A 96,337-nucleotide genomic window follows, 5' to 3' on the forward strand; every position below is an offset into this window, starting at 1 on the left:
AAAAATCGAATTACATCTACTTCACCGCAAGCCTGGAAGCAGCCAAATGGGGCGCCGAGTTAGCGGCATCCGACGCCAAAGAACGCATTTACATCGTCGAACCCCAAGGCGAATTCGAGAACGATCCGAACCTGACCGACAAACGCTTCCCCGGAAACCCGACACGCTCGTACCGGTCCAAATCACCTTTGAAGATCGTTGCGGAACTCGGAGTATGGGAACGGCATTCCGATGAAGCAATCGATCATATGCTTGCATCTTTAAAAGAGCTGCGTGAACAAGGCAAGGCGATTATTTTGGATTGACTTTATTTTACATTTTATGACATACTAGGAAAAGAAACACCTAGGGGGAATTTTAAAATGGCTGAATTAAATTCAATGATGGCTTGGACGTTTATTCAGGAAGTTGAAGTACCCGAGTCGATCAATGACTTGCTGATTGCTGGAGAAGAGGCGCACATCGCTTACAAGACAGTACGTGACACAGCAGTGGTTACAAACAAACGCATTATCATTTCCGACAAACAGGGATTGACTGGAAAAAAAGTTGAGATTTACACAATTCCTTTCAAATCAATCATCATGTATTCATCGGAAAACGGTGGAACGTTCGATTTAAACACTGAGCTCGAGCTTTGGACGAAAGCCGGTAAATTCAAATTGAACTTGAATAAGAAAGTCGATATTCGCAAGCTTGATAAAATCATTGCTGAAGCGATTCTTTAAATTTTAGTAGTAGCCCCTTTCCTTTAGAAGGGGCTGCTTTTTTATTACTACACCTCTCTCTATGAACCATAAAAGTTTCAAGCAATCCGTAAATGTGAATAATGCAAAGCGCTGCTCCGCAGAACATTAATTTCCTCCGGGCGGTAATGTATTCACTTTAAATATTCATATTCTCAGACCAGAATTTTTTCATTCGCCTTGAAGGGGATATTGATGCAAGTGTTTACTTTTTATTTAACATATCATTAAAAGGGAGTATTTAAGCGGCAGGAATTATGCAGTCTTATTTTAGGATATACTATAAATTAGTTACAAGTTTGGAGGGATATTATTATGAAGAGCGAAACAAAAACGGTATCAGGTCTTAACTTGAATTTTTGGAAGCAGGATGAACATACCATCCACATTTCCATTAAAAATCCTCATGCTGGAAAAGATTCATGGCTTACAAGTATTGAGTCTACTGAAAAACACGACGGCAAGCAGATGGCAAGAACGCATGATAATTTATTTAGAGATTTAAAAGCAATTCTCGAAGCAAATGGCAAATGGCAATAAATAATTTGGAGCTTCGTTCATAAAGAACGGCCCTTTTTCATTTCATGCAGATCATTCCATCTACTACCTTCACTTATCTATAAATTTAAAAGAAATGATACAAAGAAAAAAGCATCCCTATTGTCAGCTAAGCTACAAGGACAATAGGGATGCTTTTCAAACAGCTGTTTCAACCGTATGCATCCCCTGGAATCTTCACAAGAAGAAATGGCCAGCTCCATCAGTCCACATTTCCAAGCTTCCGATCTTTCTTAATCCAATGCCATTGTTCCTTCAATTTCAAAGCGACGCCTTTAGAGGATGCCGGATTTTGCCCCGTGATCAACCGCCCGGACAACACCACGCACTTCGATAATGGCATCGCTGCCTGTTTATACAAAGTTCCCCGCTCCCGCAGCTTATCTTCGAGTGAAAAGGGAGTATCTTTAAACAGCCGCATCATTTTCTCTTCCCGGTTTGAAAATCCGGTTACGACATGGCCGGCCAATAGATACCTGCCGTCGGACAGCTGGACGTTCGGCAAAGCGCTCGGGCCGTGGCACACCGCAGAAACAATCCCGCCGTTTTCGTAAATTTTTCGGGTCAATTCCTGCAAGCCTTTATTCTCTGGAAAATCCCACATCGTTCCATGCCCGCCAGCAAAATAAATGGCCGCATAATCATCGCCATCTACTTCATCTGGCACAAGCGGCCTTTTCAACCGGTCCATCAACTCGTCATCCAGGTAATAGCCGCGGGTTGTTTTATCCGTCAGCACCGCCAGCAGACTTCTCGGATCAAGCGGCACCCGCTGTTTTGACGTGCTGACGATATCGATATCGAACTCGTCTTTCACTTCATGATAGAAATCCGTTAATTCCCTGAGCCATAATCCTGTTTTCTTGCCTCTTGTCCCAAGAGCGGCGTGATTCGTCACGACAATCAGTATTTTATCCAAGATGCGTTCCTCCCATAAATTCAATCTCCTTTTTTTATAGGTATTCCCCGCCTTTTGGGTTTTAGTCCTAAGGCGAAATACGATTGATAAGCATAATAAAACCGCTTCGAAGAATGGTGATTTCCTCTGGGCGGCTCTGATTATCTTTAAAGTCCTACTGCAGTCACAGCATTCGCAGCATCTGCATTACTGAAACCTTCAAATTGTAATTGTTCAATCAATCCGGATCTTGAAAAAGACATGGAGCTTAGGTAATTTTCAGCCATTTTGACTGCCTGCTCGCTCCAATTCACATTGATATTCTCTACTGCATTCGCAGCATCGGCATTGTTGAAGCCTTCAAATACCAATTGTTCGATTAACCCGCTCTTGGAGAAAGCTGTGTACTCAATGTAATTCGCCGCCATTTTGACTGCCTGTTCGCTCCAATTCACATTGATGTTTTCGACGGCATACGTAGCGTCGCCATTACTAAACCCTTCAAATTCCAGCTGTTCGATCAAGCCACTTTTTGAAAAAGCCGTAAACTCCAGATAATTCTCAGCCATCCCAACCGCTTGTTGCTGGGATACCGTGCCTGCATTTGCAGCTGCTTCCGCTTCTGCTTTTGCCTTCGCTTCTTCTGCGGCTTTTGCCGCTGCCTTCGCCTTCGCTTCTTCCTCGGCTTTAGCGGCGGCTTCTGCTTCAGCCTTTGCCTTCGCCTCTTCTTCCGCCTTCGCCGCCGCTTCCGCTTCAGCTTTTGCCTTCGCCTCTTCTTCCGCTTTCGCTGCCGCTTCTGCCTCAGCCTTTGCTTTCGCTTCTTCTTCGGCTTTCGCTGCTTTTTCTGCCTCAGCCTTTGCCTTCGCTTCTGCTTCAGCCTTCACCTTCGCTTCTTCATCGACTTTTGCAGTTGCTTCTGCTTCTGCTTTTGCTTCTTCCTCGGCTTTCGTGTCCGCCTCAGAAACTTCCTCTACTTCTGTCGCTTCAACTTTCGTTTCGTCAAGCACTGGTTCACCGGTATCTCCAGCCTGTTCACCGCACCCACTTAAAATTATAGTAAGTCCTGCCGCCAATAAAAACTTGTTATTTGTCCGCACGAGCACACACTCCCTTCAACTGATGAAGCTGCAATATTGTTTGCGATTCCTCTCGCTAGTTCTTCTTAAGTGAAATCTCTTAAGCCGATAATTTTTTAGACATGCGATAGGAATCCCAACTCCACTTTTATTGAGCATGGAAATTACCTAGTCTTTTCATTGTTATTAGAGCGATTCGGACATTTATCTTCAGCCGCTTTTCTAAAAGATGCTTCTAAGCTGTGAATCCTTTTAATACAACTAATAAAGCGCATTTGCTTTTTCAATAGATTTTCTCCTTCAAAACACCCCCTCAATACGGCCTACAATACTTATAATTTATCACAATATTCAGTTAATTTATACATAAATTATTTAATATACTAATACTAGGAGCTTAAGCCTTGATTAGATATTACAGACTATATGGTTTTAAGAGTTCTCATCCCTAGTAGAAACACAATTCATAAGCATGAAAACACTCCTCCGAAGAATTTTGATGTAACAGGCGCCATGTATGACAAAACCAAACAAAAGCTATGACAATAAAAAAGAACGAGGCATGTGCGCCTCGCTCTTTCTTTATTCTGGCCAGCCAGTTTTACGCGAAAATAAGTACCCCGATAAGAATCTCCTCAATTCTAATCAAGTCCGGATTTCTCTCCTGACAAAATCTTTGTTCTTGCGGTTTTTCACTTCTTCCATCTTGGCATAAAAACTGTCTTCCATCTCGATTTCAAAAAATTGGCGAACTTCATCATATAGGCGAGGCAGTCGGCAAGCTCTTTTCCTATGTCTTCCTTGACCATTTGGGATGCCAGTTGAAATGCTTCCTCTTCGTCCATCCCTTCCTCCACGTAGCGATGTGTCAGATTGAATGCCTTGCGCAATTCCTCAGCCACCTCGGCGACTTCCGTCGTCAGCAGCATGTAACTATTCAACAGCGATGCCCGGCTTTCAAGGAAACTATTGCCATTGATGCTCCAGCCCATTTCCTGCTGGTATTGTTTTGTAAATGCCTGTAACTCCTTCATCTTGCACCTCCGTTATTTTCTGTGGTTTCATTTATCGGCAGCACGGTCGAATACTTGACTTCCCGAAGCGCCAAATTGGTCTGAATTTTACTAATGCCCAGTTTGTTCAACTTCCGGATAAACAGCTGCAAATCCTGGCGGTTCCGGTTGGCGACCTTCAGCAGGTAATCGTATTCCCCCGTGATGCATTGGCATTCCAGCACTTCCGGCATTTTTTCCAGCGCCTGTTCCAATTTCTCCAATTCATCTGCCTGATGAAGATCCGTCGTGATGAAAATAAAACACAATAAATCGAATCCCAGCTTCTCCGGATTTAAAATCGCAACTTGCTGATTGATGTATCCCTCGTTTTCGAGGCGCTTAATCCTGGTGTGAATAGCGGGAGACGATAAGTTCACGCGCTTCGCTATTTCCGTATGGCTCAACTCCGCTTGCTTTTGAAGAATGTCCAAAATCCGGACATCCACCCCATCCAACACTTTGCTTACGACCTTTTCCAATGGACCCGCCCCTTTAAATGTTTTTGTGCAACGCTGCATTCAATAATGAAAACCGAATAAAATTCCTTCAAAAGAGCTTAAACTTTAAATTTTTCTAATTTTATTCAACTTCACCGAATAATAATCATTATTATAACTTAAAATGATAAAATTATTAATATTCAATCCAAACAATCTGCTTACATATGCTGAAAATCCAGCAGGAGAAGGAGCCGTCATGCGCTATTTGTATTTTTTATTGTTGCTATTGGTAAGTTTAATGTGGGCAGGGAATTTCGTCGTTGGGAAATGGCTGGTGGGCCACGCTTCCCCCATGACTTTGACCAGCCTGCGGTGGATGATTGCGGTGCTGTTCCTGATTCCCCTGGTATGGACGACTGAGAAAAAGATCCTGCCTCCGCGAAAAGCCCTGGTGCCTTTATTTCTTATGGGCATTACCGGCGTCGCGCTGTTCAATATTCTGCAATTCATCGCGCTGAACCACACTTCCGCTACGAACATCGGGCTGATTTCGACACTGAACATGATTTCCATCGCCGTCTTTTCAGCTATTTTGCTGAAAGAAAAAATCAAACCGCTGCAGAAAACCGCGATGGGCCTTTCGCTTTTCGGCGTCATTCTCGTGTTGTCAAAAGGAAGCAGCGATGTGCTTTTGTCCATGCAATTCAATAAAGGCGATTTATTCATGCTGGCCGCCGTTTGCTGTTGGGGCATCTATTCGGTCTGCGGCAGATGGGCGATGGCCTCGGTTTCGCCGATGATGGCCACACTGTATTCCGGCGTTTTCGGCATCGCCGTCCTGCTGCCGTTCAATTTCGCTGACTTCACCGTGACGAACATCAACCCTTCATTTGTCTATTCCATTCTGTATACGGGGCTTATTTCCACAGTCGTTTGTTTTGTCCTTTGGAATCTCGGCGTCCAGAAATTGGGCGCGACGACATCGGGGCTGTTCCTCAATTTCAATCCGATCTTCACAGCCGTTTTGGCCTTCATTTTCCTCGGAGAAAAAATGTCTGGCATCCAAGTCCTTGGCAGTGCCCTGGTGATTATCGGTTGTTATTTCTTCAGTTATTTCAAGACGAAGAGATTTTTTCGGAAAGATGTTGCAGGCGAAACAAATCCTCTAACGAGCGAGATTCGTTAGAGAGTGCCTGGAATTTTGGAGATTAACATTTAAAAGTATCGATTGTAGAAATCACTCTGCTCTCAGACATCTCACAACAAAAAGGGTTATGCCAATTGAACTGGCATAACCCTTTTCAGCTTTCATTTACAAAAACAACAACCCTGCCCCAATCACAACCCCGCTGACAAACAGCACGATCAAACAAAAGCCCATGATGTCTTTCGCTTTGAGGCCTGCGATGGCCAGTGCCGGCAATGCCCAGAAAGGCTGGATCATATTCGTCCAGGCATCTCCCCATGCAACCGCCATGGCCACTTTTGCAGTGTCGCTGCCGAGCATTTCGGCAGCTTCCAGCATAATCGGCCCTTGGACGGCCCATTGTCCGCCGCCTGAAGGGACGAAGAAGTTGACGAGCCCTGCGCTTAAAAAGGCGAATAGCGGGAAGGTCTCTGCCGTTGAGATGCTGACGAAGGCATCCGATAAGACGGCTGCCAAACCGGACGCCGTCATCATTCCCATGATTCCTGCGTAAAACGGGAATTGGATGATGATGCCGCCCGCTCCTTTGACTGCTTCTTGCACCGCGATCAAATACTTGCGCGGCGTCCCGTGGAATAAAATTCCGAGGAACAAGAACATGAAGTTCACCAAATCGAGCGTCAGCGCAAAGCCATTTTGAATGAAATAATACGCGATAAACGCAATGCCCATTACGCCGATGACCGCAGACAAGATCCAGCTGTTTTCCAAGCGCTCTGCCGGTGTCATGTCCACTTTAGCCGCTTGCTCCTCGACTGGCGGTTCCAACAGCACTTTCGGATCGACGACAACGGTCTCTTCTCTTTTCGGCATCATGAAACGGTTTAATAACGGAAGAATAATGACCAATGCCCCAACGATGATCAAGTTGTAGCTGGCAAAAATCGTTTCACTTGTAGGAATAATGCCGATCTGCTCCATGAACGGATGGCCGTCTGTCGCAATCGACAGCGGAATCGAACCGGAAAATCCGGCATGCCAAATCAGGAATCCCGAGTAAGCGCTTGCAATTAACAGCCGGTAATCGACATGCTCAACGCGTTTCGCCAATTCTTTCGCGAACAAAGCCCCGATCACCAACCCGAATCCCCAGTTGATCCAGCTCGCTGCAAGTGAAACCAATGTGACCCAAATGATTGCGCTGCCCGGCGTCTTTGCAAAACTCGCAAGTTTGCCCAGCCCCTTTTTGAAAATCGGGCTGCTCGCCAACACGAATCCGGTCACCAGCACCAGCACCATCTGCATCGAGAACGCTAACAGCGCCCAGAAGCCTTCACCCCAAAACGACACCATTTCAACTGGCGACGAACCGGTCAAGCCCAAGCCCATTCCGAAAACCACCAGCGTCAAGATGATGACGAATAAAAACGGATCCGGCAAAAATCGCTCCATTAAATTATTGGAAAATCGGATAATTCCTTTCAACTTTGAACTCCCCTTTTTTGTCTAAATTTTCATTCCCTTTCTAATGCTACCTTATTTTCGCTCTTTCATGGACAAAATTTGAAAATTGGCAGATTTTTTTCGCTTGATTGCTATTCATTTTGAAAAGAATTGAATTGATTAAGCGTTATTTATTCGTCCAGCGCCACAAAGCAAGCCAAGCTATATGATCCGCATTCCTTATAAATATCCACACAGTATTCAGCGGATGGACCGACCAGGACTTTTTATGAATAAAGTCAAAAACGCCGAATTCTCCACGGTTCTGAGAAGAAATTCGCCGGCATCTGCGTGAAATCGAAAAATTTGCTTGTTAAAGCCATTTCCGCGCACAGAAACGGTTTTCGTTTAGGTGATCTTAAAGTTTATGCGCGCTTAGCGAGGTTTATGCGCGTTCAGAAAGTTTTATGCGCGTTCAGCAGAATTTACGCGCGTTCAGAAAGTTTTATGCGCGTTCAGCGGAATTTACGCGCGCTCAGAGAATTTTACGCGCGTTCAGCTATTCTCCGGTGTCACTCAAGCCTCCACTACGCTTCCCCGCGTGAAAAACGATGTCCTCAAGTCACTATGTTGTGCACGAAGCTTAAAGGTGATTGGTTTTTCTTATGGACTTGCATAAAATACATCGAATTTATTTATGGCCAAAACAGCGCTATAGTGAAAAGGAAAAGAGGTGACGGGCATGGAGTTAATCGTAATGTTTTTTATCGGGTTTTGCGCCACAACGCTCGGCACGCTTGCCGGAGGCGGCGGCTTGATTAGTTTGCCGGCGATGCTGCTGCTGGGGATGCCGGTCCATTCTGCGATCGGTGCCAGCAAAGTTTCCAATACCTTTAGTTCGTTTTCAAGCTTCTTCTACCTTATCAAGAAAAAGAAAATCACCTTGAAAGAATCGATATGGATCGTCCCGATCAGCCTCGTTGGCGGTGTGACCGGCGGATTCATCGCATCGAATATTCCTGCAGAGCATATGTATGTCGTCGTCAGCGTGCTGCTGGTCTTCGCTTTTATTACTTCGTTTATCGGCAAAAAAGGCTTTGACAGACAAGGTCCGCTTGAAATGAACAAGAAAAGCGTTGCCGGCCTCTACAGCATCGGCATTTATGACGGCCTTTTCGGCCCCGGCCAAGGAACGCTCATGCTCTTTTTGTTCAGCTCGCTGAACATCGCCTATATCCGCGCCTTGCAACTTTCTCCAGCTGTTTCGGCGCCGCCATCACGTATATTCTGGCCGGCGACATCATTTGGCCGCTGACGATTGCGCTCCTGCTCGGTTCCGTGACTGGCGCCCAGACCGGCGTCCGCATTGCCGAGAAGCTCAAGCCGGATTACGTAAAACCAATTTTGCGCGCCGTGACCGTCCTTCTCATCATCCAGATTGTCTCTTCGCAGTTTTTTTAACATATGCGCCTTCTCTTTCTGATCGATGGATTAGCTAGACCCGTCCTTCTTGCCAGTTCCCCCTACCAAAAACGCCTAAAGAACGGTATATTTATTAATTAGCGTGAAAATCCCATCGCAATCCTGCACAGAAGGAGCACAGAAAATGACTTCAAAAAACACAAAACGAAAAAGTAATAAAGGCAAAATGCTGCTGCGGGCGCTGCCCATCATCATCGGTGCCTTCATCACTGCATACGGCCTCGAAGCCGTGCTGATTCCGAACAGCGTCTCAGACGGCGGCGTGACGGGCCTCAGCATCGTCGGTTCCCAATTATTCGGTTTGCCGCTCGGCTTGCTGATTGCAATCTTGAACATTCCGTTCGTCTATTTAGGCTATAAGCAAATCGGCCGCAGCTTCGCCATCTACTCAGTCATCGGCATCGCATCCCTTGCCTACGCGACAACGCTCATGCACCACATTCCAGCCATCATCGAAGGCGACACGCTTTTGATCACCGTTATTGGCGGCATCATCATCGGCTTCGGCATGGGCCTTGCGCTGCGGAACGGCGGCGCGCTGGACGGCATCGATATGCTCGCTGTCCTGCTGTCGCGCAAACTGCCATTCGGGACGAGTGACATGATCCTGTTCCTGAATGTCTTCGTCTTTATCGTCGTGTCGTTCGTCTTCGGCCTGCAAGGCGCGTTCCTTTCCGGCATCGCGTACTTCATCGCATCGAAAGTGATCCACCTCGTCGAAGAAGGATTCAGCGGTTCCAAAACCTATAAAATCATTTCGCGCGAACCCGAGTTGCTCGTCCAAACCATCTACGACCGGCTCGGCCGTAACGCCACGTACAACGTTGTCAAAGGCGCTTATACGAATGAAGAATACAAAGAAATCACCTGCATCATCAACCGCCTCGAAGACAGCAAGATGAAAGAAATCATCTACGAAATCGACAGCAACGCCTTCATCGCGGTGTACGACGTCGCGGAAGTCCGAGGCGGGAACTTCAAAAAGCGGGATATCCATTGATCTCTTGCGAATAAAAAAAGGGCCGGACTCTCTGTTACAAGAGAATCCGGCGCTTTTTTGATTACAGCACGACTGTTTCAATCGGTTCGTCATTTAATGCATAGTGGTAGCTCAAGGTGGCATTCAGGGAATGCGTCACCGAACAATAAGTTTCAATGGACAGTTTAATCGCACGGACGACTTTCTCTTCCGGAAGATCCCCTTTCAGGTGATACGTAATCGAAATCTCCGTAAACCGTTTCGGGTGTTCCGTCGCACGTCTTCCCTCGATATCGACAAAGAATTCTTCGACGTTCAAACGCATCTTACTCAGAACCATTACGATATCCATTCCCGTGCATACGGCTGCGGCGTGCAAAAGGAGCTCAGTCGGACGCGGTCCGCTATTCGCCCCGCCGCTTTCCGCATCGGCATCCAATACCACCCGGTGCCCCGATTCCGTCATGCCGTTAAATGCCATTCCGCCATCCCAGTCCAATCTTGCTTTCATCAAATCACCCTTTCCCTTTTCCCTTAGTATATCCTCCTCCCCAGCGTATTAACCTTTTCTGCCTTGGAATGAAAAATCTGCCTTTCCGTGTAATTAAATCGAAACCATCATCATTCCTTCGTTGAAACTTTTGCCTCCCCTAACCGTATTGTTAGACAAGAGGTGATGGAACATGAAAAGCAAAAAAATCCTGCCGTACTTGCTAGCCGCTGTATTGGCCGTTCTCGTTCCGACGCAGGTGTATGCGGTGGACTTTGACATTACGGATGTCCAGATCGATGCGCAACTGAACGAAGACGGCACAGCGGATGTCACGGAACGATTCACGTATGCATTCGAAGATGATTTCAATGGCATCACGCGCGGCCTGATCGCCAAAGAAGGCACATCGATCGAGAATTTCACGGCTTCGGAAAACGGCAAAGCGTTGAAAGTGGAAATGGAAGACGGCGTCTACCAGGTTTTCCGCGCTGGTGAAGACGACGAAACGATTGAAATCGAATTGAATTACGAAATTACCAACGCCGTGGAAAAATTTGAAGACGGCGCGCAGTTTTACTGGGCGTTCTTCGACGAAAACAACGACAGCGAATACGGCGACATGACGATTTCCGTCATCCCGCCCCTTCCGGCCGACGAAGTTGAAGCTTTGGGCTACGAGGAAGCGGCAAATACGGAACGCATCACCGATGACGGTACGGCGGTGTTCGAACTTGGCGCTGTGCCGGATGGTGAAAACGCCAATGTCCGTGCAATTTTTGAACCCGAGCTGTTCCCGGATGCCGCTGCACGCGGTGGAACTGTCCGTGACGACCTAGCCCAAGACCGCGAAGAACAGGAAAACGAAGCGGCGGCATTCGCGCAGAATCAGCAAACCGCTCGCGTCATTGCGATTCCAGCAATTGCGATTCTTGGTGCGTTGCTGTTGGGCGGGATTTTATTCGCCTGGATCCGCACTGTCCGGCGCAAGCGGCAAATCCGCAATTACCCGTATGAATTTTTCGTGCCAAAAGAATCGATGAGCATTCCCGCGCTGCTCCATTTCACCAACTCAGCGTTCCTGACGCCGAACGCCATCTCGGCAGCGATTTTGGAGCTCATGCGAAAGGGCAATATCAAGCAAGTCTCGGAAGATCATTTTGAACTCATCAACCGAAAAACCGACCACGCCCATGAAGAGACCTTGATCGAGTTATTATTCGACTTTATTGGCGGCGGCCGTGAATTCACGCTGGGGCAAGTGGAACAATACACGGAAAACGAACTTAACCACCCGGCTTACAACGAAGCCATCGCCGAATGGAATAAAAACATCGCCGCCGAAGTAAAGGCGAAAAGCTTTTATGAAAAGCATCCGGGGCTGCGCTGGACGGCTGGCATCCTCAGCGCCGTGTTCATCGGACTCGCCATCTACACCGGCATCTATGCGCTGTTCCCTGCAATGGCAGCCGCCATCGTCCTGGCGATGCTCGCGTTCGGCTTTGCCATCGCCTACGCGCCGATCACATTTGACGGGCTCGAAATCCGCCATCACTGGCGCCAATTAAAAGCGGCCATGCAAAACTTGCCGGAAAGCCAGTGGCACGCACTGAATTCAGACGACCAGCAGCGCGCCTACGCTTATCTGCTCGGCAGCGACCCGAAAACCGCCGAACGGAAAGCAGCGGCCTTCACGTCAGCGAATACCGCAGCGGATGACTCCAGCTTTGTCATGAATCCGATTTTCATGACAGCCATCTTTGTATCAGCCGGCACCACCACTGCAAGCGCAAGCGGCGGAACGGCCGGTTCTGGCGCTGGAGTCGGGGGTGGCGGCGGTGGATCTGGGGCGTTTTAACTTAAGCAGCGGAAACTGCTTTATGCCATTTCATAGAAACCATATATAAGTTTGATTAAAACAAATAACCGCTCCGAGGAATGTTGATTTCCTCGGAGCGGTTATTTTTGTGATGTAATTCATTTGTCCCCTGTGTACCTACTTGGGCTATCTTTATTTCCAGTCCTTCAACTTAATATGATCATCTGCATTTCATAAAAGATTTCTCTTGATTTCTTCAAATTCTCCAGTAGATATCTCACCTTTAGCAAACCGTTTCTCGGCAATTTCCATAGCGTCTGTATTGGAGTTTTTCTGAGAGCGATTCACATCGTTGTTATTGTTGGTTTTCAAAAAGTAGTAAATGCCAAAACCAACAATTACGATTAATATGATTAACACCCAAAATCCACCGCCCATTCCCATTCCCCATCCTGGTCCCATCATTGCTTTCTACCTCCTTTTTTTACTTTTGGTATATATCTGCACTTCAAATGTATACGCTAGATGTGCAGAAATGGCGGAGTTTTGGAGACAGTAGATGCTGCTTCTCGTACTTCAGTTTTTTTGGAAAATAAAACTTTAAAGACCGCTGGATCAGCCGATAACTATTATTCAATCAACAAGCTGCTTTTTACATTTAACCACCAGTCCCCCTTTCCCCTCGGAATCTAAAAACATATATAGAATGAGAAAACAGAAAAACTGATTTCCTTATTGAAGTACGGCATCGGCAATTGCTAAAGAAAATCAAACTTCACGATAAATTCCACTGTTTTCCTTTAACTAAATGACGCGGCTGTTAAGCAATTAAAAAAGCCCAATTTCTCAATTTAAATGAGAAATTGGGCTTTCGATATTTATAGCGTTTAAAAAGAGCGCAGCTTCTCTCTTAAAGTGGCAAAATCATTTACTATTGCTGACAGTTATACCTACTCTATAACCTGATAGGGTCACGGCTTGCCCTGTATCCGATTCCGCACAATAAGATTTTATACCTTAAATTGCTTCTTCCATAGAGACACGACAATAAGGTTTTATTATTCGGCTTCGCGATATCTATATAACGATTCATAGGCAGAGACGCGGTACTCGGTCTCAAAGGAAGAGCGCTTCCAGATGCTCTCTTTTTCATAGGTTTCTTCCGTCTCGACCAATTTTAATTCCCCGGCCCCCATCGTCATGACATCAGATTCGATCACCTTCAGTTCCTTCTGTTCGGAATCCAGGGCCCGAATCTGTACTTGGACCTCTTTTTGCTGATCCAAATTGTTTTTGATGAAAAATGAGTTTTGGTACTTCTGGTTGTGGCAATTAGATGATGTGGTTCGCATGCATTCTTTTTCGGAGCTCATAAACAGGACGGTGATTTCTTCACCGGCTTGCTGCTGTTGGGCCATCGCCAGCGCATTTTTGACTTTATATATATAAGATGCTTTCTCCGCCAGCGGATACACCCAAATGGTGAAAAACAGGATGGTGGCACTGAGTACCACTGTGACAACCCACGCCACCTTAGGGTTATGGAACGATTTAGGCGCGTCTTTGAAGATGATGTTGACAACCACGGTAATGATGCCCACAATCACCAGAAACACTGCGCAAAGAATGAGGGCAGCTATGCTTTCGTAACCATTCTGGAAGAAAGAAAGTTGATAGGCATTGGAAAAATAGTAGTTTAAAACAGCACTGACAAGGACAACGGCAATAAAAGCCGCTAGGGATATTTTCCAGCGGAATTTTTCGGTTTTGCCGGCTTTGCTGCTTTTCAAATTCATGGTGGTCCAGAGAAACCAAGCGTATGGAAGAATAAAAAGGAGAATGACAAGGACAACGGTACCCATTAAATCAAGCCTTTCGCAAAAGGTAGTGAGAAACAAGAGCTTAAAAGCATTACATCGCATTTTTAAAAATTCATCTTTATATAAGTTCTTTTTCTATCTCTCTTTAATTATACGCAACATATACTGGGAAAGGTTCAAAAATTTAGTAAAGCAGAAATCGGCCGCCTGAAAACGATGTCTTTTCCTATTCAAGACGGGTATCATGATTCTGCAAAAGCTCATCCCGATCTATGATTCGGCGGATACGAATAGCCACTAAGAGGAAATCAACATTCCTCAGAGCGGCTATTTGTGTAATTCGTTGTAAATGTTAAGGGAAAGCTTTCACTTTTTGATTTATCGTTTTTCGTATGCAATAAGATTGTCTATCTCGCGCTATGGCGCCATTGCATGAATACAGTTTTGTTTCATCCTAGACTGGGTACATAGGAGGCAACTATAAAACCAGGAGGAATCAGCCGTGAAGAAGAAATGGGTTCCCATCTTGCTTGCATTCGGGTTAGTGCTTGCCTCTCCCCTCTCCTCTCAGCCGGTCGAAGCCACAGACAATGCAGCTGCAGTAAAGGAAGACCAGCTGCCGGCCAAGCTTGAGAATCTCATGAAAATCGCCCCAGAGCATCAATTTACGCTGCGAAAAGGAAGCACACGCATTGAAGTGGAACTCCTCCAATGGACCTTGAATCACTATGGATTAAAAACGGCGGTTGATGGCATTTTCGGACCTGCTACCCAAAAGAACGTCCGGCAATACCAGGCAGATAAAGGCTTGAAGGTTGATGGCATTGTCGGCATGCATACGTGGGCGGCATTATATGCAGAACATAAAAAACCATTTGATCCAGAAGGCAAACTGCCGTCCAATCTCAGGAATCTAATGGATATTGCCCCGGAGCATCAGTTTACGCTGCGCGAAGGAAGCACACGCATTGAAGTGGAACTCCTTCAATGGACCTTGAATCAGTATGGACTAAAAACAGCGGTTGACGGCATCTTTGGACCCGAGACAAAACGAAATGTCCGGCAATACCAGGCAGATAAAGGCTTGGAAGTCGATGGCATTGTCGGCATGAATACATGGGCCGCTCTATACGCGGAATATCAGGAAACGTGATTGCCGCCACATCGTTCTGGAAAGAAACACATTTAATTATGCTCCCCTTATAAGGTATGTGCTCATCCGAGAACGGGGTGGGCATTTTCAATTCCCCGCTTTTCCGCTAGATAAATACAGCTTACACACTGAATCATGTCGTTCAAAGGAATGCAATTTCCCTAAAAAAAGCACCGCTCCGAAAATTTCCGGAGCGGTGCTTCACTTTTTTAAAATAGCATATTTTGAAGCCCACTTGTTTGAAGGTCTCAAAAAATCAGCCAAACAACTTAGCTTTTTGCCAAGTCTTCAGAGGGTTTATTAATCTCAAAAAATTTCCCGACCACTACCTCGTCGCCTTCTTTCAAACGCTTCTTGTATTCGGCAGTCGCCGTGAACAGCACGTCTGTCGAAGAGTTCAAAGCCGTTTCAAACGAATCCTGCAGTACGCCGATGATGAATCCGACGCCGACCACTTGCATCGCTACGTCAGCTGGTACGCCGAACAAACTGCACGCCAGCGGGATCAAGAGCAGCGAGCCGCCTGCCACGCCGGAAGCGCCACACGCACTTACCGCTGCCAGCACACTGAGCATGATCGCTGTCGGGATATCCACTTGGATGCCAAGCGTGTTGACCGCTGCAAGTGTCAGAACAGAAATCGTAATTGCGGCTCCGGCCATGTTGACTGTTGCACCAAGTGGAATGGACACCGAATACGTGTCTTTGTCCAAGCCAAGTTTTTCACAAAGCGTCATATTGACTGGAATGTTGGCAGCTGAGCTGCGGGTGAAGAATGCTGTAATGCCGCTTTCACGCAGGCATTTGAATACCAGCGGATACGGATTGCGGCGGATGTTGATGAATACGATAAGCGGGTTGACCACTAGCGCCAGGAACACCATGCAGCCAATCAACAGCGCCAATAGTTTGCCGTAGCCCAGAAGCGATGAAAGCCCGTTTGTCGTAATCGACTCGATGACCAGGCCCATGATGCCGAGCGGTGCAAATTTGATGATCCAGCCGACAATCTTCGCTACCGCATCCGATACATTCGCGATGACCGTTTTGGTCGTATCTGCGGCATTTCGCAATGCCAGGCCAAGGACAACCGCCCAAGCCAAAATCCCGATGTAGTTTCCGTTCACCAGCGCGTTGACCGGATTGTCGACCACGTTCAACACCAAGGTCTTGATGACTTCAACCGCATTGCCCGGAGGCGCCAAGCCTTCAGCCCCTTGCGTCAACGCAATGCTTACCGGGAAGATGAAGCTTGCGATGACCGCGACAAGCGCTGCTACAAATGTTCCTAATAAATAAAGAAAAATAATCGATTTCATATTTGTTTGCTGGCCCTTTTTATGCTGGGCAATCGATGCGATGACCAGGAATAAAACCAAAACAGGTGCGATCGCTTTCAGCGCCCCGACAAACAAGGTGCCGAAAATCGTCAACGATGCCGCCGTTTCCGGAATTGCTACCGCCAATGCCACCCCTAAAGCCAAGCCGATCAAGATTTGTTTCACAAGACTGATGCGGTTCCACATTTTCAATACGTTCATGTCCATTCCCCCATGCTAGTTTCTTCTAAGCTGCAACTCGGCCGTTGCTCTCCCATCCTTTTGCAGGAGCAGCGGCCATTTTTCAATCTATCCCCATTCTAACCAATCGGATGAACGAATAGAACAAATTTTTTATAAAATCAAATACTTAATTCATTCGAACTGGCGGTACACATAAAAAGACCAGCCTTATTGACTGGTCCTTGCCTATAATATTCCAGATGAGTTGCACTGCATACCGAGCGCCAAAAAAATACAGAACTTTGCGCTGGTGCTCCGCAAAGTTCTGTATCCGGTATTCTATGAAATTGCTACGAATCAAATAGCCTTCAGCTTAAAGACTTCCCGCTTCGCAACCAGGTCCGCCGTGTTTGTCCGGTATTCCTGGTAATGCGGGGCGCTGACATGGCTCTCCAAAGCGTCGTTGTCTTTCCACGATTCGTGAAGGACGAACGTGTCGTCTTCGATCGATTGATGGAGAACATAGCTTAAGCAGCCCGCTTCTGCACGGGAAGCTTCTGCCACTTTGTTCAATTCTGCCAATAATTGATCCGCCATGTTTTCCTTTGGCTTAAGGATTGCTGTAATTACGATAGGTTCCATCGCTCAGTTTTCCTGTTTGCTTTTTTTATCAAAAGCTTTTACCAATTCTTCAGCCAATGCTTCAGAAGAGAACGGGTCGCGCCCGGTCACTAATTGGTCATTGCCCCATACCACTTTTTCTTCAGCGGAATAATTGGCGATTTCGTTCATTTTGCCTTCCAGGCTGAACGGCAGGATTTCAGGCAAGCCTTCTGGTTCAACCGCTTCCGGATAACCGGTTACGTCCAAGCCTTCAATGATGCTCTTGCCGTCCGGACGTTTCGTCCAGATTAACGGAGCCGGTCCGTGGCAGACAGCGGAAACGATTTTGCCGTTGTCGTATACCGCATTAATGATGTTATGCAGCGTTTCATTTTCAGCCAGGTCGTACATCGCTCCGTGGCCGCCAACGATGAACACCGCGTCATAGTCTGCTGCATTCACGTCCGAAAGCTTTTTGGTATCATCCGCTAATCCCGCTTCGTACATTTTTTTGTATTTGCCTTCAGGATCGTAATCTTCGCTGATGCTGGCTTGGTCGAGTGTCGGTTTGCCGCCCAGTGGTGAAGCAAGCTCCACTTGATGCCCCGCTTTTTCCAAAATCTCCATCGGCGCGAATAATTCTTCCGCCCACCAGCCGGTTTCGTAATTGTTTTCAGTGTCCTTGTGTCCACTTGATAAAACTGCCAATACTTTTGCCATGTTCTGTTTCCTCCTCTGATTTGGTAATCATCTTGTCACTCACTTTTCCCGAATCATTTGCCCTTCAAACAAACTGACAAGACAGATAATTTTTCAGGGTTTCATCGGTCCGGTGTAGCTATTTATCCGCTATTTATCAGAACTTCGCGATCGTCTATCCGCCTCTGCTTTGCTCAAAGAATGCGCCACTTTAGTAGGGGCGCCATCCTACTTCACCGCTCTTCCGGCACATACGCATACACTTTCTCATCCTCTCCAAGTTCGAACAACAGCGCAGAAGGAATTTCATTCGCTGCCGACTTTTGTTGGCTGATCCGGAGCGGCACGGTTTCTTTCAAACTTTCCAGGTTTCTGTATTTCAACGCTTTCACGCCAAAATGCAAGCGCACTTTGTAGTTTTCCTCGATGTTTTTCACTTTCGTTTCGATCATCGCGACGACGCTATTGTTCTCCGCAATCAAATCGGCCAGCGCTTGAGAATTCACAGCCGTTTCCGGGTAATTTCGAATAGCCGTCAAATAAGGAACGTAGCATTCTTCGATAAATTTAACGTTCAATAACACAAGTTCCTGCTTGGCATTGAACGCCTCCATCAATTTCCTGTATTCCTTAATTACCGCGGCTTCGCCCCATTTCCGAATGGTTTCGTGCTCTTTCAGCTTGTCGATGTTTTCGCCAATGTTTTTCAAGTCCCTGTTCAGCACCTTCAAATCCTGCAGCGCCGCCGTATAAAAATCTTCTATTTTCTGATCTTCCACGCCGCCAAGAACGATGCCATTCGAGCGGAACCGCCCGATGATCTCGTGGAAATAGGCAAACCTCGACTCGATGCTGCCGAAAAAATCATTGTCCCGGTGCTGGATGAGCGTATTCAGTTTTTCTTCCATCTTCTTTAGGATACCTTGGATTTCAGCCAATTGCTGCTGGCCTGCCACAGCCGCCAGCAAATTGGCGCTGGCATGGACAACAACAGCCGGGTTGATGTTTTTCACCAACACCGCTTGCTTGTAAATGCCTTTTACGCCTTCTTTTTTGACTGCCGGCATAAACCCTTTGCCGTTCGCTTTTTCGATCAGCGACATGCTTTTATCCTTCAGCCCTCTGACAACTTCCGGGCTGAATTCCACCTTATACGTCCGGCTTTCCCGGATCACCATCGCCCCTGCGGTCAAGGTTTCCAGCAGATTGGCTTTCAGCATCGCTGGAATCTCAATCTTTTTATACCGGCTTTTCACCGTTTCCTCGTTCCCTACTTCCGAAACGTGCGGCATGAGCTCGACATATGGATCCGGTTCGGATTCTGGCTCGCTGATGGGAATTTCCTCTACTTGCTCCTGTATTTCTGCCTCGGCCGGCGAAGCGCCTTTTTTCCTGGTGAAATAAAGCAGCGGGCCACCTGCTGCAAGCAATACCCCCACTGCTATTAGAAATGCATTTTCCATCTTCTTCTCCCCGTTTCCACGTTTGCTTTGAAAACCACATGTTGTCACCATACCCCTTTTAATGGATGGACATGCCAGAAGCCCACTCAAAACAAACGACGCTCCAAGGAATGTTCAGGTCCTTGAAACTAAGCGCTATTTCGTTCATGTTAACGGGCGAACCTGCTGCAGCGAACCGACAAGATGGATGCATTTCGCAGCTGCGAAATGTGCAAGTGCTTGAGAAAGAGCCGTTCGCTGGGGCGAACGGCTTTTCCATTGTCGCTTTAGAACTGCGATCACGAGCTAGTGCCGGTTAAAATCGAAACAGTTCCTGTTAAAAGCTGCTTAGTTCATGTTAACGCCTTTGCAGTTCATGTTAACGCCTTGCCAAGTCATGTTAATGGGAATTTAGTTCATGTTAACGGGAGAGTGCGCCGCAACGAACAACAGACTTTGTCTGTTCACTGCAAGCTAAGGTCCGAACAAATCAATCTACAAACAAAGACTTTTAGTTCGAATAATACAAATAATTCCAAACAAAAATTTAATATCTCCTAGTATTTACCTTCCAAATCATGGTATATTCATCTTTGGATATAGCAATATAGATCTAGAGAGAGAGAATAAAGGGGGAAATATGAAATGAGTGTTGTATTTGTGTTATTGCTGCTGGTCAGCTTGCTCGCTTTTGCTGCGAGTATCGTGATGCTGCTCGTCCGTTCGTTGTTCAAAAAAGGGCTGACGGTTAAACAAACGGGGCTTGCGGCAGGTGTTTCATTTGCCGTGCTGATTGGTTCGACGATCGGCGTCGTCTCTACAGCAGACGAAGTTGAAACGGCAGACGGCGTCGAAAGTGAACAGATGGAAGCACAGAAAGAAAAAGCGGCAGAGGAAAAAGCACAAGAACAGCTCCTTGCCCAGCAAGAAGCTGAGAAACAGGCAGCGGCCGACAAGGAACAAGAAGAAGCACGTCTGGCGGCAGAGAAAGAATCCGAAGAAAAAGCGAAGGCTGAGGCGCTTGCGAAAGAAAAGGCAAAAGTCGAGGCGCTAGCGCAAGAGAAAGCGAACGCCGAGAAGCTTGCAAAAGAGAAAGAAGCGCAGGAACTGGCTGCGAAAGAAAAAGCTGCTGCAGAAGCAGCTGCCCAACAAACCAAGGAGCTCTTCGCAGGATACGAACTCGTTGAAGTTGATGGCGGTGATTTGTCCGGAACGCGCGCAGCCAACATCGTTGTCGACATTGGCTTCGGGGACCGTGAATATTGGGCATTCACCAATGAACACGGCCAACTCGTGCGTGTCGTGGCTGAAGAAATCATTGTCCAGGACGACAACAGCGAACCTGTAACATCGGACGGCCGATATTACGGGGATGAAGCGAAGGTTGCAGGCGTCGAAAGTGACATTCTGGATGAAGGGCATGTCATTGCAGATTCGCTTGGCGGGGTGTCGAATGCTTATAACATTACGCCACAAGAAAGTACACTCAACCGCCATGGCGATCAGGCTTATACGGAAGACGTTATCCGCGATGCAGGCGGCGCAACGAATTTCGAAGCCATCATCACCTACCCGGATACGGAGACGCAGATTCCTTCGAGTTACCAGTATACGTATACGGTCATGGGCAACGAAGTCGTGGATACGTTCGACAACGTGAACCCGGATGAAGTGAACGCCTCACTTGGTTTAACCGACATTGAGCCTGCGGAGCCAAGCAGTCCGCCTGCTGAAAGTGCCCCTGTGGAGGCAGCCCCTGCAAACACAGGCGGCGATGTTTCCACTGTCGACACAAACGGCAATGGACAAGTGACGATCCAGGAAGCAAAAGATGCAGGTTTCCCGATGCCCATCATGAGCGATCATTGGTTATACCCCCATATGCGGGATAATGACAATGACGGCATGGTCGGCGAATAAACCTGAAATGCATAAAAATGAAATCCGCCCTCTCGTTGAAGAGGGCGGATTTTTTTATGGAATGTTGTTTGACGCTAAGCAAGTGTTTCTTTATCGGCATCCCGATGCCTTGACAGAGATTCGGAAAGCTAGCGGCTTTTTATATAAGTTGAATGAATGATGCCGATTATCGATACTCCGCAAAACAGCTCCGCTTGCCGCGGGCGAGCGCCAAGCCTCCTCAGTCGCTTCGCTCCCTGCGGGGTCTCGGCTGTCTCGCTTTCCCGCAGGCGTCTCCGCTATTTGGCTGCGTATCGAGAGATATTTCAGCGAAGGCGCGTCAAGGGGCTAGGCGAAGCTAGGAGACGAGTGTTCTTCTCGGCTCCTAGCGAGAGCCATGCCCAAAGCGACCGGAGCGATTTTCAAAATAATGTTTCATTAAGTCGGCTTATATAACTAAATTATTTTCTTACTAATCTAATATTGACAATTCCTACCTATATACTATACTTTAATGATATCCGATAGGAAAGGTAGGTTTTATTGACGGTGATTCACTATATTTATTGAAGCCAAACAAATCAACAAAGTCTATTTCGATAAGAACAATCAGCCCAATACGGTGCTAAAAGACATCGACCTTTCCATTCAAAAAGGCGAATTCGTTTCGATTCTGGGTCCGTCGGGCTGCGGCAAGTCCACATTATTGTCGATGATTGCCGGCCTTGTCCCTGCGACTTCAGGCGACATCATCGTTGACGGGAAAAAAGTTACGAAGCCCGGAAAAGACCGCGGAATGGTCTTCCAGCAGGCTGCGTTATTCCCCTGGATGAACGTCACGGAGAATGTCATGTTCCCGCTGCGCAAAGAAATGTCCAGGAAAGAGGGCCAGGAGCGCGCCCACCATTTTTTGAAAATGGTCCAGCTCAGCAATTATCCTTCCCATTATCCCCATGAGTTATCCGGCGGCATGCAGCAGCGCGTGTCGATTGCCCGCTCGCTCGCCATGGACCCTGCTGTCCTGTTGATGGACGAACCGTTCGGCGCATTGGATGAACAGACCAGAAGCCGCCTGCATGGGCAGCTCGAGGAAATTTGGATTGATACCAAAAAGACCATCGTCTTTGTCACCCACAGCATTTCGGAGTCGATCAAACTGTCCGACCGAATCCTGGTCATGGGCACGCGCCCGGGAACCATCCTGACCGATATCACCGTGGACATCCCGCGCCCGCGCGAACAGCACCGGCAGGAAATCGCGACATTGGAAGAGCAGATCATGGGCCTTCTGAAAACAGAAATCGATAAAGTCATAGACGAGGAGCAAGCATATGAAGCCGGCCATTAAACGAATCATTTTCTTCGCCGCGCTCATTGTGTTCTGGGAACTGGGTTCCCGCTTTGAGTTGTGGCACGAAACCATACTCCCTTCCCCTGTCAGCGTCTACGATTCATTAGTAGCTGGATTCGCTGACATGACGCTTGTCTATGACCTCATCGCCAGTTTCCGCCGCTTACTGATTGGGTTAATTGCAGCCGTCATTATCGGGACCGGCGTCGGCATCCTGCTGGCACGCTCGAAGACGGCGGATGAAACACTCGGCACCTTGGTGCTCGCGCTGCAAAGTGTGCCAAGCATCGTCTGGCTGCCGCTCGCGATGATGTGGTTTGGCCTCGGCGAAGGCTCCATCATTTTCGTCGTCATTCTCGGTGGAACATTCGTCATGATTTTGAACGTCCGCACCGGCATCAAGAACGTTGATCCGTTGTTCATCAAAGCGGCACGGACGATGGGATCGAACGGCCTGGATTTGTTCATCAAAGTCATCATCCCCGCCTCTGTGCCGTACTTCGTAACGGGTGCGCGTTTGGCGTGGGCATTTGCCTGGCGCGCATTGATGGCCGGCGAATTGCTCAGTTCCGGACCGGGTCTCGGCTACACGCTGCGCTACGCATCCGATTTCGGCAATATGTCACTGGTCATAGGCGTGATGATCATCATCGGCGTCGTCGGCGCGATTGTCGACTTGCTGATTTTCCAGCGCATCGAAAAAAACGTACTCAAGCGCTGGGGATTGGAAACCTAGGATTTTATTAATAAAAGCAACTGTCTTTTACATATTGTTGCAATGCACCACTTGCCCCTAGCCGAATAAAACATTCAATATAAATAAGCAAATACAGGAGGAATTCATCTTATGAAACGTATTTTTTCACTTCTCGCACCTGTCGCATTGGCTGGCGTTTTGACCGCCTGCGGTTCACCAAATGCAAGCGAAGATTCATCCAAGGTCACCATCGGCTATTTCCCGAACCTGGATCACGTGCCGGCCATGGTCGCAAAAGACCAGGAATTATATGAGAAAAACCTGGGAGAAGGAAAAACAGTTGAATACGTCACGTTCGCGGATGGCGCGGATTTCATGACCGCGCTAAAAACCGGCGACATTGATGCCGGCCTTGTCGGCCCTGGACCCGCTATGAACAATTACACGAACGGCGCAGACGTCACGATGATTGCCGGCGGCGCTTCAGGCGGCACCGTCGTCATGGCAAGAAACGGCAGCGGCATTGAATCGATTGAGGATTTTGCCGGCAAGACCTTCGTTACGCCGCGCGTCGGCTGCACACACGACGTTCAATTTGAAACCTTCATGAAAGAAAGCGGCATCACCTCCAACCGCATCGGCGGCGAAATGCTTCACCAGACAGGAAACCCTGCCCAATACGAAGCGATGTTCGCCACTGCGAAAGTGGATGTAGCCGTAGCGCCGGAACCTTGGGCTTCTGTACTCAAGCAAAATACGGGCGCCAAAGTCATCATAGAAGCGGATGAAATTTCATTCGGCACGACAATGCCCGCTTCCGTTCTGGTGACTTCCAGCAAATTGATCGAAGAAAACCCGGAAATGGTCCAAGGCATTGTCGATGCGCATAAAGAAGCGACTGAATTCATCGCTCAAAATCCGGATGAAGCCAAAGAAATCACCATCAACACAATCGATGACATCACAGGCCAGAAGCTCGAAGCCTCCATCATCGACGGCGCTTGGGACAACATGATTTTCGACACTGCCCTAGCTCCTGAAGAAATCCAGGCATTCGGCGATTCTTCGTTCGACTTGAAGTTCTTGAAAAAACAGCCTGATTTCGCATTATTGACGGATACGCAATTTTTGGAGTAAAGGTTTATGGGACAGCAGAAATTTTTCTGCTGTTTTTTTATGTAGATTCTAGGCAACCATATAAAACAAATAGCCGCTCCAAGGATATTCAATTCCTCTGAGCGGCTATTTTTGTACTGACATTTATTTAGTTAAAGACCTTAAACCGTCTCTCTAGGAAAAAGAGCCTTCCCATTCTTAATAAATCTCCATACCGCCGCAACCAGAAAGATTACAATACCGGCAATCAGAACCCCCTGAATGGCCATCGATAACTCCGGGTTCACCTCTCCGCTTCTATACGTTGCGTAGATCCCGAAGAACGCCCACGCCAATGGAAGCGGGAAGGCCGCGTTTTTGTACTTCGACATATAAGCGAGCACAAAGGCAACGGCCACCCCTAATATAATCAGCGTCCAAATCGAATAAGAAATGCCAAACCCGTTCCATTCTTGCTGCACCAACAGCAATCCCGTGTTGACGACGGTCGCAATGGTCACCCACGCAGCGTAGAGCGTAAAGCTGAGTCCTGCTAAGGTCGATGGAACTTCGAAACGGTGGGTATAGATTTTTCCGATGATGAGGAACAATGAGAACAGCAGGCCGATGATCAAAATCGTGGAGATGCCTATCCATTCATAAGAGAACGCGACAATCCAGGCCATGTTGAACAGCGAACTCAGGATAAACCATGGCGAGATCAACAGGATCAGCTTACTGACGTTCGCATCTTTACGTTTGATGAACAGATAGACCAGCGTAACCAGCACAAGCGTATAGATCACACCCCAAATCGAAAACGTAAACGGCGCCGGGGAAATCAGCGTCATGTATCGATCGGAGATGTCTTTCTGGCTATTGCCAGCGAAAAAGCCGGAAGAGCCGAGGGAATTGACGCCGAGCGTCACGAAATAAGCAATCAGATTTAATACGGTGAATAGTGTTGTTTTCTTCACTGTGTTTTCATTCATGGTGAATTCATCCTTCCGATAAATAATGTCCTATTCCTCTATTACCCCTTCACGCCTTTTCTTAGCCACTTCGCCGTCAATGTTTCCGACTCGAGCATGCTTTCCGGTGTCCCTTCAAACAACACTTCGCCGCCTTTTTTTCCGCCGCCTGGACCCATTTCGATGATCCAGTCGCTCGCGGCGATAAAGTTCAGATTGTGCTCGATGAGGATGACCGAATTGCCTTTTTCGACAAGGCCTTGGAAGACGTCCAATAAATGAGCGTTGTCTTTGGTGTGCAAGCCTAATGATGGTTCATCCAATAAATAGATTTGCCCTTCTTTTTTCAGGTGGCTGGCAAGCTTGAGGCGCTGCACTTCTCCGCCGCTTAATGAACTGGTCGTCTGGCCGAGTGTCAGGTAGCCCAAGCCGACATCTTTCAAGGTATCCACTTTTCTGACGATTTTCGGCATTTTTAAATACTGATTGGTTTCGTCGATCGACAGTTCCAGAATCTCCACAATATTTTTTCCTAAGTGGCGATGGGACAAGGCTTCATCCGAATACCGCGTGCCTCTGCAAGCTTCGCATGTGACGGTGACAGGATCCGCAAAAGCGACGTCCGGCGTAGTGACGCCTTTGCCTTCGCAGACCGGGCAGGCGCCAGACGAATTAAAGCTGAACAAGCCCACCGGCTGTCCCGTTTCTTTGGCCAGAATCGACCGGATGTCATCCATGATTCCCATATAAGTCGCGAGTGTCGACCGGCTGGATGTTCCGATGCTGCCTTGGCCCACTGAGATGGTTTCAGGATAGTTGCCGGTAAATGCGTCGAACATTAACGAGCTCTTGCCGGACCCTGAAACGCCGCATACCGACACCAGGACGTTTTTCGGAATGTCCACACTGACATTTTTCAAGTTATTGGCCGAAGCATTTTTGATTGAAAAACTGTTTTCTGCCTGCCTTGGGGTTTTATTCACACTGACTTTATGATCCAAATCGGTGATGGCTGAAGCTTTCTTTAACCCTGCCTGTGCGCCTTGATACACCACTTCGCCGCCGCTCACTCCCGCTCCCGGACCCATTTCGATGATTTCATCTGCCGTTTTGATGACCGCTAAATTGTGTTCGATGACGACGACAGTATTGTAATTGTCTCTTAAATCTTTCAACATATGCGTCAGCATGTCGATTTCTTCCGGGTGAAGCCCTGCACTGGGTTCATCAAAAATATAGGTGATGTTGTTCAGGCTGCTGCCTAAATGGCGGGCGATTTTCACGCGCTGCGCTTCGCCGCCCGACAGCGTGCCCACTTTTCGCGCCAGACTCAAATAGCCCAAGCCCAGGTCCACCAGCTGTTTGACACTCGGGTAGGCCTGTTGCGCGATGGATGTGCCGACCGGGTCTTTTATATTCGCCAGTTCCCCCAGCAGATCCGTCATTTCCAAGTGGTCGTATTGGGCGATATTAAGCCCGTTGATTTTGCATTCCAGTACTTTCGGGTTCAATCCTGAACCTTCGCAGGTCGGACACGGTGTATTTGTGGTCATCGCCATCACGTCATCCTGGGATATTATTTTAAGTTTCGTGAGGTCGCGGTTAATGTACAGGCGAATGAACCGGGGAAGGATGCCGTCCCATTCAATGTCTCGATTTCCTACTTTGTAATAATACTTGCTGAATGCCCGCTCGCCTTCCGGGGGGCCGTAGACCAGCATATTATATTTTTCCTTCGTGAAATCTTTGATGGGGAGATCGGGGTCAAACAATCCGCCGTCCACCATCCATCTGCCCTGCCAGCCGGGCGGCGCCAGCGGCTTGAATCGCACTGCGGAGTCTCTGAGTGACTTCGTGTGATCGATGAGTTTGTGGATATCCGGCGCCACGATTTCCCCGAAGCCTTTGCAGACCGGACAGTTGCCGAAAGAACTTTCACTCGAAAATTCGGTGGCTGAGCCGATCGGCGGACTGCCGATCCGTGAGAACAATAGCCGGATCAACGGGTCAATATCCATATACGTGCCGACGGTCGAGCGGGAATTGCTCCGCACCGGTTTCTGTTCCACGACGACGACCGGGCTCAAGTGCTGCATCAAATCGGCATGCGGCCTTTCGTACCGCGGCATCTGGTGCCGGATATACAGCGGATAATTCAACGTCATTTGTCTTCTGCTTTCTGTCGCTAAGGTATCAAATACCACTGAGCTTTTCCCTGAACCTGACAGGCCGGTAAACACATTGATTTTTTCTTTCGGGATATTTAAATCGATGTTCTTCAAATTATTTTCGCGAAGCCCCCGCAAAATGATTTCATCTCTTTTATCTGGCATTTCGACATTCTCCTTTTCCAATCAAATCGAGTAATTATCTTGCTTTATATGTTGAGTAAATGGAGTTAGAGTTTATACACCGCTCCGGTCGCTTTGGACATGGCTCTCGCAATGAGCCGAGAAGTCCACCCGTCTCATCGCTTCGCCTAGTCCTTTGACGCGTCTCCGCTAAGATACCTCTCGATTTCAACTTACATAGTAAAAGGATTCCCTGTTTTGGCCTAGCTCACACAAACAAATTAAAAAGCCACTCCAAGAAATATTACTTTTCTCGGAGCGGCGATTTTTATTCGGCTAAGTTCTTAATCATTGGTGAACATCCGTAATCTCTTTCATCAATTCAATCCAATCTTCTCGCTTGAAATCATACAAATCCAGCTCTGTTTTTCTCAGAACCATGTGAATGCTGTCGAATTTCTCGTCTGTCCGGAACCTCCACCAGCTTTTCACATTTGACGTCTTTGCGCCTGGCTCGTAATACATCAATGTTCTTTCTGGATTGATGACTTCCTCCACCCGATCAGCGTCTAAATAATCATGCGGGAAATCAATATAAAGTGCCAGCGACGCTTTATGAGGCGTAATGTACCCGATTTTAGTCGACGGTTCAGCGCCACTCCAAGGAACCGGTTGGTTGCTGGTAATCATCAGCCGATCGCCTTCATTCGGTTCAATCCGGCAATTCGGAAAACTGTTAAATACTTCGAGCATTTCGCCCATTTTTTGTTCTACGGATTTATTCATTTTGCTATCCCATCCTTTTCAATTCATCTATCAGCCATGCATATTGCCATTCCTTATAGGCAAGATTCTACCGCTTCCTATAAGAAGATTAACGTTCCACTAATTGCTATTCTAACACGTCCGCCTGATTTCGATTACTTATGTCATAAGAATACCCTCTTCTGAATATGATATTTGACAAAGAAGCAAACTCAACGGAATATTTACAAATTTTGATATATATAAGAAAAAAGTCCTTCTCTAGTCTATAATTGTATATAACATTAAAACCAATTTGGAGGGCGTTTACAAATGGTCAAAAACATGTTCAATAAAATTTTCTCTAGCAAAACTGCTCCAGAACCATTAATCATCCCCCCTGTAGTTCAGCAACATAAGATTTATTTGTTTGAATCAAATCAATATGAACTCGAAAAAATTATTGAGTCCCCTGACTTCCAAGGCAAAGCGCCCGGATATGTTTACTTTGTACAAGAATACATGAACGGCTCTTTCAAAATCGGCAAGACCAAAAACCTTGAGAAACGAATGAATATCTTTGGCGTGAAATTGCCTTTTGAAAATAAACTTATTTTCATTATAAAATCCGGTAACCACCATCAGACTGAAGCCGTCTTGCATAAGCATTTTTCTGCCAAAAGACTTGAAGGAGAATGGTTTGCATTAAACAAAGAGGATTTGGCCTGGATTAAAGCTGGTAAATACACTGAAGAAATTAATCAAACCATCCTCCCTCTCGAAGAGAAGAAAACGGCGATCAAAACTGAAGATGAAAATAAAGAGGACAAGCTTTTAACGCCAAAGCAAGTGGAATTTGCAAAGACATTACTTACGAAACTGGAAAATGAATATGAACTTGCTACTGACTTAGCTACTCTGACACAAAAAGACTTAAACCGTTTAAGCGGATACTTCAGATTTAAAAATAAAGGCACTTTGACTAACCTTGTTGCTGTAGGCGTTTTGAAAGAAAAGTAATTTCTCACACAGCTTATAAACAAAGAAATAGAATTAAATGGTGTTGATATAGGAAATCTATTACCTGATTTCAGCACTTTCTTTCCCCAGAAAATTTATCAAGCATAAAATCTAACATTAGATTAAGCATTGTGGTATTATTCTAATAAAAATATTTTTTACAAATTCAGGAAATTACAAGGAGGCATTTTATTTGAATCTCGGTAAATGGGGCCACTATGCTGGCAAAGTTATCTCTAAAGAAAAAGCTATAGAATTTGGGAAAAAAGGAGCCGGAAAAATATTAGACAAGAAGGCAGACGAAACTATACAGCTTGCACTCGATAAATTTGACAAAACACTCAAATCTAAAAATGACTTTAATGCTAAATATGAAAAACTTTGTCATACACTTATAGATCCTGATGTTGATTTTGAAGATTTTATAGATGCAATTAACGAATCTTCTTATATGGTTAAAAATTATAAAAATGAATTAGTTAATCTCCATAAAAATAATCCTAAAAATAAATCTAAATTCAAGAAATTTACTGCAGATTTCACGAAATGGGAAACACTTTTAAATAGTTTAAGAGAAGAAGCGAGGCAAAGAGTCAAGCATGAATCTACCATTGTTTTTGAGCTTAAAAAAGAATCTAAATTCTTTAATACTTCTCCCGAAATCAATTCTCAACTCATCTCTATAGAAACAGCTGAAGATTTCATTAAATACATATCAAAAATTAATAGACTTTACTTTAATAATTTTATTAAGGAAAGATAAAATCGACGTCTAATTCTCAGGAATCGGCACAATGATGATTTTGAAGGAGCAGGAGGGATTTCCATCCCCTAAACCTTCCTGTTCTTCCTTTCAACACTAATTCACGCTATAGACTTTTCGGCTCGGCAGCTCCAGGCAATTCAACTGTCCGCCGTAAACCGCGCCTCCGTCGATGCCGATAATCGGGTTGTCACCAAAATAGACATCATAATTCCTTGTCCCGCGCAGCATAAACACTGGTGTATGGCCAAATACTACCGTTTTTTCTCCCGAATAGGCTTCATAAAAGTCATCGCGGATCCACATCAAAATCGCTGGGTCTGTCAGCTCCACTGGCATATCCGGCTGAACGCCCGCATGCACAAAGATAAAGTCATCCGTCTCGTAGTAATACGCCGTTTTCTTAATAAAATCGATGTGCTCCCAAAAGACAGCTGCCGTTGGAAGCGTCATGTCTTTTATCGATGGATCGTAGCTCTGCAATGTCGGCAACGCCCCATTTCTTGCCCAGATCAGCTTCGCACCGGGTTCATCGTTTACCGCGTCCAGCATCATTTGATCATGGTTGCCCCTTAAGACAATGGCCCCCCGCTTTTTCAATTCGATGACCCGCTCCAAAACCCCTTTGGAATCCGGACCGCGGTCCCCGTAATCCCCCAGTAAAATCAGCTGGTCTTCGGCGTCGTCATAGTCCGCCTTCTGCAGCAGCTCATCAAAAAGTTCAAGCTCTCCGTGAATATCGCTGATGGCCAAGATTCTTTTCATCGTCTGCACCCCTCTGCATCTATTCTTTTTTACACGAACGCCCTTGTTATTCTTTCTATTCCTTTTTGGCGGATAAAAATGTCTCTCGGGTTAGATTTTAATTTCCTTCGGAGCCATACAGCAAGAAACAGTTGCGAACCTTCTCCTTGCTTAGGGCACGATACGTTGTGTCATCAGCGCTTGTTGGAAACCTTTGATTTTTTGATTGAACAGTCCTGTGTTCACCCCAATATAATTCTTAATTTATAGTGCATAGTTTTTTCCAATGAGGGAATAAGGTATCTAACTTGTTAGATTGTTCATTAATTAGCGCCTGCTCGTAAAATGATTGGGAAAAGCCAATAAATCGGAGGAAAACTAAAAATGATGAAAAAACAAATTACAGTCGGCGATGTAGAATTGAAGTGGGATTTAGAAACCGGAGAAGTCTTATTCGATGGCGGGGACGTCGTGTTCTTTTGGATTTCAGCCATGGAAACCTTCTTTGACACCATCCGGGAAATTTCAGGAACTGAAGCAACAAAACTTGTGCTGGAAACGACTGGTTTCCGCCAAGGCGTCATCGTAGGCCAAGGATTTTTACACATGAAAAACATCAACACCTCAAATGTAGTCGAATGGTTATCCAATACATATGCACCCGCAGGCTGGGGCAAAGTGAGAATTGTTAAGATGGACGAAGAGGCGAAACATTTCACGCTTCATATACAAGATGACTGGGAGTACAAAATGAACCAGCAAAAACAGAAAGGCCTTGAAGGCATCTTCGTTCCTTCCCATTACGCCGGCGTATTGACCGGTCTTTTCGGCACTAACTTCTGGTATAAAACAATTCAGTATCAAAACGAAGAGAATTCTTACAGCATCGTTGAGTATTATCCGTCTGATATTACGGTGCAGTCGAACATCCACGAGATGTCCAGAAAACAGGAAGCATCAAAGATTCGAGAACTCGAGCGAATGGTCGATGAGAAAACGCTGATGCTGCAGAACCTCGTTAAAGAAATTTCTTCTCCCATCATTCCGGTATTGGAAAATATCGTGGTCGTGCCGATGATCGGCAGTTACGATGAAGAACGTTCGGAAGATCTTATTCACAATACGCTGAGCGAACTGCCGAGACATCAGGCACACTACCTGCTGCTTGATCTGACCGGACTGAACAAACAAATTTCCGAACACACCGCAAGACTGATCGATAAACTTGGAGCCTCTGCCCGGCTTCTGGGCATCGAAACCATATTGGTCGGCGTGTCGCCGGAACTGGCGATGGTGATTATCCAATCCGACAATAACCTGAATAAATTCGAATGCCTGCAAAGCCTCCAGCACGGCATCTACTATGCGCTAGGCAAAAGCGGCCGGTCAATTTCATAGACTATGCTTTCATTCTAAAAACAGAAACACCGCCCCAGTAAAAGCTGGAGCGGTGTTTTTAGGTTGAATTAATTTTAAAAAACACATCCGCAATTGGAATCCGGCGGGCGTGATTTCGTCTATGCGTCTTCTTTCATTGATTCCTCTGGAATGATTTGGTTCAATACAATCGCAACAAAACAGGCAATTGTGATACCTGATCCGCCAAACAACAACTTAACAACCTCCGGAAAGGCGTTCATCGCATCGGGTACTTGACTTAATCCGAGTCCAAATACCAAAGCTAATCCAATGATGATCTTGGCTCTTTCATTTAAAGGCTCTGACGTCAATATGGCTATGCCAGTTAACGTAATCTGAGAAAAAATAATGACGGTGGCGCCTCCAATAACCGCTGGCGGCATTGTCGATACAATTGCTCCAATCTTAGGAATAAGACCAGCCAAGATCAAAAATACAGCACCAACAGCGACGACATACCTGCTCATGATTTTTGTAAATGCGATCATGCCTACATTTTGGCTAAAAGATGTATTGGGCAACGAGTTAAAAATCGCTCCAAGCGAAGAGGTAAAACCATTTGCGATGACGGAGCCGGAAAGCTCATTCTCTGTGGGTTCCCTGCCTGCTCCGCCCGTAGTCATTGCGGTAACATCGCCAACGGTCTCAACCGACGTAACAATAAACATAATCATCATCGGAAGGATCGCGCCCCAGTAAAATTCCATCGGAAAATGAAACGGTTGGGGAACTGCAAACCAGGAAGCTTCTCTGATTGGCGTAAATTCCACCATGCCCAGCGGCAAAGCCACCATATAGCCAATGGCAATCCCGATTAAAATGGAGGATGTTTTCGCCATTCCTTTTGCATATCGATTTAGAACAAGCACAATGGCCAATACCAGTAAAGCCACCAGCCAGTTTTTAGCCGATCCGAAATCCGGAGCTCCACTGCCTCCAGCCATCGAGACAATCCCGGTAGGCAATAGCGACAACCCGATCGTCAGAACGACCGTGCCTGTGACAATCTTCGGAAAGAACCTTCTTAGTTTCTTGATGAAAAACCCTAAAGTCGCGCCAAATAAACCGCCGATCAGACTTGCACCCAATAATCCCGATATGCCAAAAGAGCTGGCAATCACTATATTAGTCGGCAGAAATCCAAAACTCGTACCCATCACTACAGGGAGCCGTGCGCCGACCATCCATATCGGGTAACATTGGATAATCGTTGCAACGCCTGCCATGATCATGGCACTTTGAACCAATATCGTTAAATCATTACCTGTGATGCCAACCACACCTGCGATGATGATCGGGACGGCAATATTGCCTAAAAACATCGCAAAAATGTGCTGCAATCCCAAAGGTATCGCTTCTTTTAATGGAGGTACACCATCCACATCGTATTTATTTGTATTCCTAATCTTCGTGTCAGCTCCAACTACTTCTTTCATAAAACACCTCTTTCCAATCCTATTTAGATGTTATTCGATCTCCAATATTTTTTTCACTGCATAATCGGCTCCTCGTTCTCTGGAGATGTTTCGCCAATGCAGTAGATTGTCTTTCGAAATCGTTTCTAACTCATTGAATGCCTCCGCTAATTCTTCTTTGCTGAAATTATTCGGATCCAGTACGCGTCCTAGATTATGCGTTTCAATATCGTATGCGATATTAAACTGATCGCTGGAAAACGGCAAGATGATCATCTCTTTTCCATGGTACATCGCTTCTGTCAACGTGTTGCAGCCACCGTGAAAGACAACGGTATCTACATAATGCATCAGCGCAATTTGCGGAATAAAACCTTCGATGATTGTATTGGGCGAGCTGTGTTTTTGTAATTCCTCCGCATGGCTGCCTGCAGAAACGATCAATAGCGCATCCGGATACGTTTCTCTGGCCGACAGGATCAGTTTTTCAAGCACATCTTTTCGATTCGATAAAAAAGTCCCCAAACTGATCATGATGATTTTTTCGTCTGTCTCTATTTTTTCCAGCCATTCGTCATCTAACGCAACCGCTTGAAATGAATTCCCGATAAATAGCTCCTTCGGGTTTTCTTCATTTTGTTCAATGGCGTTAAAATCAAAATAATTGTAGATGACCGCGATTTCAGAGACCAAACTAAACGCATTGCTGATTTTTTCAATCGACTTGTTTTCAGTGATAATCGCGTTGAACACTTCCGTGAATTCCCTTTGGGTTTGGGTGGAAACCTGCTTCAACCTCGTCAAATCTTCTTCGTTGACTGTGATCGCCTCGGGCCAGCTTTTCGGCACATTAAAATACCGTCCTTCTCTTGGAATCGTATTGGGATGAGGCGGGCAAAATGTGACAAAAGGCAGCCCCAAAAAATACAAGCTCAGCGTAACCGAGTACGATAAGATGTCGACCACATACAGATCAACATCTATTGAATCATCGATTCGCTTGATCTTATCGATCAGTTCCTGGGGATTATAAAGCATGTCCGCCTTTCTGTGGTGGGACTGGGTGATCAACGTTTCGACTGCCCCTTTTTTGGTCGACTCAAAGAATTCTTCTAACCTCATTCTTTCCGTATCCGGTTGTACCGTATTTTCACCTGTCCCTGTATTTTTATTGCTGCTGATGTCGATTTCATAAAAATTCAAGTTTTCTTCCAAGATTTTTTCCTTGAATTCGATGCTGCAGCCAAATGTCACTTCGGCACCATGTTCCTGAAAGCTTTTTGCCAGCACCAACAACGGGTTGAAATGCGAATAAAAAGGCGGGCTGATGAAAAATATTTTTTTATATTTCATGGTCTTCTTCTCCTTTTACAGACAAATACATTGATACAAACTCAGCTGAAATCTTTTTAATTGAAAAGTGTTCATCGATCGTTTTTTGTCCAGCGGCTTGAATTTTTTTCACTTCATCTTTATCGATTTTCGAATCATACAGATATTTTTCCGCGTCTTTTGCAATCGTTTCCCAATTGCTTGTGTCGATTAAAAAGCCGTTTTCTCCGTTCCTCATATAACTTTTAACCCCGCCTTTTAGCGGGCCCAGGGTTAGAAAGCCGATCGACATCGCTTCTAAAATCGCGATGCCAAACTCTTCTTTGACACTGGAGCAAATATAGATATGCGGATCGTCAAAGTCCTGCTGAATAATCGTCTTTTCAAGCATCCTTATATCCGCATTTGACATGGCACCTTGATGGAGGAACCTGCCTTTGAACTCGGGATGCCTATGCACGTGATCCTTGAAAAAATCAATCACCGCTTCTTCTTCTTGATTCGGCCTCTCCAGGTCTCCCCCTATGAGCAGTAGGTTATGCGTTTCCGAAAGCCTGGAGTTTGACCACGCTTTTAAAAGTTCCACCTGTCCTTTTAAAACAGACAATCGCCCTACGTTCAAGATGACAGGTTTTTCAAAGAAATCGTTGTTTGTTTCAACCCATTCCATAAGGCGGTTGGAAGGGATCGCGAGGTCCTCGGCATTCATTAACTGTTCTATTTGAATGCCTTCACCGATCATGTTGATTTTTCCATTTACATGCTCATTTTTGAATTGAGGGAAATACACCGCAAGTTCTGTTTTCACCTCGGCATTCCCGATTCCAACGATTCCATCGCTTATGTCTATTAATTCATCGCCTATTTTGATTTTGTTCAGTTTTTCAATCAACTCGTTAAAATCAAGTTCTTTTAACTGGCCCGCTCCATCAAACATGTTCCGGTGCGGATCTGGCGTCAGCGTAAAGACCAGTTTCCGATTTAACTCTTTGCAGAGATGCGCAACCGCCTTAGAAGCATTGTCCAAAAACCGGATATGAAAGACATCGGGCTTTAGGTTAGCCAGTTTTAAAAAATGGGCGATTTGTCTTTTGATGAACAACTCTCTTTTGATGAACTTGTCCCTTACAGCCTGGTCCAAATAAATGGGCAGCCTGATCAATACGTGTTTAGCTCCATAGAAGCTGATAAAGGGCTTCGTTAAATCTTGCGTGATCGTAAGAGTGAATACATAAGACACACTATTATCTTTCGCTATCTCTTCGCCTAAACCTTTTAATAATACGGCTAAACCGCCATTATTCCCTTTCCCGCTATCTTCAAAATCCCCATAAAACATGGACTGCAAGATTGAAGTGCCTGGATTTTCAAATTTAAAACCGTTATGGAGAAAGTCCATAAAACCCTCAAAAAACACATTGTTATTTTCATTTATGACATTCTTCTTCACAAACGATTGATCCACAGCTTCCATTGAATACAAATTCCGCATTGCATTTATTGCCTGGATTTTTATGCTGTCGGGGTAATCGAAGGTTAATAATTCATAGAGATGCTCTTTAAATCCCTGTCTGTTGAAACGACCCATATAGTCCAGCAAGACCGACATGATTTCTGCATCCCGTTTGTATTTCTGGAGCATAAAGAAGATATCGTCATCACTTAACACATCCAAGCCGCATTCAATGCAAATATCCAACACATGATAGAGCTGTTGGCTATCGTATTGTTGTTTTACTAGTAATTCTTTTGTTTTATTCTCTACGATTCCTTTGGTCTCATCATTGAATAATTTCAAGACCGCATCTACGATCAACCGGTCGATCGATGGATGCTCTCCCAAAAACGACAGTAATTCATCTATTTCTTTTTCGCCCAGTTTCTTTTCCTGCTCCAGTTGCTTAATCGTTCGAATTTGCCCTTTCCATCTTCGTTCATCGGAATTCATCGTTTCACTTTTATGTATGTACGCATCTAAAAATTGGAGAGGGTAAATATCATTACGCTCAGTATCATAAACCTGATTTCTAAACTGAATAAATTCATTCATTTTACACCCTCCAATACTTTGCTTTTAGTAAATTAGTTTCTTCCTATTCTAAACTATAACGGCTAATCTATACCTCCAGTTATACCTGCTAAATGAGACTATATAACTTGAATGAATAATTCTGCCTATCGATATCCTGCAAAATAGCCGAGAAACTATTGGCCGAAGTTGCTTCGGTCAATCAGTTCCTAAATCTTCCCTGTGTAAGAACCCATTATGGTTATTTGCTATTTCCCACGAAAATGCAAAAGGAATCCGCCTCGTTTCTGCTTTCAGCGGATTCCCCAATTTGGGTTCATTGTATATATTGAACTATATTGCTCACAAAGAGAGATTTTAATTTTAAGCATCTCTTGCTTGAAATGGGTCGATTAAGGATATAGTAGCAGTACAAGAGCTTTTCGTTCGGCATCACGTGCTTTTTCTTATAAGAACTTTTCCGATACTCGATTTGAGCCAGCCACTGCATGACATGTGAAACGCAATCAATCAGCAGAAGTGATACTCATTAGGAGGTCTCTAGGATGAACCCACAAATTTTAATCATCGGAGCCGGTCCCACTGGCCTGGCTCTTGCCTATAGCCTGGCGCGCCAAGGCGTGCCGTTTCGGATCATCGATAAAAACGCAGGAACCGGCACAGCGTCACGTGCGCTCGCTGTGCATGCGCGCATATTGGAGCAGTACGAGCAACTTGGCCTGGCCGAACGCAACATCAAGCGGGGGCATCCGATTTTGTCGCTTGACGTCAGTGACGGCAAACGCGTGAAAGCCACAGTGAAATTCCTTGATTTCGGCAAAGGACTGAGTCCGTTTCCGTTTATCTTGAGTTTGCCGCAAGACGAGCACGAAGAAATTCTCGTGGACGAATTAAGTAAAATCGGCGTCGAAGTGGAATGGAACACCGCGCTGCTTTCTTTTGAAGACACAGGAGAAGGCGTGACCGCCGTCCTGCAGCAAGAAGGTCAGCCCTTAGAAAAAGCGGAATTTGCCTATTTATGCGGATGCGATGGAGCCGGCAGCATGGTCCGAAAAGGGCTGGGGCTCGAATTTCCCGGCGGCACGTACAAACAATTATTCTTTGTCGCCGATATCGAAACCGAGAAACCAGTCGACGACATGCAAAAGATGGACATGTACATGGATGATGACGGCTTTATGCTCTACATGTCCGTCCGGAACGCCAAGACCAAACGAATTCTCGGCATTGTGCCCGATGAATTGAACGAACGCACAGATCTCCAATACAGTGACATCAGTGATTATGTTGAAAATAAAATCCGTGTGACCGCGGCCAAGGTCAATTGGTTTTCGACGTACCGCGTCCATAACCGCGTCAGCGAGCGATTTGCCAAAGGGCGCATCTTCATCTTGGGTGACGCCGGCCACCTGCACAGCCCTGCCGGTGGACAAGGCATGAACACCGGCATTGGGGACGCCATCAATCTGGCGTGGAAGCTCGCAGCGGTGATTCAAGGAAAAGGCGCTCCCAGACTACTGCGCACGTATGAAAAAGAACGAATCGTCTTTGCGCGCCGCTTAATCGCGACGACCGACAAAGCGTTCCAAACGATCGTCAGCCAAAAACTGCGCGGCACTCTGCTGCGCCAGTATTTCGTACCCTATGTCCTGCCGTCGGTATTCAACTTTTCCTTTTCCCAAAAAAATGCGTTTAAGATCTTGTCTCAAATCCATATCAATTACCGCAACAGCCCCTTGAGCAAGGGTAAAGCCGGCAAAATCTATGGCGGCATGCGCTTGCCGTGGATCGAAACCGCAAGCGGCGATAATTTCGATCCGCTGCGCTCCGTCGATTGGCAAATCCATATATACGGCAAAGCAAAGCCCGAGCTGATCGACTTTGCCCGCTCGCAGTCGCTTGCGCTCCATGAGTTTCCATGGGAAGCCCAGATGAAAGACGCAGGCTTCAAGCAAGATGCGCTGTACCTGATTCGCCCAGATGGGCATGTGGGGCTTGCGAGTGAAAAACAATGGCTGCGTGTGTTGAAAGCGTATTTGGAGGCTTATGGGATTGTGGCTTTTGGGGTGGAGTGAGGCGACTGCCCTTTTGCTTGAATGCGTCTTTCAAAAAACACGCAGTGTCTCTCATTCTTTTTTTAGCAGATGTTCAGCCTCATTCTCACACCATTTATACGGTTGAATTAAACATAATAACACACCCGCCATTAGAATCCAGCGGGTGTGTGAATGTATGGAATCTAGTTTATTATTAGAATCATTTTTTCACAGGGATATGATTTGTCGAAGGTTCCCGCTGCAAGATTGGAATGAGCCAGCAACCCATTAACACTTCACAATCGTCCGACCCAGATGCTCACCGTTCTTGATGGCCTCAATGGTGCTGGGCACTTCTTCAAGCGAGATCTCGTCCACCAGGGTCGTTCCAGCAATGTTCCAGTCATCCGCCATTTTCGCCCAAATCGCAGGACGTTTGTCGATCGGCACATTGACGGAATCGATGCCGAGCAGGTTGACCCCTCTCAGGATAAAGGGCAGGACGGTTGCCTTCAACTCAACACCGGCTGCCATTCCGCACATGCTCATGCTGCCACCGTAGGAAAGTTGCGGTATCAATACAGAGGTAACGTCCCCTCCGACCGTATCCAGTACATAATCAAATTTCTCTTTGTTTAATGGCTTTTTCAATTCGCCCAGTTCATCCGGGAAAATGACGCTATGTGCGCCGAGTGATTTCGCCACGTCCACTTGATGATCTTTGCGGACCAATGCCGTAATATTTTTATAGCCGATTTTCGCGAGCAGCTGCACCGCAATGCTGCCGACACCGCCAGTAGACCCTGTCACCAGGATTTCGGGATCGTTTTTTGGGTCCATGCCGTTATGTTCCAACGCCAGGATGGACAATGCAGCCGTGAAGCCGGCTGTTCCGAAGACCATCGCGTCCCTCAAGCTTAAATTCTCCGGCAACTCTACAACCCAATCAGCAGGCACACGGGCATATTCAGCAAATCCGCCTGTGTGGCTCATTCCCATCGCAAAACCGGTGACGATGACTTCCTGCCCCTCTTGAAAACGGGAATCTGCCGAACGGACAACCGTACCGCTCAAATCGATTCCAGGAATCATCGGATACTCCCGAATCACGCCCCCTTTTTTCTGTACCGCCAACATGTCTTTGTAGTTGATCGAAGAATACGCCACCTTGATTAAGACGTCACCATCGCTTAGTTGGTCTTCGCCTATTTGTTCTACGCCGTAACTAACTTCGTCTTCCTGCTCTTTAATGACAATCGCTTTGAAAGAATTCATTCGTCTACCCCTCCTTCCCTATCTCTTCCCGAATTGGCTTTGCGATGAAACTGTTTTCTGGAAAAGCCAGCCGAAGATTGTTTTTAAACAGGGGTGCGATTTTTCTTTCTGCGCGTACGTTTTTTATAAAGAATGACAATCAGCAAGGGAATCAGCACAACAAAACCAATTGCCAATACCGGAACCAGGAAAATCGCGATTGGCACTGCCGTCGCTGTTACATCTTCTACGACGGCGACAGCCGGACTGAGAAGCGCGGTTTCGCTTACACCCTTTACACCAGTCACCGCAACATGCGATGCTGCAGCAACTCCCCCGCCGCCAATAATCGCGATGCTCCATTCCAGCAACGGATTCATATCTCCGATAAAGGACGCTGTCAGCAAAATACCGGCAATTGCCGCAATCGGCGTTGCGATAACTTTCATAATCGAACCTACCGCTGGAATGTAATTCACCGCTATTTCAAACACGGTAGCCGCTCCGAAAGCAACCAAAGCGGGGGTGCTGCCGAGCCAGCTGAAACCTTCTGACACCGTAATCCAGTCTACTCGTTCAAAAACACCGGTTATAAATAAAGGCGTAAAAATCCGGAATCCTACGGTTGCACTTAAAGCCAAGCCGATACATATTGCAAGAATTATCTCCATACAAGATTCGCTCCTTTCCAAGAACTTTTCACCATTATATACCAGCAGGGATCTGGTACTCAAAAATCGCGTGATATAAACTCTCCAATAATTGGGTTATAATGTAAAAAACGCCAAGGAGTTGTTGATCATGAAATCCAAGCATTCCCCACTCGCGGCACATGTTTCATTTGCTCAGAATCGACTTTTCATCACTTTTACGTTGTTTATTCTGATCGGATTGCCTTCGATTTTTCTTCCTGAAGAAAACTACGGAACCTAGCTTTGAATCAATTTTATGCTTGCTGTATTTTTGACAATCATCAATTACTTCATTTGGATGAGGCAAAAGCACGACAGCAAAAGGTATTTCTCGTTCCATTCTTTGGTGATGCGGGCCGGTTTGGCCTTTTACGTGGTTACGCCTCTATTCAGAGTGATTTATCCATCGATCTCTTTCTGGATCCTGTTGGCTGGTGTTCTTGTTTATGCTCTTTTCATTTTTTCAAAATACGATGCAATCGGTGGCGCCATTATAAATCCCCGAAAGAAAGGATTTAAATTAGTGATCTTCGCTTTCTTTTCCATTCTTTTGCTGGCCGGAAGCAGCGTGTGGGCTTTTACGTTGGAATCGGATGCCCCACCGGTCAATGGGCTGGCTGTTTTCTTTTTCCTCATGCGCATTTTCTTTCTGACACTGGCTCCGGCAATGCTTTTGACACCGGAGCGCGCAGAAGAGCTCGCACAAGCTGCGGAATAAAAAACGATTTTGCGTCCAGCCTCGGCGGCCTAGGGGCGTGATTCACTTATTTCAATTTTCCTCTTTCACTAGTGAGCATTAAAAACACAAAAAAGCTGCGAATCCCTTCGCAGCTCCACATTCATGATTGCTAACTTATTTCATTTCAAAAACTCAACAATCCCCTTAATCAACCCATCTGCCAACGGCAAATCCGGGTTGCTGTAAGCAGACTCATTCTCACTTTCATCCGATACCGTTTTTAGCACATGATTCATATCATCAATAATCAGCAGTTTTGATTCCGAATGCGCCTCGTGCAAACTTTCCGCATCGGATACTGGCACCTGTGAATCGGCTGTGCCGCCAATAATAAGGACCGGAATCTCTAATGCCGCCACTTCTTTCTGCGGATCATAAGCCAGCCAGGAAATCATATAGGGCTGGACCGACGGACGGAACACGCTCTGCAATTCGGGGCTGACCGTTGCCACCTGCTCGCCTTTTTTCAATTGTCTTATGATTTGCCGGGCTTCATTCATAAGATTTTCCGGAAGCTGTGCAGCCAGCTGCTCCATCAGCACTTCATCAATAGGGCGTCCTGCTCCCGCAATGGAGATAAACGAAACGGCTGAAGCTTGATCTGCTGCTATCATGCCGATCAGCGAACCTTCGCTGTGCCCGATAATCCCAACTTCCGTAAATGCGTCATCCGACTTCAAATGCTCCACCCATGCAGCCGCATCAGCGATATAATCATCAAAACGCAGATCCGCTTCACTGCCGCCCAGTGCCTGATTCATCCCGACACCGCGCTTATCATAGCGGATACTGGTAATGCCATTCGCTGCCAACTCTTCGGCCACCATTTTCAAACTATTGTTTTTTCCGGGAAGCATCATTGAGTTGCCATCGCGGTCTGTCGGTCCTGAACCGGCTATAATCAGCATCGCCGGAAACGGCCCTTCCCCTTCAGGCCTCTCGACTTCAGCTTTCATCGTGCCTCCTGCAACTTCAATCTCAATAAAATCTCCGTCCTCAACCGTTTCTTCCGCTGTATCCGGCGTTAATTCGAAAGGAAAGGTCTGGCCCTGCTGGTTAAAATCACCGGAAATCTTCCCGTCTTCCAGTTTCCCGTCGAAAACAAGCTGTTGTCCCTGAATATTCAAATCAAAAACCAACTCTGGATCATTGAATTCCACTGTCGAAAAGGGAAAGTCCCTCAGCCCCTGCACCGGAATACTCAAGGTGCCGCCATCTTTTTCAAACTCCACAAAGATTGGCAGTGGTTGATTAGGTATTTGGATTGAACCTTTCCATGTGCCTGTAATTTTCTGCATCGAACTCGCCTCCTCAATAGGTACATCTTCAGTGTTTCCACTGCAGGACGCCAATAAAATCATCAACACCACTAAAGTTCCTATCCGTAAAGTCTTTTTCACTGCATCTCCTCCAGCTTTTTTTTCGATTTCCCGTTTCCCAACTGACTCACCCCTTATATGCATTTTTTATACAATATATCCTACACGATATCTCTATTGTAAGGGGGCTAATCACTGTGTACGGTGCAATTATGAATATTTCCCAACACCTGTAAACATACAAAAGCCATCTTCAAAATCGATGATTTCATTGAAGATGGCTTTTGGCGTATGCAACTGTAGTGAGTAAACGAAATCTTTTCGCACACAGGGGCGCGACACTATTGATTTAGCTGTTTTTAGTAATTTACGGATTCTGCGCAACGCTAATGGGGAGGCGATTTTCAAGGTGTAATCATTTTACTAATAGAAACTAAAAGGAACAGGGAAGTCCCTGTTCTCCTTTTTTTCATGCTAATTGAACTCCAAAGTTGGTGCATAATTGTTGAATATCAGACTGATAACCGTTTCCGACTGCAGTAAACTTCCAATCTTCGTTGTAACGATAGATTTCCCCAACTATCAGACAAGTCTCCGGACCACCACCATTGGCCAAATCAAACTGGAACATTTCTTCCCCGGTTTCTGCATTCGTCATCCGGATAAAGGCATTGTTCACCATGCTGAAATTCTGCTCTCGATTTAAAGCATCGTAGATAGTTACAATAAACACAATTTTTTCTACTTCGCTTGATACTTTATCCAGTTCCACGAAGACCGTTTCAGTATTGTTTCCTGCATTACGACTATCCTTCAATAAATTCGTGCTGCCATCTGGCGATTGAGGGTTGTTGTAGAATATAAAAAATTCTTCCTTCGGCACTTTTTGATTTTCATTCAAAAGGAATACATGAACGTCAAGATCGAACTCTGTTCCTTGCTGGCTGCTGACATCCCAGCCTAGTCCGACTTTGAGTTTCGTTAGCGGAGTGTCCTCCATAGTTAAGGAGACACGCTCACCTTTTCGTAATGATGGCCTCTTGGTTGGAGCAGGTGTCGTTTCAATTTCCACCAATTTGGTCGCTGGTTCTTCTGATTGAGGGGCTGACACTTCCGGTTGTTTCTCAGCAGGCTTATCTTCTTTCACTTCCGAATGGGCTGGTGTTTCAGATGCTACTTCTTCAGCCGGCACAGTAGTTGGGCTATCCAATTGTTCTACTCGCTCATCAGACATAATGATGGACTCGTCGATAATGCTCAAATCCAATCTGTTCGCTCCTACCTGCTTGGCAATTGCCGTCGCTTTTTCAATCACTTTCTTTGTAACAGCATGTGGGTAAAAGTCTTTGACAACCAATTTGATGAACTCAGGCGGAAGTTCTTCAAGAGTCTTCTTAAATGAGGTGAGCAGTTTATCCCGAAAGATAATTTCCTCAGTGGCTTCTCGAATGCTGTTTGCTGATATCTTCGTGTAACTGAGTAAATTCAAGAAGTAAAAATCATAATCCGTGAGATTTAAAACATCTAAGGAGTAAAAGGGTTCGATATCCATTAGATTTTCATAGTAGAAGTCCGTAAAAAAGTGATAATTTCGTCCGTCTGTAATGATTCCCAGTTGTACTTCCGGAGTGGAATTATAGTATTTCTGCAGTTGATGGTAATGCCTCTTAATATTGGTGTTTAAAGGCTTGGCCTCAATGATGATTTTGAAGTCACCCAAATCTAACGCATAATCCACTTTGTCGTTGTTCCCCCGTAGGTTGGCCGGCTTGAACTCATGCTTCAACACATTCGGATCTGTTATGTCGTATCCGAGTGAAGTAAGGAAGGGAAGAATAAGAAAGTGCTTCGTTGTCTGTTCATTAAAGGTCATGTCTTCATCGGTGAGAATCTTCTTTAAATTATCAATTGATTTTTGTGCAGAAATATCGAGCATATGCCTCTCTCCTTTAGTTTTACTTGTTCCTACTTACCATCTTAAATCATTGTAACATTTATCCTTCAGAGGTAATTAATGTCAAGATTTTTTATATAAAACAATCCCAAAGAAAAAAGAGAGGGATTAATAATTTCGCTTCCCAGGGAACGACAAAATTCACCAACAATTTATATGAAGGATTAAATAGTTTAAACCACACACAATATGTTGGTGTAGCCTGTGTTCCTATGTATAAAGTACAAGTTGTAGTGTATTGTCAAAATCGTTTAGAATTTTTTCTTTCTTTGGGACTCAATTTCCTTAAGACGAAGTCCTATTTTTTATCCTTTCAGTTTGCTATTGATTATTTTCTTTCCTAATTTTAAAACCTGCATATTTATGTGATTCCATACCTATAACAGGTGCGTACCTAACATCTGAAATTCCTTTTATAAGCTCTGGAATTTGATCTATTCTGATTACCTCAATAGAGTGTGAAACAATATTAACAAAAATTAAATAGTCTATTTTTTCTTTGAAGGTATTAATCCAGTCTAGCAGTTACCTGTCAGCACTTATTCTATATGTATCAAATATTTCTGCTGGCTCATTTTTTTTAGAAACTGCTGTTTGAATATTAATGTCTGTATACTCAATCAGAAAAATTCCCTGGCTAAATGTAGAAATATTTTTATCGTAACTTTCAATATGCTTTAGCCAGTTTTTCTTTATTGAGTTTATAATGTTGTAATGTGTATGTTCTTCAAATTTGCGACCGTAGGAATGGCTAAAAAGTATTTCCCCTTCTTTATTACTATCAAGTTCACTTAAAAAATTAGTTTCACTTTTTTTTTTGAAAACATTAGATTCCCTTATCTGTTTTGCACCTTTTCTGTCCTCTGACGAGGAAGTAACTGCAAAAAGTTCTATAAATCCATCATTAAAAACAAAATCGGGAAATTTATTAATATCAAAATTCGGCTTAGCTTCATTTATCCATTTTCTTAATTCGATATATTGTTTATGGGATAATCCAAAAAAATCTTCATCACTCATGTTATTCTTTACAAAATCTAGACAGCTTTGTTCAACATCATCTTGATAACTTTGGTTTTTACTCATCATAAAACTCCTCTCAATAAACATTCCCTCCTACATCTTCATACCATCCCAAAATGTTTAAATGCAGCTAAAATATCTGCTTGCTTATTCTCGGGGCATAGATATACCCGCTGATCGGGCGTGATTCTTCTAGCTGATATTCTCGGATTTAATCCATGCAGTTCTTTCATGTGCGCAATCCAACATGATTTCACTGCATACCCATTTTCACTTTTTACATAAGTTTGAATATCCTTGTATGTGGCCACCTTTTCTTCCCCCTTAGGTATGAATCAGTTATCTTAACTAAATATTCTTCTAAAAACACTTTTCTTGAAGTACTTGTCATATTCAATGTATTCTTTAAATAATTTTTGATTGAGCAGTAAAACAGAACTATCCTCATTAATACATTCTGGTGGAAGGTAATTCACCAGCGTTTCACGATCCCTACGGTTTTGAGTTGAAAAATTATCAATATGGACGAGAACTGTGTTCTCTTTTCGGAAATCAAATGAGTCGGAATGGCTTGTATATAATTCCCGCCATAGTCGTTGTCCTCTTTCTTGGTAATCATTAAACTTCTCTTGAGGAAACCAAACTGGGAGAAACATACCAGCTTCTTTGTAATACTCTTTAAAAATTTCTCTTGCTCCGCTTAAAAAATCCTCAGTTGAATAAAACTCTTCACCATTTTTGATTTTTTCACCTATACGATAAGTAAAATCTTTATAAAGAGCCGGACTCGTTTCATTCATTAAATTGCTGAGATAAGTACTGGATTCCATCAATTTTTGATTCTGAAAAGTGTTATTAATTTGCAGATAGTATAGACGTGACGAAGATTGAGCGTTCGCATCAAAGCCAGTAGCATTTGTTGTTCCTATCAATACAGGATGGGCACCTGTAAGATTATTCGTAATGTCTTTGATCAATCGCTCTCCCTTATCCGCAGCTGCGCTCCGAAAGAACTTCGCATCAATTTCATCCACCAATAATGGACTGACATTTGAAGAGTGAAAGAAATCATTCAGCATGTTCTTTCCGCTTATTTTTTCATAAGACATATATGGATTTGTATTTCCAAGTAGCATACTAATGAACTCTAAAGCAGAGGTTTTACCGGACATCGATCTGCCAGCAATTATTAAAAAGGGTGGTATATGTCTTCGGACATTTTCTCTTCCTTCTTCATTTACGTAATGGTCTCTCATTTTCCAAATATGGGCGGAAACAAAAGCGTACAATATAGCTTCAGCAATTCTCGATTGCACTTTCGGATCGTTTTGCACTGTAAATAAATGATAGGAATCGATAAATTTGTTGATAAGCTCAAGCTGCTTTTTAAGAGACTCAACGTCTTCTATCTTTTGAGTAAATGGACTAAGAAGCTTCTTTTCTTCTCCTTCAATATCGGGGAGTGGTGTGTAGAGAGTCTGGGAGGCGGTGTGATAGATGAGTTGTTGACGATGATCTGCATCTGCTGATTTTTTATTCATTTTTGATACCTTGCTTTTTATTGTGACAGCCTTTGTTCGCAGAGTTTTAATGGGTAAAAACTCTCGGCTTTCCGTCTTTTTATTTACTTTAGTCATTACTTCAATAACCTGTTTGAATTGAGTCAGTTCTTCTTTTTGACTTTCCATTTTGTCAGCTGCCTGGTGAATTTCATCTACTTGGGTTTCTGTTAATTCCACCAATATGCGTTTATTCTCTACTTCATCCAAAAGAATATCCATTAACACTTCTGGATCGGCTATATTAACAGGCTCCAACAAGATTTTCGATTTCACTTTTTCTGGTATAAAATCTACCGTTTCTTGATAAATATCCTCAAATCGATTTTGATAAATTTCAAATAGCTCATGATTATCAAATACCAGCAATTCTTCATATTGTTTCTGATTCCCTAAAGCTGTCTCAGTAAAATTAGCTGAACCTATCATTACTCGGTTGCCCTTTGCTCCAGTAAGCAAATAGATCTTTGAATGAATAGGTGTTCCTTTTTTTGAATATCGGATTTGAAACTGATTGTTTTGGATTTCTTGCTGGACATCTTTTGGCAAAGATTGAAAATAATCAATACGACTTTCAATGTCCATTAAACTTTCCAATCCTTTTGCAAAATTGCCAGCCACATGACCATCTTCAATACCCAGTACCAATTGGATGGATTTAAAGCGTTTGGCCGTCTTAAAGAAAAATTTATGGGAAGCTACAAAAGATACTGCCTTTAAGTCGCTATAGACCTCTGTGTCAAAGAGTTCCCCCAATGACATCGTTTTTACATTACCATTTAGAACTACCTGCAAATAAGGAGTTTTCTCCGGCTTTACCTCGTCTTCTCCAAACAGATTTAACTGGCCATGATCACTCATCTTTTTACCTCCCATTAATGAGAAATTGCTGAAAACTGTGTCAAAAGTTAAAGTGGCCCAATGCATATTCTCTTGCCAAATCAACTAACCTTTTGCCATGCACCGATAATCCGTTTTTATCAAAAACACTAACACTAAATTCTTTCTTTTCTTCATTTCGTCTAACTTCGCCCGTTGCTATAATGATAATCCTGTCATTTTCTTTTGCAAATCTCTCAATAAGATGAAACATTCCTTGATATTCAGGCATTGCCGCAAAGAACGCTTCTTCAAATTTAATATCAAGGAAACTGCCGTTCTTTACCACTCTGACAATTGTTCTTTCTTTCGAATGTTCTAAATCATAAAAGTAACCAATTATGGTTCTAGTATTCCATAAGTCTCCGTTTGTTAATGCATCTACATTCCTTTTTACCAATCTGCCGCCTTTCACTTCATTTAATACTTGTGTTGCTTCCTCAGGATTTGTTACTAAAACTATTGAAAGCTGTTCTGATTTATTGATGCCGCTATTACGCCGTATTCGCTTATTTCTCTTTCTGCGGTTTTCTTCTTTTCTTTTTTCTCTTTCTTCATCTGACAGTAACTCCAACTCAAATCCTTGCTTCAATGACCGCCGGATCTGGTCTTCTGAAGCAATAGCAAGCGTCGTCCCGCTTCGGCGTTTTCTTGTTCCATCCTTTACTTCTTCAGTGTAATGAATACAATTTTCGCTATGGGGACTATTTCTCCATTTCCTTAGATAACTTCTCTTTTTATCACCAGGCATGACGACATAACACAACTTTGCGAAACAATTAACTTCACTGCAGAATAAGTTGCTCTTATAGGTTTTATAGTATTTTTCTGGAGTGAGGGCAAATAAATCTATTTCTTCTTCTTTATTATTATTTCGAAAAATAGCAGTATATATAGTTGGCATAATGTCTACCTCCGCTTTTCTACTTATCCAAAAATAAAGATAGTTATAATTACCCTCTAATAGTAACATATTTCCAATCTAATTTTTATAAATTTCTGTCTTTTTATTTTTAACAGAAGAAATCAGTAAGTGTTTTTCCCAAGTTTCAATTTTTATTCTGTGAGCTTTATAGATCCAATTAATTTGTATAGAAAGCAAAAAAACACACCCGCTGTTGATGCAGCAGGTGTGTTAATATATGGAATCTTAATTATTATATCGTGTCAGAATCATTAAGGGTTTTATAACAGCCTTGTAATTTACGAACGTGCCGCTAATCCACTCACCCTAAAAACTCATCAACTTCCCCAATCCCATAAATCAACCAATAAACCAGCTCCGCTTCATCCTTATTTCCCTCCTGCAAACTGAAGTGCCTCGGAAAAGCACCGGGCTTCTTGCCTTCTTGCAGCAGTTTGAAAAGATGCGGATTGCGTTTCTTGATAAATTGTTTCATTTGGCTCCGTTCGTGCGGTTTCAGAACGCCGGTATGCAAATCGGAGAGATAGTGGAAATACATGCCGATTCCTGTATTGTCCTCCAAAGCAAAGCTATCCGTAAGATCACCCGCCTGTTCCCATTTTCCCGCATGGATATAAGCGCTCAAGAGCAGCCATTTCGCGCCCTGGTGGTCGAGCGGATTCTTATCCATAATCTCCGTCAGCTGTTCAATCGCCTTGACATATCTGCCCTGCTCCATCAGCCAGGCACCATATGAAAATAAAGCACGTAAGAACGGCCGGTTCGGCACATAGCCCCAGAGCACGTCGAAACTGTCATCGAAGGTTCTGTAGCCGGTATTCAAAGCAGTCAAATAATGAAGCTCCTTTTCAACATCGTGCTCCACAAATTCTGCCATCAGCAAATTTGCGTCGCCGTTTTTCGGATTCAGTTCCAGCGCTTCCTGTGCCAGCCGTTCGCGTTCTTTGCCATCCTTTTCAAACGCTTCGTAGCAAAGCTGCTGCGCCCGATCCAGATCGGTTGCCGGCTTATATTTCACATTCGGCTGCTGCAGGACTTTATTGAAATCAGCTACCGATTTGGCGTTCTCAGTACGCTTCATCATTTCCCACAGCCCCCGCTCCGTCAGCCGCGGATCGGTCCCCATCTCAGTGACAACTTCTGGCATGATATACGGCTGCCGATATTGATTTTGATCTCGAGGTTGGGCATTTTCATCCTTGTCCAACCGTTCGATCACAAACCCGCCGACCATGTCTCTGTATTTTGACAGGGTGCCAACGGTTGTTCCGAGCTCTCCAGCGATGATCTGCTGCGTCAGAAAAACTTCTTCAAACAGCCCAAAGTCGTTTGCTGCCTGCAGGATTCCCGCTGTCACGCCTTCCGGTTTCCGCGCCTTCACAGGCACTTCCTTCAGAAACGCAAATGCAATCCCTTCGATCACTTCATTATTTAAACCATAGTTATCAATAAAGCTGCTGACCAGTCCCATGACTTCATCCTGAAACGGAGTCAGGTCCAACTCTGGAATTGATTCCACAAATGGCCGGTATAAATCCAGCGGATCGTTCACTCCTTCTTTCAGCCGGGCAGCCAGTTCTTCAATGACTGTCTGCTGAAAAGCCGGAATCGTGATCAACCCTTCTGCCGGTTGCACAGTCGGCTTGCCGTCACGCAGACTCCTTAAAAAGACACCGAAAAGCCACTCGCCTTTTTTCGCCCCACCTGCATTAACCATCTGATGAATTTCTCCCGTCACTTTGTCACGGAGCTGAAGAATCCTGTTATCGACTTGTTGAACCTCGACAAGCATGTAGAACGGCTCTTCCCACAGATCCAGCACGTCCAGCACCCGCTGCCGTTTCTGCGCTTTCTTCTGGCGGCCGATATAGCCTTTCCATATATCCACACGGTCATGGAATACATACGATTCGAAAGCCATTGCTTCAATCATATCTTTGCCAAAAACGTTCGATAAAACCGACTGCCAATTGCTGAAAAGCTGAGTCAATTGATGAAACTCCTTCGGCTCCAGCCCGTGTTCCGCAAATCCCGTCATAATGGTTTCCAGTTCCGTATCCATCAGCTGCTGCAGATCCACTGCTTCTTCACGACCGCAGCATTTCTTATATTTCTCCCCGCTCCCGCACGGACACGGATCATTTCTTCCAACCATGCCTTCCCCTCGTTCCTTCACCTTTTCTTCCATCGTAGCGGGGTTTGGTGGGGGTGGCAAGGAGAGATATTGCTATTTCACTGAGATTTAGTTGTTTCTTTTCCAGCATTCCCCATATTCTCCCTGTGTCGCAAACATTTATGACTATTTAAACTAAAACATGAAAATACATGAAGAATCTACCCCATTGCTGGGTTATATGGATTCTTCATGCAGGTTTAGTGAATAAATGAAATTGTGTGGAACACAGGGACGTGATTTACTGACTCACCCATTGCATACATCGTTTTATACAATAAATTTTATATGATATCTCTATTGTATGGGGGTTAACTACTGTGTACGGTGCAATTATGAATATTTCCCAACGCCTGTAAACATACAATAGCCATCTTCAAAATCGGCTGATTTCATTGAAGATGGCTTTTGGCGTATGCAATTGTACTGAATAAACGAAATCTTTCCGTACACAGGGGCACGATTTTTTTAAATTTTTTCTAAATATAATTCTTTCCACATATACATTCCGATTCTGTTATAGAATGATATTTTTGCCACCCGCAAACACCTAGAATAAATTTCAAAGATTGTTTCTCACAATTAGTACAATATTTTTTTCCGTATTTTCTAATATCATTAATATACCAACTACCTAATGTCACAGCACTATTTTGACCACACACCCAAATTATATCATTGTAAAAATATGGTTTTGTTAAGATTCTTTCAATCCTAAGAAACGCGTCGAAGTTATTTTGTGACCCATGATGAGGTACTGTAATAATACTATTATTTGTTAAATAGAATTTGTTCAATTCTTTTTTCTCTAAATTGCTATCAGAAGTAAAAAAAATTTTACCTATTAGGCACTTGTTTTGATGATTGGAACAAAACACTAAACTTTCTATATTAACCTTCGATAAGACTGCTTTCAGTAGAAATAGTAGTGGTTCACGCTTTTTTCTAATTCGAAAAATTTCTTTGGAATTTAGCGGTATTAATGGTTCTTCTTTATCATCGAAAAAAATTTTCTTATCTACTTCTTGATAGTTAAACCATCTAATTTTAATACCATTTTTTTCGCTAAATTTGCAATTTTAAATATATTATTTAATGTATGATATACCTTGGTAATTACTTCACTTATCTCTTGATCATCCTCTTTTCCTTGAATTTCTTTTTCTAATTCCTTAAAAAATTCCTCGTTATTATCTATTAAAGAACTCGACACCTCACTTAACTCTTCTGTATCAACCCTATAATATTCTACATCTTCAAAATTGATTTTTTCATCAAAATTTACTTCATATTCTTTATGTTTTTTTATAAACTTATATATTTTAGGACTTTTTAAATCTTCTTTTAATTTATCAATATCTTCCTTATACTCCGTAACTACATCTTTAAAATGCATCCAGTTTAAAGGTAGCCATATTTCTTTTATTTTTATTTTTTGTGGGTTGTTTAATAAATCGATAATCCCATATGTATGATCTGCATCATCATGTGTACAAGCAACTACATCAAGTGTTTTTACTCCTGTGTTACTAATCAATAAATTCGTGAAACCACGAATTACTCTCCCTCCGTCAACTAATACGCATTTTTTTTCATTTTTTATAAGTGTTTCAAAATAAAATGCATCTCCTATACTTTTATTATTTACTTTATTCAAAGCAATAAATCGCATTTTAATTTCTCCTTAAAAATAGTATCAATATCTTAACTTCCTAGTGGTCAAACCACTATTTTTAGAATTCCAATGTAACCTTGCTGCTCATTATTTTTCTTCTAGATTTCTTTCAAGCGTTTGATTTCATCGCAATGCTTGAATCATCCATTCTCAACATTAGATTCGAGTCCCTTCTTACCAAAGTTCTAATGTTGTCTCAGCCAGTTCGATAGCGAGTTAATATGAATATTCATTTCTTCCGTAACATCTTGGTTAAATCATTTCTCTTCCAGGACTCTCAGGACCACATAGTGTTTTTATTAAACATATTTCAAATCTCTATATTTTTCTTGTAAGTACTCATGTAAATCCCCTCTTTTAGAAACCTATTGATGGCACAATTGTGGCACCTATGGTGTTCATTCTATGAGGAAAACAAACAGAGAACGTCAGAATTTCAGAAAAATTTACAGGAATGCATAAAATATTAAAAACTATTAGCGAAATATTGACACAACTATTGTTGAAATGTAGTACTTATAAATCATTGTGCATTGTTAAAATAGATAATAATTGATTCTTTTCAAAATTTCATTATAGCTATTAAAAAATTTGTTTTAATATTTTCACGACATCTTCATGATTTTCATACCAAATAACGTCAACCCCCAATTTCAAAAGATTTTGTCTCAAAATCTGATGATGCCGTTCTAAAAATCTGTTTCCAACCTGCGTTTTCAAGTCTTTAAGATATTTTGATTTTTTAATTGAGTGTGAATGGAGAAGAACATAAGTTTTTACTTCAGCTTCTTTCTCCGTTTCTAACAATAGTCTTCTTAAATTCGGATCATTTAATGATAATCCAACCATCACTACTATATTTCTTCTTAAAGCTTTAGATTGTACACGGTTTCTTTCTGATTTATTTTTTAATTGTTGTAAATCAAAGTATGATTTCTCAGTGAAAACAATTTCTTGATCTTTAATTTCATATTCTTTGTATTTACTATCATCTTCTGGTAAGAAACCGTGAACATGATAGATGGGAAATCTATTAGACTGAGCTACGTCACCTCTAAAGACTGTTTCAATTTCAAAGTCTGGATTCGCTTTTTTTATTTCTCTTTGCAACAAATCGTCATAATTATAAGTAATAACTTTAGTAATACCTCTATTTTTTTTTGAACTAACAATTTTTTCTGCAATTTCTTTCAGTTGCGAATCAGAGTTAGATGGTTCTTCATATTTTTCATATAACACTCCTCGTAATCTTTGATTAAATTCTTTTCTATAGTTAGGCTCTCCTAGTTCAGCTTCTGGATTCGAAATACCAGATTCAAGATAATTTGCCGCTAAAAGTGTATTCGAACCTAATAAATAGTTTAATTCCTTTTTTAACATTATTTTCTCTAAATAATTAAGCTCTTCGGCTTCTTTATCATTTGAAAATTCTAAATTGTTCACAACATCTTCGCTTAATCCATTAATTAACTCATGCCATAAGGGCAGTTCGTATTCTTTTGAAACTCCTGAACCTAAAAAAAGAACACATCCATTAGTAGCTATTAAATTTTTCAAAACTCCAATATTATCGCTGATAGACTGTTTTTCTGTCGTTTCTTCAATTAGAGTTTTTTCTATTTCAGCAAAATTGAGATCATTATAATTGGATTTATAATTATGAGAAAGTCTCATATTATTTTCAACTTGTTTTAAATCCCAGATATTTAATTCTATCTGTCCATCAGTAACCTCTTGCCATATTTCTCTATAATCCGGTTCATTTATCGATATACTATCGACATTCAATATTAATAAAAAAGTTTTAATTTCATTTTTTGGAAGACTATTAATATTTTGAGCAATTTTACTAAATTCTTTTTTATTAAGTTTTTTTCTTATTTCAATTAAAACAGGACCTTTCAAATTCTTCCAATCTTTCGGCAATATAGCATCAAACTTTAAAGAGTTATTATCATTTGTTTCAATAACAAAATCTGTAAATATTGTTTCTTTTTTTAACTTAAATTCTTCTAAAAAATAGTAGAGTATATATTTTTCAAACATATATTGCTCTTCACTAATTGAAATACTCTTACTTTTTATATTCTTAAAAGGTTTTTTCTCCACAATAATCTCCCGTCTATCATTTTATCGAAAAACTTATATAGCATACTTCCTTGGGATTGACATAATTCCTAAACACTTTATACGGATGATTAAAAAGAAAAAATCATAACCGAAATGTGGATAAAATTGTTGTGGTTATAGATTAAGTATAAAGCGTAGTGTATTTTCAAAATCGTTTAGAATTGTTTTTTCCTAGGGACGCGAATTTCTTAGAACAAAAAACATTTAAGTTTAAATGATACTAACCTGCCATCCAGCTTTTTCAGCCATATCAATTTCTTTTTCAAGATCTATAAAATTCTCTTTGTTTATAGCAACTGCAGCAATATGAGTGGGTCTACTCAGTGCAACATAAGCTAACTTCAATGCTTTTAAAGTCGCATTTCTTTTTATAACATCAAGTTCATTTAAATTAGTGTAATTACCCATTAGATAGTTAAAAATAATATAATTAGAAGAAAAAACACCCTTGTCTTCGCCAAAAGGATTTTCAATTAAATCTGTATCTAGTATTAAAGTAGCCTTATGCGTTTCTCCTTTCACCGAATGTACAGTTCCATAATATACAGTCTTTTCATCTCCTTTTTTATTTGAATCTATACCGCTTTGAAGGAATACACTTTTTAATTCTACTTTCAGTTTTCGCATAACCAATTTATAATCAGAACCTTCATCTGCAATTATATTAAAACTACTATTAAGAGCTTTATAAACTTCTATGAGTTTTAACTCTTCTAATTCTGTTAATAATCCTTGATTATTCCAAATTTCAATGACTACTAAAGCTAGATTTTTCTTTTCATTCAATAGCTCGGATGCAATCTTCTTCTTAAGATAATTTTTTGAATAAGAAAAGATCTCTTCTGGTATTTTTAACTCCTCAACAATATATAGCGAATTCAAAAAACCTTCTATAATTTTCCCATAACATAGTCTAGCAATTCCTGTTGTTAAAGTCTTCTCTTGCTTAGCTTTAATATACTTTGGAATATATTTTTTTATTGCTTGATGTTCAGCTCCGACGATAGCTATTTTATTTTCACTATTCCTAAAAGACTCTTTTGTTAAAGCAAACTCTTCAATAATATTAATGAAATGATCTTCAATTGTTAAAGGATCATCAAAAACGATCAGCTGAGGAGAAGCTGATTCAATTAATGGGTTTGACTTTAAACTTTCATATTTTCTTATACAAGTAGTTCTCAAAATCTTAGCAATAGGTTCTCCAAATCTTGAACTTTTAGATATCTCTTTTAACTCTATTTCGCTTTCCTTTGAAGGTTCCCAGGCATCCCCATTATCATCATGTATGTTATATAGGGCTTGATAAGGATCACCAAATTTCTGAAAAACTATGGAAGACGATTTCACTAAAGTATTTAAAAGGTTGTACTGATAATGATTTGTATCTTGGGCTTCATCAAGTAAAAGATAAGAGAACCTTTCAGAAAATGCTTTTAGAATATTATCTTTATGCTTAGTTAAATACCATTGAGTAAAAGACAGAGAATCATTATGTCTAAGGAGTCCTTTATTTAGCAACTTCAGAAGGGTTCTTAGGACGCTTTCTTTATATGATAACTTGATATCTCCATTTAAAATGATTTTATCTCCAGGAGTGATATATAAATACGATTCTTTCATTTTGGAAGTAGGTGGAGGAAATGAATACCATTCAGGCTTATTGTACTCGAACTCTTCACAAAACTTCTCTATATATATTTCGTCATCAATAAAATGATATTGCTTATCAGGAAACAGTTCTTTATATGCTTTCTTTGCAAAAAAATGATTAAAAAACTCATGGATGGTGCCGATAAAGTTAGGATAACTTAAATTCTCTATGCCTAAATCTTTCAACCTCTTTGTAATTTCATCTACCGCTACATTAGTATGTGTGATTATACAAATTCCTTTAGTCCTTTTTTGTTCTCTCTTTAATAAATACGCTGCTTTTGCAATTAGGACCGTAGTTTTACCGCTACCCGGCCCAGCAACGATATTAGCATTATTACTATATAAAATTACATCTCTTTGTTCATCAGAAAACTCGCAGTTTTTAGGAAGGAGAGATTCTTCAATACTTTTATAAAATGGATCATCTATCATTCTTTTCACTCCGTATCTCTGAGAGGTTCTGTAACATGGTATATAGCAGAGGTTAAATATTCCAAGTATTCATCGTTAATCAACTTCGAATGTATATCACCTTTATGATTTAATATCTTCTCTGCCAAAATTTGAGCAGTTATAGCTTTAGAGACTAAATTTTCATCTAAAGGTTGAAATATTTTATAAGCGAAATCATCATCTATCATTTCTTCAGCCAGTAAAGATTCTAATTTTTTTTTTATTTTTATCAGAATAAGGCTCTTTGAATCTACTTTCATGTATACTTTCGGCTAACAATTTTTTTACATTACTTAAAGCAATAGAATATTCTAACGTCCATTTAGGAGCAACAAACACTCTTAAATTAGAATTGTCACTTTCGTATTCACCTCTGATTTTGAGAATTTTTTCATTTTCTTTTTTAGAAATATAATCTTCAGTCATTTCTAGTTGGACATATTCAGAAATAACTTTCTCCTGCTCCTCATTTATTAACGAAATATCTTTGAATTTTTTTATTATTTTCTTTTCTGTTGTATATATAATTCCCACTATTTCTTCATGTTCTTCTTGCTTTTCAATGTTACATCTCTCTAAAATTTCATCTAAGTCTTCGATATTTAAAATGCTGTAAACGATAACTTCATTCTCTTTATAATAAGAAATCGGTTTAATATCCATATCTGTAATTAGTGATACTGGTAAGGAAAGAAAAGGTAATTCTAATTCCTTCGTCCAAAAGTCTGATCTCGAAAAAATCTTTGCATATCTTTTAAATGCTGTACTACCAATATTAACAATAGACACTCCATATTTATGCAACGGCCGATTTATAGACTCTGCAATAGCTGGTATCAATAAATTTTCAGCATCTCCTTCTACTAGAATTACCCCTCTAGCAAAAAAAAGATTACTCTTAGTTACATCTAAAAACCTTTGCAAAAAATCATAGTCTTCTAATTCGAGCTTTGTAAATTTACTATTCATAGGATAAGCAACTTTGTTATGTATTAATATTAAATTCTCCAGTTCTATCGAAGCTGCTAATACTGTACTGTGCGTAGTAAGTATAAATTGACCATGACTCTCTCCTTTTTCCATTAGATTCTTCTGTAAAAACTTTATTAATCTTAATTGGGCCTGCGGATGTAAATGAGCCTCAATCTCTTCAACTAATGTGATAACAGGGCCAATTAAGTTTTCATTATCTAGTAACAATAATTCTGCTGCAATAAATAAAAGATTTAAACTTCCCAACCCTGAAGCCTTGTCGTCTAGTTCTAAACTAAGCTTTCTTAAAATACTGTTGAGTCTAGCTGGAGAAACTTCAAACTTAGGGGTATTTCCTTTCTCATTTTCACTTGCTTTGTTGAAAAACTCTTCTAGAAAAGTTGTGATTTCCTTTACTATAGTTTTCTCTGTTTTATCTTCTTTATAGGGGGTGTCAAAAAAGGCTTTGATATTTTCGTTTGCTTCTGTCATTACCTCTTCCAATTTATGAATATTTCCCTCTGAGACATTAAAAGCTTCATGCCCCTGTAAAATTTGTGCTAGCCTTGATTTTATTCCAGGCTGCATCTCCGCTTTAGCATCTCTTAGTGGTTTTAAATAAGTAGTCCGTAATATTTCACTTGCTAACCCTTCTAATTTAAAATCTGAATTCTCTGGTCCTGCAGTTTATTTTTTTTTCGATAAAATCAGGAATAAAGTCACTTTGAACTTTACGAGCATTTAAAATAACCCTTAAATTAGGTTTGTTTTCTGTATCAAATGAAAGCCACTCGAGAAAAACTCCTAATTCTTTATTACTCAAGTCTGTAAATGAACATTCTATTTTAAACTCTTTCTTAGAGTCCCCCTCTAAATTATTATAGAAATCGTCATCACTTATTCTATAATTCTCAGCACTTACTGTACCTAAAGTTAGGCGGATTGCATCAATAATTGCCGTTTTTCCTGAATCGTTTTCTCCTATTAAAACGTTGAATTTAGGATTAAAAGGTACAATAATTCCTGGTTTTCCATCAATTTTTTCACCATATTGTCTGAAATTCCATATTCTGATTTCTTCTAAATACATAAAATCAACTCCATTAATTCTGAATTTCCAGTTTCCTATTGCTATTTATTCTTATTTTGATTGATAATTCCGGTTTTTTATTTATATCGCAATTCTTTATCTTAGGGTTTAAGTATGTTCTAACTTTTCCTGCCATTTCAAATTTTTTCTTTAGTTTGTCTTAATGAAGAATCTAATTCTCTGTTAGATCTCCAAAAGCCGCTCTCTCAACCCCTCATCACTAGCAAAAATATAAAGCCCCTTTATCCCTCTCTTCATCAACACATTAATAGAATTCAATATGATTTGTTCTTTCGCTCTTACAACATCCTCAATTCCATCTTTTCCTCTGAAAGCTTCGGTATCGCTGTATTTTTCAGTTATTATCTTTAAGCAATCATTTTGTTCATCATAAGTAACGGATGGCCCCAATATCACGCCTACATAATTTAAATCGAAACCTTGAATCGTATAGATGGATCCCGCTTCTTTGATTGTCTCCGACTTTTCAGCCCATGTGTTTTTGGTATCGGTTGAATTCCATGGGATTTCAAGGCTGTCTTCTCTAATGAAGTACTGTTCGCCATCTTTTTTATGTTCATAATCGAATGTCGAAACCACTCTTGAGAGGCCGTGTTCTTTATTCTTTTCTACTATGGCATCATGCATTTCTTTGGCAGAGTCGAATATTTTAAAGTCATACAGTTTATCTTTTGGAAGCCTACCAATCCGCTTCTCTACAAAATTGTCGATCCAGTCGATCACATCGTCTCCAGCATTCATGCGGAACTGTTCTCTTAAAACGTAGGGCTCTTCTCTTTGATAGCCTGACACTATTTTCTTGAGCCGCTCCTTATCCCAATAACTTTTCAGTTTTAAGACCTGCTTTTCATCATAGACAACGATGACAACTTTGCTGTGCTTAATTATTTCTTCCAATTGATTGTCTTCATTAAAATTATTGAAAACATCGGCTCTGCTTAGTAATAAATGCGCTTCGTCGACCAACACAATGTCTGCTTTTTCTGCAGTTTTCTTTTGTTTATTAATGAAACTTGTGGGCTTATCAAAATTATTCTTTTTAAGAAACTTCACATTGGCCGCAATGTTTTTATACGTTTTCAGCATTTCCGAATGATTTACGAGTAAAAAATTTTTTGTCTGATGGAGATTAGAATTTTTGTCAGCCGCTCGTTCCTGAATGCTATTGAACACGGAACTCAGAACCACGCTCTTCCCTACACCAGCTTCACCTTTAATCATGTATATAAACGTCTCATCATCATTGATGTGCTCTTCACACACTTCAAGAATTTTTGTTTTAAGTTCGAGTTGCGTCATGGACAGCTCTTTAAAAGGAGAAAGTTTAAATATATCTCTGTTTTCAATTACATGAGCAGGGTTATTTACCACCCTCCTTTTCAATAATTCTTTCCATATATCATTGAATATCTCTTTGTCGTAGAATTCCTTGTTATGGTAGTTGTGCGTTACGCTTTGCGCAGTCTGACTCTTATTCTGCAGCTTGTAGCGATCATCGCCCAAGAAGTAATTAATTAGTTTTGTTTCAATATTGTATGTAGCTGAGCGGTGAAATTCTTTATGAATAATCAAAGTCATCTTTTCTAATTTCTTTCTTTCAATATTATTCAAGTGAGACTTCATGCGATTTTTAAAGGCTACAGTTTCTCCGATATATACCGTAGTATTGTTGTTCAAAAAATAAACTACCGGATAGTCAAAGTAAGTATCATTCTTGATACTTTCCAAGGTAGATTTATTAAAATCCCAGGTTTTTAGTTCGGTCATACCCATAAATATTCACCCCTCTGGATGCAGCAAATTCAGTGAATCCAATCAAATAGATAATTCAAGCGCTTACAGTGTAGTTTAATTTATTGATTCTAAAATGCAGCGAAGTTGCTAATGTCTTAATATTAGCATTTTTTAACTATTAATTGTCTGCATTTGGGAAAATTAATTGGAATTTATATGCTTATTAGGAAACACCTGAACCTTTTATTTGAAGACGGAGTTTGAGAAGACATATGGCAGATTTATATTGATTTTGGCGAGGAAAGTCGATATCCGAATGCTGGATACAGACGCCTGCCTGTAGGTCATTACTTTATTGAAAATCCCATAGAAAAAGACGAACCCAGTCGGATCCGCCTTTTAATCATTACGCTTTTTCTTAAAGAAAGCCTTGAATATAACAATATTCACGAGAATCATGCCAGCAAAAATCATAAAGAAAAGGAAATAGGCCAGCATATAGGCAAACCCTTCCCCTAATCCGAATAGCTCAGTCAGGGTTGGAATTCCGCTGGCAAATATGAATAGCGGTGGGAACAGGATCAAAAGGAAACCTATGATTAAAATCTTTTTTTGCTTTTGCAGCATCGTTGAATCTCTCCTCAAAAAATTTTAGCCTGCTATGTCTATCTTCTGTTTTTGTTGAACATCCTTCTAAATAATAACACCAATCCAACTACCACAACGATTGAGTTTATTTTACACGGAAAGAACAGCTTTTTAAGAAGCTGTAGTTATTTCAAAAATCGATTTAAAAAGAACATCCAAATACGCATAGGCCCCCATGCGAATTCGGATATTCTTAGCCATTTTCCTATAGAGGCGATTCTTGTTTATCACTCAACTTGATATAAAAAGGAAAGAATACAATCAATAATAGACCGACTCCCCCGCTCAAGTATCCGAGTCCCATCCACACGCCGCAGTCTTTAAAAGACACGTATTGCGTCGCTTGACAGTTCGGGCATTGTTTCCCGTTTTTGGAAAGCCCAAGCTTCCAGATATCTTTCGCTTTCCATTTATACGTGCAGTTTGTGCAATGTGCCATGCCATCCCTCCGCTCGCTTATACTCCATTTACGGCTGCGGAAGGGGAATGTTTCATTTAGCAGCAAACAAAAGACAGCTCAAGGGGCTTCCCCACTTCCACGGCTGCAATTCCTACCCATTTTCCTCAAGCTATATTTTTATTCACAGCACCGCAGCTTGGGCTTAGCGCAACTCTATAAAGGGTAAACAAAGGCAAAGTTGGAAGCAGTTCTCCTGACTTTTGATAGGCTCGACTTTAGGCCAACTTCATCTTTGATTTGTCGCGGCAATCTGGTATATTCAAAAAAAAGGAAGTTTCTTCAAAACACATCGTATTTAAAAGAGGTGAGCATATGGGATTTTTAGACCGCTTATTTGGCGGGAAGGAAAAACAGGCACCGGAAGTGGAAAAACGGACGCTGCGCAATTTGCGCGTTAAGGACTTTGTTACGTATGACCTTGTCGATTATGAAGTCGTCGGCAAGATCCATTACGACGACAGTGGCTATACGTGGGATGCCTATCAGTTAACATCTGGTGGCAAAAGCACGTGGCTCAGCGTGGAAATGGACGATGAGCTTGAAGTCGGCATTTATGAAAAGTTCCGGATTCCGGGACTCGAACCCGGTGCCAAGCAAATTACGCATGACGGCAAAACCTACCATTTGGAAGAGAAAGGCCGCGCTTACGTTACCTCCCAAGGCCGCAGCGAGAACGTCAACGGTGCGGAAATGGGCTATTACGAATACCTGGATGAAGCAGGCGACACTTACCTGTCCGTTGAAGTATGGGGCAGCGAAGTGGAAGTCAGCAAAGGCTTTAAAATCGAAGAATACGAAATCACCATATTAGCAGCAAGCTAACCCAATTGGAGGAGAGAATATGTTTCAATTTTTCAGTCGTGTACGAACGTATGTAGAATCCGAGCTTAACGCAGCCCTTGATAAAGCGGAAGATCCGGTGAAAATGCTCGACCAGTTTATGCGGGATATGGGGCTCGACATCCGGGACGCCGAAACGGCTGTCGCGAAACAGCTCGCTAACGAAAAGATCTTGAAGAAAAAATACGACGATGCCAGCAGCATGGTGGCAAAACGCCAGAAGCAGGCCGAAGAAGCGGTTGAAGCCGGCAATGAAGACTTGGCCCGCCGTGCCCTTGAAGATAAGCAGAACCATGTGGTCCAGATGAATTCCATGAAAGAAGCTTACGAACGGGCAGCCAAGGACTCGACCGTGCTGCGCGAAAAGCTGGGCGAAATGAAACGCGAATACGAAGAAATGCAGATCAAGAAAGATTCGCTGAAAGCGCGTGCGGAATCCGCGAAAACACGCACCAAGATGAACCGCACAATGAGCTCGGTCGACAGCGGCGAATCGCTGCAAGGGTTCAACCGCATGGAAGAAAAAGTCATGCATTTGGAAGCGGAAGCCGAGACGTCAGAAGATTTGCGGGCTGGCTCACGCTCACTCGATGATGAATTTGATTCGTTGAAAAAAGGCAGCGCTGTGGACGACGAACTGGCAGCCATCAAGAAACAGTTTGGAAAAGAATAACGAACCGCGGTCCGCTCCTTTGCGGGCGGACCGTATCCGTTCATATGGAGTGTTTAAACGATGACTAAAAAACCTTGGCTAACGGGCCTTGTGGCTGCAGTCCTGTTCTTGTCGGCATGCGGCAGCCTCATACAGGCGGAAGATTATGTGGAAGACAATTATGCGTTTGTCAATGCGATTCAAAGCGACGCCGGCGATAACAGCCGAGCGATGATGTATCGGTCTGACAAAGACATTGAAGGCACCATAGCAGAATTGAGCGACATCCAGGAGCCGGAACAAATCGGCGAGAAAGTGGAAGGCCGGCAGGTAATGGTCTATGACAAGGAATTCATCATTTTGACGGAAGATCCGGACAATCCCGGTTCTACGCTTGTGGAAGTAGCAGAAGATGAATTTGTCCGCAACCATTACAACCCCGGCTTTTTCACCGGCATGTTTTTCGGGGCGTTCATCGGCAACCGCTTCGGATCCGGCTGGAGCCAGTCGCAGGCCACTCGCTGTGCACGCGGCGGATGCTATTCCGGAGGCGGCGGATACAGTTCGATTCCCTCATCCACTACAGGCGGGCGTGGATCCGGATTCCGCGGAGGCGGTCCGGGTGTCGGAAAATAACTCATAGCAAAGGAGCTTGACTAGTGAATTCATTCTTACTGACGTTTTTATATTTTCTGGCAGCGATCGCTGTCGTCCTTGTCGGCCTCGTCATTTTTGAACTATTGACGAGAAAGTACAAGGATTGGGAGGAAATCAATGCAAACAATACGGCCGTCGCTTTGTCGATTGCCGGAAAAATCATCGGTACGTGCATCATCTTGACGTTCTCCATCCTGGAGAATGACACCATTCTGGAAACCGTTGTTTGGGGGCTCTTCGGGCTGTTGCTTCAATTTGTTGCTTATTTCCTGTTCGAATTGCTGACGCCCCGCTTTTCAGTGGAAACCCAATTGAAAGAAAGAAACACTTCAGTCGGCATCATTTCGTTTGCCGTTTCAGTCGGTTTGGCGTTCGTCATCGGCGCTTCTATTACGTAAGGCGGTGTGTTGAATGCTGACTGAACAAGAATCCGTCCGGCAAAGCCGGGCGATTTACTATGCCTCCGGGATTGTCTCCATCTGCGGCATCATTTTCGAGGTGCTGTTCGGAGCGCTCGGTTCATACATTTTAGGAGATGGAGTGAAGCAATACACACTCACCATCTCCCTTTTTTTAACGGGAATGGGCATTGGCGCGTACTTCAGCGAGAAAATGACCCGCCATTTGGTTGCGTCGTTCGTCTGGATTGAATACTCCATCGGCCTCATTGGCGGGTTTTCCGCGATGCTGCTGTTCGGCGTTACGGCTTACCTGCCGCCCGGCACCAGTTCGCTGTTTTTGTACAGCGTCATCCTGATTGTCGGCTCCTTGACCGGTGTCGAGCTGCCGATATTGATCCGCAAAGCGAATGAAATCGGCGTGTCTCTCCAGAAAAGCGCTGCCAAGGTGCTGTTTTCCGATTATGCCGGCGGACTTATTGGCGGACTGCTTTTTCTGTTTTTGCTGCGCCCGTATTTCGGGCTGGTGAAAACGGCGTTTCTCGTAGCGTTGATCAATGTGGCAGTCGCCTTGTGGATCGTCTTCCGCTTCAAGCATGAATTGAAACGCTTTAAACTGCATGCTTCGTTCGGCGTTTTGTTTCTAGCGATTCTCGTACTCGGAGCCTTGTTCGGAGAACAGGCGGCGTTTCATTTTGAGCAGCAACTCTACAAGGATCCGGTAATTTTCTCCGAGCAGACTTCGTACCAGAAAATCATTTTGACGAAGCAGCAAGGCGATACCCGGCTATACTTGGACGGCCAGCTGCAATTCAGTTCTTCTGATGAACACCGCTACCACGAGATTCTCGTCCATCCCCCGATGGCTGCTGCGGCACGGCATGACCGTGTCCTCGTACTTGGCGGCGGCGATGGGCTCGCGGTCCGTGAACTGCTGAAATACGAAAATCTTGGAAGCGTCGACTTGGTCGACCTCGACCCCAAAATGACCGAAGCCGCGCGGACCCAGCATTTGCTGACAGAACTCAACGAAAACTCACTCGATGATCCGAAAGTGAATGTCTTCAATGAAGACGCGTTCCGCTTTTTAGAATCTGCGGAAGGCTTTTATAATGTCATCATCATCGACTTGCCCGACCCAAACAACGAATCGCTCAATAAACTCTACACGCAGGAATTCTATTCACTTGCCCGCAATCATTTGCATCCGGACGGCGCCATGATGGTCCAGGCGACAAGCCCGGTGTTTGCGCCGCAAGTTTATTGGACAATCGATAAGACCATCGAAGCGACCGGCCTCCAGACCGAAAATCTGCACGCCGACATCCCGAGCTTCGGCGGCTGGGGCTACGTGCTCGCTTCCCGTTTTGGAATAGACGTGGAAAGTCTAGCCATCATCGAAGACACCGAATATTTGAGCACTGAGCTGCTGCCGGCATTGACGGCGTTCGGCAAAGACGAAGACGCGGTGATTGAAGACAGCAACGGCGATGTGATTACGCTCGAGCCCAATACGCTGATCCGGCCGAACTTGATCGAGGTTTACGAGAAAGCGTGGACGAATTACTGAGGTGGTACATGAGTTATTGGCGGGTTAAGACCTTTCGCCAAACAGTTATATAAACTGACACCTGAAAGCGCACCCTTCTAATAGTAGGATGCGCTTTTTGATTTGAGTTCAGTTGGGTGGGCGGGATAATCGGAAAAAGCTGATGCCTTTTGCTCACAAGGTCGGCTTCCCTATTTCATATCGTGCTGCTTTCGGTTGTTTCTCCACACAGTCCCCAGCACTTTGATGATGAAAACGAGCACAATAACGAGCGGGATCATCCACAGCAGGAACTGCCAAAAAGGCATGTCTGTTTGCGGATAGACCAGTGCGCCGGCCATTGCGCCCGAAAAGACCAGCACAAATTTGATGAACGGGTCAATTTTTTCCGAGAAAATTGGCTCTTTCAGCCACTTCATCATTTTCGTTTTATTGTCCATATGCATCTCCTTCGGTAATCAGATTCGTTTTCGTTTCCTTTTTTCCAGGGCCGGATAGATGTACGCATAGGTAAGGAATCCGGCGATACCTTGGCCGATGACCAGCGTCCACACCGGCTCGCCCCCGTTCAGGATCAGCGTGATGACGAAGCCGATGCCTGCGTATACTAATGTCCCGAGGATGATGTCTTTTACACGTTTACTCAATAAAATCCACCTTTTCGGCTGCGTCTTTACGTGCTCTCTTTCTCCCATACCCTCCTATTCCAATTGGAAACTACTGGGTAAAAAGAAAAGCACAAGCAGCGAATGGTTCGCCGCTTGTGCTTTTTGCTTCTTAAGTGTTAATCGGCTATTCCTTGCTTCGGCATGTCCAGCGGCGTGAAGTAATAGGCGCAGCCTTGCCAGTCGAGTTCCTGGATCAGGATATCAAACGTCGTTTGGAAAAAGGCTTGGATGGTTCCGCTCGGATCGGCGGAGCGGGCTGCCGTTTCCAAGTCCAGAAAAAATTCGCTTTTCGCTGGATCGTAATAGGCTTCGGCGGGCTGCAAAGAGGAAGTGTCCAGTTCTTTGTAGAGAAAAGGATACGGCAGCACGAAAAATGTCGGCTCGTCGACGTTGTCGTCGCCCAGCCAGAAGCCGTATTCCAGCATGTGTTCATCAAACGCCGCTTTTTCGATGACTTTGTCCAAGGGAAACGCTTCAGGGATGCCGTGCAAAACCAATAGCGAAACATCGAAGGTGCCCCAAAACAAGGCCGGCTTCACTTTGCGGCAGCGCAGCGGGCCGACGAACTTCAGCTGTTCGCGCAGCGCATAATGGAACAGTTTCAGCCCCCGTACCGCATCCGCTTGCTTGAACGTTAAAGGCGCGTCATCTTCGTTCAGCCTGTTGGTATACGCCATTTCCTGCGGCTTCGGGTTGATGGAAAGCATGATGCCCCGGCTGTTCAATGCTTGAAAGATTTCGTCGAAATACGCTTTGATGGATTTCGACGGTTGCAGCGGCACGCTTTGGCTGTCGCCGTCGACATTAATTTGGATGCGGCTGTTGATGATGTCCAGGTCGAGCTGAAACGGCGTATCGCTATGGAACAATAAGCCTGTTGAGAAGCCTTCGGGTGTGACAGCCAATGTCACGTGCGCCCATTGCGGCTCTTGCTGCGCGGTTTCCAGCTTGATCTTGCCGAGAATCTGTGAGATCAAATGCAGCGTGAATTTGGTGTCTTTCCACTCTGAATGCTTGATGATATCAAGTTCCATTGCGTTCTCCTCCTTGGTCTGCCTCTTCCATGCCTGTGTCTGCCAATGTTCCCGAAGCCATTGACTGTGGTTTGTCTTTTCCCTTTTCTTAATTCGATGCCTGCGGGTATTTTCCTTTACTGCGGCAAAAAAAACAGGAAAGCTACCCTGCATTTTAATCAACAAGGCGAAAAAATATAAACAGCGTCCGAACGATCCTCTCAATTGCAAAAACGCCGCCTGAAGGCAGCGTTTAGTTAACCAGTTTTATTAATTGTTTCGCAGCGTTGCAAGCAGTCCGTCCTCAAATCCATCCATATATTGGATTCTCCCGATTTTCCCATCTTCCGGGGCAATGGCATCTCCCTTGAAATTGAATGGTTCTGCTTCACCATTCTCATCCGTATATTCCACTTGGAAAGTGAAGTCATATAGCGTTGGTTCTTTTTCATTTTGAGCTATTTCAATAGCAGACGTATTTAATTGGTAGTCCTCATCAAAAGTAGCATACATAAAGGCTGCTTGATTGATGAAGTTATCATAGCCGTTGTCTGTAAAATAGGGAGCATAAGTTTCTTCCGTATAGCTCATTAAGGCTTGGTATTCAGGCGATTCCAGATAGGCTTCATAATCTTCACTGTATTTCTCTGAAATCTGGGCACCCATCGCTGCATCCCATAATTCCTTGTATTTCTTGTCTGGTCCATTGAATTCCTTTTCGATGACAGCCCGAATCGCTTGTTCACTTTTATCGGCTGTCTCCTCGGGTTCTGTTCCATTGGCTTCTGTTGCACCGTTAGCCGAACAACCCGCAATCGTTAGACTAATGAAAATCAAAAACAGCATACCAAATGCATTTTTTATCGAAACGTGTCTGTTATTTTTTAAGAAGTGCATCATCATTCCTCCTCATAGACTTTTTTGAAATATCTTCTGGTGTTTCCAACGAAAGTGCTGATAGTAGTAATACGATTGAAGTTTTGAATAGATTCACTTTTCTTACAATTATTTTACAACTTTGCCTTTTCAAAGTTGTTACAGCGTGTGTGAATGCATCATGCAGTTAGCGATTAAGGCATAGAAAAAGACCGCTAATTCATTGCGAATTAGCGGTCTGATCAAATCTTCCTTTTTTTTTTGCATTTTATAGTAATAGAGCTTGTTCTAATTTTGCTTTCCATGAGCAGCCCATTTACTTAGGCCGCGCTATCTCAAAAATCTCCCCGATCGCCGCGTAGTTCGCGCCTGCCAAACGGCTGACGGCATCGAGGCCCCTCGGATCGATGCGGCCTTTTTCGTAAATCGCCTCGTCGACATGGAACTGGATAATTTCGCCGATGAACAAATCGCTCCCCGCCCCTTCACCGCCGAACGGTACGGCCTGCACCAAGCGGCATTCCATGCGCACTTTCGATTCGGCAACGCCTGGCACTGATACCGCTGTACTCGGAACCACTGTCAGGCCAGCCATCTCCACTTCACTTTCCGAAGGTGGCAAGGATGCAGATGTCTCGTTGATCTTCGCGACGTTGTCGCCATCGACGATGTGCACCACGAATTCCCCGTTTTCGTAAATGTTGCGCGCTGTATCTTTCATTCCGCTCGCGGGGCGCTGAATCGCCAGTGACAGCATCGGCGGATTGGATGACACGATATTGAAATAGCTGAACGGCGCCCCGTTGATCACCCCGGCTTCCGACTGGGTCGTGACAAACGCAATGGGCCGCGGAATTACGGACCCGACCAATAATTTATAATTTTCGCGCTCGGTATTGTCTTTTGGATCGATGGATAGCATGTTCTTCAGCTCCTGTTCATTTTGGCGTTTCCCCTTGAAAATAGCACAATTCACTTTACTGACATGTTCGCAAGCAGCTTTTTATTCTCCCGGCAGTTCGCCAATCACTTTCTTCGTTTCTTGATCCACTAAGATGCTCGGATACGCCACAAGCTCTGTTTCAAACACCGGAGTCACCAGAAATATGGTTTGGCCACGGTATTTCTCATCGATATCGGTATAGCTGGCCATCTCATCCGACACTTCAATTTCTTCGATTTCTCCATTTAGCCAAGCGTTTTCCCATTCCTCATTCTGCGGCATATCCGTCCCTTCTACATATGTCCATACATTCTCCAAAATTTGCTGCTCTTCCTCGCTTTTCTTATTGTTATTACACCCTGACATAACAGCCAATAAGACAATCAGCACACAAATAAGCGATTTCTTCATTTTTCCACCTCTTCGTTTGAATAAAGAAATTACGGTTTAAAATACTGTTTGTTTATTGGAGCAATTCCCAGAATAAAAACGATAGGTGCTAAACGAAAAACGACCAAAGGCATTTCTTGCATATCTGATAGACCATCATTACTTAGTTCGCTGAACTTCCTGTCACACCTTTTTCTTTGTTTTATTCTTCTTATTAAACGGTTCATAAAAGTAAACGTTTCAAGCGCTCTGAACTGGCAGCGCGGACACTGGTGCGGCCGCACTTCCAGTTCCACATGCAGGGCCACGCGGTCCTCTACCTGTTCCATTTTTGTCACCATCACATCTTCTAATCCGGGGAATTTCATGGTAATATTCAAGTGCACGCATCTCCTCTTTTTTTACTTGTTACTCGACATTTCAAGTATAAAAGAAGTTGGAGATTGCGTGTCTTTTTTTGGGTTAAATTGTTTGAACACCCCAACATTTAGTGTAGAACCAAAAAAAAGAACCGCATATCGCTATGCGGTTCCTGCCGTCAGTTTTCTTCCGCCAGCCTGAATGCTTTGCGGCTGCGCAGAGAAAGCACGAGCCACAAAAGCACATTGAAAAGCAGGAAGAAAGCGCCGAGCACTGAGATGCTCATCCAAAAAGTGTCTGTGCTGTAGGCCGAGGACATCGCTTCCCGGAAGCCGAGAATCGCATAACTCATCGGCACAAAATCGTGCACTTTCTGGAAAAATCCGTTTGTCAGCTCGACCGGGAACATGCCGCCGCTCGCGCCTAATTGAAGCACGAGCAGGATCATGGCCACAAAGCGTCCCGGATTGCCGAACGTCATGCCGAGGAACATGATCAAAAACATGTACGTCAGCGAGGTGATGACCGAGACCGCGACAAACTCTCCGGTATGCTCCACTTGAAGGTGGAAGCCGAGCAGCATGATGGCGTCGACGATCAATGCCGCTGAAGTCGCCTGCACAAAGCCCAGCGAGAATTTGCTGAGCCACCAGGCCGTACCGGACGTCGGGCGCCCGGCTGGTGCATTGATCGGAAACACCAAATTGAACGACAGCGCACCAACAAAGAGCCCGAGCGACAAAATATACGGCGCCAGTGCATGGCCGTAGTTCGGCACTTCGCTGCGCTGGCTTTCGGTTGCGGTCGCCGGAGCAGCAATCATCTCGAAATTGGCTTCTTCTGCTTGTGCGCCGTTGACGTCTTGGGCTCCGTCAGACAAGCTCCCCGCGAGTTCGGCCGAGCCTTCTTCCAATTGCCCCATGCCATCGCCGATTTCAAGCGATCCGTTTTCGAGCTGACCTGCGCCGTTGCGCAGTTCTGCTGCTCCGCCGGCCAGTTCACCCACGCCGCCGGAAAGTGCTGGAATCCCTTCGGCTAAACGTAAAGCCCCATCCGCCAATTGGCCTGCGCCGGAATTCAGATCGGCCGAGTTTGCCGCGAGTTTGTTTGTTCCCTGCTGAAGCTCATCCGCGCCTTGTGCCGCTTTGGACACACCGGCTGCATAGGCCGCAGTGCCTTTCTCCAATTCCACGGACCCTTGCTGCAAAGCGCTTGCGCCTTCCACAAGGCCCTGTGAACCAGCAGCAAGTGATGACACGCCTTCATTCAATGAAGAACTGCCTTGAGCCAAACGGTCGATGGCTTCTGTAAGCTGCGGCAACCCTGCTGCCGCCTTTTCGGTGCCAGCCAATAGTTTGCCGCTGCCTTGTACCGCTTCGTCTGCTCCCGCCGAGAGCGCCGCTGCTCCTGGAATCAGCTTGCCTGAAAGTGTGTCGTTGATGCTGGCGTAGCCGCCAAGCGACTGTGCAGCGGCCGGATTCACGCCTTCGACAGCGCTGTTCAAGCCCGCGATTTGCTGCGGCAATGAACCAAGCGACTGGAATGCCGGAATTACTTGTTCGTTCAAGTCAGCCGATACGGCCGCAAGGTTTGCCTCGAGCGCTTCAATCGCCTGTTGCTGCGCCGCCGTTTGCTGTTCTGCGCCGCCGCTGACTGCAGCGGACAATTCTGCTTGTTGCTCTTCGGTCAAATTGCTGTAAGCGGGAGACGCCTGCAGCGCCGCCACTGCAGTTGTTGAGGAAGCAGCTTGCAAGGCATCAGCACTTTGCTGTGCCGCCGCCAAATTCGCTTGCAGGTTTGATGCGTCCTGTCCGCCGCTAGCGGAAACAATGCCATTCAATTGGCTGACGCTGTCCTGAATGCCCGCGAGCCCTTGCTGCAAACTCTCGATTTGTTCCCTTGCAGGCAAGTTATTGTTCAATGCGCCGAGTCCTTCTTCGAGCGCTGAACTGCCTGCTGCCAATTCAGCAAGGCCATCGCCCAGCGCCGCCTGGCCGGAAACCAATTGCTGAATGTCCGCCAAGCCGCTCGTCTGCGCCTGCAATTCGTGCAGGCCGTTATCCAGCTGCGCACTGCCGCGCTGCGTTGCCGTCAGGCCGTCATTCAATTGTGCCGCTCCCGGAACGAGCGAACCGAGCCCCTGTGCCAGCTTTTCCGACCCTTCGACGAGCTGCGAGCCATTCTGGTTCAGCTCGGCCGTCCCTTCAGCGAGGCTCGACATGCCGTTTTGCAGTTTGCCCACGCCTTCGGTATAAGCAGAAACACCTTTGTTCAGGCTTGCTGCCCCTTTGTTCAACGCGTTTGCCCCGCCTGCGAACTGGCTGACGCCGACTTCCAATTTTTCGGCGCCTTCCTGGAACGTCAAGCTGCCTGCTGACAGTTCACTCAGCCCGGCAGTCAACGCTTCATTGCCTTCCTGCAGGCGGATTGTTCCTTCATCCAATTCTTCCGCACCTTCTGCCGCTTCACCTAAGCCTTCGCCAAGCGTGTCAATTTGCGCAAACACCGCTTTGACGTATTCTTTTGTCACATTTTCAGCGATTTCTTCTTTGATCTCCGTTGTTGCCTGTTTGCTGACCGCTTCGATGAAGAAGCCGCGGCCCGGGTTTGTTTCATACTGCAAGTTCATGGCTTTCGGATGGTCGCCCATGACCGATGCCGCATTTGCCGAGAAATCTTCCGGTATGGTCAGCACCATGAAATAGTCACCAGCTTCCATTCCGCGTTCGGCTTCTTTCGCATCCGTAAAATGCCATTCGAGCGAGTCGTTTTCTTTCAAATTGCCCACGAGTTCGTCGCCAACGACAAACGTTTCGCCTTCATAATCCGACGGTACATCTTCGTTGACGACCGCCACCGGCAAGCGTTCTGTTTTTCCATAAGGGTCCCACGATGAACCGAGAAAGAATCCTCCGTATATAATCGGGATGAACATCATCACAATCATCGTGCCCAATAAGAGCGGTTTGGCAAGCAATTGCTGCCATTCCCGTTTCAGCATTTTCACTTTACATCATCCTGTTCTTTGTTGATCACGTCACTCAAGGTTTCGCGGTTCCAGTTCAAGGTCGGCAAATTCGATGTGCCCAAGCCTTCTTTCAGCAGATCCGCTGCTGTCACTTTGGACAAATACTCAATCAGCAAGCGGTCTCCTTGCGCAAAAACGCTGCGCAGCAGTTCCTGCCCTTTTTGTGCATATTGGCCGTCCTGAAAAGCCAAGCTAATCAATCCGGTATCTGGATACAATTGAATCGGCCCTTCCATCGCTTCAATCGCATCGAGCATCGTAATCTCCGTTGCCGGCTTCGCCAGCGACACACCGCCATTGTTTCCCGGAACCGACACGGCAATGCCCTGGACCACCAATTTCCGGATAATCTTTTTCATATAGGAAGGCGAAACGCCCAGCCTTTTGCTGATCTCGTCGGAAGCGAGCGGCGCGCTGCTTTCCTGTGTCGCCAGCAGCACGATGATGCAAATGGCTTGCTCTACCCCTTTTGTCAATTGCATGGTTAGCACCTCTTTCATCTACTTTTCATATCCATTATGGATATACAATATCTATTTAGGAATGATACGCCTTTTTTTCGGAAATGCAAGAGGCAGCTTCCCTTTTTTAAATGAATCGTTCCCAAAACAAAGAAAAGCAGACTATCCGAAAAATCGGTGTCTGCTTTTAGGCTGATGGATGAGCGCATGCATTTTGATGGTAATTTTGGTGGAAATAAAGCGGTAACGTACGGTCTAGCTATTAATTAGTACGTACAAATTCTAGTCCCGATTAAGAGCGTTTTGATAATAGAGGTTCCGGTCTGATGCTGTTTCCTCAAAGCTTTCCACCGCTTGCTCCTCAAGTTCTAACATTACCGCTGCCACTTCATCCGCGCGAATCGGCTCCTCTTTCAATACATGGATCGTTTCGCCTTCCCGAACCGAATGGACGGCAATGTCATCGATCCAGCGGCTGGGTATGCCCAGATCCTTGAGTGACGCCGGCAACCCGATTTTTTGATAGAAGCCTTCCAACTCCTCCGCTTCTGCCGCTTTGCCTTCCAGCAGCAATTGCACCAACACGCCGTATGCCACTTTGTCGCCGTGCAGCGCCTGGTGCGATTCGGGTGCGATGGTCATGGCGTTGTGGATGGCATGCGCACCTGCAACGCGGCCGTATTTATCGCCGAATCCGCCGACCATGCCGCCAAGCATGATGATTGTTTCGGCAACTTTGATGAATGCATTGGACAGCTTTCGCTGCTTGGCATCGGCAATGGCGGCTTCCGCGTGTTCAAACATTTCGTCAGCGCAAAGTTTCGCAGTGTAATGGGCGATCTTCAAGGCGATCGGCGGGTCTTCGAAGCGGCTGATCTGGACGTCCGCCTCGAACCATTTCGCGATGGTGTCGCCGATGCCGGCGACGAGCATGGCAACCGGTGCATCGATCAAGACCCGGGGCTCGACCAAAAGCAAGTCGACGCTTCCGGGGAAGACCGTGTAATGGGTCATCGTCCCTTCTTCTGTGTAAATGACGCTAAGCGGCGTCCACGGTGCACAATTCGATGCCAGCGTCGGAATCAGCACCGACTGGATGCCGGTTTCGTGGGCGACACCTTTCGCGATATCCAGCACTTTGCCGCCTCCGGCTCCGATGATTGCATCGGCTCCCAATGACTGAGCGATTTCAGCAACCCGACCAATTTCTTCGAGCGAACTTTCACCCCGGTACAGTTCAAATGCAGCTTCAACTCCATCCAAGTCCGGAAAATAGGGGCGCAGCGCTTGCCACGATTTCGTGCCGGTCAGGATCAGCACTTTCTTGATGTTCCTCTTTATCAATTTATCTTCGAGTCTATCGAGCACGCCCGCATTACAGCTGTATTCAGCCGGTGCCCCTTTTACAATGATTTCTTCCATCCTGTCCCCTCCTTGATTAGCGAGATTCCATCCATTCGGGTTTGCCGAAGCCTTCGAAATCGGAATCGATCAACGCTTCAAATTCCGGAGACTCCACGATTTCCACCAAGTCTTTGGCCAATTGCGTGTCTTTGTTTTCTGTTTTGACCGCAACCAAATTGCGGTATTGGTCTGGCATGTCTTCTAGCACCAGCGCATCGAGCAGATCCATTTCAGCCGCCAATGCAAAGTTTCCTGGCACAGCTGCCAAGTCCGAGCTTTCAACGGCACGCGGCAAGCCGCCTGCTTCGATTGGCTGGAACACGAGATTTTTCGTGTTTTCAGCGATGTCTTTTTCAGAAACCGTCAATTCTTCCGCTGCCGGATCCAACGTGATCAAGCCGTGGTCCTGCAACACCAGGAACGTGCGTGCCGCGTTGACCGGGTCGTTCGGGATGGCGATTGTTGCGCCGTCTTTGATTTCTTCGATTGAGTTAAATTCATTGGAATAAATGCCCATCGGCGCTGTCGGCACAGTGATCAGGCCAGTCAGGTCCATGCCGTTTTCTTTCGAGAAGTTTTCCAGGTAGATCGAGTGCTGGAACAAATTGGCGTCGAGGTCGCCGTTGTCCAACGCGTTGTTCGGCTGAATGTAATCGCTGAATTCCACGATTTCCACGTCGTAGCCTTTTTCTTCAAGAGCGGGTTTGAATGCCTCATTCAGCATGTCGCTATAAGGGCCAGCCGTTCCGCCGAGTTTGATGGATTTGCTGTCAGCGTTCGATTCTTCCCCACCGCCGCAAGCGGTAAGCAAGGCAAGCAGGACGAGCAGGATAGCTGGTAAGATGATTTTTTTCATGTGGGTTTCTCTCCTTTTGTTATCGTTTGTCTATTGCTTTTGACGTCCAGTCTCCAAGTTGCTGAAGGATTTGGACGAGAACGATCAAGATGACGACGGTGACGATCATGATGGTATTGTCGTAGCGGTAATAGCCGAAGCGGATCGCTAAATCGCCGATGCCGCCCCCGCCGACGACTCCTGCCATCGCGGAATAGGCGACCAACGAAATGATCGTGATCGTGACGCCTTGGATGATGCCCGGCTTCGCTTCCGGCAACAATACATCTTTGATGATCATCCATGGCGTGGCGCCGACCGCAACCGCGGCTTCAATGACGCCTTTGTCAATTTCCCGCAGCGAGGTTTCAACGATGCGGGCGAAAAACGGAATGGCTGCGACCGAGAGCGATACGCTTGCTGCCGCTGGCCCGATTGTCGAGTCCACCAATAGCTTCGTCAACGGGATCAATGCGACGAGCAGGATGATGAACGGAATCGAACGCACCATGTTGACGGTGAATCCGAGAATCGATTTGATCACTCGGTTTTCCAGAAACAGTCCTTTGTCGGTGACAAACAACACGATGCCGAGCGGCAATCCGACGACAATGGCAATCGCGAGCGACACGCCGATCATGTATAAGGTTTCGCCGAATGCTTTTGAAATATCCGGCCATAATTCAAGCATATGCTGAAAATCAAATCCCATTTTGAATCACCTCCACTTTTGCGCCACGGCCTTCCATATACGTAATGGCCCTCCGGATGTTGTCCGGTTGCCCTTCGATTTCCATCAAGAACAAACCGAGCGGCTTTTCCTGTATATATTCGATGGTGCCGTGGAGAAAGTTCCCTTTGACATCAAAATGCTGGACGGTATCGGTGATGACGCCTTCTCCGGCAACCGCTCCCTTGAACTGCACTTTGATGATGCTGCCTGTACACGCATCCAGAATCGGCTGCGGCACATCGAACGACACGACCGAAGAAATGAACTCTTTCGTCAAATCGGTTTTGGGATCCGAGAAGATGTCGTAGACTTCCCCTTCTTCGATGACCTTGCCGTCCTGCATGACCGCCATGCGGTCGCAAATTTCTTTGACGACGTTCATTTCGTGGGTGATGAGGACAATCGTGATGTTCAGTTCCCGGTTGATCTTTTTCAACAGCCGCAGGATCGACAGCGTCGTGTTCGGGTCCAATGCGGAGGTGGCTTCATCGCAAAGCAGGACCGACGGATTATTCGCCAGCGCCCGTGCAATGCCGACGCGCTGCTTTTGCCCGCCGCTCAGCTGTGCCGGATAAACGTCTTTCTTATCCGCCAGCCCGACCATGTCCAGCAGTTCGTCGACCCGTTTCGCCGACTCTTCTTTTGGCCGCTTCGCCGCTTTCAGCGCAAATGCGACGTTTTCGCCGACCGTCTTTTGGCTGATCAAATAGAAATGCTGGAAGATCATGCCGATTTTCAGCCGCGCCTGGCGCAGCTTTTCGCCGCGCAGGTGGGTCAAGTTCAAACCGTCCACTTCGATATCGCCGCTTGTCGGCTGTTCCAATAAATTCATGCAGCGCAGCAGCGAACTTTTCCCCGCTCCCGAGTAGCCGACGATGCCGAAAATTTCGCCTTCGTTGATAGTCAGCGTGACGTTGTCGACGCCGGTCACCAGGCCAGTTTTTGTTTTGTAGTCTTTTGATAAGTTCTCTATGCGGATCATGATGGCCCTCCTCTTTCCTGCCAATAAAAAAGTGCCCCTTTCATAGAGAAAGAGGCACCGTAAATGGAATTGGTTTATCTTTCAGAATGAAATCATTCTGCAGGATTTAGCACCTTCCCAGCTCGTGCTGGGGGTTGCTGGACGTCATCGGGCCTGTCCCTCGGTCTCTCTTGATAATGTTCCATATGAAGTTGTGTGTTGGCTTGGATTCAATAGTAAAGGACATTCCAAATGCTGTCAAACCTTTTTTGGCAAAGAAATTGATTTTTTGAAATTGTTGGAGCTGCTTTAAAGAGCAGTATTTTTCGTATTTGGTTGTATTCAAAACCATCAAGGGGCAAATCCATAATAGAAAAAGAAGTGCGCGTAGACACCAAATACTGAAATCACTAAACAAAGAAGAACAAATAAAATCATCATGATTATTTTCGACGCTTTTCCAATTGTTAGTTTCTGAATCCCCTTATAGGTATGAATGCACAACGCTGCCACCAGCGGGATCATCAACAAAAAATAAAAAACAAAGATGCCATTTGCAAACACATCAAAGTAATCCCTATCCACACTTTCAGTCGTTCTAAAATAATGTGTAAACCCTGCGAATGCAATGAGAAAAGCCGCTTGCATCAGCACAGCATAAATGAACAAAGGAATTCGGTATCTCCCCAAATTGCTTAGCTTCCAAAAAACAAAACAATATATGATTGCTGCAATTATCCCTGCATATAAATTATACGGATAAAAAATACAATCACCCTTCCTGAACTCTGATTTCCTTCAACTTTAATCATACCAATAATACCCATAAATTCAATTTCCCTGTATCTGAATGCAGCTATACAAATACCTAATCTAATCATCTTATTTGGAATTTTATGTTAAAGTTAAACTATAGAATCTTATATGATCACGGAGGTGAATGATCCTGTATGCATTTGAATCATCGTTCTGGTTAAAGCTGCTCTTGTTAATTGCCGTTCTGTCTTTAGCGATGTTCCTGTTCAATGCACTCATGCGCAAACTCTTGAAAGTGGAGCGGCCAAAAGCGTTCTCCCATAACCACGTGAATGATGCCCACAGCAAAATCGACTGGAGCATCCGGATTTTGTTCATTTTCCTGATGCTGATCGGCGGTTTTATCAATGCAACGAGGCTTGATGAAGAGACTTATTTGTTCTTGGAGACCTGGTTCCTATTGTTTGTACTGGTCTTCATCACTGAAACAATCCGGGCGGTCATGGAGTGGAAATACGCGAAGAACCCGAATGCCTATCTGTATACGATTTCGCAATTGGTTTTCGCCCTGGCTCTGGCCTTCGTCGTACTTTCCACTGATTTTTTCGGTATCTTTTAACTTTCCGCTGCACGAACCTGCATCATTCCACAGCACAAAAACCGCCGAAACCTTGCCATTAGCGAAGGTTTCGGCGGTTTTATTATTTCAGATGATCTTAATGGTGCGACCCGCTGCCTTCTTTTTCCGGCGGCGGCCCTTCTTTTAAACTCTCCACTTCCTTGTCCGACAATTCACCGACGATAAACTGGTGCTGCGGGCTCACGAGCGAGCCGTTGTTTCCGGCGTGCACGACGAAATAATACAGGCCGTCGTTTTCAAATTCTACGGGCAGGCTATACAAACCACCGCCTGCTGCAATGGCTTCTTCCATCGGCTGGTGCACCGAGCCGTCTTGGTTCAAGACTTCAAAATGGACGTAATCCGCTTTTTCCACCAATTCCCCGTTCTGCTTCAACGTGGCCTCCAATGGGACCTCGCCGCCTGCTGCAATTTCTTCCGGCACGTTCACTTCCACTTGCAGCGGCGTTTCCTTTTTGTACAGATCCGCCGCGTCGCCGCGAAGCGCACAGCCGCTCAACAACAGCAAGCCGATGCTGGCCCACACGATCCATCCCACTTTCTTCATTCGGCCTTCCTCCTTTCGTTCGCTTATGCGTTCAGCCATTTTTTGACGGACGGGATGCGCTGGATGACCAGCCAGTCGAACAGCCAAACGGCGACGATCGACAGACCGACCAACGGAAACAGAATGCCCAGCCCTATCATGATGAATAAAAACGATTTTGTTTTGAACAATGCAGGTGCTGCCGGTGCGCCTGTCCCTGTACCGGGTTTCCGCTTCCACCATAGGTAAAAGCCGCTGATGGCTACGAAAATGATGCCCAGGCATATGAACAGGCTGACCAGCTGGTTTACTAGTCCGAACTGTGATCCTTTATGGAGCGTGATGCCCCAAGCGACCACTTTCCCGATGACGCCGTAATTGTCGTAGCGGTAATCCGCCAGCACCGCGCCGGAATATTGGTCGATGTGCATCGTTGCTTCATCCTGTGCTTTTGGCGGGAAGACGGAAAGTGTGTAAACCCCTTCCGGCTCCTGCGGAATGAACACCGAATAGCTCGGGTGGATGTTTTCACGCTCCGCGGTTTCCACCACTTGGTCCAACGACACCGGAACAAACCCTTCCACCGACGACAACGGGACATCCAGCGTTTCGGCTGCCCATGGGACTTCGGCGATTGCTTGCGTTTCGACGCCTGATGACGGTGCATCGCCTACCCATACAGAAGGCGGGTAGCCTTCCCCGGTATTTGTCGTGATCGCTTGGAAATTCGCTCCCCATAAGCCCGACCACGGCAAGCCGGTCATGATCAAAAACAGCAAGCCGGCAGAAAGCCAGACAGCGGGTACGACGTGCAGATCACGCCGCCGCAGTTTCGGCCCTTTTCGCAAGCGTGGAAACAATACGCCGGCCATGCCGTTTTTCTTTTTCGGCAACCACAGCAGCAAACCGGTGACGATCAGCACCACCGCCCAGCTGGCAGCCAGCTCGACAATGCGGTCGCCAAGCGTCCCGGCCATCAGTTCGCCGTGGATTTCTTCGATTTTGTCCATGATGCGGTCTTCGTTATTCAGTTCCCCGATCCTTTTTCCTGTATACGGATCCATGAACACCGTCAGCGATTCTCCGTCAGCGGTGATGGTCACTTCGCTTGACCGAGTATCACTTTCCCCCGGCCGGTATTTCGTCATCACCGCTTCCGGATACAGCCGGCTGACTTCATCGATTTGTTCAGACACCGCGACGCGTTCGCCTTGTACGGGCACTTCGTAATAGTCCTGGTAAAGAACATTTTCAATTTCCGCTTTAAACAAATACACGGACCCGGTTACAGCCAGCAGTACGAGCAGCGGCGCAAACAGAAGGCCGGCATACAAATGCCACCTCCACACCGTTTTGTGGAAAGCGCTACCTTTTTGCTTGTCCGGCGCAGCCGCCGTCTTTGTTTCTTCTTTTTTCATTATGTATTCCTCATTTCCCGTGGCGTTGGGTGCTTTTTACGTAAACGGATCGACGTCCGATACGTTTCTATGGAACTAACGCAAGAAAGCCGTTTTTAGATTTTTTCATTTGCCGCTTGTCCACTTTACACAGAAAATGTGAGAGAAGAATGAAGTATTGTGATTTTTTATTCGATTCAGCTTCCACTTAAAAAATCCATTCCCTTAGACCAATTGGCCTCGGAAATGGATTTCAGTTGCCCCTTTCTTTTATGAAGAGACGAATTTATTTATCGTTTTATATTCCGCATCAATAAAACCAATGCAATGGAACAACCCAAAGTTAAAGCAACCCATAATGGGATAAACGGATCTATGACAGCTGTATTTCGGTAACTCATGGCTGTCATGATGATTAACGCCAATCCATACGCTGTGGCTTTCACGAGTACCACCGAACCCACTACCGGTCCCCAACGATTTTTTCGCCATAACAATACCCCGCCAACAATCATCGAAGGGATTAGCAGCGTCAAATCGACAGCAAAGACAACGGCAGTCGGGTGGCCGGTTTGGGTAATGCTTTCGTGCACCTGCCCCGTAAAGACAAAACTGAGCGACAATGCAATCCACATGCCCCCGAGCAATGCCGCAAACAGCAGCATGAAAAGGCTGACTGTTTTATAGGGGAGCTTTTCACTGAAGCTTCGGCTGAATTCCTGCACATCGGTTTGGAGCAACGCCAAAACAAGTGTGCAGATTGAAAACACGAACAACGCTGCGTAGAGCAAAAAGAACGCATTAAAAGCAGCGCCAAAAAGATAGAACATGTAGTTGTAGACCATATACCACAGCGAGCCCATCCAGAAGAGCCGGCCTTTTTTAGCACCGCGCAGCGAAAAGAACAGCGAAACCAGCAGCATGGGCACCACGACAAACAAGGTCACGAGATCATTGCCTTGCCAAGCAGAAACTACGAGCTCATTGTCCCGGTAAAGCCCGTCAACGAACAGCCCGCCCCAAGAGGAAATAGCAGCCATCACCGCGATCAACACCGAAAAGAGCAATAAGGTTTTATTCTTCCTTATCAACATCCGAATTTCCTCCCTTTGCCAGAACCGCTAAACTAATTGTTCTTTATCGTTGGACGGATTTAATGTGGAGGTTTTCATGTTTTAGTTACTAACCATCCTACTACAATCTGGGGGATTTCCCAAAACCAAGGCCAAAAAGAAAAAACAGCATGCTTTGAATTCAAGCACGCTGTTTTCCCAATTATTGCAGGTAATTCATCGGATTGACCGCATTTGACCGCGCCCCGTTCCATGAACCTATATGAATTTCAAAATGCAGATGCGGGCCGGTCGAGCGTCCTGTCGAACCAAGCAAACCGACCGTTTGGCCTTGTGAAACGGCTTGGCCAGCGGATACGCTGATGGCGCTCATATGAGCGTAAACAGTCGCATAGGATTGGCCATTGATCGAATGGGTAAGAATGACGACGTTTCCGTATCCACCCATCACGCCAGCAAAAGAAACATAGCCGGATGCTGAAGCGGAAATCGGTGTGCCGGTAGCATTCGCTATATCTTGCCCTAAATGCGATTCAGCGCCTTCTCCGATATCCCGTCCACCGTAGCCGGATGAATAACGCCCAGCAACGGGTCTGATAAACATCGCATTAGAAGATGGTGCAGGTGCAGGCGCAACTGCCGCTTCCGGGACTGGGCTTGCAGAAGGGCTTGCTGCTTTCGGTGCGGGAGCAGCTGAAGCCTTGGATCTGTTGGCAGCTTCCCGAGCCTCTGCAGCGCGTGCTTCTTCAGCCGCAGCCTTCGCTAATGCCTCTTCTTCTGCCGCTTGAGCGAGTGCCTCTGCTTCATCTTTTGCTGTTGCTTGAGCACGCGCTTCTTCAGCTGCTTGTGCTCGAGCTTCTGCCACAGCTTTTGCGCGTGCCTCTGCCGCAGCAGCTTGCGCCCGTGCTTCAGCAGCAGCTTTTTCAGCGGCTATTTTGCGCAGGCGTTCTTCTTCCGCTTTTCTTGCAATTTCCGCTAAGCGGGCTTGTTCATCAGCGATTTGTTTTTCCAAATCTTCGCTGATTTCGATCACTTCACTGAATTTAATTTCCAGGCTGCCTTTTTCTGTCGCTAATCTTTGCTGTTCGGCTTCCAGCTCTTTTACCAGACCGGCCTGCTCTTTTTTCTGTCCATCAAAAGAAGCTTTTAACCCGACCAGTTCCGAACGGCGTATTTCCTGCTCATTGAGCTTGCTTTCAACTTGCGCTTTTTGTTCGGCCAATGCTTTTTTGTCATCTGCCTGGTTTTGCATAATCTCGCGATCTGCATCAATCAGCGTGTTGACTGCAGAAAAACGGTCAATAAAATCAACGAAACTATTCGCGCCCAGCAGGACATCGAGATAATCGACCGATCCGCCGCTTAATTGGATGGCACGTGCCCGTTCCTTGAGCAATTCTGTACGCTCAGCAATCTTTTGTTCAAGCTCCTCAACCGATTTTCTCAATTCATCGATTTCGGATTTTGTTTGATCAATTTGGGATTGCACCTGATTGATCTTTGCTTCTGTTTCGTTAATCTGGGTATTCAAATCCGCTATTTTCCCGGCAAGCTGTTCCAATTTCGTAGCATTCTGATTGAGCTGCCCCTCTTTTTCATTGATGCCTGAATTCAGCTCGCTTTGCTGCTGCTGCGCTTCTTGCTTTTTCTCTTCTAATTTATCCAGGTTCTCCGCATTAGCCGTAGGGATTAAAATCGATAAAGCTAATACTGAAGATAAACTGGTCACCATCCATTTCGAAATCAAGTATCTGTTCCCCTTCCAAGATCGTTCTGATGCTGCTCCATACGATTGACGATTATGTCGCAGTCTATTTCTTATGTATAAAAATCAATTAATTGCTATAGGATTGATTTTTGTAGAATTCATTTTCCAAAGCTTTAATTTTCTAAGTATATCAGCTAAACCTCCGCCCCAGATTACAGCCATGTTTCAATTTTTACTATTTACGAAATATTTCTGTATTATTTTAACTATTCAAGTAATTGTTTTTTCGTAAAGATCAGCATATTTCAAAAGTACATGGACAAAAAAACAGCGTTTCGAGGAAATGGATTTCCTCGAAGCGCTGTAAGAGTAGTAATGTTTTCTCCGCTGTTTTACTCCATTTTAGGATATTTCTTTGCGAAGGAGCGGCATAAAAATATTAACTTCTTTAGCTCAAATCATATCTGCTAGTTAGTCAGCCCATTCAAAATCGTATCGATATTCCATTCCATCATTTTGATATACGTATCGCCGTCTTCTCCTGGCTTGCCGATCGAATCAGTGAACACTTTCCCTTTGATCTCCACGCCAGTTTCCCTTGATACCATCTCCATGCTGCGGGGATCGATGCTTGTTTCTAAAAACAAGCCTTCGATGTTCTGCTTTTCGATGATATCCAATACGCGCGTAATCTGCTTAGGCGTTCCTTGGTTTTCCTGATTGATTTCCCAAATGTATTCTGCCTGGAAATCATACGCTTTGCTGAAATACTTGAATGCGCCTTCGCTCGTGACAAGAATGCGTTTGTCTTCCGGAATCTCGCTGTACCGGTCAATGGCATCTTCATGAAGCGCTTCTAATTCACTGATATAGACTTCCGCATTCTCCTCGTATTCTGCTGCATGCTCCGGATCTATTTTGACGAAAGCATCCCGTGCATTTTCTGCATACTTGATGCCGTTTTGCACATCCAGCCAAGCATGGGGATCTTCTTCGCCTTCTTTTCCTTCAGTCGTCAGAAACATCGGCTCGACCCCTTTGCTCAATGCAAATACGGGAGCCTCGTCTCCTGATTTGCCAGCGGTATCCATAAGTTTTTCAAACCATGAATTCCCGGCTTCCAGATTTAAGCCGTTATAGAAGACGGCATCGGCATCGGTGGTTTTTTGGACATCCATTGGCAGCGGATCGTATTCATGCGGATTGGAGCCGATCGGAGCCAGGCTGTGAATTTCCACGCGGTCTCCTCCTACGTTGCGGACTATGTCGTAAATAATGGAGTAAGTGGTGACTACCTGTATTTTGCTTCCTTGCTCATTCGCTGAGCTGCTTTCGTTGCTTGAGCACCCAGCCAGCATAAGCAGGAAGAACAGGCTAATAAACAAAAACTTTTTATTATTTTTCATCGCTATTCTCCTCTTTTGTAAAATTTAAATTGGTGCATTGGCCTGTTTTTTCTTGGCACTCAGTTTTCTCCAAACCACGCCTTGTTTAGGGGAAAACAGGAAAGCCATAAAGAAGAGAGCCGTCGCTGCAAGCACAATCGTCGCACCTGATGCCAAATTATAAGTGAAGCTGAAATACAGTCCGATGACAGAAGCACTCGCCCCGATTGCGGCGGAAAGAAAAACCATCACCGATAAACGGTCTGTCAGCAGATAAGCGGTTGCCGCCGGCGTGATAAGCATCGCTACGACCAGTACAATGCCGACTGTCTGCAGTGATGCGACGGTCACCATCGTCAGCAGCGTCATCAAGAAATAATGGATGAGCCTCACGGGAAGCCCGTAAACTTCTGCCATTGTCGGATCAAAAGATGTGACGAGAAGCTCTTTGTAAAAGATATAAACCGACACCAATACCAGCACCCCGGTGCCGAGCGTGATCCACATATCCGAAGGCCGGACTGCCAATACGTTGCCGAACAAAATATGATACAAATCCGTGCTGCTTTCGAGTACCGTAATCAGGATGACGCCTAACGCAAAGGCAGCTGTAAACATGATGCCGATTGATGTATCTTGTTTGATGCGGCTGTTTTGGCTGACAAAGCCGATTCCGATTGCGGTTAACACCCCTGTAAACACAGCACCGAAGAAGAAATTAATGCCCAGTGCGTAGGCGATCGCCACTCCGGGCAGCACGGCATGTGAAATCGCATCGCCCATCAACGCCATGCCTCTTAAAATGATAAAACAGCCGATGACGCCGCAAATGACGCCGACCATGATGGAAGTCATCAAGGCCTTTTGCAAAAAGTCGTATTGGATGATCCCTTCGATAAAAGCCATGATCAACCCACCCCGACTTCATGCAGAAAAGCTAATTCCCGTTCGTACGCTTTCAGGATGATTTCCGGACGCAATACTTCCTGCGGGTTTCCGAAATGAATGACCTGCTTGTTCAGCAGCAGCAATTGGTCAAAATAATCATTTGCTTTGCTTAAATCATGATGGATGACCACGACCGTTTTCCCGTGATCTTTTAACTCTTTCAAGAGATGGATGATCGTTTCTTCGCTGGAAACGTCAATCCCGACAAAAGGTTCATCCAAAAAGAACAGATCGGCATTTTGCGCCAGTGCTCGCGCGAGAAAGACACGCTGCTGCTGTCCCCCTGATAATTCCCCGATCTGCCGGTCTGCAAATTTCTCCATCCCTACTTGTTCCAGACACGCGTAAGCCCAGTCTTTTTCTTTTTTCTTTGGACGCTTGAATAGCCCCAGGTTTGGATAGGTGCCGATTAAGACGGTATCCAGCACGTGGATGGGAAAATCCCAGTCAAACTCGCTGCGCTGCGGTACATACGCGATTTTCTTGCGGTTTTCTTTCAACGTGCTTCCCAATATCTCGATGCTGCCCTTGTCAATCGGCACGAGATTCAATAACGCCTTCAAAAGAGTCGATTTCCCGGCACCGTTTGGCCCGATGATCCCTAATATATTTCCTTGTTCAACCCGCAAATCAATTTCTTGAATCGCCGGTTTGCCGTGGTAAGAGACGTGGACATTTTTTAATACGAGTGCAGAAACCATTTTATTCCCTCCTGACATTATTTGTTGTTAGTTGAATTATTTTTCCTAAAGGAAACTTTTTAATAGTTTATTCCTTTTTCGGATAATTGTAAATAGAAAAGATTCTTTTATTTCTTTAGTTATAATCCTCTGCATTGAACGCAAAAAAAAGCACAAAGTGCTAAAGAACAGCCCTCTGTGCTTCTCGTTTCTTGGATGCCCCCCCCCTTACTCTTTGTTGATTTGATAGGCATCGACTTTTTGCATCGTGTCGGTCCGGTATGTTTCAAAGGACAGGCTGTCCGGCGTGATCGCCACATTGGTGAACGTCGGCACTTCCAATTGTGCTTTGACCGCAACATACGGCTCTTTGCCATCCGCTAAATCGTAGAACTTGCTGCCGCTTGATGAGTTAGCCGTGATGTAGACGGTTCCTTCCGGAGACTTGGCCGCATCCCCTTTAACCGTTTCACCTTTCAGCGGTTTGAAGTTTTCCATCTGATGGGTTCTTGCATAGGAATGGTCATGGCCCATCAAGACAGCATCGATATCAAGCGCATCGATTGCCGGCACAAGCCCTTCCCGCAGCTTCAGAATCTCTTCTTCCTCTGCGTGCCCGCCGACGCTGTAGATGGAATGGTGGAACACGACAATTTTCCATTTGATGGCTTGATCTGCTGTGTCTTCAACCGCCTTTTCCATGAACTGCACATGCTCTTCGGTGTTCCCGCTATTGGTATTCAAATTCATGAACAACACATCGCCGTACGTGAATGAATAATCACCGCCGGCATTTCCTGGATCCTCCAGCTCCGTCTCATTCGGAACATTAAAGTGGTAGCCATAGTATTTTGCATTGTCATGATTGCCGATGGTTGTTGCGACAGGAAGTTGCTTCATGATGTCCGGCGCGAAGTATGCGCTGTAATCCTTCTCTGATTCCGAATCATCCACTTGGTCTCCGACAGATTGGATAAAACTCGTTTCCGGATATTTGCTGATGGCCTTTTCCAATGTATCCGTCCAATTATTGCGGTCTTTCGACAAGAACCACGACGAACCGATCTGCGGTCGCCCATCAACAGGAAATTGAAACTTTCGGTATCGCGGGTTGAGAAGGTGCTTGTTTCGTACCAATGGCCTTTTCCATCCCCAATGCGGTATTCGTATTGTGCTTCGGCCACAAGGCCAGTAATTTGTGCTTCGTTGCCGGAAAATCCGCTCGCCCCTTTTTTCAGCTCAGCCGTTACAGTTTGAGTTGTCCCTTCCGCATCGACGCGTCTAACTTCCAATACGCCCGGCGTTGACGTTTCGGGCGCATACCAGGAGAAGTTCATTTCCGTTTCATCCTGCCCGGGTGCCATTGATACATCAGTGACGACGGCATCATGTCCGTCAGCTTGCGCCATGTTCATCGCTGCAGCCGAACTTCCCACTACAAGCGACAGAAGAAGGGCTGCCATACCTTTTTTGATTGAACGGTTATTGAATGTTTTCATGATAACCACCACACCTTTCGTTTATAAAATCCATCATAGGCTCGTTAAACGAAAGTTGAGTGAAAATTTATCCGCTGCTTCATATACTTGCTAAACTCCACACAAAACCCACATCTTTATGTAAAAATGGCTGCAACAGAAGAATTGAAAGGAAGCGAAGGACAATGAAAAAGATCCTGTTATATTCATTCGCTTTAAGTTTCATCTTAGTGGGCTGCAGCGACAATGAAAATAACATGCCATCACAACAGGACTCGCCGATGAATAATGGGCATATGGGCGGCGGAAACGACGGAAATCAAGGCATGGGCGGTATGGGCGGAGGCATGATGGGCCAAGGGAATATTCCCAGCCTCGAATCCTCTGAAGGAGTGACTGAGTTGCCGATTCCACCAGTATTGGAAAAGCAACAAGGCCAGGAATTTGATTACGAAGTTACCGCCCAGGAAGGCAGCACTGAATTTTTCGAAGGCATCTCGACTGACACTTTCGGCTATAACGGCGATCTGCTGGGTCCGACGCTTAAACTGGAACAAGGCGAAAGTGTCGACGTCAAAATCACAAACAATTTGGATGAACCGACAACGTTCCATTGGCATGGCCTCGAAGTTCCCGGTGAAATAGATGGCGGACCGCACGGCGAGATCCAGCCTGGCGACAGCCGCATCATCACATTGGAAGCCGATCAGCCTGCCGCCACCCTTTGGTATCATCCGCATGTCCACGGCTCGACGGCTGAACAAGTATTCAAAGGCCTTTCCGGGATGCTGCTCATCGATGAGTCATCCGGTTCCACTTCCGAGCTTCCGAATGAGTACGGAGTCGATGATATTCCGCTCATTTTCCAGGACCGTTTATTTGATGAAAACAAGCAATTGGACTATAACCGGCTCATGAACCCTGACGGAACCTTAGGCGATATTTCCATCGTCAACGGCACGATCAATCCAAAACTGACCGTCACCCAGCCCGTCATGCGCTTTCGTATACTGAACGGAGCGAATGCACGAAATTACACGTTCCGCTTAAGCAATGGCGCAAGCTTTACGCAGATTGCCTCGGATGGCGGCTTGCTGGATGAACCGGTTGAAACCGATGCGCTGACATTAGCCGCTTCGGAGCGCGCTGAAATTCTCATTGATTTTTCTTCAATGACTGATGAAGAATCCCTTGCCATCATCAACGACGAAGGCGTCGAATTGCTGCCGTTTGATGTAGCGCTCGATGGTGCTCCGGCTGGTTCAGCTCAGATGTGGACCGCGGATGAGCCATTCGTGAGCGAAGAGGAAAGAACAATGCCGGTCACGAAGGAAATTGAGTTGTTCGGCATGATGGAAATGGTGACGATCAACGGCAAGACCTTTGATCCGGACCGCATCGATTTGCGCCAGCAACAAGGCGTTACGGAAGTATGGGAAGTTTATAATGAGCCCGATATGATGGGCGGCATGATCCACCCTTTCCATATTCACGGCACCCAATTCAAGATCATTTCACGCGATGGCAAAGAGCCCGCACCGAACGAACAAGGCTTTAAGGACAGTGTACGGGTCGAGCCCGGTGAAAGGGTGAAGTTGCTTGTCACATTCCCTGAAAAAGGCGTCTTCGTTTTCCATTGCCATATTTTAGAACATGAAGACAATGGCATGATGGGACAAATCGAGGTTTATTAGCAGGCCGGAAACGATTGAAATGCATTCTTCTTAGGATGTTGAATTTAATAATGGATAAATTGAAAAAAGCGCAGTTTCTCAACTTCAAATTGAGAAACTGCGCTTTTGCTATTGTCTTGCATCCCTGTAGTTCATTTGAGTTAATCACCATCATTGATCTGCACGTTCGTTGGATCTTGTTCGTAAACCATCTTTCCGCCATAATGCCCCGTTAAAGTGAGCGTAGTTCCGCCAGCAATACATAAGATGAGAACGATGGGCAGGACAAAGGGTATTTTTTTGTAATGGGCCAACACCTTTAAAGCAAGGACGACGCCGATAATAATCAAAGTCGCAAGAGCGTAAGTTTCATGGGGTTCCAGGTACGTTTCAATCCCTTCGCCCCATCTATTTTCTGCAAACTCCTCTGCTGCTTCCCCGCTCAAGTATGAAAAAATCCCCATCACAAATCCTGTGGACAATAATAAGAAAGTAACCTTGTTAAAGAAGTCTTTTTTCCATAAAGCCAGAAACTGCGTCACAATCCCGAGGCTTATTAAGGCAATCGGGAAATGCACTAAAATCGGATGCAACGGTGTTGTAAACATGATCTTCACCTCCATATAAAAACCATCCTATGCCCGTTAAAAGAAAATTAAATGAAAATTCGCCATGCCAATAAAAAAGAACCGCATGTTTCCATGCGGCCCCTCTTTGAAACAATAACAAGTCAATCCATTTTCTTGATCACAACGGTAAAATCTTCATCGATGTTGTCGAGCAATTCTACACCTGACTCAATTTCTCCCAGTTTGACAAGCCCTGCTGAATAACTGAAATCGCCGTAATACATATTGACGTTCCCCCACGGAGAATAATAGGCAAAGTCGCCGCGTGCAGGGACATGCCCGGAAGGCGCCCCTTCTGTAGGAAGTTTTTCAGGCGGGTAACTCAGTTTTTCAAATCCACCGTATTCCTCAAAAGTCATTGTCAAAGGAAGTTGGTCCAGAAACGCTCTGCTCGTTGGATTATCGCCCATTTTCACAACGATCTCCCCGCCGTCAAAAGCAACGCTTACTCTTTGTTCTGAACCCCTCACCTCATCATCCTCCTTGGAATCACGACCTGGTTCCTTTTGCTCTTTTTCTGATGGATCCTCTTGTTCGTTTGTTTCCTTTTGTTCATCAGCCGACTCATTGGCCGCCTGGCTGTTAGTGGAATCGTTATTTCCGCTATTGCCATTTCCGCATGCTGCCAAGGCAAAGAAGATCATCACAGCCAAAGTGAATGCCACCCAATTTTTCATTTCACTCAGCCTCCCTATCCGTTTTAAAAAAGGAGTTCCGCAGCACAATGCAGACAAACGCCGCTACTAACGACAGAACACCCACGCTTAAAATGTATTTCGTTCCATATTGCGCAATGACGATTCCTGCAGCGCTGGCTCCAATAGTTGTTCCTAAGTTAACAGAAGTCAGGAAAAGCCCATTGGCAAAATCCGGAGCTTTTGGAGCGGCAGACATGATCCAGTATTGATTGAGATTGGCGCCAATCCCTGCCAAAACTCCCCAAATCACGATAAGTGCAGCTGTTGCCGCTGCAAATTCGGCTGCATAGAAAAAGAGCAGGTAGACAGCCGTCAACATAATGGGAAAAATCGTTGCGGAACGGATCGGATATTCTGTAAGCAATTTGCCTGCCATGACGTTCCCCACAATATTGGCCAAACCATAGACAAGCAGCATTGCACTGATGGCATTGGCTGACATATTCGTGACAACTTCTAAATATTCGGCCAGGTAGCTATAGATACCGAATATGGCTGCGTTCAAGAAAAGCACGGCGGCAATAGACAGCCACGTAATTCCTTTGGTTAATACCTTCAATTGTGCGCCGTAAGATATTCTTTCCTGCACCGGCATCGAAGGAACGTATAGCCACGTAGCGATAAATGTAAAGATGTTGACGATGGCGAAAAAGGACATTGCCGCTTCCAGCGAAACCGCATTGGCGATGAAGCTGACCACTGGCACTCCCAGAACCATCCCTGCGGACACACCGATAAACACTTTCGCTATCGCCTTTGGTGCTTCCCGCGCGCTGACAGAAGCAGCCGCCACAGATAAAGCCATGGAGACATAAACGGGATGGAAAAAGGCTGGGATGACCCGCGCCAATAAAGCAATCGTGAAATCTGTGGTGAAGACCGCAATGATGTTGCCGATGATGAAGATGCCCAGGACCATCAACATCACAGTTTTTCGATTGATGCGCGAAAACACCAATGGCATCGTTGGCCCAGCGATCGCAATGGCCAGCGCAAAAAGGCTGACCAGCAAGCCTGCGGCAGAAACGCTGACGCCATACCGATCGGCTAAATCCGGCAGTATGCCGATGACCCCCATTTCGGTATTGATGATGCCGAAAACACCAACGGCCAAGATGAATATCAGCAGTTTTTTTGATTTTTCCATAGTTTTTTTCACTTCCATCATTGATTCTGAGTTGTAGAGCTTCTCTAAAGCGCTTGGTTTTTTACATCTAAAACCAAGCCGCAATTTACTTGAATTGTCATGTTCCATCTCTGCTTCGATTAATCGGTCTTTCTAGTCCAATCATAAGATGCTATGATGCAGATAACAAATACCTATATCAGATAGCTTGATATAGCTTATAGCTATAGGAGGAATGTTATGGAAATTCGATTGTTGAAGTATTTTATTGCGCTGGCGAATCACGAGAGTGTATCGGCCGCAGCCCAATTTTTGCATGTGTCACAGCCGTCGTTGTCCAGGCAATTGAGTGATTTTGAAAAAGAGCTCGGCACCGTTTTATTCATCAGAGGCAACCGGAAAATCACGTTGACAGAAGAAGGCGCGTTCTTGTTGAAGAAAGCGAAAGAGATTGTTGAATTAGTGGATAAAACGGAAGCTAATTTTAACCAGTCTGCAGAAATCATCAGCGGCGAAATCTACATTGGCGGCGGCGAAACAGACGCCATGCACTTGATTGCGAAAGCCTTGAAATCGTTGCTTGAAGAGCATCCAGGCATCCAATTTCATTTGTATAGCGGCAATGCCGATGACATCGCTGAAAAACTCGACAGCGGGCTGCTGGATTTCGGCGTTGTGATCGAACCTGCAGATAAACAAAAATACGATTTCCTGAAAATACCGGCTACCGATGTATGGGGAGTGTTGATGCGCAAAGACAGCCCTTTGGCGAATAAACCCTCCATCCATCCGAATGATCTACTGGATAAACCGTTATTGATTTCACGGCAAACAGCTGTCAGCAATGAGTTGAGCGGCTGGTTCGGCCAGAATATCCAGGATTTGAATGTGGTTGCCACCTATAACCTGATTTATAATGCCGCCTTGATGGTCGAGGAGAATATTGGCTACGCATTAGGCTTGGACAAACTCATTAATACAACGGGCGACAGCCAGCTATGCTTCAAACCGCTAGAACCGGGGATGGAAGCCAATTTAAATGTGGTCTGGAAAAAGAATCAAGTGTTTTCGAATGCATCCAAGAAGTTTTTGGATCAGCTGCGGCGGACAATTGAAGTGCATTCTTCTTAAGCTGCTTATTTCAATAAGGGATAAATCAAAAAAGCGTAGTTTCTCAAATTCAAGTTGAGAAACTACGCTTTTTTAAAGAGCTTGTGGAACAGCAAGTTCTGCATAAAAAACAGCAGCAAGGCGGCCAAACACAGATTGATGTAATACCAAACACCGTCTCCGAAAAAGTCCAAAGGAGAAACGGTAGATGGCCGGCGAGCCAAATAGAGGTAATTGGATTCCGTGAGCGGATTCACCAGAAAACCGATGATTGCGGCGTACACAAGCAATAAGGCATATACCAAAAACACCGTCCGGATGGTGATCATATTTGGAAAAGCCAAGCCTAAAAACAGGCAAGCCCAGGAAATGGCGGTGTGCTGGATAAAGAACAACCAAAACCGAAAATGTTGATAATCGTAAGGTATTTCGGGTGTCACCAAGGCCAGGAAAGCCGGAAAGATGCCGATAAAAAATGAGAGCTTTATCCAAAATGGCCGCAGGCTCAATAACCCCAACATCGCAGCAAGAGAAGCGATCCCACACAAATGAAGCGGCATGTGGATGCTGAAATTCCAAATATCCTGCGTAATGGCCCAATACTGGTAGGAAACTTCTGAGATTAAAAGAATGGAAAACAATAGCCAGCGCATCCGCTGGAACAACTGAGCTTTCACTGGCAGCCGATCTTTCATCAGAATAAGACAAAGGAAACCGAAGAGGGCTCCGCTTAACGCCAGCAAATGGCTCGTGGAAAAAACCTGGAACGGATAGTCGGACCTTGCATCAAAAAAGTTTTCCATGGCTGCCCTCACTTCTAACTCGTTATGAGAATAGTTTAGCATTATTTGCCGTTGCCAGAAGTTTTATTCGCCGTTGGCTCCAGTCCATTATTTTGCCCCATAAACGCCCTGCATCTATTGGCGACTAGGCGGAGCAAAGAGAAGATGTTAAACTGTCACTATATTCAGCCAATGGAATTGGCACGGGTCAGGACTTGTAATGCAGGGGCTGGATAGCCGTACTCCACCGACAATTTTTGAGATGGGAGAGGATAAATGATGAATGATATGATGAACGCCACAACGGATGAAATCCGCCAGGCAATCCGCCAGGGCAATTGGGACAAACCGACATCCGGCTTGGCAAACGGCTTTCTTCAAACGAATCTTGTCATCCTTCCAAAAGACATGGCGTTCGAGTTTCTGCTGTTCTGCCAGCGCAACCCGAAATCGTGTCCGTTGATCGATGTCACAGATCCCGGTTCCTATACCCCGTCGCTGTCCGCGCCTTCCGCCGATCTGCGCAGCGATATCCCCCGCTACCATGTGTACCGGAACGGGGAATTGACTGAGAAGCCGACCGACATCACTGAACTCTGGCAGGACGACATGGTCGCTTTTCTGATCGGCTGCAGCTTCACGTTTGAAGAAGCACTGGTGAAAAACGGCATACCCATGCGCCATAACGAGGAAGGCCGCAATGTCCCGATGTACAAAACCTCGATTCCGACTGTCAAAGCCGGACGCTTCGAAGGACCAACGGTTGTCAGCATGCGGCCCGTTGCGGAAAAAGATCTGGTGCGCGCAGTCCAAGTGACGAGCCGCTTCCCAACTGTCCATGGTGCTCCGCTCCATATCGGCCATCCCAGCAGCATTGGCATCACCGATCTGGACCAGCCGGATTACGGCGACAGCGTCACGGTCAAAGAAGGGGAAGTTCCTGTATTCTGGGCATGCGGCGTCACGCCTCAAGCAGTCGCGGCCCATATCAAACCGCCGTTCATGATCACCCATGCACCTGGCCATATGTTCATCACGGACATTAAGACGGAAAGTGTCGGCGTGATTTAAACAAAGCACTGTTTCCCCTTTCGGAAACAGTGCTTTCAGGTATTAGATAAATGAATCTTATGTTAATTAAAGAATATGAAATCATTGCATCTTAGGTATACTGGATTCTGCGCTCCATGCGGACGCTTTCCGCGGACGAAGCGCTGAGCCTCCTCGTCGCAAGCTCCTGCGGGGTCTCACCACTCCGTTCTTCCGCAGGAGTCGCCGCATTGCGCTCCGAATCCTTGAGAGATTGCTTATGCAAAAATGGATGAGTTGTTTACTCTCTTCAATTAAAGCTACATGCTGACAACCGGTCTGGCCACGAAGACTCCTGTGGGACAGCGAAGGCTGAAGACCCCGCAGGAAACGAGGTTTGAAGAACCTCGTTTGCGA

The 96,337-nt window shown here is 44.9% G+C and carries 87 protein-coding genes, 1 pseudogene and 1 riboswitch; of the genes and pseudogenes, 26 read left to right on the top strand and 62 right to left on the bottom strand.

The window, feature by feature from the left end; all coding sequences use genetic code 11:
- From arr to EGV91_RS12675, 3 genes are all read left to right on the top strand, one after another.
- Positions 1-305, top strand: a 305-nt coding sequence (gene arr / locus EGV91_RS12665; protein ID WP_135504292.1) for an NAD(+)--rifampin ADP-ribosyltransferase, incomplete at its 5' end; no start/stop codon positions are given.
- Between the two features lie 57 nt (positions 306-362).
- A complete protein-coding gene (locus tag EGV91_RS12670) occupies positions 363-728 on the top strand; it encodes a PH domain-containing protein (protein ID WP_135504294.1) in 366 nt (121 codons plus the stop codon).
- A 333-nt stretch (positions 729-1,061) separates the two neighbouring features.
- Positions 1,062-1,286: a hypothetical protein gene (locus EGV91_RS12675; RefSeq protein WP_135504296.1), complete on the top strand. Its 225-nt coding sequence runs from the start codon at positions 1,062-1,064 to the stop codon at positions 1,284-1,286.
- Positions 1,287-1,506: 220 nt separating this feature from the next.
- Here the strand turns inward: EGV91_RS12675 and EGV91_RS12680 are convergent, their stop codons facing one another.
- The 4 genes from EGV91_RS12680 to EGV91_RS12695 all read right to left on the bottom strand — a co-directional run bounded on the left by EGV91_RS12680 (position 1,507) and on the right by EGV91_RS12695 (position 4,812).
- A complete protein-coding gene (locus tag EGV91_RS12680; RefSeq protein ID WP_135504298.1) occupies positions 1,507-2,223 on the bottom strand; it encodes a type 1 glutamine amidotransferase domain-containing protein in 717 nt (238 codons plus the stop codon).
- 146 nt (positions 2,224-2,369) lie between these two features.
- Positions 2,370-3,299 (bottom strand): Ltp family lipoprotein, encoded by a 930-nt coding sequence (locus EGV91_RS12685; protein ID WP_135504300.1) that lies wholly within the window; start codon positions 3,297-3,299, stop codon positions 2,370-2,372.
- A gap of 671 nt (positions 3,300-3,970) precedes the next feature.
- Positions 3,971-4,312: a MazG-like family protein gene (locus tag EGV91_RS12690; protein WP_241666183.1), complete on the bottom strand. Its 342-nt coding sequence runs from the start codon at positions 4,310-4,312 to the stop codon at positions 3,971-3,973.
- Complete coding sequence (locus EGV91_RS12695; RefSeq protein WP_135504301.1) at positions 4,309-4,812, bottom strand: Lrp/AsnC family transcriptional regulator; 504 nt, start codon at positions 4,810-4,812, stop codon at positions 4,309-4,311. Before EGV91_RS12695 ends, EGV91_RS12690 begins: the two co-directional genes overlap by 4 nt.
- Before the next feature lie 217 nt (positions 4,813-5,029).
- Here EGV91_RS12695 and EGV91_RS12700 point away from each other — a divergent pair, with 217 nt between their 5' ends.
- Positions 5,030-5,959 carry a DMT family transporter gene (locus EGV91_RS12700; RefSeq protein ID WP_135504303.1) on the top strand — a complete coding sequence of 310 codons (930 nt, stop codon included), beginning with the start codon at positions 5,030-5,032 and terminating at the stop codon, positions 5,957-5,959.
- Between the two features lie 126 nt (positions 5,960-6,085).
- Here EGV91_RS12700 and EGV91_RS12705 read toward each other — a convergent pair whose 3' ends face one another.
- A complete protein-coding gene (locus EGV91_RS12705; RefSeq protein WP_135504304.1) occupies positions 6,086-7,405 on the bottom strand; it encodes a short-chain fatty acid transporter in 1,320 nt (439 codons plus the stop codon).
- Positions 7,406-8,105: 700 nt separating this feature from the next.
- On the opposite strand from EGV91_RS12705, the pseudogene EGV91_RS12710 reads away from it, so the two are divergent.
- Positions 8,106-8,824: pseudogene (locus EGV91_RS12710) on the top strand (sulfite exporter TauE/SafE family protein).
- Between the two features lie 145 nt (positions 8,825-8,969).
- The gene (locus tag EGV91_RS12715) at positions 8,970-9,845 is read left to right on the top strand and encodes a YitT family protein (RefSeq protein WP_135504305.1); all 876 of its coding nucleotides are present in this window, start codon (positions 8,970-8,972) and stop codon (positions 9,843-9,845) included.
- Between the two features lie 61 nt (positions 9,846-9,906).
- Here the strand turns inward: EGV91_RS12715 and EGV91_RS12720 are convergent, their stop codons facing one another.
- Entirely contained in the window at positions 9,907-10,335 is a 429-nt protein-coding gene (locus tag EGV91_RS12720) for an OsmC family protein (RefSeq protein ID WP_135504307.1), read from the bottom strand.
- A gap of 172 nt (positions 10,336-10,507) precedes the next feature.
- Here EGV91_RS12720 and EGV91_RS12725 point away from each other — a divergent pair, with 172 nt between their 5' ends.
- A complete protein-coding gene (locus EGV91_RS12725) occupies positions 10,508-12,172 on the top strand; it encodes a DUF2207 domain-containing protein (RefSeq protein WP_135504308.1) in 1,665 nt (554 codons plus the stop codon).
- A gap of 192 nt (positions 12,173-12,364) precedes the next feature.
- Here the strand turns inward: EGV91_RS12725 and EGV91_RS12730 are convergent, their stop codons facing one another.
- Both EGV91_RS12730 and EGV91_RS12735 read right to left on the bottom strand, forming a co-directional pair.
- Positions 12,365-12,598: an SHOCT domain-containing protein gene (locus tag EGV91_RS12730; RefSeq protein WP_175580316.1), complete on the bottom strand. Its 234-nt coding sequence runs from the start codon at positions 12,596-12,598 to the stop codon at positions 12,365-12,367.
- Between the two features lie 593 nt (positions 12,599-13,191).
- Positions 13,192-13,995, bottom strand: coding sequence for a hypothetical protein (locus EGV91_RS12735; protein WP_135504310.1), 804 nt, complete (start codon positions 13,993-13,995; stop codon positions 13,192-13,194).
- A 460-nt stretch (positions 13,996-14,455) separates the two neighbouring features.
- Here EGV91_RS12735 and EGV91_RS17410 point away from each other — a divergent pair, with 460 nt between their 5' ends.
- Positions 14,456-15,106: a peptidoglycan-binding domain-containing protein gene (locus EGV91_RS17410; protein ID WP_135504311.1), complete on the top strand. Its 651-nt coding sequence runs from the start codon at positions 14,456-14,458 to the stop codon at positions 15,104-15,106.
- Between the two features lie 269 nt (positions 15,107-15,375).
- Here EGV91_RS17410 and sstT read toward each other — a convergent pair whose 3' ends face one another.
- The 4 genes from sstT to EGV91_RS12760 all read right to left on the bottom strand — a co-directional run bounded on the left by sstT (position 15,376) and on the right by EGV91_RS12760 (position 19,373).
- Entirely contained in the window at positions 15,376-16,647 is a 1,272-nt protein-coding gene (sstT, locus tag EGV91_RS12745; protein WP_135504313.1) for a serine/threonine transporter SstT, read from the bottom strand.
- Between the two features lie 318 nt (positions 16,648-16,965).
- Entirely contained in the window at positions 16,966-17,250 is a 285-nt protein-coding gene (locus tag EGV91_RS12750) for a putative quinol monooxygenase (protein ID WP_135504314.1), read from the bottom strand.
- 3 nt (positions 17,251-17,253) lie between these two features.
- On the bottom strand, positions 17,254-17,931 hold the full coding sequence (locus tag EGV91_RS12755; RefSeq protein WP_135504316.1) for a type 1 glutamine amidotransferase domain-containing protein: 678 nt from the start codon (positions 17,929-17,931) through the stop codon (positions 17,254-17,256).
- A 212-nt stretch (positions 17,932-18,143) separates the two neighbouring features.
- Positions 18,144-19,373, bottom strand: coding sequence for a DUF1572 domain-containing protein (locus EGV91_RS12760; protein WP_135504317.1), 1,230 nt, complete (start codon positions 19,371-19,373; stop codon positions 18,144-18,146).
- Between the two features lie 624 nt (positions 19,374-19,997).
- Between EGV91_RS12760 and EGV91_RS12765 the strand changes: the two genes are divergently transcribed.
- From EGV91_RS12765 to EGV91_RS12780, 4 genes are all read left to right on the top strand, one after another.
- Complete coding sequence (locus EGV91_RS12765; RefSeq protein ID WP_135504319.1) at positions 19,998-21,272, top strand: cell envelope integrity protein TolA; 1,275 nt, start codon at positions 19,998-20,000, stop codon at positions 21,270-21,272.
- A gap of 538 nt (positions 21,273-21,810) precedes the next feature.
- The gene (locus tag EGV91_RS12770; protein ID WP_135504320.1) at positions 21,811-22,599 is read left to right on the top strand and encodes an ABC transporter ATP-binding protein; all 789 of its coding nucleotides are present in this window, start codon (positions 21,811-21,813) and stop codon (positions 22,597-22,599) included.
- Positions 22,583-23,338 carry an ABC transporter permease gene (locus tag EGV91_RS12775; protein ID WP_135504322.1) on the top strand — a complete coding sequence of 252 codons (756 nt, stop codon included), beginning with the start codon at positions 22,583-22,585 and terminating at the stop codon, positions 23,336-23,338. The genes EGV91_RS12770 and EGV91_RS12775 overlap by 17 nt, the downstream gene beginning before the upstream one ends.
- Before the next feature lie 111 nt (positions 23,339-23,449).
- A complete protein-coding gene (locus EGV91_RS12780) occupies positions 23,450-24,436 on the top strand; it encodes an ABC transporter substrate-binding protein (protein WP_135504324.1) in 987 nt (328 codons plus the stop codon).
- A gap of 140 nt (positions 24,437-24,576) precedes the next feature.
- Here the strand turns inward: EGV91_RS12780 and EGV91_RS12785 are convergent, their stop codons facing one another.
- The 3 genes from EGV91_RS12785 to EGV91_RS12795 form a co-directional block, all read right to left on the bottom strand.
- The gene (locus EGV91_RS12785; RefSeq protein WP_135504326.1) at positions 24,577-25,386 is read right to left on the bottom strand and encodes a TspO/MBR family protein; all 810 of its coding nucleotides are present in this window, start codon (positions 25,384-25,386) and stop codon (positions 24,577-24,579) included.
- 41 nt (positions 25,387-25,427) lie between these two features.
- Positions 25,428-27,698, bottom strand: a complete 2,271-nt coding sequence (locus EGV91_RS12790) for an excinuclease ABC subunit UvrA (RefSeq protein WP_135504328.1) — start codon at positions 27,696-27,698, stop codon at positions 25,428-25,430.
- Between the two features lie 306 nt (positions 27,699-28,004).
- The gene (locus EGV91_RS12795; protein ID WP_135504330.1) at positions 28,005-28,442 is read right to left on the bottom strand and encodes a hypothetical protein; all 438 of its coding nucleotides are present in this window, start codon (positions 28,440-28,442) and stop codon (positions 28,005-28,007) included.
- Positions 28,443-28,733: 291 nt separating this feature from the next.
- On the opposite strand from EGV91_RS12795, the gene EGV91_RS12800 reads away from it, so the two are divergent.
- Together EGV91_RS12800 and EGV91_RS12805 are read left to right on the top strand one after the other, a co-directional pair.
- The gene (locus EGV91_RS12800) at positions 28,734-29,420 is read left to right on the top strand and encodes a GIY-YIG nuclease family protein (RefSeq protein WP_135504331.1); all 687 of its coding nucleotides are present in this window, start codon (positions 28,734-28,736) and stop codon (positions 29,418-29,420) included.
- 193 nt (positions 29,421-29,613) lie between these two features.
- Positions 29,614-30,183 carry a hypothetical protein gene (locus tag EGV91_RS12805; RefSeq protein WP_135504333.1) on the top strand — a complete coding sequence of 190 codons (570 nt, stop codon included), beginning with the start codon at positions 29,614-29,616 and terminating at the stop codon, positions 30,181-30,183.
- A gap of 96 nt (positions 30,184-30,279) precedes the next feature.
- On the opposite strand, the gene EGV91_RS12810 is transcribed toward EGV91_RS12805, so the two are convergent.
- Positions 30,280-30,948 carry a metallophosphoesterase family protein gene (locus tag EGV91_RS12810; protein WP_135504335.1) on the bottom strand — a complete coding sequence of 223 codons (669 nt, stop codon included), beginning with the start codon at positions 30,946-30,948 and terminating at the stop codon, positions 30,280-30,282.
- A gap of 363 nt (positions 30,949-31,311) precedes the next feature.
- Between EGV91_RS12810 and EGV91_RS12815 the strand changes: the two genes are divergently transcribed.
- Positions 31,312-32,325 carry an STAS domain-containing protein gene (locus EGV91_RS12815; RefSeq protein ID WP_135504337.1) on the top strand — a complete coding sequence of 338 codons (1,014 nt, stop codon included), beginning with the start codon at positions 31,312-31,314 and terminating at the stop codon, positions 32,323-32,325.
- A gap of 119 nt (positions 32,326-32,444) precedes the next feature.
- Here the strand turns inward: EGV91_RS12815 and EGV91_RS12820 are convergent, their stop codons facing one another.
- The 3 genes from EGV91_RS12820 to EGV91_RS12830 are packed head-to-tail and all read right to left on the bottom strand — an operon-like array spanning position 32,445 to position 37,143.
- Positions 32,445-33,782 carry a uracil-xanthine permease family protein gene (locus EGV91_RS12820; RefSeq protein WP_135504339.1) on the bottom strand — a complete coding sequence of 446 codons (1,338 nt, stop codon included), beginning with the start codon at positions 33,780-33,782 and terminating at the stop codon, positions 32,445-32,447.
- Between the two features lie 30 nt (positions 33,783-33,812).
- Positions 33,813-35,114, bottom strand: a complete 1,302-nt coding sequence (locus EGV91_RS12825) for a glycosyltransferase (RefSeq protein WP_135504341.1) — start codon at positions 35,112-35,114, stop codon at positions 33,813-33,815.
- Positions 35,104-37,143 carry a glycosyltransferase family 4 protein gene (locus EGV91_RS12830; RefSeq protein WP_135504343.1) on the bottom strand — a complete coding sequence of 680 codons (2,040 nt, stop codon included), beginning with the start codon at positions 37,141-37,143 and terminating at the stop codon, positions 35,104-35,106. Before EGV91_RS12830 ends, EGV91_RS12825 begins: the two co-directional genes overlap by 11 nt.
- Before the next feature lie 524 nt (positions 37,144-37,667).
- On the opposite strand from EGV91_RS12830, the gene EGV91_RS12835 reads away from it, so the two are divergent.
- The gene (locus EGV91_RS12835; RefSeq protein WP_135504345.1) at positions 37,668-39,197 is read left to right on the top strand and encodes an FAD-dependent monooxygenase; all 1,530 of its coding nucleotides are present in this window, start codon (positions 37,668-37,670) and stop codon (positions 39,195-39,197) included.
- Between the two features lie 249 nt (positions 39,198-39,446).
- On the opposite strand, the gene EGV91_RS12840 is transcribed toward EGV91_RS12835, so the two are convergent.
- Both EGV91_RS12840 and EGV91_RS12845 read right to left on the bottom strand, forming a co-directional pair.
- A complete protein-coding gene (locus tag EGV91_RS12840; protein WP_135504346.1) occupies positions 39,447-40,433 on the bottom strand; it encodes a YhdH/YhfP family quinone oxidoreductase in 987 nt (328 codons plus the stop codon).
- A gap of 83 nt (positions 40,434-40,516) precedes the next feature.
- Positions 40,517-41,083, bottom strand: a complete 567-nt coding sequence (locus EGV91_RS12845; protein WP_135504348.1) for a DUF4126 domain-containing protein — start codon at positions 41,081-41,083, stop codon at positions 40,517-40,519.
- Between the two features lie 277 nt (positions 41,084-41,360).
- Here EGV91_RS12845 and EGV91_RS12850 point away from each other — a divergent pair, with 277 nt between their 5' ends.
- Positions 41,361-41,822, top strand: coding sequence for a hypothetical protein (locus EGV91_RS12850; protein ID WP_241666184.1), 462 nt, complete (start codon positions 41,361-41,363; stop codon positions 41,820-41,822).
- A 140-nt stretch (positions 41,823-41,962) separates the two neighbouring features.
- Here the strand turns inward: EGV91_RS12850 and EGV91_RS12855 are convergent, their stop codons facing one another.
- The 14 genes from EGV91_RS12855 to EGV91_RS12925 all read right to left on the bottom strand — a co-directional run bounded on the left by EGV91_RS12855 (position 41,963) and on the right by EGV91_RS12925 (position 62,033).
- Complete coding sequence (locus tag EGV91_RS12855; RefSeq protein ID WP_135504349.1) at positions 41,963-43,141, bottom strand: alpha/beta hydrolase; 1,179 nt, start codon at positions 43,139-43,141, stop codon at positions 41,963-41,965.
- Between the two features lie 490 nt (positions 43,142-43,631).
- Positions 43,632-45,098, bottom strand: a complete 1,467-nt coding sequence (locus EGV91_RS17290) for a TerD family protein (RefSeq protein WP_206662873.1) — start codon at positions 45,096-45,098, stop codon at positions 43,632-43,634.
- A gap of 543 nt (positions 45,099-45,641) precedes the next feature.
- Entirely contained in the window at positions 45,642-46,205 is a 564-nt protein-coding gene (locus tag EGV91_RS12865) for a hypothetical protein (RefSeq protein WP_135504351.1), read from the bottom strand.
- 35 nt (positions 46,206-46,240) lie between these two features.
- A complete protein-coding gene (locus EGV91_RS12870) occupies positions 46,241-46,450 on the bottom strand; it encodes a hypothetical protein (RefSeq protein ID WP_135504352.1) in 210 nt (69 codons plus the stop codon).
- 33 nt (positions 46,451-46,483) lie between these two features.
- A complete protein-coding gene (locus EGV91_RS12875; RefSeq protein WP_135504354.1) occupies positions 46,484-48,559 on the bottom strand; it encodes a phospholipase D family protein in 2,076 nt (691 codons plus the stop codon).
- A 40-nt stretch (positions 48,560-48,599) separates the two neighbouring features.
- Positions 48,600-49,481: a hypothetical protein gene (locus EGV91_RS12880; RefSeq protein WP_135504355.1), complete on the bottom strand. Its 882-nt coding sequence runs from the start codon at positions 49,479-49,481 to the stop codon at positions 48,600-48,602.
- 322 nt (positions 49,482-49,803) lie between these two features.
- Positions 49,804-51,657, bottom strand: coding sequence for an SEC-C metal-binding domain-containing protein (locus EGV91_RS12885; RefSeq protein WP_158290613.1), 1,854 nt, complete (start codon positions 51,655-51,657; stop codon positions 49,804-49,806).
- Positions 51,658-52,693: 1,036 nt separating this feature from the next.
- Positions 52,694-53,347 (bottom strand): SepCysE family protein, encoded by a 654-nt coding sequence (locus EGV91_RS12890; protein WP_135504359.1) that lies wholly within the window; start codon positions 53,345-53,347, stop codon positions 52,694-52,696.
- Positions 53,348-53,932: 585 nt separating this feature from the next.
- On the bottom strand, positions 53,933-55,459 hold the full coding sequence (locus EGV91_RS12895; protein WP_135504360.1) for an SIR2 family protein: 1,527 nt from the start codon (positions 55,457-55,459) through the stop codon (positions 53,933-53,935).
- A 231-nt stretch (positions 55,460-55,690) separates the two neighbouring features.
- On the bottom strand, positions 55,691-57,568 hold the full coding sequence (locus EGV91_RS12900; RefSeq protein WP_135504362.1) for a UvrD-helicase domain-containing protein: 1,878 nt from the start codon (positions 57,566-57,568) through the stop codon (positions 55,691-55,693).
- A 213-nt stretch (positions 57,569-57,781) separates the two neighbouring features.
- Positions 57,782-59,149: an ATP-dependent nuclease gene (locus EGV91_RS12910; RefSeq protein ID WP_135504366.1), complete on the bottom strand. Its 1,368-nt coding sequence runs from the start codon at positions 59,147-59,149 to the stop codon at positions 57,782-57,784.
- 70 nt (positions 59,150-59,219) lie between these two features.
- Complete coding sequence (locus EGV91_RS12915) at positions 59,220-59,651, bottom strand: ATP-dependent nuclease (RefSeq protein ID WP_135504367.1); 432 nt, start codon at positions 59,649-59,651, stop codon at positions 59,220-59,222.
- Between the two features lie 183 nt (positions 59,652-59,834).
- Positions 59,835-61,439, bottom strand: coding sequence for a DUF2075 domain-containing protein (locus EGV91_RS12920; RefSeq protein WP_421958250.1), 1,605 nt, complete (start codon positions 61,437-61,439; stop codon positions 59,835-59,837).
- 366 nt (positions 61,440-61,805) lie between these two features.
- Positions 61,806-62,033 (bottom strand): hypothetical protein, encoded by a 228-nt coding sequence (locus EGV91_RS12925; protein ID WP_135504370.1) that lies wholly within the window; start codon positions 62,031-62,033, stop codon positions 61,806-61,808.
- A 793-nt stretch (positions 62,034-62,826) separates the two neighbouring features.
- Here EGV91_RS12925 and EGV91_RS12935 point away from each other — a divergent pair.
- From EGV91_RS12935 to EGV91_RS12955, 5 genes are read left to right on the top strand one after another with little or no spacing between them, the layout of a single operon-like run.
- Positions 62,827-63,336, top strand: coding sequence for a DUF4178 domain-containing protein (locus tag EGV91_RS12935; protein ID WP_135504372.1), 510 nt, complete (start codon positions 62,827-62,829; stop codon positions 63,334-63,336).
- A 19-nt stretch (positions 63,337-63,355) separates the two neighbouring features.
- Complete coding sequence (locus EGV91_RS12940; RefSeq protein ID WP_135504374.1) at positions 63,356-64,027, top strand: PspA/IM30 family protein; 672 nt, start codon at positions 63,356-63,358, stop codon at positions 64,025-64,027.
- A gap of 60 nt (positions 64,028-64,087) precedes the next feature.
- A complete protein-coding gene (locus tag EGV91_RS12945; protein ID WP_135504375.1) occupies positions 64,088-64,642 on the top strand; it encodes a DUF4247 domain-containing protein in 555 nt (184 codons plus the stop codon).
- Positions 64,643-64,665: 23 nt separating this feature from the next.
- A complete protein-coding gene (locus EGV91_RS12950; protein ID WP_135504377.1) occupies positions 64,666-65,061 on the top strand; it encodes a DUF350 domain-containing protein in 396 nt (131 codons plus the stop codon).
- Positions 65,062-65,077: 16 nt separating this feature from the next.
- Positions 65,078-66,631 carry a polyamine aminopropyltransferase gene (locus EGV91_RS12955; protein WP_135504433.1) on the top strand — a complete coding sequence of 518 codons (1,554 nt, stop codon included), beginning with the start codon at positions 65,078-65,080 and terminating at the stop codon, positions 66,629-66,631.
- 170 nt (positions 66,632-66,801) lie between these two features.
- Here EGV91_RS12955 and EGV91_RS12960 read toward each other — a convergent pair whose 3' ends face one another.
- The 14 genes from EGV91_RS12960 to EGV91_RS13025 form a co-directional block, all read right to left on the bottom strand.
- A complete protein-coding gene (locus EGV91_RS12960; protein WP_135504379.1) occupies positions 66,802-67,050 on the bottom strand; it encodes a hypothetical protein in 249 nt (82 codons plus the stop codon).
- Positions 67,051-67,068: 18 nt separating this feature from the next.
- On the bottom strand, positions 67,069-67,257 hold the full coding sequence (locus tag EGV91_RS12965) for a hypothetical protein (RefSeq protein WP_135504381.1): 189 nt from the start codon (positions 67,255-67,257) through the stop codon (positions 67,069-67,071).
- Between the two features lie 137 nt (positions 67,258-67,394).
- Positions 67,395-68,312 (bottom strand): DUF5996 family protein, encoded by a 918-nt coding sequence (locus tag EGV91_RS12970; protein WP_135504383.1) that lies wholly within the window; start codon positions 68,310-68,312, stop codon positions 67,395-67,397.
- Between the two features lie 249 nt (positions 68,313-68,561).
- Positions 68,562-69,194 (bottom strand): hypothetical protein, encoded by a 633-nt coding sequence (locus EGV91_RS12975; protein ID WP_241666185.1) that lies wholly within the window; start codon positions 69,192-69,194, stop codon positions 68,562-68,564.
- A 289-nt stretch (positions 69,195-69,483) separates the two neighbouring features.
- Entirely contained in the window at positions 69,484-70,089 is a 606-nt protein-coding gene (locus EGV91_RS12980; RefSeq protein ID WP_135504386.1) for a flavin reductase family protein, read from the bottom strand.
- Positions 70,090-70,170: 81 nt separating this feature from the next.
- Entirely contained in the window at positions 70,171-70,521 is a 351-nt protein-coding gene (locus EGV91_RS12985) for a hypothetical protein (protein ID WP_135504387.1), read from the bottom strand.
- A 29-nt stretch (positions 70,522-70,550) separates the two neighbouring features.
- Positions 70,551-70,880 carry a hypothetical protein gene (locus tag EGV91_RS12990; protein ID WP_135504389.1) on the bottom strand — a complete coding sequence of 110 codons (330 nt, stop codon included), beginning with the start codon at positions 70,878-70,880 and terminating at the stop codon, positions 70,551-70,553.
- A gap of 158 nt (positions 70,881-71,038) precedes the next feature.
- Positions 71,039-73,861 (bottom strand): YhgE/Pip domain-containing protein, encoded by a 2,823-nt coding sequence (locus EGV91_RS12995; protein ID WP_221300891.1) that lies wholly within the window; start codon positions 73,859-73,861, stop codon positions 71,039-71,041.
- Positions 73,862-73,863: 2 nt separating this feature from the next.
- Positions 73,864-74,370, bottom strand: a complete 507-nt coding sequence (locus tag EGV91_RS13000) for an RrF2 family transcriptional regulator (protein WP_135504393.1) — start codon at positions 74,368-74,370, stop codon at positions 73,864-73,866.
- Positions 74,371-74,631: 261 nt separating this feature from the next.
- A complete protein-coding gene (locus EGV91_RS13005; protein WP_135504395.1) occupies positions 74,632-75,771 on the bottom strand; it encodes an iron-containing alcohol dehydrogenase family protein in 1,140 nt (379 codons plus the stop codon).
- A gap of 16 nt (positions 75,772-75,787) precedes the next feature.
- Positions 75,788-76,609, bottom strand: coding sequence for a MetQ/NlpA family ABC transporter substrate-binding protein (locus tag EGV91_RS13010; protein ID WP_135504397.1), 822 nt, complete (start codon positions 76,607-76,609; stop codon positions 75,788-75,790).
- Between the two features lie 19 nt (positions 76,610-76,628).
- Complete coding sequence (locus EGV91_RS13015; protein ID WP_135504399.1) at positions 76,629-77,300, bottom strand: methionine ABC transporter permease; 672 nt, start codon at positions 77,298-77,300, stop codon at positions 76,629-76,631.
- Positions 77,290-78,303, bottom strand: a complete 1,014-nt coding sequence (locus EGV91_RS13020; RefSeq protein ID WP_135504401.1) for a methionine ABC transporter ATP-binding protein — start codon at positions 78,301-78,303, stop codon at positions 77,290-77,292. Before EGV91_RS13020 ends, EGV91_RS13015 begins: the two co-directional genes overlap by 11 nt.
- A gap of 71 nt (positions 78,304-78,374) precedes the next feature.
- Positions 78,375-78,483: riboswitch (SAM riboswitch) on the bottom strand.
- A 150-nt stretch (positions 78,484-78,633) separates the two neighbouring features.
- Positions 78,634-78,972 carry a hypothetical protein gene (locus tag EGV91_RS13025; protein ID WP_135504403.1) on the bottom strand — a complete coding sequence of 113 codons (339 nt, stop codon included), beginning with the start codon at positions 78,970-78,972 and terminating at the stop codon, positions 78,634-78,636.
- Positions 78,973-79,222: 250 nt separating this feature from the next.
- Here EGV91_RS13025 and EGV91_RS13030 point away from each other — a divergent pair, with 250 nt between their 5' ends.
- Complete coding sequence (locus EGV91_RS13030; RefSeq protein WP_338325056.1) at positions 79,223-79,657, top strand: DUF4181 domain-containing protein; 435 nt, start codon at positions 79,223-79,225, stop codon at positions 79,655-79,657.
- A gap of 97 nt (positions 79,658-79,754) precedes the next feature.
- On the opposite strand, the gene EGV91_RS13035 is transcribed toward EGV91_RS13030, so the two are convergent.
- From EGV91_RS13035 to EGV91_RS13075, 9 genes are all read right to left on the bottom strand, one after another.
- Positions 79,755-80,225 (bottom strand): FixH family protein, encoded by a 471-nt coding sequence (locus EGV91_RS13035; RefSeq protein ID WP_221300878.1) that lies wholly within the window; start codon positions 80,223-80,225, stop codon positions 79,755-79,757.
- Positions 80,226-80,248: 23 nt separating this feature from the next.
- Positions 80,249-81,622 (bottom strand): PepSY-associated TM helix domain-containing protein, encoded by a 1,374-nt coding sequence (locus EGV91_RS13040; RefSeq protein WP_135504405.1) that lies wholly within the window; start codon positions 81,620-81,622, stop codon positions 80,249-80,251.
- Positions 81,623-81,891: 269 nt separating this feature from the next.
- Positions 81,892-82,695, bottom strand: a complete 804-nt coding sequence (locus EGV91_RS13045) for a hypothetical protein (protein WP_135504407.1) — start codon at positions 82,693-82,695, stop codon at positions 81,892-81,894.
- Between the two features lie 181 nt (positions 82,696-82,876).
- On the bottom strand, positions 82,877-84,421 hold the full coding sequence (locus EGV91_RS13050; RefSeq protein WP_135504409.1) for a murein hydrolase activator EnvC family protein: 1,545 nt from the start codon (positions 84,419-84,421) through the stop codon (positions 82,877-82,879).
- Positions 84,422-84,849: 428 nt separating this feature from the next.
- The gene (locus tag EGV91_RS13055) at positions 84,850-85,788 is read right to left on the bottom strand and encodes a metal ABC transporter substrate-binding protein (RefSeq protein WP_135504411.1); all 939 of its coding nucleotides are present in this window, start codon (positions 85,786-85,788) and stop codon (positions 84,850-84,852) included.
- Positions 85,789-85,812: 24 nt separating this feature from the next.
- Positions 85,813-86,673 carry a metal ABC transporter permease gene (locus EGV91_RS13060; protein ID WP_135504413.1) on the bottom strand — a complete coding sequence of 287 codons (861 nt, stop codon included), beginning with the start codon at positions 86,671-86,673 and terminating at the stop codon, positions 85,813-85,815.
- A 2-nt stretch (positions 86,674-86,675) separates the two neighbouring features.
- Positions 86,676-87,416, bottom strand: a complete 741-nt coding sequence (locus EGV91_RS13065; RefSeq protein ID WP_135504415.1) for a metal ABC transporter ATP-binding protein — start codon at positions 87,414-87,416, stop codon at positions 86,676-86,678.
- A gap of 207 nt (positions 87,417-87,623) precedes the next feature.
- Entirely contained in the window at positions 87,624-88,409 is a 786-nt protein-coding gene (locus tag EGV91_RS13070; RefSeq protein WP_158290614.1) for a metallophosphoesterase family protein, read from the bottom strand.
- Positions 88,292-88,894, bottom strand: coding sequence for a fibronectin type III domain-containing protein (locus EGV91_RS13075; RefSeq protein ID WP_135504418.1), 603 nt, complete (start codon positions 88,892-88,894; stop codon positions 88,292-88,294). Before EGV91_RS13075 ends, EGV91_RS13070 begins: the two co-directional genes overlap by 118 nt.
- A 164-nt stretch (positions 88,895-89,058) precedes the next feature.
- On the opposite strand from EGV91_RS13075, the gene EGV91_RS13080 reads away from it, so the two are divergent.
- Entirely contained in the window at positions 89,059-90,567 is a 1,509-nt protein-coding gene (locus EGV91_RS13080; protein WP_135504420.1) for a multicopper oxidase family protein, read from the top strand.
- Between the two features lie 140 nt (positions 90,568-90,707).
- Here EGV91_RS13080 and EGV91_RS13085 read toward each other — a convergent pair whose 3' ends face one another.
- The 3 genes from EGV91_RS13085 to EGV91_RS13095 form a co-directional block, all read right to left on the bottom strand.
- Entirely contained in the window at positions 90,708-91,154 is a 447-nt protein-coding gene (locus EGV91_RS13085) for a DUF2231 domain-containing protein (protein ID WP_135504422.1), read from the bottom strand.
- A 122-nt stretch (positions 91,155-91,276) separates the two neighbouring features.
- The gene (locus EGV91_RS17145) at positions 91,277-91,852 is read right to left on the bottom strand and encodes a cyclophilin-like fold protein (RefSeq protein WP_206662874.1); all 576 of its coding nucleotides are present in this window, start codon (positions 91,850-91,852) and stop codon (positions 91,277-91,279) included.
- A 1-nt stretch (position 91,853) separates the two neighbouring features.
- Positions 91,854-93,020: an MFS transporter gene (locus tag EGV91_RS13095; protein WP_135504423.1), complete on the bottom strand. Its 1,167-nt coding sequence runs from the start codon at positions 93,018-93,020 to the stop codon at positions 91,854-91,856.
- A 219-nt stretch (positions 93,021-93,239) separates the two neighbouring features.
- On the opposite strand from EGV91_RS13095, the gene EGV91_RS13100 reads away from it, so the two are divergent.
- Positions 93,240-94,130: a LysR family transcriptional regulator gene (locus EGV91_RS13100; protein ID WP_135504425.1), complete on the top strand. Its 891-nt coding sequence runs from the start codon at positions 93,240-93,242 to the stop codon at positions 94,128-94,130.
- A gap of 62 nt (positions 94,131-94,192) precedes the next feature.
- Here EGV91_RS13100 and EGV91_RS13105 read toward each other — a convergent pair whose 3' ends face one another.
- Positions 94,193-94,912, bottom strand: coding sequence for a YwaF family protein (locus EGV91_RS13105; protein WP_135504427.1), 720 nt, complete (start codon positions 94,910-94,912; stop codon positions 94,193-94,195).
- Positions 94,913-95,170: 258 nt separating this feature from the next.
- On the opposite strand from EGV91_RS13105, the gene EGV91_RS13110 reads away from it, so the two are divergent.
- Positions 95,171-95,962, top strand: a complete 792-nt coding sequence (locus tag EGV91_RS13110; protein WP_135504440.1) for a putative hydro-lyase — start codon at positions 95,171-95,173, stop codon at positions 95,960-95,962.
- Positions 95,963-96,337: the final 375 nt, after the last annotated feature.

Source organism: Planococcus koreensis (assembly GCF_004761975.1).
Taxonomy (GTDB): Bacteria; Bacillota; Bacilli; order Bacillales_A; family Planococcaceae; genus Planococcus; species Planococcus koreensis.

Excerpts from the sequence above, each read along its gene's own strand:
- EGV91_RS12670 (WP_135504294.1), top strand. The coding sequence starts at position 363 with ATGGCTGAATTAAATTCAATGATGGCTTGGACGTTTATTCAGGAAGTT.
- EGV91_RS12675 (WP_135504296.1), top strand. The coding sequence starts at position 1,062 with ATGAAGAGCGAAACAAAAACGGTATCAGGTCTTAACTTGAATTTTTGG.
- EGV91_RS12690 (WP_241666183.1), bottom strand. The coding sequence starts at position 4,312 with ATGAAGGAGTTACAGGCATTTACAAAACAATACCAGCAGGAAATGGGC.
- EGV91_RS12700 (WP_135504303.1), top strand. The coding sequence starts at position 5,030 with ATGCGCTATTTGTATTTTTTATTGTTGCTATTGGTAAGTTTAATGTGG.
- EGV91_RS12715 (WP_135504305.1), top strand. The coding sequence starts at position 8,970 with ATGACTTCAAAAAACACAAAACGAAAAAGTAATAAAGGCAAAATGCTG.
- EGV91_RS12720 (WP_135504307.1), bottom strand. The coding sequence starts at position 10,335 with ATGAAAGCAAGATTGGACTGGGATGGCGGAATGGCATTTAACGGCATG.
- EGV91_RS12725 (WP_135504308.1), top strand. The coding sequence starts at position 10,508 with ATGAAAAGCAAAAAAATCCTGCCGTACTTGCTAGCCGCTGTATTGGCC.
- EGV91_RS12730 (WP_175580316.1), bottom strand. The coding sequence starts at position 12,598 with ATGATGGGACCAGGATGGGGAATGGGAATGGGCGGTGGATTTTGGGTG.
- EGV91_RS12735 (WP_135504310.1), bottom strand. The coding sequence starts at position 13,995 with ATGGGTACCGTTGTCCTTGTCATTCTCCTTTTTATTCTTCCATACGCT.
- sstT (WP_135504313.1), bottom strand. The coding sequence starts at position 16,647 with ATGAACGTATTGAAAATGTGGAACCGCATCAGTCTTGTGAAACAAATC.
- EGV91_RS12750 (WP_135504314.1), bottom strand. The coding sequence starts at position 17,250 with ATGGAACCTATCGTAATTACAGCAATCCTTAAGCCAAAGGAAAACATG.
- EGV91_RS12755 (WP_135504316.1), bottom strand. The coding sequence starts at position 17,931 with ATGGCAAAAGTATTGGCAGTTTTATCAAGTGGACACAAGGACACTGAA.
- EGV91_RS12760 (WP_135504317.1), bottom strand. The coding sequence starts at position 19,373 with ATGGAAAATGCATTTCTAATAGCAGTGGGGGTATTGCTTGCAGCAGGT.
- EGV91_RS12765 (WP_135504319.1), top strand. The coding sequence starts at position 19,998 with ATGAGTGTTGTATTTGTGTTATTGCTGCTGGTCAGCTTGCTCGCTTTT.
- EGV91_RS12775 (WP_135504322.1), top strand. The coding sequence starts at position 22,583 with ATGAAGCCGGCCATTAAACGAATCATTTTCTTCGCCGCGCTCATTGTG.
- EGV91_RS12780 (WP_135504324.1), top strand. The coding sequence starts at position 23,450 with ATGAAACGTATTTTTTCACTTCTCGCACCTGTCGCATTGGCTGGCGTT.
- EGV91_RS12785 (WP_135504326.1), bottom strand. The coding sequence starts at position 25,386 with ATGAATGAAAACACAGTGAAGAAAACAACACTATTCACCGTATTAAAT.
- EGV91_RS12790 (WP_135504328.1), bottom strand. The coding sequence starts at position 27,698 with ATGCCAGATAAAAGAGATGAAATCATTTTGCGGGGGCTTCGCGAAAAT.
- EGV91_RS12795 (WP_135504330.1), bottom strand. The coding sequence starts at position 28,442 with ATGAATAAATCCGTAGAACAAAAAATGGGCGAAATGCTCGAAGTATTT.
- EGV91_RS12800 (WP_135504331.1), top strand. The coding sequence starts at position 28,734 with ATGGTCAAAAACATGTTCAATAAAATTTTCTCTAGCAAAACTGCTCCA.
- EGV91_RS12810 (WP_135504335.1), bottom strand. The coding sequence starts at position 30,948 with ATGAAAAGAATCTTGGCCATCAGCGATATTCACGGAGAGCTTGAACTT.
- EGV91_RS12815 (WP_135504337.1), top strand. The coding sequence starts at position 31,312 with ATGATGAAAAAACAAATTACAGTCGGCGATGTAGAATTGAAGTGGGAT.
- EGV91_RS12820 (WP_135504339.1), bottom strand. The coding sequence starts at position 33,782 with ATGAAAGAAGTAGTTGGAGCTGACACGAAGATTAGGAATACAAATAAA.
- EGV91_RS12825 (WP_135504341.1), bottom strand. The coding sequence starts at position 35,114 with ATGAAATATAAAAAAATATTTTTCATCAGCCCGCCTTTTTATTCGCAT.
- EGV91_RS12830 (WP_135504343.1), bottom strand. The coding sequence starts at position 37,143 with ATGAATGAATTTATTCAGTTTAGAAATCAGGTTTATGATACTGAGCGT.
- EGV91_RS12835 (WP_135504345.1), top strand. The coding sequence starts at position 37,668 with ATGAACCCACAAATTTTAATCATCGGAGCCGGTCCCACTGGCCTGGCT.
- EGV91_RS12840 (WP_135504346.1), bottom strand. The coding sequence starts at position 40,433 with ATGAATTCTTTCAAAGCGATTGTCATTAAAGAGCAGGAAGACGAAGTT.
- EGV91_RS12845 (WP_135504348.1), bottom strand. The coding sequence starts at position 41,083 with ATGGAGATAATTCTTGCAATATGTATCGGCTTGGCTTTAAGTGCAACC.
- EGV91_RS12850 (WP_241666184.1), top strand. The coding sequence starts at position 41,361 with ATGCTTGCTGTATTTTTGACAATCATCAATTACTTCATTTGGATGAGG.
- EGV91_RS12855 (WP_135504349.1), bottom strand. The coding sequence starts at position 43,141 with ATGCAGAAAATTACAGGCACATGGAAAGGTTCAATCCAAATACCTAAT.
- EGV91_RS17290 (WP_206662873.1), bottom strand. The coding sequence starts at position 45,098 with ATGCTCGATATTTCTGCACAAAAATCAATTGATAATTTAAAGAAGATT.
- EGV91_RS12865 (WP_135504351.1), bottom strand. The coding sequence starts at position 46,205 with ATGATGAGTAAAAACCAAAGTTATCAAGATGATGTTGAACAAAGCTGT.
- EGV91_RS12875 (WP_135504354.1), bottom strand. The coding sequence starts at position 48,559 with ATGAGTGATCATGGCCAGTTAAATCTGTTTGGAGAAGACGAGGTAAAG.
- EGV91_RS12880 (WP_135504355.1), bottom strand. The coding sequence starts at position 49,481 with ATGCCAACTATATATACTGCTATTTTTCGAAATAATAATAAAGAAGAA.
- EGV91_RS12885 (WP_158290613.1), bottom strand. The coding sequence starts at position 51,657 with ATGGTTGGAAGAAATGATCCGTGTCCGTGCGGGAGCGGGGAGAAATAT.
- EGV91_RS12890 (WP_135504359.1), bottom strand. The coding sequence starts at position 53,347 with ATGCGATTTATTGCTTTGAATAAAGTAAATAATAAAAGTATAGGAGAT.
- EGV91_RS12900 (WP_135504362.1), bottom strand. The coding sequence starts at position 57,568 with ATGATAGATGATCCATTTTATAAAAGTATTGAAGAATCTCTCCTTCCT.
- EGV91_RS12910 (WP_135504366.1), bottom strand. The coding sequence starts at position 59,149 with ATGCAGCCTGGAATAAAATCAAGGCTAGCACAAATTTTACAGGGGCAT.
- EGV91_RS12915 (WP_135504367.1), bottom strand. The coding sequence starts at position 59,651 with ATGTATTTAGAAGAAATCAGAATATGGAATTTCAGACAATATGGTGAA.
- EGV91_RS12920 (WP_421958250.1), bottom strand. The coding sequence starts at position 61,439 with ATGACCGAACTAAAAACCTGGGATTTTAATAAATCTACCTTGGAAAGT.
- EGV91_RS12925 (WP_135504370.1), bottom strand. The coding sequence starts at position 62,033 with ATGCTGCAAAAGCAAAAAAAGATTTTAATCATAGGTTTCCTTTTGATC.
- EGV91_RS12935 (WP_135504372.1), top strand. The coding sequence starts at position 62,827 with ATGGGATTTTTAGACCGCTTATTTGGCGGGAAGGAAAAACAGGCACCG.
- EGV91_RS12940 (WP_135504374.1), top strand. The coding sequence starts at position 63,356 with ATGTTTCAATTTTTCAGTCGTGTACGAACGTATGTAGAATCCGAGCTT.
- EGV91_RS12945 (WP_135504375.1), top strand. The coding sequence starts at position 64,088 with ATGACTAAAAAACCTTGGCTAACGGGCCTTGTGGCTGCAGTCCTGTTC.
- EGV91_RS12960 (WP_135504379.1), bottom strand. The coding sequence starts at position 67,050 with ATGGACAATAAAACGAAAATGATGAAGTGGCTGAAAGAGCCAATTTTC.
- EGV91_RS12970 (WP_135504383.1), bottom strand. The coding sequence starts at position 68,312 with ATGGAACTTGATATCATCAAGCATTCAGAGTGGAAAGACACCAAATTC.
- EGV91_RS12975 (WP_241666185.1), bottom strand. The coding sequence starts at position 69,194 with ATGATGATGCACTTCTTAAAAAATAACAGACACGTTTCGATAAAAAAT.
- EGV91_RS12980 (WP_135504386.1), bottom strand. The coding sequence starts at position 70,089 with ATGCTATCCATCGATCCAAAAGACAATACCGAGCGCGAAAATTATAAA.
- EGV91_RS12985 (WP_135504387.1), bottom strand. The coding sequence starts at position 70,521 with ATGAAGAAATCGCTTATTTGTGTGCTGATTGTCTTATTGGCTGTTATG.
- EGV91_RS12995 (WP_221300891.1), bottom strand. The coding sequence starts at position 73,861 with ATGCTGAAACGGGAATGGCAGCAATTGCTTGCCAAACCGCTCTTATTG.
- EGV91_RS13000 (WP_135504393.1), bottom strand. The coding sequence starts at position 74,370 with ATGCAATTGACAAAAGGGGTAGAGCAAGCCATTTGCATCATCGTGCTG.
- EGV91_RS13005 (WP_135504395.1), bottom strand. The coding sequence starts at position 75,771 with ATGGAAGAAATCATTGTAAAAGGGGCACCGGCTGAATACAGCTGTAAT.
- EGV91_RS13010 (WP_135504397.1), bottom strand. The coding sequence starts at position 76,609 with ATGAAAAAAATCATCTTACCAGCTATCCTGCTCGTCCTGCTTGCCTTG.
- EGV91_RS13015 (WP_135504399.1), bottom strand. The coding sequence starts at position 77,300 with ATGGGATTTGATTTTCAGCATATGCTTGAATTATGGCCGGATATTTCA.
- EGV91_RS13020 (WP_135504401.1), bottom strand. The coding sequence starts at position 78,303 with ATGATCCGCATAGAGAACTTATCAAAAGACTACAAAACAAAAACTGGC.
- EGV91_RS13030 (WP_338325056.1), top strand. The coding sequence starts at position 79,223 with ATGATCCTGTATGCATTTGAATCATCGTTCTGGTTAAAGCTGCTCTTG.
- EGV91_RS13035 (WP_221300878.1), bottom strand. The coding sequence starts at position 80,225 with ATGAAGAAAGTGGGATGGATCGTGTGGGCCAGCATCGGCTTGCTGTTG.
- EGV91_RS13040 (WP_135504405.1), bottom strand. The coding sequence starts at position 81,622 with ATGAAAAAAGAAGAAACAAAGACGGCGGCTGCGCCGGACAAGCAAAAA.
- EGV91_RS13045 (WP_135504407.1), bottom strand. The coding sequence starts at position 82,695 with ATGTTGATAAGGAAGAATAAAACCTTATTGCTCTTTTCGGTGTTGATC.
- EGV91_RS13055 (WP_135504411.1), bottom strand. The coding sequence starts at position 85,788 with ATGAAAAATAATAAAAAGTTTTTGTTTATTAGCCTGTTCTTCCTGCTT.
- EGV91_RS13060 (WP_135504413.1), bottom strand. The coding sequence starts at position 86,673 with ATGGCTTTTATCGAAGGGATCATCCAATACGACTTTTTGCAAAAGGCC.
- EGV91_RS13065 (WP_135504415.1), bottom strand. The coding sequence starts at position 87,416 with ATGGTTTCTGCACTCGTATTAAAAAATGTCCACGTCTCTTACCACGGC.
- EGV91_RS13075 (WP_135504418.1), bottom strand. The coding sequence starts at position 88,894 with ATGAAAACATTCAATAACCGTTCAATCAAAAAAGGTATGGCAGCCCTT.
- EGV91_RS13080 (WP_135504420.1), top strand. The coding sequence starts at position 89,059 with ATGAAAAAGATCCTGTTATATTCATTCGCTTTAAGTTTCATCTTAGTG.
- EGV91_RS13085 (WP_135504422.1), bottom strand. The coding sequence starts at position 91,154 with ATGTTTACAACACCGTTGCATCCGATTTTAGTGCATTTCCCGATTGCC.
- EGV91_RS17145 (WP_206662874.1), bottom strand. The coding sequence starts at position 91,852 with ATGAAAAATTGGGTGGCATTCACTTTGGCTGTGATGATCTTCTTTGCC.
- EGV91_RS13095 (WP_135504423.1), bottom strand. The coding sequence starts at position 93,020 with ATGGAAAAATCAAAAAAACTGCTGATATTCATCTTGGCCGTTGGTGTT.
- EGV91_RS13100 (WP_135504425.1), top strand. The coding sequence starts at position 93,240 with ATGGAAATTCGATTGTTGAAGTATTTTATTGCGCTGGCGAATCACGAG.
- EGV91_RS13105 (WP_135504427.1), bottom strand. The coding sequence starts at position 94,912 with ATGGAAAACTTTTTTGATGCAAGGTCCGACTATCCGTTCCAGGTTTTT.
- EGV91_RS13110 (WP_135504440.1), top strand. The coding sequence starts at position 95,171 with ATGAATGATATGATGAACGCCACAACGGATGAAATCCGCCAGGCAATC.